This is a genomic window from Streptomyces sp. PA03-1a (assembly GCF_033792805.1).
Classification (GTDB): domain Bacteria; phylum Actinomycetota; class Actinomycetes; order Streptomycetales; family Streptomycetaceae; genus Actinacidiphila.
Genome location: NZ_JARAVO010000002.1, coordinates 1 through 113,635 on the forward strand (window position 1 = coordinate 1; position 113,635 = coordinate 113,635).

The 113,635-nt window shown below is 72.7% G+C and carries 88 protein-coding genes and 1 pseudogene; 29 read left to right on the forward strand and 60 right to left on the reverse strand.

Going from position 1 to position 113,635, the window contains the following annotated elements; translation table 11 throughout:
* Nucleotides 1-285 (reverse strand): helix-turn-helix transcriptional regulator (locus tag PV341_RS00680; RefSeq protein WP_500356320.1); only part of this gene is annotated, 285 nt, incomplete at its 3' end.
* 446 nt (nucleotides 286-731) lie between these two features.
* Between PV341_RS00680 and PV341_RS00685 the strand changes: the two genes are divergently transcribed.
* Nucleotides 732-1,055, forward strand: coding sequence for a hypothetical protein (locus PV341_RS00685; protein WP_500324695.1), 324 nt, complete (start codon nucleotides 732-734; stop codon nucleotides 1,053-1,055).
* Nucleotides 1,056-1,059: 4 nt separating this feature from the next.
* On the opposite strand, the gene PV341_RS00690 is transcribed toward PV341_RS00685, so the two are convergent.
* Nucleotides 1,060-2,037, reverse strand: a complete 978-nt coding sequence (locus PV341_RS00690; RefSeq protein WP_500324693.1) for an AraC family transcriptional regulator — start codon at nucleotides 2,035-2,037, stop codon at nucleotides 1,060-1,062.
* Nucleotides 2,038-2,108: 71 nt separating this feature from the next.
* On the opposite strand from PV341_RS00690, the gene PV341_RS00695 reads away from it, so the two are divergent.
* Both PV341_RS00695 and PV341_RS00700 read left to right on the forward strand, forming a co-directional pair.
* On the forward strand, nucleotides 2,109-3,482 hold the full coding sequence (locus tag PV341_RS00695; RefSeq protein WP_500324691.1) for an FAD-dependent oxidoreductase: 1,374 nt from the start codon (nucleotides 2,109-2,111) through the stop codon (nucleotides 3,480-3,482).
* Between the two features lie 124 nt (nucleotides 3,483-3,606).
* The gene (locus PV341_RS00700; protein WP_500356322.1) at nucleotides 3,607-4,464 is read left to right on the forward strand and encodes an alpha/beta fold hydrolase; all 858 of its coding nucleotides are present in this window, start codon (nucleotides 3,607-3,609) and stop codon (nucleotides 4,462-4,464) included.
* A gap of 22 nt (nucleotides 4,465-4,486) precedes the next feature.
* Here PV341_RS00700 and PV341_RS00705 read toward each other — a convergent pair whose 3' ends face one another.
* Complete coding sequence (locus PV341_RS00705) at nucleotides 4,487-5,533, reverse strand: TDT family transporter (protein WP_500324687.1); 1,047 nt, start codon at nucleotides 5,531-5,533, stop codon at nucleotides 4,487-4,489.
* A 282-nt stretch (nucleotides 5,534-5,815) separates the two neighbouring features.
* On the opposite strand from PV341_RS00705, the gene PV341_RS00710 reads away from it, so the two are divergent.
* On the forward strand, nucleotides 5,816-7,948 hold the full coding sequence (locus PV341_RS00710) for a SpoIIE family protein phosphatase (protein WP_500356324.1): 2,133 nt from the start codon (nucleotides 5,816-5,818) through the stop codon (nucleotides 7,946-7,948).
* Between the two features lie 20 nt (nucleotides 7,949-7,968).
* On the opposite strand, the gene PV341_RS00715 is transcribed toward PV341_RS00710, so the two are convergent.
* Both PV341_RS00715 and PV341_RS00720 read right to left on the reverse strand, forming a co-directional pair.
* Nucleotides 7,969-8,247, reverse strand: coding sequence for a hypothetical protein (locus tag PV341_RS00715; RefSeq protein ID WP_500324683.1), 279 nt, complete (start codon nucleotides 8,245-8,247; stop codon nucleotides 7,969-7,971).
* A 100-nt stretch (nucleotides 8,248-8,347) separates the two neighbouring features.
* Entirely contained in the window at nucleotides 8,348-9,184 is an 837-nt protein-coding gene (locus PV341_RS00720; RefSeq protein WP_500324681.1) for a polysaccharide deacetylase family protein, read from the reverse strand.
* Nucleotides 9,185-9,301: 117 nt separating this feature from the next.
* Between PV341_RS00720 and PV341_RS00725 the strand changes: the two genes are divergently transcribed.
* From PV341_RS00725 to PV341_RS00735, 3 genes are read left to right on the forward strand one after another with little or no spacing between them, the layout of a single operon-like run.
* On the forward strand, nucleotides 9,302-9,826 hold the full coding sequence (locus PV341_RS00725) for a PadR family transcriptional regulator (RefSeq protein ID WP_500324680.1): 525 nt from the start codon (nucleotides 9,302-9,304) through the stop codon (nucleotides 9,824-9,826).
* Nucleotides 9,823-10,509, forward strand: a complete 687-nt coding sequence (locus PV341_RS00730; protein ID WP_500324678.1) for an ABC transporter ATP-binding protein — start codon at nucleotides 9,823-9,825, stop codon at nucleotides 10,507-10,509. Before PV341_RS00725 ends, PV341_RS00730 begins: the two co-directional genes overlap by 4 nt.
* Nucleotides 10,506-12,872 carry an ABC transporter permease gene (locus tag PV341_RS00735; RefSeq protein WP_500324676.1) on the forward strand — a complete coding sequence of 789 codons (2,367 nt, stop codon included), beginning with the start codon at nucleotides 10,506-10,508 and terminating at the stop codon, nucleotides 12,870-12,872. Before PV341_RS00730 ends, PV341_RS00735 begins: the two co-directional genes overlap by 4 nt.
* A gap of 15 nt (nucleotides 12,873-12,887) precedes the next feature.
* Here PV341_RS00735 and PV341_RS00740 read toward each other — a convergent pair whose 3' ends face one another.
* From PV341_RS00740 to PV341_RS00760, 5 genes are all read right to left on the reverse strand, one after another.
* A complete protein-coding gene (locus PV341_RS00740) occupies nucleotides 12,888-13,907 on the reverse strand; it encodes a LacI family DNA-binding transcriptional regulator (protein ID WP_500356325.1) in 1,020 nt (339 codons plus the stop codon).
* A 38-nt stretch (nucleotides 13,908-13,945) separates the two neighbouring features.
* A complete protein-coding gene (gene yicI / locus PV341_RS00745; protein ID WP_500324672.1) occupies nucleotides 13,946-16,222 on the reverse strand; it encodes an alpha-xylosidase in 2,277 nt (758 codons plus the stop codon).
* 179 nt (nucleotides 16,223-16,401) lie between these two features.
* Nucleotides 16,402-17,187, reverse strand: coding sequence for a carbohydrate ABC transporter permease (locus tag PV341_RS00750; protein WP_499517024.1), 786 nt, complete (start codon nucleotides 17,185-17,187; stop codon nucleotides 16,402-16,404).
* Nucleotides 17,188-17,219: 32 nt separating this feature from the next.
* The gene (locus PV341_RS00755; RefSeq protein WP_500324670.1) at nucleotides 17,220-18,122 is read right to left on the reverse strand and encodes a carbohydrate ABC transporter permease; all 903 of its coding nucleotides are present in this window, start codon (nucleotides 18,120-18,122) and stop codon (nucleotides 17,220-17,222) included.
* A complete protein-coding gene (locus tag PV341_RS00760) occupies nucleotides 18,119-19,360 on the reverse strand; it encodes an ABC transporter substrate-binding protein (protein ID WP_500324668.1) in 1,242 nt (413 codons plus the stop codon). Before PV341_RS00760 ends, PV341_RS00755 begins: the two co-directional genes overlap by 4 nt.
* 773 nt (nucleotides 19,361-20,133) lie before the next feature.
* Between PV341_RS00760 and PV341_RS00765 the strand changes: the two genes are divergently transcribed.
* Nucleotides 20,134-20,460: a hypothetical protein gene (locus PV341_RS00765; RefSeq protein ID WP_500324666.1), complete on the forward strand. Its 327-nt coding sequence runs from the start codon at nucleotides 20,134-20,136 to the stop codon at nucleotides 20,458-20,460.
* A 90-nt stretch (nucleotides 20,461-20,550) separates the two neighbouring features.
* On the opposite strand, the gene PV341_RS00770 is transcribed toward PV341_RS00765, so the two are convergent.
* On the reverse strand, nucleotides 20,551-21,018 hold the full coding sequence (locus tag PV341_RS00770; RefSeq protein ID WP_500324665.1) for a hypothetical protein: 468 nt from the start codon (nucleotides 21,016-21,018) through the stop codon (nucleotides 20,551-20,553).
* A 401-nt stretch (nucleotides 21,019-21,419) separates the two neighbouring features.
* On the opposite strand from PV341_RS00770, the gene PV341_RS00775 reads away from it, so the two are divergent.
* The 3 genes from PV341_RS00775 to PV341_RS00785 all read left to right on the forward strand — a co-directional run bounded on the left by PV341_RS00775 (nucleotide 21,420) and on the right by PV341_RS00785 (nucleotide 23,851).
* On the forward strand, nucleotides 21,420-21,752 hold the full coding sequence (locus tag PV341_RS00775) for a tetratricopeptide repeat protein (RefSeq protein ID WP_179279764.1): 333 nt from the start codon (nucleotides 21,420-21,422) through the stop codon (nucleotides 21,750-21,752).
* A gap of 138 nt (nucleotides 21,753-21,890) precedes the next feature.
* Complete coding sequence (locus tag PV341_RS00780; protein ID WP_500356328.1) at nucleotides 21,891-23,036, forward strand: alpha/beta hydrolase; 1,146 nt, start codon at nucleotides 21,891-21,893, stop codon at nucleotides 23,034-23,036.
* 110 nt (nucleotides 23,037-23,146) lie between these two features.
* Nucleotides 23,147-23,851 (forward strand): TetR/AcrR family transcriptional regulator, encoded by a 705-nt coding sequence (locus PV341_RS00785; protein WP_500356330.1) that lies wholly within the window; start codon nucleotides 23,147-23,149, stop codon nucleotides 23,849-23,851.
* Nucleotides 23,852-23,968: 117 nt separating this feature from the next.
* Here the strand turns inward: PV341_RS00785 and PV341_RS00790 are convergent, their stop codons facing one another.
* The 20 genes from PV341_RS00790 to PV341_RS00885 form a co-directional block, all read right to left on the reverse strand.
* Nucleotides 23,969-24,304 carry a nuclear transport factor 2 family protein gene (locus PV341_RS00790; protein WP_500324659.1) on the reverse strand — a complete coding sequence of 112 codons (336 nt, stop codon included), beginning with the start codon at nucleotides 24,302-24,304 and terminating at the stop codon, nucleotides 23,969-23,971.
* A 104-nt stretch (nucleotides 24,305-24,408) separates the two neighbouring features.
* The gene (locus tag PV341_RS00795; protein ID WP_500324657.1) at nucleotides 24,409-25,314 is read right to left on the reverse strand and encodes an SDR family NAD(P)-dependent oxidoreductase; all 906 of its coding nucleotides are present in this window, start codon (nucleotides 25,312-25,314) and stop codon (nucleotides 24,409-24,411) included.
* A gap of 210 nt (nucleotides 25,315-25,524) precedes the next feature.
* Nucleotides 25,525-26,268: an SDR family oxidoreductase gene (locus tag PV341_RS00800; RefSeq protein WP_500324655.1), complete on the reverse strand. Its 744-nt coding sequence runs from the start codon at nucleotides 26,266-26,268 to the stop codon at nucleotides 25,525-25,527.
* Nucleotides 26,269-26,505: 237 nt separating this feature from the next.
* On the reverse strand, nucleotides 26,506-26,742 hold the full coding sequence (locus PV341_RS00805; RefSeq protein ID WP_500324654.1) for a hypothetical protein: 237 nt from the start codon (nucleotides 26,740-26,742) through the stop codon (nucleotides 26,506-26,508).
* Nucleotides 26,743-27,299: 557 nt separating this feature from the next.
* Nucleotides 27,300-28,352, reverse strand: coding sequence for a sugar phosphate isomerase/epimerase family protein (locus tag PV341_RS00810; protein ID WP_500356331.1), 1,053 nt, complete (start codon nucleotides 28,350-28,352; stop codon nucleotides 27,300-27,302).
* Nucleotides 28,353-28,386: 34 nt separating this feature from the next.
* Complete coding sequence (locus PV341_RS00815) at nucleotides 28,387-29,775, reverse strand: alkaline phosphatase family protein (RefSeq protein ID WP_500356333.1); 1,389 nt, start codon at nucleotides 29,773-29,775, stop codon at nucleotides 28,387-28,389.
* Nucleotides 29,772-30,941 carry a metabolite traffic protein EboE gene (gene eboE, locus PV341_RS00820; RefSeq protein ID WP_500324649.1) on the reverse strand — a complete coding sequence of 390 codons (1,170 nt, stop codon included), beginning with the start codon at nucleotides 30,939-30,941 and terminating at the stop codon, nucleotides 29,772-29,774. The genes PV341_RS00815 and eboE overlap by 4 nt, the downstream gene beginning before the upstream one ends.
* Before the next feature lie 13 nt (nucleotides 30,942-30,954).
* Complete coding sequence (locus PV341_RS00825) at nucleotides 30,955-31,803, reverse strand: TatD family hydrolase (RefSeq protein WP_500356334.1); 849 nt, start codon at nucleotides 31,801-31,803, stop codon at nucleotides 30,955-30,957.
* A complete protein-coding gene (locus tag PV341_RS00830; protein ID WP_500324647.1) occupies nucleotides 31,803-32,438 on the reverse strand; it encodes an EboA domain-containing protein in 636 nt (211 codons plus the stop codon). The genes PV341_RS00825 and PV341_RS00830 overlap by 1 nt, the downstream gene beginning before the upstream one ends.
* Complete coding sequence (locus PV341_RS00835; protein ID WP_500324646.1) at nucleotides 32,435-33,292, reverse strand: sugar phosphate isomerase/epimerase family protein; 858 nt, start codon at nucleotides 33,290-33,292, stop codon at nucleotides 32,435-32,437. Before PV341_RS00835 ends, PV341_RS00830 begins: the two co-directional genes overlap by 4 nt.
* Nucleotides 33,289-34,515, reverse strand: a complete 1,227-nt coding sequence (locus tag PV341_RS00840; protein WP_500356336.1) for an SCO3242 family prenyltransferase — start codon at nucleotides 34,513-34,515, stop codon at nucleotides 33,289-33,291. Before PV341_RS00840 ends, PV341_RS00835 begins: the two co-directional genes overlap by 4 nt.
* Entirely contained in the window at nucleotides 34,512-35,666 is a 1,155-nt protein-coding gene (locus PV341_RS00845) for an inositol-3-phosphate synthase (RefSeq protein ID WP_500324644.1), read from the reverse strand. Before PV341_RS00845 ends, PV341_RS00840 begins: the two co-directional genes overlap by 4 nt.
* A 94-nt stretch (nucleotides 35,667-35,760) precedes the next feature.
* Nucleotides 35,761-39,480 carry a ThuA domain-containing protein gene (locus PV341_RS00850; protein WP_500356337.1) on the reverse strand — a complete coding sequence of 1,240 codons (3,720 nt, stop codon included), beginning with the start codon at nucleotides 39,478-39,480 and terminating at the stop codon, nucleotides 35,761-35,763.
* Nucleotides 39,481-39,774: 294 nt separating this feature from the next.
* On the reverse strand, nucleotides 39,775-40,779 hold the full coding sequence (locus PV341_RS00855) for a sugar phosphate isomerase/epimerase family protein (protein ID WP_499515840.1): 1,005 nt from the start codon (nucleotides 40,777-40,779) through the stop codon (nucleotides 39,775-39,777).
* Nucleotides 40,780-40,807: 28 nt separating this feature from the next.
* Nucleotides 40,808-42,022 carry a Gfo/Idh/MocA family protein gene (locus tag PV341_RS00860; protein ID WP_500356339.1) on the reverse strand — a complete coding sequence of 405 codons (1,215 nt, stop codon included), beginning with the start codon at nucleotides 42,020-42,022 and terminating at the stop codon, nucleotides 40,808-40,810.
* 49 nt (nucleotides 42,023-42,071) lie between these two features.
* The gene (locus PV341_RS00865) at nucleotides 42,072-43,109 is read right to left on the reverse strand and encodes a substrate-binding domain-containing protein (RefSeq protein WP_500324910.1); all 1,038 of its coding nucleotides are present in this window, start codon (nucleotides 43,107-43,109) and stop codon (nucleotides 42,072-42,074) included.
* Nucleotides 43,110-43,194: 85 nt separating this feature from the next.
* Nucleotides 43,195-44,232: an ABC transporter permease gene (locus PV341_RS00870; RefSeq protein ID WP_499515838.1), complete on the reverse strand. Its 1,038-nt coding sequence runs from the start codon at nucleotides 44,230-44,232 to the stop codon at nucleotides 43,195-43,197.
* The gene (locus PV341_RS00875) at nucleotides 44,232-45,773 is read right to left on the reverse strand and encodes a sugar ABC transporter ATP-binding protein (RefSeq protein WP_500324640.1); all 1,542 of its coding nucleotides are present in this window, start codon (nucleotides 45,771-45,773) and stop codon (nucleotides 44,232-44,234) included. Before PV341_RS00875 ends, PV341_RS00870 begins: the two co-directional genes overlap by 1 nt.
* Nucleotides 45,774-45,874: 101 nt before the next feature.
* A complete protein-coding gene (locus PV341_RS00880; RefSeq protein WP_500324639.1) occupies nucleotides 45,875-47,056 on the reverse strand; it encodes an ROK family protein in 1,182 nt (393 codons plus the stop codon).
* A gap of 292 nt (nucleotides 47,057-47,348) precedes the next feature.
* Nucleotides 47,349-48,530 carry an ROK family protein gene (locus PV341_RS00885; protein WP_500356378.1) on the reverse strand — a complete coding sequence of 394 codons (1,182 nt, stop codon included), beginning with the start codon at nucleotides 48,528-48,530 and terminating at the stop codon, nucleotides 47,349-47,351.
* Between the two features lie 253 nt (nucleotides 48,531-48,783).
* On the opposite strand from PV341_RS00885, the gene PV341_RS00890 reads away from it, so the two are divergent.
* The 3 genes from PV341_RS00890 (at nucleotide 48,784) to PV341_RS00900 (ending at nucleotide 51,423) form a co-directional block, all read left to right on the forward strand.
* Nucleotides 48,784-49,584: an alpha/beta fold hydrolase gene (locus tag PV341_RS00890; RefSeq protein ID WP_500324637.1), complete on the forward strand. Its 801-nt coding sequence runs from the start codon at nucleotides 48,784-48,786 to the stop codon at nucleotides 49,582-49,584.
* Between the two features lie 497 nt (nucleotides 49,585-50,081).
* Entirely contained in the window at nucleotides 50,082-50,876 is a 795-nt protein-coding gene (locus tag PV341_RS00895; protein WP_500324635.1) for an oxidoreductase, read from the forward strand.
* A 121-nt stretch (nucleotides 50,877-50,997) separates the two neighbouring features.
* On the forward strand, nucleotides 50,998-51,423 hold the full coding sequence (locus tag PV341_RS00900; RefSeq protein WP_500324633.1) for a nuclear transport factor 2 family protein: 426 nt from the start codon (nucleotides 50,998-51,000) through the stop codon (nucleotides 51,421-51,423).
* A gap of 70 nt (nucleotides 51,424-51,493) precedes the next feature.
* Here PV341_RS00900 and PV341_RS00905 read toward each other — a convergent pair whose 3' ends face one another.
* From PV341_RS00905 to PV341_RS00940, 8 genes are all read right to left on the reverse strand, one after another.
* A complete protein-coding gene (locus tag PV341_RS00905; protein WP_500324632.1) occupies nucleotides 51,494-51,847 on the reverse strand; it encodes a WhiB family transcriptional regulator in 354 nt (117 codons plus the stop codon).
* A 104-nt stretch (nucleotides 51,848-51,951) separates the two neighbouring features.
* Nucleotides 51,952-52,827 carry a LysR family transcriptional regulator gene (locus PV341_RS00910; RefSeq protein ID WP_500324630.1) on the reverse strand — a complete coding sequence of 292 codons (876 nt, stop codon included), beginning with the start codon at nucleotides 52,825-52,827 and terminating at the stop codon, nucleotides 51,952-51,954.
* A 77-nt stretch (nucleotides 52,828-52,904) separates the two neighbouring features.
* Complete coding sequence (locus PV341_RS00915) at nucleotides 52,905-53,804, reverse strand: NAD-dependent epimerase/dehydratase family protein (protein ID WP_500356341.1); 900 nt, start codon at nucleotides 53,802-53,804, stop codon at nucleotides 52,905-52,907.
* A gap of 70 nt (nucleotides 53,805-53,874) precedes the next feature.
* A complete protein-coding gene (locus tag PV341_RS00920; RefSeq protein WP_500356343.1) occupies nucleotides 53,875-54,747 on the reverse strand; it encodes a Gfo/Idh/MocA family protein in 873 nt (290 codons plus the stop codon).
* 15 nt (nucleotides 54,748-54,762) lie between these two features.
* Nucleotides 54,763-55,959, reverse strand: a complete 1,197-nt coding sequence (locus PV341_RS00925; RefSeq protein WP_500324628.1) for an ROK family transcriptional regulator — start codon at nucleotides 55,957-55,959, stop codon at nucleotides 54,763-54,765.
* Between the two features lie 35 nt (nucleotides 55,960-55,994).
* The gene (locus PV341_RS00930; RefSeq protein ID WP_500324626.1) at nucleotides 55,995-56,864 is read right to left on the reverse strand and encodes a carbohydrate ABC transporter permease; all 870 of its coding nucleotides are present in this window, start codon (nucleotides 56,862-56,864) and stop codon (nucleotides 55,995-55,997) included.
* On the reverse strand, nucleotides 56,864-57,871 hold the full coding sequence (locus PV341_RS00935) for a carbohydrate ABC transporter permease (protein ID WP_500324624.1): 1,008 nt from the start codon (nucleotides 57,869-57,871) through the stop codon (nucleotides 56,864-56,866). Before PV341_RS00935 ends, PV341_RS00930 begins: the two co-directional genes overlap by 1 nt.
* Nucleotides 57,872-57,905: 34 nt before the next feature.
* Entirely contained in the window at nucleotides 57,906-59,306 is a 1,401-nt protein-coding gene (locus PV341_RS00940) for an ABC transporter substrate-binding protein (protein WP_500356344.1), read from the reverse strand.
* 152 nt (nucleotides 59,307-59,458) lie between these two features.
* On the opposite strand from PV341_RS00940, the gene PV341_RS00945 reads away from it, so the two are divergent.
* The 4 genes from PV341_RS00945 to PV341_RS00960 are packed head-to-tail and all read left to right on the forward strand — an operon-like array spanning nucleotide 59,459 to nucleotide 64,639.
* The gene (locus tag PV341_RS00945) at nucleotides 59,459-60,505 is read left to right on the forward strand and encodes a zinc-dependent alcohol dehydrogenase (RefSeq protein ID WP_500324622.1); all 1,047 of its coding nucleotides are present in this window, start codon (nucleotides 59,459-59,461) and stop codon (nucleotides 60,503-60,505) included.
* Between the two features lie 14 nt (nucleotides 60,506-60,519).
* Entirely contained in the window at nucleotides 60,520-61,320 is an 801-nt protein-coding gene (locus tag PV341_RS00950; RefSeq protein ID WP_500324620.1) for a sugar phosphate isomerase/epimerase family protein, read from the forward strand.
* The gene (locus PV341_RS00955; protein ID WP_500324618.1) at nucleotides 61,317-62,687 is read left to right on the forward strand and encodes an MGH1-like glycoside hydrolase domain-containing protein; all 1,371 of its coding nucleotides are present in this window, start codon (nucleotides 61,317-61,319) and stop codon (nucleotides 62,685-62,687) included. The genes PV341_RS00950 and PV341_RS00955 overlap by 4 nt, the downstream gene beginning before the upstream one ends.
* Nucleotides 62,684-64,639: an amylo-alpha-1,6-glucosidase gene (locus tag PV341_RS00960; RefSeq protein ID WP_500324616.1), complete on the forward strand. Its 1,956-nt coding sequence runs from the start codon at nucleotides 62,684-62,686 to the stop codon at nucleotides 64,637-64,639. The genes PV341_RS00955 and PV341_RS00960 overlap by 4 nt, the downstream gene beginning before the upstream one ends.
* 87 nt (nucleotides 64,640-64,726) lie before the next feature.
* Here the strand turns inward: PV341_RS00960 and PV341_RS00965 are convergent, their stop codons facing one another.
* From PV341_RS00965 to PV341_RS00990, 6 genes are all read right to left on the reverse strand, one after another.
* On the reverse strand, nucleotides 64,727-65,560 hold the full coding sequence (locus PV341_RS00965; RefSeq protein WP_500356346.1) for an oxidoreductase: 834 nt from the start codon (nucleotides 65,558-65,560) through the stop codon (nucleotides 64,727-64,729).
* A 136-nt stretch (nucleotides 65,561-65,696) separates the two neighbouring features.
* Nucleotides 65,697-66,920 carry a helix-turn-helix transcriptional regulator gene (locus tag PV341_RS00970; RefSeq protein WP_500356348.1) on the reverse strand — a complete coding sequence of 408 codons (1,224 nt, stop codon included), beginning with the start codon at nucleotides 66,918-66,920 and terminating at the stop codon, nucleotides 65,697-65,699.
* A gap of 235 nt (nucleotides 66,921-67,155) precedes the next feature.
* Nucleotides 67,156-69,417 carry a M4 family metallopeptidase gene (locus PV341_RS00975; protein ID WP_500356350.1) on the reverse strand — a complete coding sequence of 754 codons (2,262 nt, stop codon included), beginning with the start codon at nucleotides 69,415-69,417 and terminating at the stop codon, nucleotides 67,156-67,158.
* A 544-nt stretch (nucleotides 69,418-69,961) separates the two neighbouring features.
* Nucleotides 69,962-70,339, reverse strand: coding sequence for a cupin domain-containing protein (locus PV341_RS00980; RefSeq protein ID WP_499515817.1), 378 nt, complete (start codon nucleotides 70,337-70,339; stop codon nucleotides 69,962-69,964).
* Between the two features lie 57 nt (nucleotides 70,340-70,396).
* Entirely contained in the window at nucleotides 70,397-70,957 is a 561-nt protein-coding gene (locus PV341_RS00985) for a GNAT family N-acetyltransferase (protein WP_500324608.1), read from the reverse strand.
* A gap of 158 nt (nucleotides 70,958-71,115) precedes the next feature.
* Nucleotides 71,116-71,718: an MBL fold metallo-hydrolase gene (locus PV341_RS00990; protein ID WP_500356352.1), complete on the reverse strand. Its 603-nt coding sequence runs from the start codon at nucleotides 71,716-71,718 to the stop codon at nucleotides 71,116-71,118.
* Nucleotides 71,719-71,798: 80 nt separating this feature from the next.
* On the opposite strand from PV341_RS00990, the gene PV341_RS00995 reads away from it, so the two are divergent.
* Nucleotides 71,799-72,290, forward strand: coding sequence for a YfbM family protein (locus tag PV341_RS00995; protein WP_500356353.1), 492 nt, complete (start codon nucleotides 71,799-71,801; stop codon nucleotides 72,288-72,290).
* Between the two features lie 40 nt (nucleotides 72,291-72,330).
* On the opposite strand, the gene PV341_RS01000 is transcribed toward PV341_RS00995, so the two are convergent.
* Nucleotides 72,331-73,542 (reverse strand): glycosyltransferase, encoded by a 1,212-nt coding sequence (locus PV341_RS01000; protein ID WP_500356355.1) that lies wholly within the window; start codon nucleotides 73,540-73,542, stop codon nucleotides 72,331-72,333.
* 491 nt (nucleotides 73,543-74,033) lie between these two features.
* Between PV341_RS01000 and PV341_RS01005 the strand changes: the two genes are divergently transcribed.
* Nucleotides 74,034-77,060 carry a glycosyl hydrolase gene (locus PV341_RS01005; protein ID WP_500356357.1) on the forward strand — a complete coding sequence of 1,009 codons (3,027 nt, stop codon included), beginning with the start codon at nucleotides 74,034-74,036 and terminating at the stop codon, nucleotides 77,058-77,060.
* 96 nt (nucleotides 77,061-77,156) lie between these two features.
* The gene (locus tag PV341_RS01010; RefSeq protein WP_500356358.1) at nucleotides 77,157-77,804 is read left to right on the forward strand and encodes a LysE family translocator; all 648 of its coding nucleotides are present in this window, start codon (nucleotides 77,157-77,159) and stop codon (nucleotides 77,802-77,804) included.
* A 20-nt stretch (nucleotides 77,805-77,824) separates the two neighbouring features.
* Here the strand turns inward: PV341_RS01010 and PV341_RS01015 are convergent, their stop codons facing one another.
* Complete coding sequence (locus tag PV341_RS01015) at nucleotides 77,825-78,292, reverse strand: hypothetical protein (protein WP_500356360.1); 468 nt, start codon at nucleotides 78,290-78,292, stop codon at nucleotides 77,825-77,827.
* 119 nt (nucleotides 78,293-78,411) lie between these two features.
* On the opposite strand from PV341_RS01015, the gene PV341_RS01020 reads away from it, so the two are divergent.
* Both PV341_RS01020 and fxlM read left to right on the forward strand, forming a co-directional pair.
* Complete coding sequence (locus PV341_RS01020; protein WP_500356362.1) at nucleotides 78,412-78,789, forward strand: VOC family protein; 378 nt, start codon at nucleotides 78,412-78,414, stop codon at nucleotides 78,787-78,789.
* Between the two features lie 206 nt (nucleotides 78,790-78,995).
* Nucleotides 78,996-81,239 (forward strand): methyltransferase, FxLD system, encoded by a 2,244-nt coding sequence (fxlM, locus tag PV341_RS01025; protein WP_500356363.1) that lies wholly within the window; start codon nucleotides 78,996-78,998, stop codon nucleotides 81,237-81,239.
* 9 nt (nucleotides 81,240-81,248) lie between these two features.
* Here fxlM and PV341_RS01030 read toward each other — a convergent pair whose 3' ends face one another.
* The 3 genes and pseudogenes from PV341_RS01030 to PV341_RS01040 all read right to left on the reverse strand — a co-directional run bounded on the left by PV341_RS01030 (nucleotide 81,249) and on the right by PV341_RS01040 (nucleotide 86,337).
* The gene (locus tag PV341_RS01030) at nucleotides 81,249-82,175 is read right to left on the reverse strand and encodes an aminoglycoside phosphotransferase family protein (protein ID WP_500356365.1); all 927 of its coding nucleotides are present in this window, start codon (nucleotides 82,173-82,175) and stop codon (nucleotides 81,249-81,251) included.
* A gap of 114 nt (nucleotides 82,176-82,289) precedes the next feature.
* Nucleotides 82,290-84,557: a M4 family metallopeptidase gene (locus PV341_RS01035; protein ID WP_500356366.1), complete on the reverse strand. Its 2,268-nt coding sequence runs from the start codon at nucleotides 84,555-84,557 to the stop codon at nucleotides 82,290-82,292.
* A 266-nt stretch (nucleotides 84,558-84,823) separates the two neighbouring features.
* A pseudogene (locus PV341_RS01040) lies at nucleotides 84,824-86,337 on the reverse strand (FAD-binding dehydrogenase).
* Between PV341_RS01040 and PV341_RS01045 the strand changes: the two are divergent.
* Complete coding sequence (locus tag PV341_RS01045) at nucleotides 86,297-90,037, forward strand: S8 family serine peptidase (protein WP_500356368.1); 3,741 nt, start codon at nucleotides 86,297-86,299, stop codon at nucleotides 90,035-90,037. The pseudogene PV341_RS01040 and the gene PV341_RS01045 overlap by 41 nt on opposite strands.
* Nucleotides 90,038-90,169: 132 nt before the next feature.
* On the opposite strand, the gene PV341_RS01050 is transcribed toward PV341_RS01045, so the two are convergent.
* Entirely contained in the window at nucleotides 90,170-90,730 is a 561-nt protein-coding gene (locus PV341_RS01050; RefSeq protein WP_500324587.1) for an NAD(P)H-dependent oxidoreductase, read from the reverse strand.
* Between the two features lie 106 nt (nucleotides 90,731-90,836).
* Between PV341_RS01050 and PV341_RS01055 the strand changes: the two genes are divergently transcribed.
* Nucleotides 90,837-91,487, forward strand: coding sequence for a TetR/AcrR family transcriptional regulator (locus PV341_RS01055; RefSeq protein WP_499515799.1), 651 nt, complete (start codon nucleotides 90,837-90,839; stop codon nucleotides 91,485-91,487).
* 120 nt (nucleotides 91,488-91,607) lie between these two features.
* Here PV341_RS01055 and PV341_RS01060 read toward each other — a convergent pair whose 3' ends face one another.
* On the reverse strand, nucleotides 91,608-92,267 hold the full coding sequence (locus PV341_RS01060; protein ID WP_500324585.1) for a calcium-binding protein: 660 nt from the start codon (nucleotides 92,265-92,267) through the stop codon (nucleotides 91,608-91,610).
* 125 nt (nucleotides 92,268-92,392) lie between these two features.
* On the opposite strand from PV341_RS01060, the gene PV341_RS01065 reads away from it, so the two are divergent.
* Both PV341_RS01065 and PV341_RS01070 read left to right on the forward strand, forming a co-directional pair.
* Nucleotides 92,393-96,160: a S8 family serine peptidase gene (locus PV341_RS01065; RefSeq protein ID WP_500356369.1), complete on the forward strand. Its 3,768-nt coding sequence runs from the start codon at nucleotides 92,393-92,395 to the stop codon at nucleotides 96,158-96,160.
* A gap of 194 nt (nucleotides 96,161-96,354) precedes the next feature.
* Nucleotides 96,355-97,146, forward strand: a complete 792-nt coding sequence (locus tag PV341_RS01070; RefSeq protein WP_500356370.1) for a hypothetical protein — start codon at nucleotides 96,355-96,357, stop codon at nucleotides 97,144-97,146.
* A 76-nt stretch (nucleotides 97,147-97,222) separates the two neighbouring features.
* Here PV341_RS01070 and PV341_RS01075 read toward each other — a convergent pair whose 3' ends face one another.
* Nucleotides 97,223-100,228, reverse strand: a complete 3,006-nt coding sequence (locus PV341_RS01075) for a S8 family peptidase (protein ID WP_500356371.1) — start codon at nucleotides 100,226-100,228, stop codon at nucleotides 97,223-97,225.
* 206 nt (nucleotides 100,229-100,434) lie between these two features.
* Between PV341_RS01075 and PV341_RS01080 the strand changes: the two genes are divergently transcribed.
* Nucleotides 100,435-101,421 (forward strand): LuxR C-terminal-related transcriptional regulator, encoded by a 987-nt coding sequence (locus tag PV341_RS01080; RefSeq protein WP_500324579.1) that lies wholly within the window; start codon nucleotides 100,435-100,437, stop codon nucleotides 101,419-101,421.
* Between the two features lie 84 nt (nucleotides 101,422-101,505).
* Nucleotides 101,506-102,135 carry a hypothetical protein gene (locus tag PV341_RS01085; protein WP_500324578.1) on the forward strand — a complete coding sequence of 210 codons (630 nt, stop codon included), beginning with the start codon at nucleotides 101,506-101,508 and terminating at the stop codon, nucleotides 102,133-102,135.
* Nucleotides 102,136-102,232: 97 nt separating this feature from the next.
* Here the strand turns inward: PV341_RS01085 and PV341_RS01090 are convergent, their stop codons facing one another.
* The 7 genes from PV341_RS01090 to PV341_RS01120 form a co-directional block, all read right to left on the reverse strand.
* Nucleotides 102,233-104,413, reverse strand: coding sequence for an alpha-galactosidase (locus tag PV341_RS01090; RefSeq protein WP_500356372.1), 2,181 nt, complete (start codon nucleotides 104,411-104,413; stop codon nucleotides 102,233-102,235).
* Between the two features lie 90 nt (nucleotides 104,414-104,503).
* The gene (locus tag PV341_RS01095; RefSeq protein WP_500324575.1) at nucleotides 104,504-105,856 is read right to left on the reverse strand and encodes an ABC transporter substrate-binding protein; all 1,353 of its coding nucleotides are present in this window, start codon (nucleotides 105,854-105,856) and stop codon (nucleotides 104,504-104,506) included.
* Entirely contained in the window at nucleotides 105,853-106,866 is a 1,014-nt protein-coding gene (locus PV341_RS01100; protein ID WP_500356374.1) for an acetylxylan esterase, read from the reverse strand. The genes PV341_RS01095 and PV341_RS01100 overlap by 4 nt, the downstream gene beginning before the upstream one ends.
* The gene (locus tag PV341_RS01105) at nucleotides 106,860-109,283 is read right to left on the reverse strand and encodes a glycosyl hydrolase family 95 catalytic domain-containing protein (RefSeq protein WP_500356376.1); all 2,424 of its coding nucleotides are present in this window, start codon (nucleotides 109,281-109,283) and stop codon (nucleotides 106,860-106,862) included. The genes PV341_RS01100 and PV341_RS01105 overlap by 7 nt, the downstream gene beginning before the upstream one ends.
* 28 nt (nucleotides 109,284-109,311) lie before the next feature.
* Complete coding sequence (locus PV341_RS01110; RefSeq protein ID WP_500324569.1) at nucleotides 109,312-110,238, reverse strand: carbohydrate ABC transporter permease; 927 nt, start codon at nucleotides 110,236-110,238, stop codon at nucleotides 109,312-109,314.
* Nucleotides 110,239-110,250: 12 nt separating this feature from the next.
* Nucleotides 110,251-111,294, reverse strand: a complete 1,044-nt coding sequence (locus PV341_RS01115) for a carbohydrate ABC transporter permease (RefSeq protein WP_500324567.1) — start codon at nucleotides 111,292-111,294, stop codon at nucleotides 110,251-110,253.
* A gap of 71 nt (nucleotides 111,295-111,365) precedes the next feature.
* Nucleotides 111,366-113,441, reverse strand: a complete 2,076-nt coding sequence (locus tag PV341_RS01120) for an alpha-galactosidase D (protein ID WP_500356380.1) — start codon at nucleotides 113,439-113,441, stop codon at nucleotides 111,366-111,368.
* Nucleotides 113,442-113,635: the final 194 nt, after the last annotated feature.

The window sequence follows — 113,635 nt, forward strand, 5'->3', positions numbered from 1 at the left end:
GGCCGCCGGGGCGGCGGGCACGGGCTCGGGTTCCGTGGCGCCGAGTTGGGCGGCGATGCCGTCCAGGAGCTTGGCGTACGCGGCGCGGGTGGCGCCCTGCGGCTCGCTGCGGCCGGATTCCCAGCCGGCCACGGTCGTCCGGGTCACGTCGAGCGCCTCGGCGACCTCCGCCTGGGTCAGGCCGTACTCGGTGCGCAGCCGTGAGCGTTCGGCGGGCTCGGGCAGGCGGGTCCGCCGCGGCCCCGGCTTCAGGAGGGCGTCGACGGGGTCGGACGTGCTGGCCATGCGGCGGTGGGCTCCTTCGCTGCTCGGTCCTGGCCGGTTACGGGCGCACAACGAGGTTCCGTGGGGAGGAACTCGCGCGGGTGCTGCCCCGTGAGGATACGGGCCTGATTGCGCCGCGGGGGCAGCGGAAGGCTGCTGCCCGGCACCCGGCGGGAAAGCCGTGCGGGTGCCAGGTGGAAACGGACTTCCCGCTGCCTGCGTCGTCGGCGTGCCGGGCGACCGTCCGGGCCGACAAGCGCCAGGCCCGGGCCGCGCTCTCCTCGACGGTGCGCCCGTCGCACGGTGCCTCCCGTACGTCCGACGTCGGCATCCCCGGCCCTCCCTCCGCCGCTCCGTCCGGCCCGGGACCATCCTTTCCGGGCCCGCGACAACGGACCTTATCGGCCGACAAAGCGGCCCGCGGGCACCGAAGCGCCCGGCGGGGCGTCCGTCGTAGGGTGTGGTCCGTGACCGACCTCATGGGCTGCCTGATCCTCACGGCCGTACTGGCCGGGGTCATGGGCGTGTTCGCCTGGCTGGCGCGGGTGATCCGGCGCCGCGGTCTCGCCGGCCATGCGGTCGCCGCCGCGCTGGCCTCCTATGAGGAGGCGTTCCGCGTCACGTCCTACGAGGCCCACCAGGAGATCCGCACCCAGGCCGAGCGCAGGCTGCCCTTCGACTCGCCGGACGAGCCCTGGCGCCCGGCCCGCGCGACGGTCCCGGCCCGCCCGGCCGTACGCTCCGCGCGGGGGCCGCGCACATGGGTCCGCCGCCTGCGTCGTCGCCACTGACCGGTCACGGCCGGGACGCTCCCCCGCCGGTCGCGGCGCGCAGGCTCAGGACGGAGGCACCCTCGCCGGGCAGGCCATGACGGGCCGCGCGACGGAGCCGGGCGGGGGTGTCGCCCGCCGCGAGGCGGAAGGCGCGGCCGAAGGCGGACTCGGAGGCGTACCCCACGGCGGCGGCGACGGCGGCGACCGGCTGCTCGGACTCCGTGAGCAGTTCCGCAGCGAGGAGCATGCGCAGCCGCATCAGGAACTCGCCGGCGTTCATCCCGGCCTCCCGGCCGAAGTGCCGGATGAAGGTCGCCCTGGACATGGAGGTGAGCGCGGCGAACTTCTCGATGCCCCAGTCGTGGGCGGGGTCCCGCAGGACGGCGTCGGTGACGGTCCGTACGACGCCGCGGGTGGAGGCGAGCCACGCTGCCCGGCCCATGCCGGACACCCCGCGCAGGGCCAGCGTCAGCAGGACGTCGCAGAGGGAGTCGAGGACGGCCTCCGTGCCGGGGCCGGCGGCGCGTGCCTCGTCGCGCATGAAGGCGCCGAGCAGCGCGAGGGGGCTGCCCGCGCCGGTGCCGAGCGGGACGTGCAGCACCTCGGGCAGCATGCCCATGAGCACCTGGCCCGCCCCCGGCCCCCAGGTGTAGTGACCGCAGAAGAGATCGACGGGCACCGCGTCGTCGCCCGGCGCGGTCCCGCTCACCAGGGCGTACGGACCGACGTCCTGGCGATCGACCGACGTGGCCGGGCCGGGGCCGTGCGTGTGGATGCGGTGCGCCGTGCCTCGCGGGAGGAGCACCATGTCGCCCACGCGCAGTTCGATGCTCCGGTCGGGCAGTTCGAGGGTGCATTCGCCCTCGAGCAGCAGGTGGAACGGCGAGCTGCCGCTCCCGCCGGCGGGGTTGTCCAGGGTGTGGCGGCCGGCGATCAGGCAGCGGATGTCGACGCTGCCCCGCAGCCTGGCGAGGTGGACCACGCGGCTCAGGGTGTCCATGAGACTTTCTCGATAGAAATCGGTACTTGCTGATCTTGGCAGCTCGCCTGACGACGAGCAAGGTGAGAGCCATGGAAACCATGCATGTCGATCTCCTCGTGATCGGTTTCGGGAAGGGCGGCAAGACCCTGGCCGGACGGATGGGCCGTCTCGGCAAGCGCGTCGCCATCGTCGAGCAGTCGGACTCGATGTACGGCGGCACCTGCATCAACGTGGGGTGCGTACCGACGAAGGCGCTGATCCACCGGGCGGGGGAACGCCGCCCTGACGATCCGCCGGAGGCGGGGTTCCGTGACGCCGTGCACAGCACGACCCGCCTGACCGAAGCGCTCCGCGCGAAGAACTTCGAGATGCTCGACGCCGTCGACTCCGTCACGGTCGTCACGGGCCGCGCCCGGTTCGTCGCCCCGGAGACGGTGGAGGTCAGCGCCGGGACCGATCGCCTGCTCATCACCGCGCGGACCGTGGTCGTCAACACCGGCGCGGAGCCGGTGGTGCCCGACCTCCCCGGGCTGCGCACCAGTGCGTACACGAGGACCAGCGCCGACCTGGTGCGGGACCCGCGGCGTCCCGCCCGCATGGTGGTCCTCGGGGCGGGCTACCTGGGGCTGGAGTTCGCCGGGATGTACCGCGCGTTCGGCACCGAGGTGACGGTCCTGGAGGCGGGTGCGCGGGTGCTGCCGCGTGAGGACGAGGACGTCGCCGACGCGGTGGCGGGCGTGCTGGCGGGCGATGGCGTCACCGTCGTGACGGGAGCGACCGTCACGGGTGTCACGGACGCCGCGGACCACGCCACCGTGCGCTACCGCGTCGACGGGCAGGAGCGGACGGCCGACGCCGACGCCGTCCTGGTCGCGACCGGGCGCAGACCCGCCACCGCGGGGCTCGCCCTTGAGGTCGCCGGGATCCGGACCACCGAGTCGGGTGCCGTCGCCGTGGACGAGCACCTGCGCACCAGCCGGCCGCACGTCTTCGCCGTCGGCGACGTCAACGGCGGGCCCCAGTTCACGTACATCTCGCTCGACGACAGCCGCATCGTCGCCGACCAGCTGACCGGTGCCGGCACGCGGACGACACGCGACCGCGAGGCCGTGCCGTACACCCTCTTCACGACGCCCCCGCTGTCCCGCGTCGGGCTCACCGAGAAGCAGGCACGCGAGCAGGGGTACGCGGTCGGCGTCGCCGAGAAGGCCGTCGGCGAGATCGCCGCGATGCCCCGGGCGAAGATCGTCGGGGAAACGCGGGGGCTGATGAAGTTCGTCCTCGACACGGCGACGGACCGGGTGCTCGGTGCCGCCTTGCTCAGCGTCGACTCCCAGGAGCTCGTCAACACGGTCGCGCTGGCGATGCGGCACGGGGTCACGGCGACCGAGCTGCGCGACACGATCTACACGCACCCGAGCTCGACCGAGGCCTTCAACGAAGTGCTGGCCACGGTCCGGTGAGCGCGGTGAGGCCCTGCCGTCGCCTGCGCCTTTTGAGCCGCACCGAACCTTGCGCCGGACAATGTTGGCGACGGCGGCACGCACACCGTCGACGGCGGGGGCTCACCCAGCGCAGGACGGCATCATGCCTTCGTACGTGCACACCACGGCACCGACCCGGTACATCGAGGTGGACGGCGACCGTTACGCCCATCGCCGTTTCGGGGCGGATTCCGGGACGCCGCTCCTGATGCTCCCGCACTTCCGCGCCGGCATGGACCACTGGGATCCGCTCGTCACGGACGGCCTCGCCGAGAACCGGCCGGTGATCCTCTTCGACAACGCCGGGGTGGGGAACTCGGGCGGCCGGACGCCGGAATCGGCGGAGGGTTTCGCCGGGAACGCCGTCGCGTTCCTGCGGGCGCTCGGCCTTCCCGAGGTCGACCTGCTGGGCTTCTCGGTGGGCGGGTACGTCAGCCAGGCCCTCGTTCTGGCCCATCCCGAACTGGTGCGCCGCCTGGTCCTGGTCGGGACGAAGCCGCGCGCGGGCGAGATGGCGGGCGTCGGCGAACGGGTCGCGAAGGTGGCCGCCCACGAGGTCCTGACCGAGGAGGACTACCTGTACCTCTTCTTCGACGGCTCCCCCGGCGGACGCCGGGCCTGCCGGGAGTTCTGGCTGCACCGCCACGAGCGGACGGTGGACGCCGACGCCGAATCCGGCCCGGACAGCGTCCGCGCACAGCAGGCGCTGCGTGCCGACTGGAACACCGGACGGGGCGAGCGGTTCACGGAGCTGCGGCGCATCACCCAGCCGACGCTCGTCGTCAACGGCAGCGACGACATCATGGTCCCGACCGTCAATTCGTGGATCCTCGCGCAGTACATCCCCCACGCGCAGCTCGTCGTCTACCCGGACGCGGGCCACGGGGCGCTCCTCCAGTACCCCCGGCTGTTCTGCGCCCACGTCGCCCGCTTCCTCGACAGCGAGGTCCCCTTCACCTGACCTCGTGGCGGGCCCGCCGTCACTACGCCCCCGCGACCGCCCGGTGCCGGCCCACGGCGCGGACGGCGTACCGGACGGTCGCCGCGTACAGGACGAGGAACGCCCCGCCGACCAGGACGATCACCAGCCAGGTCAGGCCCTGCCAACCGGGGACGGCGGCGCCGTGGAGCCAGCGGACGAGGAAGTTGCCGGTGGCCGCCGCGGGGAAGGAGAAGACCCAGTAGCCGGTGTGGAAACCCTCCTGCCGGACGTGCGGCACCAGGAACAGGACGATCAGGACGGTGAAGAGCACCAGCCCGGCGAAGCCGTACCCCACGGCGTCGACCCGTCCGCCGTGCGCGGCGGTCCAGGCGAGGCCGCCGACGGCCGGCGGGATCGTGAGGACGGTCAGCGTGGGGCGCGCGGGTCCGGGCAGGCCGTCCGTCACGAGGCGGCCGAGGACCACGGTGCCGAAGGCGAGCCAGTACAGGACGCCCACCGCGAAGGCGGCCGAGGCCGCGTCGGGAAGCGCGACCGCGGTGCCGGTGGTGCTGGCGATGAAGGGTCCGGAGACCACCGGCAGCAGGTAGCCGGGGTGCAGCGGGGCGGAGCCGAGGCCGCCGGTCACCCAGTGCGCGAGCAGCCGGGCGGCGAGGGCGGCGGAGGCGAGGGCGAACAGCGCGTAGAACCAGCGGGCGCCGTCGACCCCGAAGCGAGCGAAGTGGCCGGTGGCCAGCATGCCGATGATCGGGACGTACGCGAGCGCGAAGCCCTGACCGGGGTGGCGCAGGTCCTCCAGGATGTTGCGCCGGCGTGCTCCGCCGTGCCGCACGTACTGCGCCAGCAGCACCACCCACAGCAGTCCGCTGACCACGAACAGGGCGTCGCTGACCCCGATGGGCGCGGCCACCGTGGCCGAGGCCGACTGCCAGAGCCCGCCCAGGCCCGCCGTGCCGAGGGAGACCGACATCATGGCGATGTGGGTGGCGCGCCGGGCGCCTCCGCCATCCCCGGCTGCGGCGTGCGCGGGCCCCGACGAGTCGTCCGGGGGCGTGACGGTCACGGGTGCGTCGAGTACGGCCGGCTGCATGCGGTGCTTCTCCTCGGGGGTCCGGCGCCGCTGAGGGGCGCGGCGGGGGCGTGGTTGCAACTTTAAACCAGACGCGACGGCGAGCCCTTCCCGCTCCCGCGGGGAATCCGGGACCGGGTCCCGGAATCCCCGGCCCGGCCCCGGGGCCGGGCCGGGCCGGGCCGAGATGCCCCCACCTGTCGGCGGGGACTATCGTCCACATATGGGAGCGCCCCGGCCACGCCGAAACGGCGTTCCCCGGCGGCGAACGGCCCGTTGGTCACCGCGCGGGGCCGCTGGGTGATGAGCGGGAGCGCAGCGCCCGGCGCCGCGCCGGAGGAAGAGGCCGCACTCGACCAGGCTCTGGCCGAGGTGGCGAGAATCACCGGGTCCCACGCTGCCGGAGTCTTCCTGCTGGTGCCGCACGCCCAGGCGCTGCGCCTGGCGGTGGTGACGGGCCTGTCGGCCGGAGTGGTGCGGCCGTGGTCGCGGCTGGCGCTCGCGACACCCGCGCCCGTCTCCACGGTCGCGCGCGACGGGCGTCCGGTCTGGGTGCACGGCCACGACGAGCTCGCCCGCCGGTTCCCGCGCACCGCCTTCGCACTGCCCTACCGGCTGGCGATGTACGTCGTCCCGTTGCACACGGGCACCACGGTGTCGGGCGTGCTGCAACTGCTGTGGCCCGACACCCGTCCCGACCGGCTCGCCCAGGAGGAACGGGCCGCCGTGACCCACGCCGCCGACCGGATGGGCGCGCTGCTGACGCGGGCCGCCGCCAGGGGGCGGCCGCTGCGGCCGGGCGCCATGCCCCGGGTGCTCGCGCCGGACCCGCCGCCGCCCCTGCCGCCCGCCGAGGCCCAGGCCGCGGCGGAACTGACGGAGCGCCTGGACGACGGGGTGCTCGCGCTGGACCTGGAGGGGCGGGTGACCTTCCTCAACGCCACGGCCGCCGAGCTGCTCGGCCGCGGCAAGGCCGAGCTGATGCACACCCGTCTCTGGGAGTCCCTGCCCTGGCTGATCGACCCGGCCTACGAAGACCCGTACCTGGCCGCGCTGTTCAGCCGGCTCCCCACGGACTTCACCGCGCTGCGCCCCCCGGACGACTGGCTGTCCTTCCGGCTCTACCCCGGCACCACCGGGATCAGCATCCGGCTGCGGACCGCCCCGGCCCCGGCGGGCGACCGGCTCCCGCCGGCCACACCCTCCGGGACCGCGCCGACCCGCGCCGGCGCGCTGTACCACCTGCTGTACATCGCCTCGTCCCTCACCGAGGCGGTCGGCGTCCAGGACGTGGCGACCGCCGTCACCGAGCAGATCATGCCCGTCCTCGGGGCCGACGGCCTGTCGTTGCTGATCGCGGACGAGGGGCGGTTCCAGGACGTCGCCTCCCACGGTTTCCCCCGGACCCACAAGGACTTCTTCCGCGGTCTGTCGCTGACGGTCGACACCGCGGGCTCCCGCGCCGTCGCCACGGGTGCGCCGCTCTTCTTCAGCGACGTCGACGCGATACGGCAGGCCTTCCCCCTCGTCGCCCCCTACACGCGGATGGGCGCCTGGGCGTTCCTCCCGCTGAACGCCTCGGGCCGCACGATCGGCTGCTGCGTCCTGGCCTTCGCCCTCCCCCGCGCCTTCCCGCCCGACGAGCGCGCCGCCCTGACCTCGCTGGCCGGCATGATCGCCCAGGCGCTGGAACGTGCCCGGCTGTTCGACACCAAGAGCCAGGTCGCGCGCACCCTCCAGACCGCGCTGCTGCCGCACTCCCTGCCGCACGTGCCCGGCCTGCGCGTCGCCGCCCGCTACCTCCCGGCGACCAGCGGCATGGACATCGGCGGCGACTTCTACGACCTGATCCGCCTGGACGGCGCCGGGGCGGCGGCCGCGGTCATCGGCGACGTCCAGGGGCACAGCGTCAACGCGGCGGCGCTGATGGGCCAGATCCGCACGGCGGTGCACACCCACGCGAGCACGGGCGCGGCCCCGGACGAGGTGCTGACCCGGATCAACCGCCTGTTCAACGACCTCGACACCGACCTGTTCACCAGTTGCCTGTACGCACAGCTGGACGTGCCCGGGCACCGCGCGCTGCTGGCGAGCGCCGGCCATCTGCCGGCGCTGCTGCGCCACCGGTCGGGTCGCACGGAGATCCTCGACGTACCGCCCGGGCTCCTGCTCGGTGTCGACGTGACCGCGGACTACCGGGCCGCGGAGGTGCCCATGCCGCCGGGGAGCGTGCTCACCCTGTTCACCGACGGCCTGATCGAACGTCCCGGCACCGATCTGGGGACGGCGCTCGGGGAACTCGCCGGCCGGCTCGCCGCGGCGCCCGTCCGTTCGCTGGACGACCTGGCCGACGAGCTCCTGCGGGAGGCCCGGCGGACCTCCGGGGGCCGCGACGACATCGCCCTGCTCCTGGTGGGCCCGGTGCCCGGGCAGTGACGGGCGGGAGGTCCGCGCGCTCAGGCCGCCCGGCCCGCGAGACGGAACCGGCCGAGGGTGTCCTGCATCAGCCGGCGCACCTCGGCCCATGTGCCGTCGACCGCCGCGTCGCAGCGCAGCACGCGCTCCGTGGGCTGGGCCGCGAACCAGCGGGCGCGGCGCAGCGCGTCGACCCCGGCGATCGTCCCGGCCACCACGTAGTAGTGGCGGACCAGCGCCCCCGAGCCGCCGCGGTGTCGCAGCCCGACCAGCCAGACCACACCGTCCTCGTCACCGTTGTGAGGGTGGGTGTCCGTCATGTCTTTCTCCCGCCACACGCTCCCTGCTCCGGTCATCCACGGTGCCGCCGAAGCCACCGGCGGGGCCACCTCCATCCGGCCGCGTCCCCCTCGCATCCGGTCAGGGGCGGTAGACCGCCCCGGGCTGCGGGGTGCCGGGGGCGAGCAGCTGCGGAACGGTCACGAAGGTGAAGCCCCGCTTCTTGAGCGCGTCGATGATGCCGGGCACGGCCGGCAGGGTGCCCCGGTAGCCCTTGGCGGCCGGGCCGGGGACGAGGTCGTGGAGCAGGATGATGCCGTCGCGGTCGGCCTGGTCCAGGACGCGCTTGGTGATCAGGTCGGGGTCGTTGGTCTCGTAGTCCTTGGCGGTGACGCTCCACAGCACCTCGGAGAGGCCCATCTCACGGGCGATGCCCTGGACGGTGTCGTTGGTGCGTCCCTGCGGCGGGCGCATGAGGGTGGGCCGCCGGCCCGTGATCCGCTCTATCGCGTCGTTGGGACGGCTCAGCTCCTCGCGTACCTCCTCGGGCTCGATCTGCGTGAGGATCTTGTGCGTCCAGGTGTGGCTGGCGACCTCGTGCCCCTCGGCGGCCATGCGCTTGACCATGTCCGGGTAGCGGTCGATGTGCTTCCTGCCGAGGAGGAAGAAGGTGGCGGGCACCTGCTTCTCCTTGAGGACGTCCAGCAGCTGCGCCGTGTGCTTGCTCGGTCCCGCGTCGAAGGTGAGCGCGATGCACTTGGCCTTGCGGCAGTCGACGCTGCCGAAGGTGCCGGTGCCGGTCTTGCCGGCCTCCTGCCGCACGGTGCCCGGGGAGGTGGTCTCCACGCGGGTGCAACCGGTGAGCGCGAGCGCGAATGCCAGGGCGGCCGCGGGAAGCACCGCCCATCTGCGGGCGGTCCGGGCGGAGGCGGCGTCGCGTCGGGCGGGCAGGAGGCTTCGGAGCCGGGTAGTTCGCATGGCCGCGACTCTACACAGGGGGTATACACGCAATTCATAGCGGGGGTGCCCCCAGCTGCACACCATCGCGACATCGCGTCTGCATGACGTGTATACCTCATGTGTATATTGACGCGCATGTCCATCGGTCACACCCTCCTGGGCCTCCTCGAATCCGGGCCGCGCCACGGCTACGACCTCAAGCGCGCCTTCGACGAGCGATTCGGCCACGACCGGCCGCTGCACTACGGGCAGGTCTACTCCACGATGTCGAGGCTGCTGAAGCACGGCCTGGTCGAGGTCGAGGCCATAGAGCCCGGCGAGGGCCCCGAGCGGAAGCGGTACGCCATCACGGAGGCGGGCGTCACCGACGTCGCACGGTGGCTGGCGACCCCGGAGAAGCCCGAGCCGTACCTGCAGTCGACCCTCTACACCAAGGTCGTCCTCGCGCTGCTCACCCAGCGCGACGCGGCCGACATCCTGGACGTGCAGCGTGCCGAGCACCTGCGGCTGATGCGCGACCTGACCGAACGCAAGCGCACCGGGGACCTGGCCGACCAGTTGATCTGCGACCACGCCCTGTTCCACCTCGAAGCCGACCTGCGCTGGCTGGAGCTGACCGCGGCGCGGCTCGACGGGCTCGCCCGGGAGGTGAGCGCGTGACGCCCGCAGAGCCCCTGCTCACCGCCGACGGCCTGCACAAGAGCTACGGCCGGACGCCGGCCCTCGACGGGGCGGACTTCTCCATACGCCCCGGCGAGGTCGTCGCCGTGATGGGCCCCTCCGGCTCCGGCAAGTCCACCCTGCTGCACTGCCTCGCGGGGATCGTCGTCCCGGACGCGGGCACCATCACCTACCGCGGTCGTGAGCTGTCCGCGATGAACGACGCCCGGCGCAGCGCCCTGCGGCGCAGCGAGTTCGGCTTCGTCTTCCAGTTCGGGCAGCTCGTCCCCGAGCTCACCTGCGCGGAGAACGTGGCGCTGCCGCTCCGGCTGGGCGGCACCTCCCGCAAGGAGGCGACGCGCACCGGCCTGGAGTGGCTGCGCAGGCTGGAGGTCGAGGACGTCGCGGGCCAGCGGCCCGGGGCCATCTCCGGCGGGCAGGGACAGCGGGTGGCCGTCGCCCGTGCCCTGGTCACCGGCCCCCGCGTGCTGTTCGCCGACGAACCCACCGGAGCGCTGGACTCCCTCAACGGCGAACGCGTCATGCAGCTGCTCAGCGCCGCCGCCCGTGAGACCGACGCGGCGGTCGTCCTGGTCACCCACGAGGCGAGGGTCGCCGCGTACTCCGACCGCGAGGTCGTCGTGCGTGACGGGAAGGTCCGCGACACGGCGCGCGTGGCATGAGCTCGGGCGACGCCCCCGGCACCAGCCGCCGAAGCCGCATCCAGGACCTGGCGATGGGTGTCCGGTTCGCCGTCACCGGTGGCCGCGAGGGCTGGGTGCGTACGCTCCTGACCGCCGTCGGGGTCGGCCTGGGAGTGGCCCTGCTGCTGCTCACCGCCGCGCTGCCGAACGCCCTGACGCAGCGTCACGACCGCGAACGCGCCCGCAACGACATGACGTACACCTCGGTCGTCAAGCACCGGGCCGACGACACCATGCTGATCGCGACGGTCGACACCACCTACCGCGACCAGGCGGTACGGGGCCGCCTGCTGCAGCCCGAGGGCCGGCGTCCACCGCTGCCGCCCGGCGTCGCCCGGCTGCCCGGGCGCGGGACGATGGTGGTCTCCCCCGCCTTGCGGCGGCTGCTCGCCTCTGCGGAGGGCCGGCTGCTGAGCGAGCGCCTGCCGTACCGCATCGCGGGCACCATCGGGCAGGACGGGCTGGTGGGACCGGACGACCTCGCCTACTACGCGGGGACCTCCGGGCTCCCCGCCGGCGCCGGGGCCGGGGCCGGGCAGACCGTCCGCGTCGAGCGCATCCACGCCTTCGGCTCAGTGGACCAGGGCAGCACGACGGACCCGGTCCTCGTGCTGCTCGTCCTCATCGTCTTCGTGGCGCTGCTGATGCCGGTCGGCGTGTTCATCGCGGCCGCCGTCCGCTTCGGCGGGGACCGCCGCGACCGCCGGCTCGCCGCGTTGCGCCTGCTCGGTGCGGACGCCGGGACCACGCGACGCGTCGCCGCGGGCGAGGCCCTCGCCGGCGCCGTGTGCGGACTCGCCGTCGGCGCCGTGCTGTTCGCGGCCGGTCGCACCCTGGCGGGCCAGGTCGGCTTCTACCGCGTCAGCGTCTTCCCCGGCGACCTCACGCCGGCGCCCGCCCTCGCCGCCCTGGTCGCCGTCGCCGTCCCGGCCGCCTCGGTGGCCGTGACGCTGCTCGCGCTGCGCGGCGTGGTCATCGAGCCGCTCGGTGTCGTCCGCGCGAGCAAGCCGCCTCGCCGCCGGCTGTGGTGGCGCCTGCTGCTGCCGCTCGGCGGGCTCGCCCTCCTGTACCCGATGGTCGGACAGGGCCGCGACCGAGGGAACTTCAACGAGGCGCTGGTCGTCGGCGGCACGGTCCTGCTGCTGATGGGCGTCACGGCACTGCTGCCGTGGATCGTCGAGGCCGCCGTCGACCGGCTCGGCACCGGCGCTCCCTCCTGGCAGCTCGCGGTCCGCAGGCTCCAGCTGAACAGCGGCACCGCGGCCCGCACGGTCAACGGCATCGCCGTCGCCGTCGCCGGGGCGATCGCGCTCCAGATGCTCTTCGCGGGCGTCGACGGCTCGTACACCCGCAGTACCGGGAACGACTTCTCCCGGGCCCAGATGGAGGTCTACCTCCCGGCCGCCGACTCCCCCGCGGACGCCGCCCGGCGGCTCACCGCGGCCGACGCCGTGCGCGAAGCGACCCCGCTGTCGGTGGGGATGCTCGGCGAACGTGCCCAGGACCCGCAGCGCTACGTCGAACTGACCGTGGGCACCTGCGACGCGCTGCGCGTGGTGGCGAGGGTCTCCGCGTGCCGCGACGGCGACGTCTTCGTCGTCCGGGACGGGGAGTACGACGACGACACCGTCCGCACGGCCAGGCCAGGACACGTCGTCTACCTGGACCCGGGCTACGCCGGCGCGCCAGGACGCGGACTCGCCTGGCACCTGCCGTCCGGCCTGAAGCAGGCCCACACCCGCGCCGACCCGAGCGGCTACAAGCGCGGCGGCGTCCTCGTCACCCCCGGGGCGCTCCCCCCGTCCGCCGCCGGGACGGTCACGGGCAGGGTCTACGTCTCGATCGACCGCTCCGTCCCGGACGCGCCCGAGGTCGTCCGCAACACGGTGGCCGCGATCGACCCGCTCGCCGACGCGCACGACTACGTCACCCGGACCGAGTCCGCGCGCTTCGCCTCGATCCGCACCGGGTTGTTCGTCGGCGCCTGCTGCGTCCTGCTGCTGATCGGCGCGAGCCTGCTCGTCTCCCAGCTGGAGCAGTTGCGCGAGCGGAAGAAGCTGCTGTCCACCCTGGTCGCCTTCGGTACCCGCCGCAGCACCCTCAGCCTGTCGGTGCTGTGGCAGACCGCCCTCCCCGTCGGCCTCGGCCTCGCCCTCGCGTGCGCGGTGGGCCTGACCCTCGGCGCGGTGCTGCTCCGCATGGTCGGTGCGCCCGTCACCGTCGACTGGCCCGACGTGGGCGCCATGACGGGCGTCAGCGCGGCGGTCGTCCTGCTGGTGACCGCGCTCAGCCTCCCTGCCCTGGTCCGCATGATGCGACCGGACGGCCTGCGCACGGAGTGACGGCGACGGGGCCGGTCACGGGGCCACGGCCGCCGGCGGGGCGGTCGTGGCCCGGGGGGTCAGGACCGCGGAGAGCACGGTGGTCTCCGGCACGTCGTCACGGCCGGCGAGCTTGGCCAACAGGAGGTCCACCGCGCGGGTGCCGATCTCGGCTGAGGGGATCGACACGGAGGTGATGGGCACCGATGCCTGCTCGGCGGTCTCGTCGGGGCAGATCGCGGCGACCGACAGGTCCTCCGGTACCCGCAGGCCCATGGCCTGGAAGGCGGCGATCAGGGGCTGGGTGATCGGCTCGTTGTGGACGACGATCCCGGACAGCCCCGGCTGTTCGCGCAGCAGTTGCTCGGCCATGGCTCGCGCGGCGGCCGGGGTCTCCGGGCAGGGGTGGACGGACGAGCGCAGGCCGAGCCGGTCGGCGGCGGCCGTGAATCCCGCGGCGACCCGGCGGGCGAACCCGGTGCCGCGGACGTAGACCTCGGGGGGTGAGCCGACCAGGGCCACGGTCCGGTGGCCGAGCGAGGCGAGGTGCTCCACGCACGCCTCGCCGGCACCCGCGAAGTCCAGGTCGACGCAGGTCAGCCCGGCCGGGTCGGAGGGGAAACCGATCAGCACGGACGGCCGGTCCATGGTGCGCAGCAACGGCAGCCTGCGGTCGTCCATCTCGACGTCCATGATGATGAAGGCGTCCGCCATGGCGCTCTGGGCGACCCGGATGATGCCCTCCTCCCCCTCGCTCTGCGTGAGGAGGAGGACATCGTGGTCGTGCTCCCGGGCGGCGGTCAGCACGGACGTGGCGAATTGCATGACCACAGGCACGTGGATGCCCTTCCGGAGGGGCAGCACGAGACCGAGCACCCGTGACCTGCTGCTGGCCAGGGAGCGGGCTCCGGCGTGCGGCCGGTAGCCCAGTTCACGGATGCTGTCCTCGATGCGCCGCCGGGTCTCCGGGGAGATCGACCGCTTGCCGCTGAGGGCGTAGCTGACGGTGCTCGGCGACACGTTGGCGTGCCGCGCGACGTCAGTGATCTTGACCATGCAACTCCCTTCCCGTACGTGCGTGCAGCAGACCGCCCTCAGGAGCCCGCGAGCTCAAGGGTGAGGACGGCGGTACCGGCCGCCGCACGCACGGAGGCTCCGCCGGCCACCTCGACGCCCCACGGGAGCGACGCGTCGGAGGTCTCGGCCCGCAGCGTGGAGCCCTCGCGCACGACGGTGATCTCGGCCGCGGCCGTGCCGTCCTCGCGGGGGATCCGCACGGTGGTGCGGGAGCCGTCGGCGGGCTCGAAGACCCGGACGGTGACGTCGTCCGCCCACGCGTAGTCGGGGCGGTCGGTGACCGCGCCGACCGGGATCGCGGAACCGGGCCGGGCCAGCAGCGGGACGCTCAGGTAGTCGTGGGTCTCGCGCACCCAGCGCGGACCGGTGACCTTCTCGCCGGTCGTGAAGTGGGTCCAGGTGCCCTCGGGCACGTAGTACGACACCTCGCCGTCCTCGGAGAACACCGGCGCGACGAGCAGGTCCCCGCCGAGCATGTACTGGCGCTCCAGCGAGGCGCAGCCCGGGTCGTCCGGGAACTCCAGCACCATGGCCCGCATCATCGGGACGCCCTCGGTGTGCGCCTGGTGCGCGGCACCGTAGAGGTAGGGCATGAGGCTCAGCTTGAGCTTGGTGAAGTGGCGGAGGACGTCCACCGCCTCCTCGTCGAACAGCCACGGCACGCGGTAGGACGAGGAACCGTGCAGCCGGCTGTGCGAGGAGAGCATGCCGAAGGCGGTCCAGCGCTTGAACAGACCCGCGTCGGGCAGCCCCTCGAAGCCGCCGATGTCGTGGCTCCAGTAGCCGAAGCCGGACAGGCCGAGCGACAGGCCGCCGCGCAGCGACTCGGCCATCGACTCGTACGTGGACTCGCAGTCGCCGCCCCAGTGCACGGGGAACTGCTGGCCGCCGGCCGTGGCCGAGCGCGCGAAGAGCACGGCCTCGCCCTCGCCGCGGTGCTTGCGCAGCACGTCGAAGACGGTCTTGTTGTACAGCTGCGTGTAGTAGTTGTGCATGCGCTCCGGGTCGGAGCCGTCGAACCAGGCGACGTCGGTGGGCACGCGCTCGCCGAAGTCGGTCTTGAAGCAGTCGACGCCCATGTCGAGGAGGGCCTCGAGCTTGGACGCGTACCAGGCGCAGGCGTCGGGGTTGGTGAAGTCGACCAGGGCCATGCCGGGCTGCCACAGGTCCCACTGCCACACGCCGCCGTCAGGGCGCTTGAGGAGGTAGCCGGCCGCCTTGCCCTCGGCGAACAGCGGTGAGCGCTGGGCTATGTAGGGGTTGATCCACACGCAGATGTGGAGGTCGCGCTCCTTCAGCCGGCGCAGCATCCCCTCGGGGTCGGGGAAGACGCGCGGGTCCCACTCGAAGTCGCACCAGTTGAACTCGCGCATCCAGAAGCAGTCGAAGTGGAAGGCCGACAGCGGCAGGTCCCGCTCGGCCATGCCCTCGACGAATCCGGTGACGGTCTGCTCGTCGTAGGAGGTGGTGAACGACGTGGTCAGCCACAGCCCGAAGGACCAGGCGGGCGGCAGGGCCGGACGGCCGGTGAGCGCGGTGTACTTGCGCAGGATCTCCTTCGGCGTGGGGCCGTGGATGACGTAGTACTGCAGCTGCTGCCGCTCGGCGCTGAACTGGACGCGCGAGACCTGCTCGGAGGCGACCTCGAAGGAGACCTTGCCGGGGTCGTCGACGAAGACGCCGTAGCCGGCGTCGGTCAGGTAGAACGGGATGTTCTTGTAGGACTGCTCGCTGCTGGTGCCGCCGTCGGCGTTCCAGATGTCGACGGTCTGGCCGTTCTTGACCAGCGGGCCGAAGCGCTCGCCGAGCCCGTAGACGGAGGTGCCGACGGCCAGCCGGAGCTGCTCGCGGACGTGGTGCTCGCCCTCGGCGGTCTCCATCAGCGCCATGGCCTTGACGTCGCTGCTGGTGAGGGTGCGTCCGTCGGCCTGGAACTCCATCCGCCACTCGCCGTCGAGGCGGAAGCGGACGCTCAGGTCGCCGGAGGTCAGGACGGCCTGCTCCTCGTCGACCGTCACGAGGGGCTCGTGCGACTCGTGGTGCAGCTCGAAGTGCGGCCCGGTCTCGACGTCGCCCTCGAAGTGGGTGATGCGCACACCGATGACACCGGGCATGGGCGCGGTGCAGTCGACCGTGACGAGCGGGCCCTTGAGCAGGTCGCCGCGGTGCCGGATGTGCTGGGTGGGCGCGTGGACCCGCAACGTTCCGGGGCCCGGGACGGCATCGAGGACCTCGGCCGGATACGCCGCCGTGACGCCTTCGCGCAGCAGCCAGTACCCGTTGGTGAACTTCATGGTCGATGCCTTTCCCGGTGGGCGGCCACCGGCGTTCTCGGTACGTGTGGGAGCAGGTGGGGCCGGCTCTGCCTCCTGCCGCGGAGCGGGGAGGCAGCGGGGAGGCAGAGCCGTGGGCGGGACGCGGGGAGGTCATCCGCCCGGGTGGAGGGCCACGGACACGGTGGTCCGGGCGCGGATCACTTCACGGCGCCGACGGCGATGCCGCGGGTGAGGGTCCGCTGGAAGAGCAGGAAGAAGACGATCGCGGGCAGCGCGCCGAGCAGGCCGGCCGCGTTGGTCATCGTCGCGTCCATCAGACGCTGACCCTGGAGCACGCCGAGCGCGACCGAGACGGTCTGGTTGTCGTTCGACGGCAGCATGACCAGGGGCAGCAGGAACTCGTTCCAGGTCCAGATGAAGAAGAACACCAGCAGGACGCCCAGGGTGGGCCGGCTGACCGGGACCACCATCCGCCACAGGATCTGCCAGCTGTTGGCGCCGTCGATCCTGGCCGCCTCGATGATCTCCTTCGGGAAGGCTCCGAGCACGGAGGAGAGGAGGTAGGTGCCGAACGCCGCCTGCACGACGCTGAAGACGATGATCAGGCTCAGCCTGGTGTCGTACAGGCCCACCTGCTTGGACAGGTAGTACAGCGGGTAGACCAGCGCTTCCTGCGGCAGCACGTTGGCCAGCACGAAGAAGGCGAGGAAGTACGCCTTGCCCTTGATCCTCCCGATGCCGATCGCGTACGCGTTCAGCACCGAGAGGATGACGCCGAACACGGCCACCGAACCCGAGATCACGATCGAGTTGATCAGCGTGTGCCCGAAGTTGACCCGGGTCCAGAAGTCCGTCAGGCCGTCCAGGTGGAGGCCGTGGGGCAGCGAGAGCGGGCCGTGCGCGGAGTAGTCGGCGGGCGACTTCAGCGCGTTGATGAGCACGATCAGGAGCGGCAGCACCATGAAGATCGCGCCGAGGATCATGGCCACCAGCACGGGGTAGCGCTTGAGCGCCTTCACTGTGCGTCCTCCGATCGGGTCTGGAAGCGCAGGCCGACCGTGGTCAGCGCCAGGATGATCAGGGTGAGGACCGTCGCGATCGCCGAGCCGTAGCCCACGTCGGTCTTCTCGAAGAAGGTCGAGAAGGAGAAGTAGGACGGGACGATGGTCGAGTCGGCGGGTCCGCCCTTGGTGAGGACGTAGACCGCGCCGAAGACCTTGAGGGCCGCGATGGTGCACCACAGCATCACCACGTAGATCTCGGGGCGGATCTGGGGCAGCGTCACGTGCCAGAAACGCTGCCACCAGTTCGTCCCGTCCAGCTCGGCCGCCTCGTAGAGCGAGGGATCGACCCGCTGGAGTCCCGCCATGAAGATCACGACGGGGAACCCCAGCTGCACCCAGACCATGACGGCCATCACGCTGTAGAGCGCGAACTTCGGGTCACCCAGCCAGTCCTGCTGGAGCGAGCCCAGGCCGACCGCCTTCAGCAGCTCGTTGAGCGAGCCGTTCTCGGGGGCCAGGATCCAGCTCCAGACGATGCCCGCCACGGTGATGGGCAGGACCTGCGGGAGGTAGAAGCAGGCACGCAGCACGCTGGCCAGCTTCGAACCGAAGTGCTTGCCGATGAAGTCGAACAGCGCCGCGGCCACCACCAGGCCGACGGCGGTGGGGATCACCGCCATCGCCAGGACCATGGCGACGCTGTGCCGGAAGGACTCCCAGAACCGCGAGTCCTTCATCAGCTCCCGGTAGTTCTCCAGCCCCGCCCAGGTGGGCGAGCCGACGCCCTGCCAGTGCGTGAAGCTGAAGTAGATGTTCATCACGAACGGCACGATCACGACGGCCAGGAAGGCGATGACACCCGGGATCAAGTACAGCGCGTAGGGATTGCGCAGCCGGAGGGGTCGGGCACTCATGACGTGGGCGCACCCGCGTCATAGGCCTTCTGCAGCTCGTCCAGGACCTGGTCCGGGGTGCCGCTGCCGGTGATCAGCTTCTGGGTGGCCGAGACCAGCACGTCGTAGAAGCCGGGGACCGGCCAGTCGGGGTAGAAGGCGAGACCGTCCTGGTCCGAGACCTTGTTGAAGTTCTCGATCAGCTCCTTGGAGCTGGGGTCGGTGATCGCCGAGGGCTCGGCCGCGACGGGCACGCCGCCGTTGTTGCCGAGGGTGTTCTGGATCCCCTTCTTCATCGTGATGTCGATGAAGTCGTAGGCCAGCTGCTTGTTCTTGGCGTTCTTCGGGACGACCCAGAGGTTGCCGCCCGAGCCGAGGGTCATCTTGGACTCCGGGAAGAGGAACGAGCCCCACTGGAACTTGTTCTCGTCACGGAAGCGGCCGTACCACCAGCTGCCCGAGAAGAAGATCGGGGACTTGCCGCCGATGAAGGAGACGCCGGCGTCCTCGGCCTTGGCGCCACTGCTCGTCTTGGCGATGTAGCCCTTCTTCACCCAGTCCGACAGGGTGTTGGCGGCGTACGTCCAGGCGGCGTCGTGGAAGTCCGCCTTGCCCTTGTAGAGCTCGAAGGAGTCGACCCAGCTGCGGTCGGCCTTGGTCAGGGCCAGCTGGTACAGGTACTGGTGGGCCGGGTACTCGGCGCCGCCGTTGGCGAGCGGGGTGATGCCCTTGGCCTTGAAGGCGGCGAGCGCCTGCTCGAACTCGTTGAACGTGGTCGGGACCTTCACGTTGTTCTTCGCGAAGAGGTCCTTGTTGTAGTACACCATCGTGTACTCACCGAAGTTCGGGATGCCGTACCAGTTGCCGGAGCCCATGACGCCCTTGGCGTCGTAGCGGCTGGTGGTGGTGACGCTGGGGCTGAGCAGCTTGTCCCAGCCGTACTTGGTGACCTGCGGGGTGAGGTCGGTCAGCAGGCCCTGCTTGGCCAGCAGGCCGGCCGTGGCGTTGCCCTTGTTGTACTCCATGAGGTCAGGGGCGTTGCTGGAGTTGAGCACCATCGAGGCGGTCTTCTGGATCTGCTCGAAGCCCTTGGCCTCGAACTCGACCTTGACGCCCGGGTGGCTCTTCTTGAACTCCTCTATCGCCTGGTTCCAGGCGATGCCCATGGCACTGTTCGGGGCTTCGTAGTGCCAGAGCTTCAGCGTCTTGCCGTCGCCCTCCGCACCCCCGTCCGAGCTTCCGCACGAAGTGATGAGCATGGCGCCCGCAAGGGCAGCTGCTGCGAGAGCCAGCGGTCTGCGCACCTTCAACATTGAAGTGACCTCCACCTGGGCCGAACGAGTGAGGCGTCCATCGAATGGTTTCGATGCGACGCGTCGAAGCGCTTCGACGCAGGACCGTATGCAGCGATCGCGGATATGTCAATGGTGTTAACAAATCGCCGACCAGCGATTTTGAAGCGTTACCGACGCGCAACAGCTGCGCGACATGCGACGGATGCCCGGAGTGACCACATGGGGACGCAGCGGTGCCGCCGGAGGGGCGGAAGCGCTTGACAGCGAAGCGGATTCATCTCTTCCGGATTCCGGAGGGAAATTCCCCTACACCCCACTGGCATCACTTGCCCCTTCTGTCGCATTTGCCATATCAGCCCCTGCGGTCACGGGGGACTCGTGGCGGAAGGGGTCGCACCGCGGCCTCAACCAGTTTGGTCCGAGGGCCCGTTGGGCGGCCGCTGACGCAACGGAACCTATGCGGTACGCACGGTTGAAAGGGCGTCACAGTAGAGCAAAAGATACCAATATGCACTTTTTGTCGGATCCCTTTGACGGACGGCACAAAACGTGCCTACCGTTCATATAGGGACGTCTTCAACTACAGATATCTGTTCCGGCGTTCCACGTCCGTGAGGTGCGTCCGCACCAGACGCCCGCACCCCCATCTGCGCCGGGGTCACGCGCACGATCCGGCGCGACGGCGGCCCGCTCCGTGCGGACCGCGACCCGAAGTCCAGATCCCCGAAGGGGGAGTCATGCGCACGCTTACCATCCGCAGGATCGCCGCCGCCGCCGTGGTGGCGCCCCTGCTCGCCTTCGCCGGAGCCACCGCGGCCAGCGCGGCGACCCCACAGACAGCACCCACCACCGCGCAGTCCGTCGTCGACCACGGCGGCGGCTGGGGCGGCGGACACGGTGGCGGCCACGGTGGCGGCCACGGCGGCTGGGGCTGGGGGAACGGCTACGGCTGGGGCGGCTACGGCGGCTACGGGGGTTACGGCGGCTATGGCGGTTACGGCGGCTACTACGGCTTCTACCCCGGCTTCTACGGGACCGGCTTCTACGGAGGCTTCTACCGCTGAGAGCCATATCCACTGAAGATCATCGAGGAACGACCGACGGCCCCCGCGACGCGGGGGCCGTCGGCGTGTCCTGCGCCGTCGCGCGCCCGCTCAGTCCCACAGCTCGCGGACCGGGTCGTGCGGCCAGGAGGGTTCGGTGTCGGGGTAGGTGATCGTGAGCTTGGTGAAGTGCCGCAGGTGCGGGTCCTCGGGCCAGGGCTTGCTCTCGGAGAGCCTGATCTTGACCGGGAAGGTGTGGAAGTGGCCTGCCGCGCAGTACGGATCGCAGTCGTTGGCTTCCTCGTAACCGGTGCCCACGGCCGACTCGCTGCCCCAGTGCGACCAGTACAGACCGCCCAGCCGGTCGTTCCCGTCCCCGCAGGCCAGGAGGAAGTCCGGGGGCATCACCAGTCCCCGGCCGAAGCACGTGACGAGCACCGTGGCGTAGGTCGGGGCGGCGCCGCCAGGGGCGGCCCGGGCCGTCGCGGCGCCGGCGGCGGCCGTGGCCGGGGCGGCCGCGACCACGGTCGCGAGGGCGGCGGACGCGGCAGTCAGGGCGAGGGTGCGGAGGAGTGGCATGTCGTTCTGCCTTCCTGGCCGCTGCCGGGGGTGGTGGCGGTCGTGGGCGAGGATGCGGTCCGGAGTGCCGCTGCGGGGTCGCGGGATGCGGGGGCGCGGTTGCCGGCGTCCCGAGGGGCCGCTGTGCGGCGGAGAACGGGAGCGGAGGAGAGCGGAGGACGGCGGGAGATCCTCGGACGTGCGGCCATGCGGCCTCGAAGTCACGTTCCCCCAGGAGGGTGAGGCGCGCAACCCGGCCGGGCCCCATCCGACTCCGGACGACACGTACGGTGATCGGGCGGGCACACAAAGATTCCGGCAGATCAAGGGGCGGAGTGGAACAAATCAGACACTTGCCCCGGTTGGAAGGCATACCAAGGAGACCGTCCTTCGACCGAGGTGATGCAGTAGTGGGCACCGACATGAGCAGTCCGACCACGGAGACGTTCAAGCGCGCCGTGCTCTTCTTCAACCGGCAGCGCTACGCCGCCGCGGCCCGGACGCTCGCGTCCATCGTGGACGTGGCACCCCGCAACATGGCGGTGCGCATGCTGCTGGCCCGGTCGTACTACTTCTCCGCGCAGCTGTCGCGGGCCGAGGCGGAGCTGCGCGACCTCCTGCGTGCCGAGCCGCAGGACGCGCACGCGCACCTCCTCCTCGGGCGCACGCTGGAGCGTCAGGGCCGGCTCGCCGAAGCGGCCCCCCACCTGCGGCTCGCCGACGCGATGACCGCCTGGGACCTCGTCGTGGTCTGACCCTCCGGGCCCGGTGAGGCCGCGTGGCGCCGACGCCCGCGGGCCACTCCCCCGGCCCATCCCCGGTTGTCCGGACCGTACCGCCTCCGCAGGCTGCTCACGTGGGGGCCATCGACCGACCACGGTTCGGAGACCGCAATGACCTGTCCGCACGTCCGGTCCATAACGCGACGCAAGGCACGCTACGCCGTCGCAGTCCTCCTCGCGGCGGCCGCGGGCCTCACGGCCTGCGGCGAGAGGGCGACGAACGTCCTGCGCGTCGACCACGCGGTGCCCGCCGACACGCCCGCGCCGAAGGTGCCGTGCGGCAACCCGCCGGTGCGGCTGGACCCGCAGGACCAGGACTTCCTCGACCAGCTGGCGGCGGCGGACGGCCCGCCGCTGTACACGCTCTCCTACACGGCCGCCCGGGAGGTGCTGAACAAGCTGCAGGCGGGCCCGGTGGACATGCTCCCTGCGCAGATCAGCGAGCGGACCGTGCCCGGCGGACCGACCGGCCCGGTGTCCGTGCACGTCGTACGGCCCGAGGGCGCCAAGGGGGACCTGCCCGGGATCGTCTACATCCACGGCGGCGGGTGGGTGCTGGGCAACTTCAAGACCCACGAACGCCTGGTGCGCGAGCTCGCCAACGGCGCGCAGGCGGCGGTGGTCTTCGTCGACTACACCCCTTCGCCCGAGGCCCAGTTCCCCGTGCCGATCGAGCAGGCGTACACCGTGGCCAAGTGGGTCGCCGACCACGGCGGCCAGATCGGCGTGGACCCCTCGCGGCTGGCCGTCGCCGGCGACTCCGTGGGCGGTGACATGACCGCCGCCGTGGCGATGATGGCCAAGCAGCGCGGCGGACCCGACTTCCGCCGCCAGGTGATGCTGTACCCGGTCACGGACGCGAACTTCGACACCGCCTCGTACAACCGCTTCGCGGAGAACTGCTGGCTCACCAAGCCCGCGATGAAGTGGTTCTGGGACGCGTACGCCCCCCGCCTCAAGGACCGGCAGAACCCGCTGGCCGCCCCGCTGCGCGCCACGGTCGACGAGCTGCGCGGCCTGCCTCCGGCGCTGATGATCACGGACTCCGACGTCCTCCACGACGAGGGCACCGCGTACGCGGAGAAGCTGCGGAAGGCCGGTGTGCCCGTCCAGCTCACGCACTACCCCGAGATCACGCACGACTTCATGATGCTCAACGCCCTCCGCGGCACCGAGTCCAACAAGAAGGCGGTGGCCGAGGCCACCACGGCGCTGCGCGAGGCGCTGCACGGGGAGGGCTCCGGCCCCGCCAAGTGACCCTCCCGGCACGCGGGACGTGGAGGGGCGGCCGGCACACCCGGCCACTCCTCCACGGTCTGACGACCGAGAAGTTTCCCTTGGTAACAAATTTCTGTTATCGTCGATTCATGGAGGAAAGGGCGACCACCCGAGAGCGGATCATGTCCGCCGCCGCTGCCCTGCTCACCGAGGGCGGCCGCGACGCGGTCTCGACCCGGTCGGTCAGCAAGGCGGCGGCCGTTCAGCCGCCGACCATCTACCGGCAGTTCGGCGACATGCAGGGCCTGCTCGACGCCGTCGCGGCGGAGGGCTTCGCCGACTACCTGCACCGCAAGACCGACCGGGTGCGGGCCACCGACCCGGTCGAGGACCTGCGCTGGGGCTGGGACCTGCACATCGAGTTCGGTGTGGCCAACCCGGAGATATACCAGCTGATGTTCGGTCAGCCCAGGCCCGGGGCCGAGCCGGCGGCCGTGACGGAGTCCTTCAACGTCCTCCGCGGCCTGGTGACCCGGGTCGCCGAGGCGGGCCGGCTGAGCGTCGACGTGGAACGCGCCATGCTGATGATCCACTCGGCCGGCTGCGGGGTCGTCCTGACGCTGATCGCCACGGTGCCCGAGGCTCGCGACCCGGAGCTGTCGCCCCGGACGCGGGAGGCCATACTCGCCGCCATCACCACCGCGGAGCCCGAGGAGGCCGCCGAGGAGGAGCGCCGGTCGATCGCCCGTACCGTCGCCTTCAAGGCCGTGCTCCCCGAGATCGGGGAGATCCTCACGCCCGGTGAACGCATCCTGCTGAACGAGCTGCTGGACCGCATCACGCACTCCGCCTGAGCCGCCACGCGCGGCGGCTCAGGCCGCCGCGGCCGGTCCGCTGCAGAAGAACGCCCGGTGGGGAGCCGTCATGTGACGGTTCCCCACCGGGCGTTCGCGTGTCCCGGCACCTGCCTGTCAGCCGGTGATCCTCATCAGGGCGACCCTGTCGCCCTCGACGGTGAAGGCGAAGTCCGACGGGCCGTTGAATCCGTCGCCGCCGACCTGGGCGGAGACGATCACCTGGTCCCCCCGCCGGGTCACCGCGGTGACCTTCAGGGAGACCTTGACGCCGATGAACTCGCGGTCGCTCCATCCCTCGACCGCTTCACGGCCCTCGAAGCGGCGGCCCCAGTCGTCCACCGCGCCGTGCTCGGTGAACTGGTCGAGGAAAGCCTCGGTGTCATGGGCGTTCGCCGCGGCGACGGCGCGCCGTACGGGCTCGGGAAGCTCGGGAAACTCGGAGGTGGTCATGACGGTTCTCCTTCTCGGTGCCTCCCGGCGCACCGGCCCCCGAAGGGTCCGGTGCGCCGGGAGGCCGCGGCGGGTGGCTGCTGAGCCGGTCGGCTGTGGGGCCGTCAGGCTTCGGCGCGGGGGCTGAGCAGGTCGTCCAGGCCGATCCGGTGGTAGAAGTCCTGGCGGATGCGGTCGGCGACCACGGAGACGGCCTCCGAGCCGTCGTCGGCGGGGTCGATGTGGGTGCGGAACGGCCGCTTGCCGGCGGGGAGCCCGACGACGCGGACGATCTCGCGCGCCACCTCCGCCACGTCGGCGTCAGCCGGGGTGATGGCGGCCAGGGCGCGGCCGACCTGCTCGGTCAGGCCCGCGTACCGGGTCTCGTAGGCCGCGACGGTGCCGGTGTCGGCGGGGTGGCCCGCGTTCGCGAAGTGGTTCGTGCCGGAGGTGAAGGCGCCGGGGACGACGATGGAGGTGTCGATGCCGAAGCGGGCGAGCTCGGCTGCGTAACTGACGGCGACGGCGTCCATGGCGGCCTTAGCGGCGAAGTACGGCGCCAGGTAGGGCGGGGTGCCCCCGCGGGTGCTGCTGGACCCGACCCAGAGCAGCAGACCGTGTCCTTGCGCCCGCAGGTGCGGCAGTGCGGCGCGGTTCACCCGCTGGGTGCCCAGCACATTGGTGTCGTAGACCGCGGCCATCTCCTCCGGGGTGAAGGCTTCGGTGGGGCCGAGCACCATGTGGCCCGCGTTGTGGACCAGGACGTCCAGCCGGCCGGCCTCGCTCAGGACGGTGGCGACGGCGCGGTCCGCGCTGTCCTGGGACAGCACGTCGAGTTCGACGACCCGCAGGTCGATGCCCTCGCGGGCGGCCCGTTCACGTACCTGCGCCGCACGCTCGGCGTTGCGGCCGGATATGTCGCGCATGCTCGCGTAGACCGTGTGGCCCGCGGAGGCCAGAGCGTGGGCGGCCAGCGCGCCGAATCCGGAGCTCGCACCGGTGACCAGGACGACGGAGGACACGGGGGACATGACGGATCTCCTTGGGCTGATGGGGACCGGTCCCGGCGGCTGTGGCGTCCGGGCCCCGGGTCGGGGTGGGGTGGCACGAGGTGGTGGATCTGCCGGGGCAGGATGCGGTCGAGGTGCGGGGTGCCGGGCGGGTCGACGACCCGGCGGTCCGGCGGACGGACCGGCGGTGCGGTGCCCGGAGGGGTCGCGCGGAGGTGTACGGCCGGCGGGTCAGGCCGCTCCGCCGTTGGCGAAGATCGTCTGACCGTTGATCCAGCGACCGGGGCCGGCCAGGAAGGAGACGATCTCGGCGACGTCCTGAGGGGAGCCGAGGCGCTCGAGGGGGTTCAGCTTCGCGAACCGGTCTATGGTCGCCTCGTCCTTGCCGTTGAGGAACAGGTCGGTGGCGACCGGGCCGGGCGCGACGGCGTTCACGGTGATGTCGCGGCCGCGCAGCTCCCGGGCCAGGATCAGGCTGATGGCCTCGACCGCACCCTTCGACGCGGCGTACGCCGCGTAGGTCGGCGTGGCGATCCGGGTCTGGGACGAGGACACGTTGATCACGGCGCCGCCCTCGCGGAGCCTGCGGGCGGCCTGCTGGTTGACCACAAAGGTGCCGCGGATGTTGGTGCGGTGCATGCGGTCAAGGGCGTCGAGGTCGAAGTCCGCCACGGTGTTCAGGATCATGAGGCCGGCCGAGTTGACCACGACGTCCACACCGCCGAACTCCCGCTCCGCGGCGTCGAAGAGCTCCTGGACCGCCTTCTCGTCGGCGACGTCAGCCTGAACCGCGAGGCCGGAACCGCCGATGGCGGCGATCTGGGTGACGGTCGCGTCGGCGTCGGCCTGGTTGCCGGCGTAGGCGACGACGACCGCCTGGCCGTCGGCGGCCAGGCGCAGCGCGACTTCGCGGCCGATGCCGCGGGAGCCGCCCGTGACGATCGCGACGCGGCGAGTGGTGGTGGTCTCGGTCATGGCGGTCTCCTGATCGCGCGAGGGGGGCGACTCCTTCCATCGCCCCGCTTCCGCTGATAACGGTGCCACGTTATCGGCGGAAACGCAAGCAGCGATAACGCTGACTTGTTATCGCCGTACACATGGGAGTCCGCGGTGCGCACCGCCCCGCACGCACGGGGGCCGCCGCCCCTGTACGGGGGCGGCGGCCCGGGGGACCGACGGCCGTCACGCGTGGGCGCTCAGGCCGGCCGGAGGTCAGTGGAAGCGACCGCCGAAGAAGAAGGGGTCGAAGAGGTAGGGCCCGAAGAGGTACGAGCCGAAGAAGCCGCGGTCGAAGCGGTAGGAGTCACGGTGGTGGCCGCGCCCACCGTGACCACGGTCGTAGCCGCCGCGGCCGTGGTCGCCCGTGACGTGGGTTCCCTTGGTGCCGGCGAGGTCCGGGGTGGCGGCGCCGGCGGCAGTGGCACCACCCAGCAGAACGACAGAGGCCACACCGACAGCGGCCACAAAACGGGAAACGCGCATACTGACTCTCCTGTCTCGGCGGGCACCGTGGCGATACCCGCAGGGTTCCGACATGGAGAGCCTGCGTCGAGGACATCCGCGCCGCACGACGGAATTCCGTCACGCTCCGTCACGCGACGCCGCGTCAGGTGCGGCGAACGGTGGACTGCGGACGGCGTGCACAGCGCCGAATTCCTGATGATCACGGGTCCGACGGGGCCTCAATGACTCCACCACGCACCGTAATCACGAACCGTCACGTCCGGACCTCCCGACGAGTGAATCCTCGTCACCGACAACGTACGCCAACGCGGCCACCCAGCCCCCGGGACGACCGAGCCGACCGCGGGCCCGGAGCGGATGGGACCCGCTCCGTCCCTGGTCATGGGCTCGCGCGTCGCTGCGGCCGCAGGACTGCCCGAAGTCGCGGCGACGCGCAAGCCCGGCTTCTCCCGGGAAGACGAAGGGCCCCGGCCCGCCCGAGCGGCGGGCACGGGGCCCCTCCGGCATGCCGGACGGCGCGTCAGATCGTCACCGACACGGCGTCAGCAGTCCTTCTCGCGCAGCGAGTGCAGGTACGCGCTCGACCTGCGGGCGAAGCTGAAGGAATCGGGCGGCGTGTCGTGCTCGGTCTGCCAGTGGTGGTCGAGGCGGCCGCCGTGTGTGCGCGTCACGGCCGAGATGAACCGCTGGTAGTCGATGTCCCCGTCCCCGACGTCGACCATGCGGTAGCCGTCGGCGTTGGTGTCGTCGCGCTCACCGTCCTTGACGTGGAAGAGGGGGTAGCGGTCGGGCTGCTTCAGGACGTAGCGCAGCGGGTCGAAGGGGGCGGGGGTGCCGTCCGCACGCTTGGAGAACCGGAACTGGCCCGCGTAGGCCCAGTAGATGTCCATCTCCAGGTAGACCAGGTCGGGGTCGGTCTCGGCGAGGAGGACGTCGTACAGCCGCACTCCCGGGCGGTCGGTGGCGAAGGAGAACTCCTCCGCGTGGTTGTGCTGGTAGAACTTCATGCCGCGGGCCTTGGCGGCCGCGCCGTACTCGTTGAACTCCTCGGCGCAGCGCTTCCAGCCGTCGACGGTGCTGCCGTACCGCCAGGGACCGGACGCCGTTCCGATGTGCTTCAGCCCGAGAGCCTGGGCGTCGTCGAGGACCTTCGTCAGGTTCTGGGCGAAGGTGTAGGCGTTCGGGTCGCCGTCGTTGTAGTAGCCGACGTGGCTGCCGATGGCGCGCAATCCGTGGTCGCGGGCGAGCCGGCGCAGCTGGGCGAGGGTGATGGCGCCCGCGGAGCCCTGCGTGTAGCCGGCGTACTCGATCTCGTCGTAGCCGTACTTCTGGAGTTCCGAGAAGACGGGGGCGAAGCCCAGTGTGGAGACCTTGTCGCGCAGCGAGTACAGCTGGATGCCGAGGCGGCCGGGAGGCAGGACCGGGCGGCCGTGGCCCTTGCCGTGCCCCTTGCTCTGGGCGGCGGCAGCGGTGGGGGCGGCCAGGCCGAGCAGCGCGGCGGCGCCGGCTCCGGCGGCGACGCCCAGCATGCCGCGTCTGCTGAGCTTGCGGCTGAGCTCCGGGTCGGGGGTGCTGTTACGACGCGAGCTGGTCATTGTGGATAACTCCTTGGCGTCGGTGATGTGTGGTTCAGTGGAGTCCTGCCAGGCGCAGGAGCAGGGACTTCACTTCGGTGGCCGCCACGCGGCCGCCGACGGCACGGGGGATGGAGCAGAGGATGAGCGGACCTTCTTCGTCGCTCGCCGGGAGGCGGCCGTGGCTGCCGCGAATAGGCGAGGGGTCGAGCGGCACGACCGCCATGCGGTAGCGCATGCCGAGCTTCTTGCGGGCCAGTGCGGTGGCGGCCTTGACGCGGACGTAGGGGTCCGCGGGGTCCATGAACAGTTCGACGGGGTCGTAGCCGGGTTTGCGATGGATCTCGACGAGCCGGGCGAAGTCGGGTGCCCTGTCGTCGTCAAGCCAGTAGTAGTACGTGAACCAGGCGTCCGGGTCCGCCACGGCGACGAGCTCGCCGGAGCGCGGATGGTCCAGACCGTGCCGCTTCTTGCCCTCGTCGTCGAGGAGTTCGGTGACGCCGGGCAGCGTGGCGAGGACCTTGCGGGTGGCTTCGAGGTCCTCGGGACGGCGCACGTACACATGGGCGATCTGGTGGTCGGCGACCGCGAACGCGCGGGAGGCCATCGCGTCGAGGTACTCCATCCCGTCCTGGGTGTGGACCTCCAGCAGCCCGGCGCGCCGCAGCTCGCGGTTGATGTCGACGGGCCGGCTGACCGGCGTGATCGCGTACTCGGAGAGCGCCACCACCGTGCGGCCCTCCCTGCGTGCGTCGTCGAGGAGCGGGGCCAGGGCCTCGTCCAGCTCGGTGGCCGCGCGGCGGGAGCGGGGGTCGTCCGGACCGAACCGCTGCAGGTCGTAGTCGAGGTGCGGGAGGTAGCAGAGGGCGAGGTCGGGTGTGCGGGTGCGCAGGATGTGCCGGGTGGCGTCGATGATCCAGCGGCTGGAGACGATGTCGGCGCCGGGGCCCCAGAAGTGGAAGAGGGGGAAGGTACCGAGGGCGTCGGTGAGCTCGTCGTGAAGCTCGGGGGGCCGGGTGTAGCAGTCGGGCTCCTTGCGGCCGTCCGCGTAGTAGACGGGGCGCGGGGTGACCGTGACATCGGTGTCGGCGCCCATGGCGTACCACCAGCAGATGTTGGCCACGGTGTAGCCCGGGTGGGCACGGCGGGCGGCGTCCCACAGCTTGTCGCCGGCGACGAGACCGTTGTGCTGGCGCCACAGCAGGACGTCGCCGAGTTCGCGGAAGTACCAGCCGTTGCCGACGATGCCGTGCCCGGCGGGCGGCGCACCCGTGAGGAAGGTGGACTGGGCGGCACAGGTCACCGCGGGCAGGACGGTGCCGAGCGGGGCCTGTGAGCCGCTGTCCGCGAGCCGCCTCAGATGCGGCATGTGGTCCAGGAGCCGGGGGGTGAGGCCGACGACGTCGAGGACGAGGAGGGGGGCCGGCCCGGCGGTGTCGGTCATGGGAGTTCCTTCAGGCCGAGGTCGTGGAGGAGGTCGCGGGCCAGACCGAGTTCCGCGGCGATGCCGTCGGCGAGCTGGGCCCGGGTGCGTGGGCGCAGCTCGGCGGGGAGGGCCTGCCAGGTGTAGGTCTCGACCTCGAGGTGGTGGGTCAGCGGGGACGGGCCGCCGACGAGGCGGGCGAGGGCGTCCTTCAGGACGGGGACGGTGGAGGTGAGCGGAGGCGCCGGCGGTGCGTGCAGCGGCACGTGGAAGTGGGCGCGCCAGGGTGCGCCAGTGGGGAGCGGCCCCTCGGTGAGCGCCTGGTGGAGGTCGTCGGTGCCGTGCAACCCGCCGGCGGTGCGGGCGCGCGTCTGATGGAGGAAGCGGGGTTCGGAGAAGGCGGCGAGCGCGTCGCGTACGTCCTGCAGGTGCGGGTGTTCGGCGTGCAGGGCGGCGGAGAGCTGGACCTTGGGGATGGTGATGCCCGCCGCGGTGAGCGCGTCCAGCGCGGCGGCGGGTTCTTCGAAGGAGGTGGCGAGATGGCAGGTGTCGACGCACACGCCGATGCGGGGGTGGGCGATCGCCGTGAGGGGCTCTATCGCGTCCGCGGTGGTCTCGACGATGCAGCCCGGTTCGGGTTCCAGGGCGATCCTGATGGACTTGCCGGTGAGTTCGGCCAGCGCGTCGAGCCGTCCGGCGAGGGTGGTGAGGGCGGTCCTGGCGCTCCGCGCGGCACGCTCGTCCCAGAGGGTGCGCCAGGCGAGCGGGAGGGTGGAGATCGATCCTTCGGTGACGTCGGCGGGGAGCAGGGCGGCGAGGAGGTCGGCGAGGCCGCTGGTGTAGGCGAGCCGCTCCGGCTCGGTCCAGTCCGGCCGGTAGACCCGGTACTTGACCTCGGCGGCGCCGAAGCCCTGGTAGGGGAAGCCGTTGAGGGTGACGACCTCGAGGCCGCGGCGGTCGAGTGCGGTGCGCAGCCCGCGCAGGGCGGCCGGATCGGTGTGGAGGGCGCGCGCGGCGTCCTTGGCGAGCCACAGCCCGATGCCGAGCCGGTCCCGGCCCAGCCGTTTGCGCACGGGTTCGCAGTGGTCGCGGAGCTGCGAGAGGACTCCGTCGAGCGTCTCCGCGGGATGGACGTTGGTGCAGTAGGCCAGGTGGACGACGGAGCCGTCGGGGTGCCGGAAGCGCATGGGTACCGCCTCCTCATTCCCCGCCGCGGAGGATGGAGTTGCCCTCGTGCAGGTCCGCGGGGGCCGGGACGTCGAGCTGCAGCTTGCCGCTGCGGCCGTAGAAGACGACGGGGTTGCGCCACAGGACCTGGTCGACGTCGTCGGCGGTGAAGCCGGCGGCGAGCATCGCGTCCGCGGTCCTGCGGGTCTTGAGGGGGTCGCTCTTCCCCCAGTCCGCTGCGGAGTTGACCAGCGTCTTCTCGGTACCGTAGGCCTTCAGCACGGCGACCATGCGGTCCTCGTCCATCTTGGTGTCGGGGTAGATGGAGAAGCCCAGCCAGCAGCCGCTGTCGGCGGCCTCCTTCACCGTGGTCTCGTTCAGGTGGTCGAGCAGGACGTGCTCGGGGTCGAGCGCGGACTCGCGGACGACGTCGATGGTGCGGCGCATCCCGGTGAGCTTGTCGCGGTGCGGGGTGTGGACGAGGGCGGGCAGTCCGTGGTCGGCGGCGAGCTGGAGCTGGGTGGCGAGGGCGGTGTCCTCGGCGGGGGTCATCGAGTCGTAGCCGATCTCGCCGACGGCGACGACGTTGTCCTTGACGAGGAAGCGGGGCAGCGCGTCGAGGACGGGGAGGCAGCGCGGGTCGTTCGCCTCCTTGGGGTTCAGGGCGACGGTGCAGTGGTGGGCGATGCCGTACTGCGCGGCGCGGAAGGGTTCCCAGCCCAGGAGGGAGTCGAAGTAGTCGAAGAAGGACTCGGGGCAGGTGCGGGGCTGACCGAGCCAGAAGGAGGGTTCGACCAGGGCGCGGACACCGGCGGCGTACATGGCCTCGTAGTCGTCCGTGGTGCGGGAGGTCATGTGGATGTGGGGGTCGAAGATGCGCATCAGGACTCCTCCGTCCGGGACGTCAGGGCGAGGGCGCGGTGGAGGTCCGCGGGGACGGGCCGGCCCGCGGCGGTGCGTTCCGCCGCGTAGTCGCCGAGCATGCGGGCCAGTTCCGCGTCGCCGCGTGCCCGGTCCTCGAGCCGGGCGGCCGCGTCCACCGGCACTCCGGTGAACAGGCATTTGAGGAGGGCGTGACGCCAGGTGTGCGGGTCGAGGTGCTCCGCGGCGTAGGGGCCGACGGCGGCGGCGACGAGCCGCGTGTCGTTGGTGCGCAGGGCGTCCTCGACGAGGGGCACCCCGTCGGCGGGGGCCGGCGCGAGGTGCGGCAGCGCGAGGAGGACGGCGCGGCGCTCCGCGGCGGTGCCCTGCCGGTACAGGCGGGTCAGCGTGGCGGCGTCGGCGCGGGCCTCCCGTAGGAGCAGCACGCGGGCGGCGTCGGCGTGCTCCTGGCCGCAGTGGCGGCCCGCGGAGGCGAAGCGCTGTTCCCAGGCGGGCACGGAGGAGGGTGTGGTGGGGGTGTCGTCGTCCGTGGTGCCGTCGCGGGCGGCTCCGGCTTCGGCAAGGGCCGCGTCGAGCCAGGCGCCGGCGGCGTCGCCGAGCCGGCCCTGGAGGCCCTCGCGGGTGGGTGTCGTCATGCCGTGGCTCCGTTCGCGGGGGTGTGGGAGCGCAGGAAGTCGAGGGAGGTGCGGGCGAGTTCGGGTCCGGCGTGGGAGTGGCGGGGAAGTTCCACGACGGTCAGGCCCTCGTAGCCGGTGTCCGCCAGGGCCTGGAGGACGGGCGGGAAGTCGATCTCCCCGTGGCCGAAGGGGAGGTGTTCGTGGACGCCGCGGCGCATGTCCTCGATCTGGACGTGGCGGAGCCAGGGGGCGGCCTGTTTGACGCAGTCTGCGGGGGGCGCCGGTTCCAGGCACTGGCAGTGGCCGATGTCGAGGGTGAGTCCGAGGGGTTCGGGGTCGCCGAGCAGGCCGCGCAGGTGGTGGAAGTCGTCGAGGCACGCGAGGAGGTGACCGGGCTCGGGCTCGACCGCGAGCGGGACCCCCGCGGTGGACGCCGCGTCCAGGACGGGTGCGAGGGCGCCTTCGAGCCGCTGCCATGCGGTTGCGGACGACGTGCCGGCGGGCGTGATCCCGCTGAAGCAGTGCACGGCGTGGGCCCCGAGGTCGGCGGCGACCTGGACGGCGCGGACGAGCAACCGGGTGCGGGCGGCGCGGGCGTCGGGGTCCGGGTCGAGGAGGGAGGGACCGTGCTTGCGGCGCGGGTCGAGGACGTAGCGGGCGCCGGTCTCGACGGTGACCTCGAGGCCGAGCGCGGACAGCCGTCCCGCGAGGCGCCGGGTGCGGGCGGCGAGGTCGGGTGCCAGCGGGTCGAGGTGCATGTGGTCGAGGGTCAGTCCGACGCCGTCGTAGCCCAGGTCGGCGAGGAGGGAGAGGGCGTCATCGAGGCGGAGGTCGGTGAGGCCGTTGGTTCCGTAGCCGAGGCGCAGGCTCATGTGGGGCTCACCTTCCTGGCGACCCGGCGGGCTACGGGGCCGAGGGCGAGGACGGCCGCCGCGGATGCTCCCGAGCCGGAGCGGGCCGCCAGGGCGGCCTGCAACGGGATCATGGCGCGGATCCCGCCGCCGACCGCGCGCTGGGTGAGCTGCGGTGACGGGTTGAGAGCCGCGTGCAGGAAGGGGGTGAGCGCCGTGCCGGCGTAGGCCGCGGAGGCCAGTGCCGTCAGGACGTGGGGCAGGGCCGGTGGTTGCTCCGTCCTCGGGGCCGGTCGCCCGCGCCGGCCACCGCCCGACCCGTGCCGGGCAGTGGCCGACGGCGGGCGTGTGGACGCACGCAGGTGGTGCAGCGTCCGGGCGGCGTCGGCCGTGACGGCGGCGATCGCCGTGGTCGTGACCAGCGCTGCGAGCGGTGCCCTGCTGGAGCCGCCCTGCGTCTCGTTGCGGGAGACGGTGGTGACCGCGTAGGTGTGTGCGCCGAGCAGGGCGGCGTGGGGCAGCGCAGCGGCGAGCGCCCGGGGACGGGTGGCCGCCGCGCCGAGCACGAGGTCGAGGGCGCGTGCGGTGGCCATGGCGGCCGGTCCCGCCGCCGTGTGCTTAAGACGCAGGTCGTACGCCCAGACCGTCGCCGCGAGGGTGGTGGCGAGGGCGAGCGGGGCGCGTCCCGCGCGGGCCGCGAGCGCCAGGCCGGCCGCGGTGAGCGCCCCGGCGGCCGTCAGGGCGGCGGCTGGGCTGATCCGGCCCGAGGGGAGGGGCCGGTGGGGGCGGTCGACGGCGTCCTCGTCGCGGTCGGCCCAGTCGTTGAGCGCCATGCCCGCGTGGTAGAGGCACAGCGAGCTGCCGATGGCGAGGAACGTGCCGCGGCGGGGACCGCGTCCCGTCGCGGCGGCGCCCGCGAGGGCGTCGCCCGGGACGGTGAACAGGGCGGAGACGCGCAGGAGTTCGGCCCAGTCCCACAGCCGTGGGGCCGGTGCGGGCCGTTCCGCCTCGGCGTCGCCGGCGTCGTCGGCGCTCCCGGGCCCGGCGGGCCGGGCGTCGTCGCACCCGCCCGGGGCGGCCCCCTCCTCCGCCCCGGGCCGGTGGGTGCCGCGCGCCGCCCCGCCCCGCGGGACGGTGTCGTGCACCGTGCCGCGCGCTGGGTGGCGCGCGGCGAACGCCGTCACGACGCCGAGGGCCGCCACGACGGCCAGGGCCCGCAGCCGCCCCGCTCCCGGTGCCCTCACCGGGACTCCCCCAGCCTCACGGCGAGGGCCAGCAGCTCCCCGTACTGCTCGGAGAGCGCCGCGGGGGCGCCCGGGTCGGGGTCCTTGAAGTAGAAGCCCAGCTCGGGGAGGGGTCCGCTCAGACCGGCCTCCTGGGCGCGGGCCGCGAAGCGGGCGAGGTCGAGGACGAGCGGGGCGGCGAGGGCGGAGTCGCATCCCTGCCAGGTGGTCTGGAGGACCATGCGGGTGCCGAGGAAGCCGTCGAAGGCGATGTGGTCCCAGGCCGTCTTCCAGTCGCCGAGGGCGGGGACGTCGTCGATGTGCACCTCGCCCTCGGGGGCGGCGCCGAGGGCGTCGGCGAGGACGCGCTCCTTGCCGGCGTTCTTCGCCGCGGCCGCCGCGGGGTCGGCGAGGACCGCCCCGTCGCCGCCGCCGAGCAGGTTGGTGCCGGACCAGGCCCGTACCGACAGCGCGCGTTGCACGAACATCGGGGCGAGGACGGAGCGGAGCAGGGTCTGCCCCGTCTTGCCGTCCCGTCCCGCGTGAGGCAGGCCGCGGGCGGAGGCCGCCTCGGCGAGGTCCCGGGTCCGTATCCCGGTGGAGGGGGTGAAGTTCACGTAGGCGCATCCGGCCTCGATCGCCGCCGCCGCGTAGAGGGAGCTCGCCGGGAGGCGGTCGCTCCCGGGCTCGGGAACGGGCTCGGTGGAGGCGACGTTGACGACGACGGTCCGCGCCAGGTCGTGGCGGTGGGTGAAGGCGGTGATGTCCGCCGCGAACGCCGCGATCAGCTCCTCGTCACCGCGGGTGTCGCCGGGGAGCGGGCCGCCGGTGCGGATCTCGGCGTCGGCGGCGGCGAGTTCGGCGCGGAGCGCGGCCGGCAGGCCGTACGGCAGCACGCCGCCCTCCGCGAGCTGTTCCGCCCGCTTGCCCAGCGGGCAGGCGGCCGTGTCGTGGCCGCCGAAGACCAGGGAAGGGAGTGGTGGAAGGCCGGCCGAGGCGAAGGGAGCGGTCTCGCTCACCATGCCCGTCGCGGGGTGGAGCCCGGCGGTGATCGCCGCGCATCCCGCGACGGCGGTGGTGGCGACGGAGCCGCGGGCTCCGATGAGCCACACTCCGGTGCGTGCGGGCGACCGGTGGTCCGATGCCGGTGCCGGGGCGGGGGGGTTCGTCACGGCTGCCTCCCTGGTGCGAGTGGTGGGGGGCGGCGGGCGGGGGCACGGCGTCTCCCCGCCCGCCGCCGGCTCGTGGGTGCCGGCAGGGACTGCCCTACGAGGAGGGAAGTTCCTTGATCTGTACGTTCCGGAAGGACACCTGGTCGTCGGCCCCGTGGTTCTGCAGGCCGATGTAGCCGTCCTTCAGGCTGCGGGCGGGGTCGGTGTTGGTGAAGTCGTTGATCTTGACTCCGTTGAGGAAGACCTGGAGCCGTTCACCCTGGACCTTGATCTCGTAGCTGTTCCACTGGCCCGGGGGACGCAGCACCTGGTCGCGGGCCTTGAGGTTGGCCGACTTGAAGCTGTAGACGGAGCCGGTGGTGCGGTCGGGGGCGTCGGAGGCGTCGATCTGGATCTCGTAGCCCTTGTCCACCGCTGACCAGGGGTCGTCGGAGGCCGGGAAGCCCACGAAGACACCGGAGTTGTCGTCGCCGTCCATCTTCCAGTCGAGCTTCAGGGAGTACGCGCCGTACTGCTTGGCCTGGTACCACAGCAGGCCCATGCCGCCCTCGGTGCGCAGTTCACCGTCGACGACGTTGAACTTGCCGGGGCCCGCCTGCTTCCAGCCCTCCGAGGTGTACCCGTTGAACAGGTCGCGGTAGCCCGTCTGCGGCTTGCAGTCGGCCTTGACCTGTCCGACGGCGTAGCGCAGTCCGCCCAGGAGGTGCTGGCGGAAGGCCGGCTCGGCGTAGGACTCCTTGGTGTGCCCGAGACCGGTGTAGAAGGAGCGCCCGGACTGGTAGGTCTGGCACCACGCGATCGGGTGGTCGCCCTTCATCGTGCCGCCCTGGTAGGTGGTCTCGTCCAGGGTGGCGAGGACGCGGGCCTGGCCGCGCGGGTTGGTGCGGTAGTTGTACCACTCGTCGGTGCGCTCCCAGCCGGCCTCGTCGAGGTGCGCGGTGGCGGGGTGCGTGTGGTCCTCGGCGCGGACGGTGGCCTTCTGGATCTGCGGGTGCCCCTGGAAGTAGGCGCCGACGAGGCCGCCGTAGAAGGGCCAGTCGTACTCGGTGTCGGCGGCGGCGTGGACGCCCATGTAGGCGCCCCCGCCCTTGACGTAATTCTCGAACGCCTGCTGCTGATCGGCGTTGAGGACGTCACCGGTGGTCGACAGGAACACCACCGCGTCGTAGCGCGCCAGGTTGTTGCTGGTGAACTGACGCGGCTCCTCGGTGGCGTCGACGGTGATGTTGGCGGTGGCGCCGAGCTCCTTCAGCGCGGCGACGCCGGTGGGGATGGCGTCGTGGCGGAACCCGGCGGTCCTGGAGAAGACCAGGACGCGCTTGGCGGCGCGGTCTGCCGGGACGTTGGAGAGCTCGAAATCGTCGAGGTCGTAGAGCGCCCCGGAGCCGCCCTTGAAGACCAGGAACAGCTCGGTGGTCTTCTTCGGCACGGCGCGCAGCGGTACGTCGATCTCCTGGAAGGTCTCCCAGCTGCCGGTCACCGGTACGGGGGCGGAGCCCAGGATCGGGCCGGTCGCCGAGCCGGTGCGCACCTCGAGGAAGCCACCGGAGCCTCCGGAGGAAACGCGGGCGGTCAGCCGGACGGAGCCGGTGAGGTTGTAGGGCTTGAAGGAGATCCAGTCGCCGTCGTCGATGTTGCCGACGGTGCGGCCGCCGTGGGCCTCGGCCTTGTCGAAGAGGTCGACGCCGGACGAGCCCGTGAAGTGCTCGGCCTGCCGGTGGCGCGGCTGCAGCTGCGCCTGGTCGTGGCCGGGCAGCGCCTCCTGGCCGCCGCCCCCGCCGTCGGTGTACTCGGCGTCGATGACGCCGAAGATGTTGGCGTTGGGGTCGTGGCCGCCGTCGGCGGAGGTCTTGATGGCGCCGGAGCAGCCGTTAACGGAGGTCACGGGGTGGCCGTGGCTGTCGTGGCCGAGGACGTAGGTGACCTTGACCTTGGAGCAGTCGACGGTCCCGTCCTCGGGGTCGGTGACGGTCACCTTGAACGGGATCTCGTCGCCGAAGCTGAACAGGGCCCCCTCGGCGGGTAGTTCCAGGGTCACCTTGGGCGCGGTGTTGCCGACGACGACCTGGACGCTCGCGGTCGCGGTGCGCCCGGTCGGGTCCTTCACCGTGAGGGTCGCGGTGTAGGTGCCGTTCGTACGGTAGGTGTGCGCGGGGTCGGCCGCGGTGGAGGTGCCGCCGTCGCCGAAGTCCCAGCTGTAGGCGAGCGTGTCGCCGTCGGGGTCGGTGGTGCCGGCCGAGGAGAAGGTGACCTTCAGCGGTGCGGTGCCCGAGGTCTTGTTCGCGGACGCCTCGGCGCTCGGGGAGCGGCCGTCGGTGGCGTTCTCGATCCGGTAGAGGGCGGAGTGCTCGTCACCGCCGAACCAGGCGGTGCCGTAGTCGAGGACGTACAGCGCGCCGTCCGGGCCGAAGGCCATGTCCATGATCTGCGTGCCGGTCCAGGGCACGTCGTTGATGGACTGGACCGTGCCGTCCTCGCCCTGGTCGATGCGCTTGATCCAGCGGCGCCCGAACTCGCCGGCGAAGAAGTCGCCGTCGTAGGCCTCGGGGAACTTCACCGGGGAGTCCAGTTCGGGGTCGTACCGGTAGACCGGGCCGCCCATGGGGGACTCGGAGCCGGAGCCGAACTCGGGCACGGAACCGCCGTCGTAGGGGATCCACGCGGCCTGCGCGGGCGGCAGGTCGGTCAGGCCCGTGTTGTACGGCGAGTCGTTCTTCGGCGCGGCGCAGTCGAAGGTCGCGCCGGACTGCCCGGTCGCGAAGTCGTAGTCGACGTACGGGTCGTTGTCGCCGGTGCAGAAGGGCCAGCCGAAGTTGCCGGCCTTCGTCACGCGGGCGAACTCGACCTGGCCGCCGGGGCCGCGCTTGGGGTCGGCCGCGCCGGCGTCGGGTCCGTAGTCGCCGACGTAGGCGATGCCGGTCTTCTTGTCGACGCTGAAGCGGAACGGGTTGCGGAAGCCCATGGCGTAGATCTCGGGCCGGGTCCTGTCCGTGCCCGGGGCGAAGAGGTTGCCCTCGGGGATCGTGTACGAACCGTCGTCGGCGACCTTGATCCGCAGCAGCTTGCCGCGCAGGTCGTTGGTGTTGCCGGAGGTGCGGCGGGCGTCGTAGGCGGGGTTGCGGCCCGGGCGGTCGTCGATGGGCGCGTAGCCGTCGGAGGCGAAGGGGTTGGAGTCGTCGCCGGTCGACAGGTACAGGTTGCCCTGGGCGTCGAAGTCGATGTCACCGCCGACGTGGCAGCAGATGCCGCGGGTCGTGGCGACGTCGAGGACCTTCTTCTCGCTGGCGTTGTCGAGGGTCCAGTCGGCGTTCAGCGTGAAGCGCGAGAGCCGGTTGACGCCGTCGAACTTGGCGAAGTCCTCGGCCGTCCCCTGGTCGGGGGCGTCGCCTGCGGGGGTGTCGAGCGGGGGCGCGTAGTAGAGGAAGATCGCCCGGTTCTCGCTGAAGTCCGGGTCGATGCCGACGCCTTGGAGGCCCTCCTCGTCGTGCGTGTAGACGGGGACCGTTCCGATCACGGTGGTGGTGCCGGCGGCGTCGGTCCTGCGCAGCTCGCCGTCGCGCGAGGTGTGCAGCACGCTGCGGTCGGGCAGGACCGCGAGGGACATGGGCTCGCCCGTCTCGGGCTCCCCCTTGGCGAGGGTGACCTGCTGGAACTCCTCCGCCGCCGCGGCCGCGGGCTCCGTGTCGAGGGGCCGGGCCGAGGCGCCCAAGGGGGCGGAGATGACGAGGGACGTGGCGGCGAGGAGGCCGCCGGTGAGGAGCGCGAGTCCCTGCCGGAATCGGGTTCTGGATGCTCCGGGCCGTTTTCTGTGCACGTGTGTCCTCCGGGAAGGTCGTACGGGCGGATGCAGCTGCCGTGCGGAAGATCCGGGGACCGGCGTGCGCCGTCACGCTGGTCGGGTGCCGCTCAGGACCGGCCTCGTGTTTCAGGCCTGTGTCCTGTACACCTCAGGGACGGTAGCCGGGTTCGTCCCGGACCGAAAGGCCTTGCGCGGTGAATAAGTTGAACTTTCTCCAGCGCCAGGACAAAGCTGGGCCCGGGCAGCCCGACAGGCCCGGCGGCGGCGGCCGCCGGGCTGCGGGATGTGTGCTGTGACCTGCGGTGACGCCTAGTCGTTGCCTCCGAACGCGGCGTCGAAGGACGCCGCAGGCGGATCGAAGTCGTACCGCTTCAGGAGGGAAAGCGCTTCCGGGGCGCCCGCGAGGCGGTCCATCCCGGCGTCCTCCCACTCGACGGAGATCGGGCCGTCGTATCCGATCGACCGGAGCATCCGGAACACGTCCTCCCACGGCACGTCGCCGTGCCCGGCCGAGACGAAGTCCCAGCCGCGCCGCGGGTCGCCCCACGGCAGGTGGGAGCCCATGCGCCCGTTGCGGCCGTCGAGGCGCTTGCGGGCCTCCTTGCAGTCGACGTGGTAGATGCGGTCCTTGAAGTCCCACAGGAACCCGACGGGGTCGAGGTCCTGCCACACGAAGTGGCTCGGGTCGAAGTTCAACCCGAAGGCCGGCCGGTGGCCGACGGCCTCCAGCGCGCGGTGCGTGGTCCAGTAGTCGTAGGCGATCTCGGCCGGGTGGACCTCGTGGGCGAAGCGGACCCCCTCGGCGTCGTAGACGTCCAGGATCGGGTTCCACCGCTCGGCGAAGTCCTCGAAGCCGCGCTCGATCATCCGCTCCGGGACCGGCGGGAACATGGCGACCAGGTGCCAGATCGACGAGCCGGTGAAGCCGATGACGGTGCGCACCCCGAAGGCGGCCGCGGCGCGCGCGGTGTCGGCCAGCTCGCGCGCGGCCCGCTGCCGGACGCCCTCCGGCTCACCGTCGCCCCAGATCCGGGCGGGCAGGATCCCCTTGTGGCGCTCGTCGATCGGGTTGTCGCAGACGGCCTGTCCGACCAGGTGGTTGGAGACCGCCCAGCACTTCAGGCCGTACTTGTCGAGCAGCGCCCGCCGCCCGTCCAGGTAGGCGGGGTCGGCCAGGGCTTTGTCGACCTCGAAGTGGTCGCCCCAGCAGGCGAGTTCGAGCCCGTCGTAACCGAAGTCGCGGGCGAGCCGGCAGACCTCCTCCAGGGGCAGGTCGGCCCACTGGCCGGTGAAGAGGGTGAAGGGTCGTGGCACGGCGAGGGCCTCCTCGATACGGGCGTGGTCAGGCGGGGACGGGGGTGTAGACGGCGTTCTTCTCGGCGCTCTCCTCCACCGCCGCCAGGACCCGCTGCACCTGCAGCCCGTCGGCGAACGACGGCGCCGGGGCGACCCCTTCGGCGATCCCGAGGACGAGGTCGCGCGCCTGGTGGGTGAAGGTGTGCTCGTAACCGAGCGCGTGGCCGGGCGGCCACCACGCCTCCAGGTACGGATGGCCCGGCTCGGTCACCAGGATCCGCCGGAAGCCGGCCGAGTCGGCGGGCTCGGTGTGGTCGTGGAACGACAGCTCGTTCAGCCGCTCCAGGTCGAAGGCGAGCGAGCCGCGCTCGCCGTTGATCTCCAGCCGCAGGGCGTTCTTGCGCCCCGAGGCCATCCTCGTGGCCTCGAAGGAGGCGAGCGCCCCCGAGGCCAGCCGCCCGGTGAACAGCGCCGCGTCGTCGACGGTGACCGGCCCCCGCCGGGTGCTCCCGGAGCCCGACAGCCCCGACGACGTGCCGGCCAGCTCGGGCCGCTCCCGTACGAACGTCTCGGTGAGCGCCGAGACCCCCACCAGGTGCTCCCCCGCCAGGTACTGCGCGAGGTCGACGGCGTGCGCGCCGAGGTCACCGAGCGCCCCGGAGCCCGCGTACTCGCGCTTCAGCCGCCAGGTCAGCGGGAAGTCCGGGTCGACGAGCCAGTCCTGGAGGTAGGTCACCCGCACGTGGCGGATGGTGCCCACCCTCCCGTCCGCGATGAGCCGGCGGGCGTAGGCGACCGCCGGCACCCGCCGGTAGTTGAAGCCGACCATGGCCACCTGGCCGCGGGCGGCCGCCAACTCGGCCGCCGCGGCCATGGCCTCCGCCTCGGCGACCGAGTTGGCCAGCGGCTTCTCGCACAGGACGTGCTTGCCCGCCTCGAGCGCCGCGATGGCGATCTCGGCGTGGCTGTCCCCGGGGGTGCACACGTCCACCAGCTGGACGTCGTCCCGGTCCACCAGTGCCCGCCAGTCCGTCTCCGCGGCGGCCCAGCCGTGCCGGGCGGCCGCGGCCCGCACCGCCCCCTCGTCCCGGCCGCCGATCGCGGCCAGGACGGGCCTCATCGGCAGGTCGAACACGCGGCCCACGGTGCGCCACGCGTGGGAGTGGGTGGCGCCCATGAAGGCGTAGCCGACCATGCCGATGCCGAGCGCCGGCGAAGCGGCCCCTGCCTCACTGTCTTCCTTGCCGGCCATATCAGCCATGCCGTTGCTCCTCGTCGGTTGCTCGGTTCGGACGGGCGGGGCGGATCTGTTAGATGAAGCCCGTCGGCAGGTACTCGTCGACGTTCTCCTTGGTGACGACGGCCGAGTACAGGGTGATCGACGCGGGGATCTCCAGCTCCGACAACCCGCCGACGCCCTTCTTCTGTCCGAGCGCTCGGGCCAGGTCGATGGCGGAGGCGGCCATGGTGGGCGGGTACAGGACGGTCGCCTTCAGCACGCCGTTGTCGGCCTTGATGGCGTCCATCGCCGACTTGGACCCCGCGCCGCCGACCATGAAGAACTCGTCACGGCCCGCCTGCGCGATCGCGCGCAGGGCACCGACGCCCTGGTCGTCGTCGTGGTTCCACAGCGCGTCGAACTGCTTCTGCGCCTGCAGCAGCTGGGCCATCTTGGCCTGGCCGGTCTCGACGGTGAACTCGGCGGCCTGCCGGGCCACCTTCCTGATGTTGGGGTAGTTCTTCAGAGCGTCGTCGAAGCCCTGGGTGCGCTGCCGGGTCAGCTCCAGGTTGTCGATGCCGGCGAGCTCGACGACCTTGGCGTCCGGCTTGTCCTTGAGCTGCTCGCCGATGTAGCGGCCGGCGTTGAGCCCCATGCCGTAGTTGTCGCCGCCGATCCAGCAGCGGTACGCCTGCGGGGAGGCGAAGATCCGGTCCAGGTTGATCACCGGGATGCCGGCCTTCATGGCCTGCAGGCCCACCTGGGTGAGGGCCTTGCCGTCGGCCGGCAGGATGACCAGGACGTCGACCTTCTTGTTGATCAGCGTCTGGATCTGCCCGATCTGGGCGGCGGTGTCGTTGGAGCCCTCGGTGATCTCCAGCGTCACCTCGGAGTACTTCGCGGCGCGGTCCTTGGCGTTCTGGTTGATGGCGTTGAGCCAGCCGTGGTCGGCCTGCGGGCCGGCGAAGCCGATCGTGACCGGCGTGCCGGGCTTGTCGTCGGCGGCCGGGGCCTTGGTGGCGGCCGTGCCCGCCTTCTTCGGCTCGTTGCTGGTGCAGGCGGTGAGGGCCGCTCCGGCGGAGACGGCGGCGGCGCCGAAGAGCAGTCCTCTGCGGCTGGTGACCGGGATTCGTGGCATGGCGGTGAAACCCTCCGGGATAGGGCGGTGCGGGGCGCGTGCGGGTTGTCGGGTGGAGCGGGGGCGACGGGCTGTGTCAGCCGTCGCCGTTGCGCACGGTGCTGCGCTGGACCAGGACGGCGGCCACGATGATCGCTCCCTTGGCGATCTGCTGGACGGCGCTCTCCAGGTTGTTGAGGGCGAAGATGTTCTGGATGGTGATGAACACCAGGACGCCCAGGACGGAGCCGACGATCGTGCCGCGGCCGCCGCTGAGCAGCGTGCCGCCGATGATCGCTGCGGCGATGGCGTCGAGTTCGTAGAGGTTTCCGTTGGTGTTCTGGCCCGAGCCGGACAGGATGATCAGCATGAAGGCCGCGATGCCGCAGCACAGCCCGGACAGCAGGTAGAGGTAGAGCCGCTGCCGGCGGACGTCGATGCCGGCGAGGCGGGCCGCCTCCGCGTTGCCGCCGACGGCCACGGTCCGGCGCCCGAACGTCGTCCGGTTCAGCACCAGCCAGCCGATGACGGTGACCCCGGCGAAGACCAGCACCAGCGGCGGGATGCCGAGGACGTAGCTGGCGGGAAGGCCGAGGTCGAGCACCGAGTTCACGGTGACGATCTGCGTCTTGCCGTCGGTGAGGTACAGGGCGAGCCCGCGTGCCGAGGCGAGCATGGCGAGGGTCGCGATGAACGGCACCATGCCGCCGTAGGCGATGAGCACCCCGTTGACCAGCCCGCAGCCGACGCCGACGACGACCGCGGTGAAGAGGATGCCCGCGAAGCCGTACTCCTGGGTGGCGAGGGTCGTCGCCCACACGGAGGAGAGCGCGACGATCGCGCCGACGGACAGGTCGATGCCCCCGCTGGTGATCACGAAGGTCATGCCGACGGTGACGACACCGATGACGGACGCCTGCGTGAGCACCAGTTGGAGGTTGGAGACGTCCAGGAAGGCGTCGGGCTGTGTGATGCCCCCGACCAGGACGAGGGCGGCGAGGACGCCGAGCAGGGACAGGTTGCGGACGTCGGCGTGGAGCCCCAGCGCCGGACGCCGGCCGCCGCCCTTCGTGACGGGGGACGCGTCCGCGGGCGGCGTCGGTGCCTGCGGGGCCTGGGAAGCGGGCTGTGTCATCAGCTCGGGCTCCCTTCCATGACGAGGTCGAGTACGCGGTGTTCGTCCAGCTCCGTCGCGGGCGCCGTGTGCACGACGCGTCCCTCACGGAGCACCAGCACCCGGTCCGCGAGCCCCAGGACTTCGGGGACCTCGCTGGAGACGAGGAGTACGGCGAGCCCGTCGTCGGCGAGCCGGCGGATCACCGCGTACAGCTCGGCGCGGGCGCCGACGTCGACGCCCCGGGTCGGCTCGTCGAGCAGCAGGACGCGGCAGCCGCGCAGCAGCCAGCGGGCCAGGACGGCCTTCTGCTGGTTGCCCCCGGACAGGGTGCGCACCCGGGCGTCGGGGTTGTCGGGCCGCAGCGACAGCGACCGGGTGGACTCCTGTGCGGCCCGTCGTTCCTCCCTGCGGTCGAGCCAGCCGGCCCGGGAGAAGCGGGCGAGCGTGGACACCGACACGTTGCGCGTGACGGACTCCAGCATCAGCAGTGCCTGCGCCTTGCGCTCCTCGGGCGCCAGTCCCAGACCGGCGCGGACGGCGGAGCGGACGCTGCCGGGTTTGAGGGGCCGGCCGTCGACGGTCACCCGGCCGGCGGTGGGCTTCCTGGCACCGTAGAGCGTCTCGAGGATCTCCGACCGTCCGGAGCCCACGAGTCCGGCGAGCCCGACGATCTCCCCCGGACGCACTTCCAGGTCCACGGCGGCGAACTCGCCGTCGCGGGCGAGCCCTTCGACCCGCAGGACGGGATCGCCGGAGCGCGGTCCCGCGGGACGCGGCGGAAAGACGTACTCGACGTCACGGCCCGTCATGAGGGCGACGATGTCGCGCGTGGGCATCGACTTGGCGGGGAGTCCGCCGGCGACCGCGCGGCCGTCCTTCAGGACGGTGACCCGGTCGCCGACGCGGCGGATCTCCTCCAGCCGGTGGGAGATGTAGACGACCGCGACGCCGTCTGCGGTCAGCTGCCCGACGATGCGCAGCAGGTTGTCGGTCTCCTCGGGGTCCAGCGCGGCGGACGGCTCGTCCATGACGATGAGGCGCACGTCGTGGGAGAGCGCCCGGGCCATCGAGACGATCTGCTGCTGGGCGGCCGAGAGGTCACCGACGCGGCGGGCGGGGTCGATCTCGGGGTGGCCGAGCCGGCGCAGCAGGACGGCCGCTTCACGGCGTGCGTCGCGTCCGCGCACGACGAAGCCGGCGGTGGTCGGTTCGTGGCCGAGGAAGACGTTCTCGGCCACGGACAGCCCCTCGACCAGGTCGAGTTCCTGGTAGATGGTCGCGATGCCGAGCCGCATGGCGGCGATCGGCGACTTCAGCGACACCGGTTCCCCGCGCCAGGTGATCTCCCCGCCGTCGGGCTGGTGGGCCCCGGCGAGCACCTTGATGAGGGTGGACTTCCCCGCGCCGTTCTGGCCGAGGAGGCAGTGCACCTCGCCGGCCTGGACGTCCAGGTCGACGCCGTCCAGGGCGCGGACGCCGGGGAAGGACTTGGTGATGCCGGACATGGTGAGCAGCGGCGCCGCTGTCGCGGGCGGCGGTGCCGGTGGTTGTGGTGCCATGACGATCCCCTCGGCGGGTGCGGGTGACACGTACGCGTGCGGAGCGTGCAGTGGAGCCGGTGGTGCCGTGGTGCCGGTGGAGCGCTTGGCCGGTGGGGGGATCAGGCCGGGGAGAACACGTGGTCGCTGATGAGCCGGGCCGCGCCGATCACGCCGGCGGTGGGGCCCAGTTCACCCAGGACGATGGGGAGGTTGCCGGTCGCCAGGGGCAGGGACTGGCGGTAGACCTGGCTGCGGATGCTGGCGAGCAGCGTGTGGCCGAGGCCGGTGACGCCGCCGCCGATCACGACCAGTGCGGGGTTGAAGAAGCTGACGAGCCCGGCGATGACCTGCCCGACGCGGTTGCCCCCCTCGCGGATGAGTTCGAGTGCCGCCGCGTCACCGACCGCGGCAGCCGCGGCGACGTCGACGGCGGACAGCTGACCGGCCGCCTCGAGCCGGGCCGCGAGGGCGGCGGACCGCCCTGACCTGGCCGCCTCCAGGGCGTCCTGGACGAGCGCGGCGCCGCTGAAGTGGGCCTCCAGGCAGCCCTTGTTGCCGCAGGCGCAGGCGCGTCCGTCGGCCTCGACCCTGATGTGGCCGATGTCGCCGGCGCTGCCCGTCACACCGCGGTGCACCTCTCCGCCGACGACGATGCCGCAGCCGATGCCGGTGCCGATCTTGACGCAGAGGAAGTCGCCCACGGAGCGCGCGACCCCGGCGTGCTGCTCCCCCATGGCCATCAGGTTCACGTCGTTGTCGACCATGACGGGGCAGCCCAGTTCCTGGCTGAGTGCCTCGCGGACCGGGAAGCCGTCCCAGCCGGGCATGATCGGCGGGGCGACGGGGACGCCCTCGGGGAACCGCACCGGCCCCGGTACCCCGATGCCCGCGCCGTCGAAGCCTTCGGCGAGGCCGGCGGCCTTGAGTTTGGCGGCCATTTCGAGGATCCGCTCGAAGACGGCGACCGGTCCCTCACGGACGTCCATCGGGTGGTTGAGGTGGCCGAGCACCTCCAGCTCGGCGTTGGTGACGGCGACGTCGACCGAGGTGGCGCCGATGTCGACGCCCAGGAAGCGCAGGCCCGGGGCGAGCCTGATGTTGTGCGAACGCCGCCCGCCGCGCGAGGCGGCCAGGCCGTCCGCGACGACCAGACCCGTCTCCAGCAGCCGGTCGACCTCGACGGCGAGCTTGGAACGGGACAGGTCGATCTGGTCCCCCATCTGGGCACGGGAGTTGGGACCGCCGTCACGGAGCAGCCGCAGGAGCCGCGCCTGATGCGCGTTGGCGGGTCGAGCTGTCATGCGTCTCATGTGCCCCTCACCTCCCCCGGCCGTCGGCATGGGGATACCGGACCGGCGTCGGCCGGTCCCGCTCCGTCAGGCTTTCGATGGGAAAGTAGCAGCGCCCGTCCAGTGGGGGAAGAAGTTGCGCAGGAATCAGCAAGGTCTTTTTCCGGTTCCAGGACAAAGTCCGGAAGAGGTCAACTCACCTGCGGGCAGGGGGCGTGGGCGCGCCCGGAACGGCACGCACGGAGACGACGTGGCGAACCGGGGGTGGGACGGGCCCGTCACGGCGGACGGTGCCCGCCGTCGGTCACACCGGCGAGAAGACGTGGTCGCTGATCAGGCGCGTGGCCCCGACCACGCCCGCGGTCGGGCCGAGTTCACTGAGGACGATCGGCAGGTTGCCAGTGGCCAGCGGCAGCGACTGGCCATACACCTGACTGCGGATGCTCGCCAGGAGGGTGTGCCCCAGACCGGTGAGACCGCCGCCGATCACGACGAGTCCGGGGTTGAAGAAGCTCACCAGGCCGGCGATGACCTGGCCCGTGCGGTTGCCGCCCTGCCGGATGAGGTCGAGGGCGGCACCGTCCCCGGCCGCCGCGGCGGCCGCCACGTCGGCGGAGGTGAGCGTCCCGGCAGCGGCCAGCCGGTCGGCGAGCGCCGCCGATTCCCCGGCGGCCGCCGTGGCGGCCGCGTCCCGGGCCAGGGCGCTCCCGCCGAAGTAGGCTTCGAGACAGCCGCGGTTGCCGCAGGCGCAGGAGATGCCCCCCGGCACCACCTGGATGTGACCGATGTCCCCGGCGCTGCCGGTGACCCCGCGGTAGACCTGCCCGCCCACGACGATGCCGCAGCCGATGCCGGTCCCGATCTTGACGAAGAGGAAGTCCCGCACGGAGCGGGCGACCCCGGCGTGCTGCTCCCCCAGCGCCATGAGGTTCACGTCGTTGTCGACCAGGACGGGACAGCCGAGTTCCTGGCTCATGGCCTCCCGGACGGGGAACCCGTCCCAGCCGGGCATGATCGGTGGGGCGACCGGCACGCCGTCGGGGAACCGCACCGGCCCGGGCACTCCGATCCCCGCCCCGTCGAAGCTCTCCGCGGCGCCGGTGGCGCGCAGTTCGGCCGCCATCGCCAGCACCTGCTCGAACACGGCGACGGGCCCCTCGCGCACGTCGAACCGCGCGGCACGGTGGCCGAGCACCTCCAGCTCGGCGTTGGTGACGGCGACGTCGACCGAGGTGGCGCCGATGTCCACGCCCAGGAAGCGCAGCGAGGGCGCGAGGCGCACGTTGTGGGAGGGCCGTCCGCCGCGGGAGGCGGCGAGGCCGTCGGGGACCACGAGGCCCGTCTCCAGGAGGCGGTCGACCTCGACCGCCAGCTTGGACCGGGAGAGTTCCACCTGGTCGCCGAGCACGGCCCGCGACTGCGGGCCCGCGTCGCGCAACAGGCGCAGCACTCGCGCCTGGTGCCCGTTCGCCGGACGGGCCGTCATCCGTCTCACGTCGCGCCTCTCCCTCGCCGGTGATCCTCGGGTGCGTCTCGTCACCCTCCGGACGGGGCCACGACTGGACCGGACCGTACCACCGGGGTGGGCGGCCGGGAAGAAACCGCCGAAAGGCACCCGGAGGCCCCTTCTCCGGGCGGCACCGGGGGGCGCCGTTTGCGGGCGCCCGCCGCGTCCGGCAGGGTGCGGGGCGACGGCACGCGGCACGGCTGCCCGCGTCGGGAGGGGGAAGGGGTTCGTGATGACGTGGTCCCGGATGACCGTGGTCCGCGACGGCGTACGGCTGGAGTGCCGGGACCTGCCCGGTCCGGGGCCGTCGGCGGTCCTGCTGCACGGCCTGGCCGGCCATGCGGGCGAATGGGACGAAACGGCGGGGTGGCTGAGCCGCCGTCATCGCGTGGTCGCGGTGGACCAGCGGGGGCACGGCGCCTCCGAGCGGCGTCCCGGGGACGTCTCCCGCGCGGCCTACGTCGCCGACACCGCCGCCGTCATCGCGGAGTCGGGGACCGGGCCGGCGATCCTGGTGGGCCAGTCGCTCGGCGGCCACACCGCGATGCTGACCGCCGCGGCCCGTCCGGACCTGGTCCGGGCCCTGGTGCTGGTCGAGGCGGGTCCCGGCGGCCCGAACCCGGATGTTCCGGGGGACATCGGGGCGTGGCTGGACTCCTGGCCGGTGCCCTTCCCCTCGGTGGAGTCCGCCGCGGCCTTCCTCGGCGGTGGCCCGGTCGGCAGGGGCTGGGCGGAGGGCCTGGAACGGCGCGAGGACGGCTGGTGGCCGCGCTTCGACCGGGACGTGATGGTCGCGTCCCTGCGGGAGAACGCGGAGCGGGACTTCTGGTCGGAGTGGGAGGCACTGCGGTGCCCGACGCTGGTCGTCCTGGCCGAGAGGGGGATCATCGGGGCCGAGGAGGCCGAGGAGATGTGCCGTCGGCAGCCGCGGGCGGTGGCCGTCGGCGTTCCCGGGTCGGGCCACGACCTCCATCTGGAGCGCCCGGACGCGCTGCGCCAGGCGATGACCGCTTTCCTCGACGGGCTCGGATGACGCGGCCCGCCTGACGGGAGCGGGCGGCCCGGTGCGTCACCCCCGTCTCCTCCGGCATCGGCGTCATGCCGCCGGCCAGCATGCTGCGGCAGCTGAGCGCCACCGGATCGCGCAGGCCGGTCACCGTGCTCCACCACGACCGCACACCGTGGACGCACCCACCGCGCTTCGAGGTGGAGGAGTGCGTCGGCGGCTCGGCGGCCGGCTGCACGTCTGGTACGAGGACCCGGCGGGGGCACCGCCCCACGCCCGCCAGGGGGCGCCCGACCTGTCGCAGGCGGCGGTGGCGCCCGGAACGCGCGCCTACCTGTGCGGACCGACCTCCTTCACCAGGGCACTGCGGCCCAGGCTGGTGCACGTCCCCGTGGGGCGCGTCACGCCGGGCCGGAATTACTTGATCGGACGATCCAGATTGGTTTAGCCTTCAACCATCGGCCCGGAACGCGCCATCACGACCGGGCCCGAGATCTGTATCAATCAATCAAGAAAGGCTCGCCATGGACCTGCACCTCAAGGACAAGACCGTCGTCGTCACCGGAGCCAGCCGGGGCATCGGGCTCGCCACCGTCCGCGCCTTCGCGGAGGAGGGCGCGCGCGTGGTCGCCGGCGCCCGCAGCCCGGGGGCGGGCCTGGCGGAGCTCGCCGGGTCGTACGACGTCGTGCCGGTGGCCGGGGACCTCGCGACCCAGGAAGGCGTCCAGCGACTGGTCGCGACCGCGGTGGAGCGGTTCGGCGGGATCGACGTCCTGGTCAACAACGTCGGCGCCGTCCAGCCGCGGCTCGGGGGCTTCCTGTCGGTCACCGACGAGGACTGGCTGGCGACCATGAACCTCAACCTCATGAGCGCGGTGCGGGCCTGCCGCGCCGCGCTGCCCGGACTGCTGGAATCCCGCGGGGCCGTCGTCACGGTCAGCTCGGTGAACGCCTTCCTGCCCGACCCCGGCGTGATCGACTACACCGCGTCCAAGGCGGCCCTGACCAACTTCTCCAAGGCGCTGTCCAAGGAGGTCGGCCCGCTCGGGGTCCGGGTCAACTCGATCGCCCCGGGGCCGGTGTCCACCGACATCTGGACCGGCGAGAACGGGATGGCCGACCAGGTGGCCCAGGCCATGGGCAAGGACCTCGACAGCGCGGTCGCGGAGCTCCTCGCGGGCCTCGGCGGTCTCGCCACGGGACGTCTCACCACGCCGGAGGAGGTGGCGGACCTCGTCCTCATGCTCGCCAGCGACCGCACCGGGAACGTCACCGGAGCGGACTTCACCATCGACGGCGGCCTGATCAAGACCCTCTGAGACCCGCGCCGTTGGACAGTCCGCGGACAGCCCGGCGAGCGGGTCCACGACTCCCCTATGCTCGCCTACGATCCGACAACCTTCCCAACAGTTGATCCTTGAATCACCTCAGGAGATCGCCATGCCCGAGACACCCGGATCCGGGACCTCGGCCCCACGCGAGGTCGCCGAGGCGATGTACGACGCGATGCTGCGCTCCGACCGCGACACGCTGACGGCCATCGCCTCCCCCGAGATCCGGATCCGGGTGACCGAGGCCCTTCCCCACAGCGGCACGTATTCCGGACCGGCCGGTTTCGCCGCGTTCTTCAGGAAGACCTTCGACCTGATCGAGAGCCGCATCGAGATCGAGCGGCTCTTCGAGGCCGGCGGCCAGGTCGTCGCCGTGGGGCGGACCCAGGGCACCGGACGCGACACCGGCCAGGCCTTCGACTCCGCGGTCGTGCACGTCTTCACCGTCGAGGAGGGCAGGATCGTCGGGTTCGACGCCTACGTCGAGGACCGGCCCGTGACCGCGGCGGTCAAGCGCGACGGGGCTCCGGCCTGAGGAGCGATCCAGCGGTCGCCGCGAGGCCGACGGGCCGGGCCCGACGGGCCCGGCCCCCCTGCTCCGGTGCTCAGGCCGAGGCCTGCCGCGGACCCCGCTCGTAGGCCTGGCGAGCCGTCCGCAGCAGGGTGCGCCAGGAGGTCACGGTGGGGCGGCGGCGCAGCAGGGCGCGGCGCTCACGCTCCGTCATACCGCCCCAGATCCCGAACTCGGTACGGTTGTCGAGGGCGTCGGCCAGGCATTCGGTGCGCACGGGGCATCCGCCGCACACGGCCTTGACGCGCTTTTGGGCGGCGCCCTGGACGAACAGCACGTCCGGGTCCTCCATCCGGCACATGGCCTGCGCTCCCCAGTTCTCCACCCAGACGTCGGACTCGCCCGCGATGCCCGTCGGCCCCGGCTCCCCCACCACGTCAAGCTTCATCGGCGTCTCTCTCCCGCTCCGCCGCCCCGTCGCGCCTTCGCGCGGGGCTTCTCCTCTCGTCCCCGTGCCCTCAGTACGGAGCGGGTGCGGAAACCGTTCAGCGGTCAGGCGGACGAGTCGGCGCGAGCGACGGCGATGTCGGCGAACTCCTCGATGAGCGGGTCGTGCCGGGTGCCGTCCCAGGCGAGGAACACGCGGTTGGGACCGATGTCCTCGATCGCGACGTGGGCGATGTCGGCGCGGGTGTAGTACGTCGCGGTGGAGAGCGGCAGCACGACGACGCCGCGGCCCGCCGCCACGCTCTCCAGCTTCTCCTCGACGGAACGGAAGCCCGGGACGGCCGGCCGCGGCTGCGGGTCGGCGAGCTCGCGCGCGATGTCCCGCCACTCGGGGACGGCGGCGGGATCCTGGAGGAGGTGCTCGCCGGCGAGGTCCGCGATGCGCAGGGCGGGCTTGCCCGCGTAGGGGTGGTCCGCGGGCAGGACGGCGACGCGGGGTTCGGCGAGGAGGCTGCGGGTCGCCAGGCCGCGGGTGTCGACGGGCATCCTGACGTAGCCGACGTCGACGCGTCCGTCGAGGATCACTTCCGTCTGGTCGTCCCAGTTCGTCCTGACGACGTCGACCGACAGGTCCGGGTGCCGGCGGGAGAGTTCCCGCACGGCACTCGTGACGATCAGTCCGGGCATGAAGCCCACGGTGAAGGAGGCGAGGCCGCGGGCCGCCCGGACGGCGCGCCGGCGGGTGGCGTCGGCGGCCGCCAGGAGCGGTCCGGCGTCGGCGAGGAGTTGCGTGCCGGCCGGGGTGAGCTCGGTGCTGCGGCGGTCACGGGAGAACAACAGCACCTTGAGTTCGTTCTCCAGCGCCCTGATCTGCCGCGACAGCACGGGCTGCGCGATGTGCAGGCGCTGCGCCGCCCTCCCGAAGTGCAGCTCCTCGGCCACCGCGACGAAGTAGCGCAGCTTGCGCAGATCCAGATCCACGGGCCCCTCCTCGCCTGCTCACCGGGACGGACACCTCCGAGCGTATCCGCCCGGCCCGCACTCCTCAGCGGAGAGGCTCAGGGGCGGGCGAGGTCGGCCGCGAAGTCGAGCCGGGAGGGACGCCAGCCCAGCTCCCGGCGGGCCCGGGCGCCGGTGAGCCGCTGGTCCAGGGCGAAGGCCTCCGCGATGGGGCCCATCCGCTCCTCGGCCTCAGCCGCGGTCAGGTGCCGGACCGACCCGGGATGGCCGATCGCCCGGCCCACCGCGTGGGCGATCTCCGCCTGGGTCGGGTGGAGGTCGCTGACCCCGGCGTACACCGAGCCGGGCGCGGCGTTCAGGGCCAGCGCGTAGAGCTCGGCGACGTCGTCGACGTGCACGGTCGACCAGTGGTTGGCGCCGTCGCTCACGCAGGGCACGGAGCCGGTCTCCCGGCCCGGAGCCGCATAGAAGGCCTCGACCAGTCCGCCGTTGCGGCCGTGGACCAGGCCTGGCATGACCACGACCGGCCGTTCGCCGGTCGCGGCCCGGGCCAGCACGCGCTTCTCGTTCTCCAGCCGCCAGGCGGTGAGGCGCGGCGGGGACAGCGGGGCGTCCTCGTCGGCCACGCCGTCGGTGTCGCCGTAGACCCACGCCCCGCCGGTGTGCACGTAGGGCCGCGGCCCGGCGCCGTCCTGCAGTGCCTCGGCCGCCGCCCGGTCGACCTCGGCGGTGTCGGGACCGTAGTGCTGGCCCAGGTGGATGACCCCGTCGGCGGCGCGCGCGGCGGCCCGCAGCACGTCCGTATCGGTCAGCTCCCCCCGCACGGGGGCGGCCCCGAGGTCGCCGACGACCCGGGTCGAGTCCTCGGTGCGCGCCAGCGCGACGACCTGGATCCCGCGGCGCACCAGGGCCTCGATGGTGGCCCGTCCGATGTAGCCGGAGCCTCCGGTGAGGAAGACCTTCATGACGCTCGCCTCTCTCGTGGTGTCCTGTGACACCTCCGAGTCTTCTGGCGGGGCGGGCACCGCGTCCAAGACCTGTTCCCCGCCCTGTGATACCCGCCGGGCATCAGCGCACGGCGGCGTCGATGAGCTCCTGCAGGCGCAGTCCCCGTCGCGCGTCGAGCTCGCCCGCACGGCCGGAGCGCACGGCGGCGGCGAACTCGGCGCGCAGCACCGGCCAACCCTCCTCGTGGTCGATGGCGGAGGTGTCGTAGACGAGCTCCCCACCGGGGCCCAGGAGTTCGATCCGGGTACGCGGCTTCGGCAGCCGGACGCTACCGGAGAGGGAGGCCTGGCTGACCGCCCCGTTCTCGTGCTCGCAGGTGACCTCGACCCATCGCCGGGGGTCGCCGGTGGCGCGGATCGAGGTGATCGGGCCGACGGCCGCGTCGAGGAGGTCGATCAGGTGCGGACCGAGGTCGAGCAGGGCGCCCTGTTCCAGGCGCCAGCCGGTGGCGAACTCCCCGCCGAGGAAGGCCCCGTGCAGGTAGCAGGACCGGGCACCGGTGACCTCGGCCTCCCGTGCACGCCGCAGGAAGGCGCGGGTCTCGGCCTGGTAGCGCTTGGTCAGCACCATCTGGGAGACGACACCGGCCTCGGCGACGGCTTCGGCGACCGCGCGTGCGGAGGCGAGGTCGGGGCCGAGCGGCTTCTCCAGCAGCAGGGCCTTGCCGGCCTTGGCGGCCCGTACGGCCAGTTCGGCCTGGACGGCGGGCGGCACGGCGAAGGCCACGGCCTCGCAGCGGTCGAAGAGTTCCTCGGGGCTGCCGGCCGTCGCCGCGCCGTAGGTGGCGGCGATCTCGCGGGCGGCCTCGGTCCGGCGGGCCCAGACGGCGGTGAGCCGGGTCTCGGGTCCGGCGGCCAGGATCCGCGCGTGCATGGCGCGGGCCCAGGGGCCGGCGCCGATCAGCCCGACCTCGACGGGGGCAGGGGTGTTCACGGTGGTGCTCCAGGGTCAGTTGGGCGCCGCGGCGGTCAGGCGTTCGTTGGCCTGGTCCGGGGCGTAGAGGTGCTCGACCACCATGGCGGTGGCGCCGGCGAGGGCGGCGCGGTCACCGAGCCGGGAGGTCACGACCTGCAGGTTGCGGGTGGCCCGGGGCAGCGCGCGCTGGTAGAGCAGTTCGCGCACCCCGGTGACGAAGTGGGTCTCGGCGAGGTCCCCGGCGATCATCAGGACCCCGGGGTTGAGCAGGGTGACGACCGTGACCAGCACCTCGCCGCAGCGCCGGCCGGCCTCGCGGGCCAGACGCACCGCGTCGGGGTGGCCGGCGTCGAGGTGCCCGCGTACCTGCGCGGCGGAGCCGGCCGGCACGCCGAGGGCGCTGAGCTGCCCGGCCAGCGCGCGGCCGCTGGCGACGGCGGCGAGGCAGCCGTGGGAGCCGCACATGCACAGGGCGTCGGACGCGTCGTGCAGGCGGATGTGCCCGAGGTCGCCCGCGCCGCCGTCGATCCCGCGGAAGGCGCTGCCGTCGATGACGACGCCCGCGCCGATGCCGGTGGACACCTTGACCAGGACGAAGGCCGAGCAGTCGCGCCAGGAGCCGCGCTGCTCACCCAGGGCCATGAGGTTGGCGTCGTTGTCGACGAGGACCGGTACCGAGGCGGGCAGGCCGGCGTGGTGGGCGAGCGCCTCCTGCATCCGGGCCGGGACGGGGTAGCCGTCCCAGCCGGGCATGATCGGCGGCCGGACCACCACGCCGGTGGTCCAGTCGACGGGGCCGGGCACCGACAGGCCGACGCCGCACACCGTGGCCGCCGGGACGCCGGCGGCCACGAGGAGCTTGGCGAACCACCGGCCCAGTTCGTCCAGCACCCGCTCCGGGCCCTGGTCGAGCAGCAACTCCCCGGTGTGCTCGGCGAGCACCCGGCCGGACAGGTCCAGCACCGCGGCGCGGGCGCTGGTGGTGTCCAGGTCGGCGGCGAGCACCGCGGCGTGCCCGGAGTCGAACTGCAGGTGGGTGGAGGGGCGTCCGCCGGTGGACTGCCCGCCGGGTACGGTGCGCAGCCAGCCCGCGGCGAAGAGCTGGTCCAGCCGCTGGCCGACGGTGGAGCGGGACAGGCCCGTCACGCGCTGGAGTTCCCCACGGGTGGTCGCCTGCCCGGTCCTGATCAGTTCCAGCAGGTGTCCGGCGGTGCTCCAGGGCGTAGCCATCCGTCCTCGCTCCCCCTCGTGTCGGGCCATGGTGCTCAGCTCTTGTCCGCGCCGCTGGTCAGGCCCTCGGTGAGGAGCCGTTCGGCCGCGTAGAAAAGGAGTACCACGGGAAGCGTCAGCACGACGGAGCCTGCCATGAGGACGGTCTTCGGTACCTCGATGCCGTTGGCGAGTTGCTGCAGGCCCAGGGAGACCGTCCACTTGCCGGGTTCGGCGGCGAGGAACAGCAACGCGAAGAGGAACTCGTTCCAGGCGATCATGAAGACGTACAGCCCGGTGGCCATCAACGACGGGGCGGCCAGCGGCAGGACGACCTTGCGCACGGTCTGCAGCCGCGAGGCGCCGTCGAGGGCGGCGGCCTCCTCGATGCTCTCCGGGATGGTGATGAAGTAGTTCTTCAGCATGTAGATGGACACCGGGACGGTCTGCGCGATGTAGACGATCGCGAGGCCGAACAGGCTGCCCTGCAGGCCGATCCGGGCGAAGATGACGAACAGCGGCACCGCGAGCAGCGTCGCCGGGAAGAGGTAGACGGCCAGGAACAGCGCGCTCACCTGCCGGCCGCCGAAGAACTTCAGCCGGGTGATGGCGTAGGCGCCCGGGACCGACACCAGCAGGGTCAGCAGCATGGTGCCGAGCGCCACCAGGGCGGAGTTGCCGAGCATCCGCAGGAAGCCCTGGCCGCCGTCGTCGACCGACTTGAGGACGGTGCGGTAGGTGTCGAGCGTGAACTCGGAGGTGCCGACCCAGAGCTTGCCCGGATCGAGCAGCAGCTGGTCGATCGGCTTCACCGAGAGCAGCAGCATGTAGTAGAAGGGGAAGATCGTGATGACCGCGAGTCCGGCGATCACCACCCAGCGCAGGACGGCGAAGGTGCGGTCCTCGATCTGTGCGCGACTGGCCATCACGCCTCCTCCTGAACCTTCTTGGCGAAGAACTTGAAGTAGATGCCGAGCAGCACGGCGAGGATCGCGGCGAGGACGAGGGCCTGGGCCGCGGCGGCGCCCACGTCGTAGCGGGCGGTGAGGAAGTCGTAGACGCGCACGGCGACCACGTCGGTGCCCGAGCCGCCGCCCGTCAGCAGGTAGATGTCGTCGAACTTGTTGAAGGTGAGGATGAAGCGCAGCACCGACAGCAGGGCGATGACCGGCATCAGCTGGGGCAGGAGGATGTGGCGGAACCGCTGCGTGATGGTGGCACCGTCGACGACGGCGGCCTCCTCCAGCCCCTCCGGGACCGCCTGCAGACGGGCCATCAGGAACAGGAACGCGAAGGGGAAGTAGCGCCAGGTCTCGAAGGCGATCACGGTGAGCAGGGCCAGCGGCACGTGGACGTGCCACCCGAGGAGCGAGATCTCCTGGGACCTGGTGGACAGGAAGGCGACCGGCTCGTCCCAGCCGAACACCTTGGTGCCGACCTCGTTCACGATGCCGAACTGCGGGCTGAGGGCGATCTCCCAGACGAAGGTCACGGCGACCACGGGCGCCACGTACGGCAGCAGCATGGTGCCGCGGAGCAGGGCCCGGCCGCGGAAGGGACGGCGCAGCGCGAGCGCCGCGATCAGGCCGAGGACGATGGAGCCGGCGGTGGCACCGACCGTGTAGACCAGGGTGGTCCACAGGGAGGTCCAGAAGCCGGGCGAGGTGAAGACCTGGCTGAAGTTGCCCCAGGTCCAGTTGGACAGGAAGCCCATGCCCTGGATGTCGACCAGCCGGGCGTGCTGGAAGGCCAGCAGGACGGTCCAGGCGATCGGCAGGACCACGACGACCAGGACCACCAGGAGGGTGGGCGAGACGAAGGCGAGTCCGGCGCGGTTCTCCCGCTGGGCCAGGGTCAGCGGGCGCTGGGACTTGGTGTTCGCGGTGTCCGCCTCCGGCGTTCTCCGCTGCTGTGTGCTCTGTGCGGTGCTCATCACTGCTTCCTTGAAGGACGAGGCCGGGGGCGGCTCACTGGAGGGACTTCTGCAGGGACGCGACTTCCTCGTCGGCCTCCTCGGCCGCCTCCTGGGGGGAGGTCTGGCCGGTGGTCATGTCACCCACCGCCTTGGGGATGGGCAGTTCGCCGATGGTGGCGCCCACGAGTGCGCCCTGGCCCTGGGTAATGCCCCAGCGCTTCATGTTGCCGACGCCGGCAGCGAGTTCGTCGAGCAGCTGCGGGGAGAAGACCTCTTCCATGGACTTCTTGGTGTCCACGCCCATGTCGCTGGCCCGCCAGGCCTTGAGGTACTTCTGCGGATCATCGGCGGTTCCGGCCCGGACCGGGATCTTGCCCTCGGGGGCCATGCCGAACCAGCCCTGGTAGCCGTCGCCCATCATGAACTCGATGAACTTCTCCGAGGCGGCGGTCTCGGCGGTCTTGGTCACGACCCACGAGGAGACCTCGCCGAACTGGGCGGGCTTGGTGGAGTCGGGTCCGCTCAGCGCGGTGACGATCCCGCTGTTGTCGGAGAGGTACTGCGGGTCCTTCTTGCACTGGGCGCAGCTGGGCAGGGCGTCGTTGCGCAGTCCGGCCAGCTCGTCGAGGAGGAAGGTGGACCAGACGATCATGGAGGAGCGCCCGGCGAAGTAGGTGGCCCGGGTGGTGTCCACGGTCTGGGTGCCCGGGGCGCCGTAGTCGCCGGCGAGCTTGTTGTAGGCGTCGAAGGCGCGGTCGCACTGGGGGCTGTCGAGGGTGACGTCGCCCTTGGTGTCGGCGAGTTCGCAGCCGTTGGCGAGGGCGAGGTCCTCGAAGCTCTGCTGGGTGAAGACGTCACCGGGGTCGGTGGAGAGCGAGATGCCGCTCGTGCCGCCGCTGTGGAGCTCGCGCGCGGCCTTGAGCATCGCGTCGTAGCTGTCGGGGGCGGCGAGCCCGGCCTTGGCGAAGAGGTCCTTGCGGTAGACGAGGATCTGCATCCAGGCGTCGCTGGGCACGCCGAGGCGGGTGGCCCCGTCGCCGGTCAGCTTCAGGGCGTTGCTGTTGAACGTCCCCGCCCCCAGGTCGTCGACGATCTTCTTCGTGGCGTCGGTGTTCAGCAGGCCGTTGCTGTACATCTGCCAGACCGGCGCGAGGGGTATGCCGCCGATGACGTCGGGGAGGGTGCCCGCGGCGGCGGCCGACATGATCAGCTGCGGCAGCTGTCCCTCGTCGACCCCGACCAGGTTCACCTTGACCCCGGACTCCTTCTCGAAGGCGGCGATGGTCTTCTTCGTCGCCTCCACGCGGTCGGTGAGGTTCTCCAGGCTCCAGACGGTGATCTTGTTGTCGGGTTTCCCGTTGTCCTGCGCCGCGCAGCCGGACATCACCCCGATTCCCACTACGGCGGCCAAGCCGCTCGCCAGCGCCCTCGACCGTCGGGACCACATGCGCATCAACCGTCCTCATCGTCAGCCTTGCGTTACGTACGCGTTGCATCAGAGCACCACTTTTGCTTGTTGACAAGACTTAAGTCTCGGATATCTTCGACGTAAGTCAGCCGTCGATGGCTGAACGGACCGCATAACCGATCTTTCCGGAGTCCCCTGTGGAACGCGTAGTCCAGTTCACCGGCCCCCGTCAGGTGGAGGTCGCCCCGAGCGAGTCAGTCCCCCTGCCCCCTGGCCATCTGCGCGTACGAACCCGCTACTCCGGCATCTCGGCGGGCACCGAGCTCACCGCGTACCGCGGCACCAACCCGTACCTGACCCGCACCTGGGACCCGGAGGCGCGCCTGTTCCGCGAGGGCGCGGCGGGCATCGAGTACCCCGTCGCCGGCTGGGGGTACTCCGAGGTCGGCGAGGTGACGGAAGTCTCACCCGAGCTCACGGACGTCCCCGGCATGCCCGCCGTGGGCGACCTCGTCTGGGGCATCTGGGGCCACCGCAGCGAGGGCGTCGTGCCCGCCGAGCGCATGGTCGGGCACGTGCTCCCGGCCGGCCTGGAGCCGCTGGCCGGTGCCTTCGCCCGCGTCGGGGCGATCGCCTACAACGCGGTCCTCGGCGCCGACGTCCACCTCGGTGAGGACGTCGCCGTCTTCGGCCAGGGCGTCATCGGGCTGCTCACCACCCGGCTCGCCCAGCTGAACGGCGCCCGCGTCACCGCGGTCGACGCGCTCGACGTCCGCCTCGCCAAGGCCGCGGAGTACGGCGCGACGACCACCCTCAACGCCCGCACGGACGCGGTCGCCGAGCGGATCCGCGCCGCCACCGACGGCCGCGGCGCCGACGTCGCCATCGAGATCAGCGGCGCCTACCCGGCCCTGCACGACGCCCTGCGCTCGGTCGCGGTCGGCGGGCGCGTCGTGGCCTCCGGCTTCTACCAGGGCGACGGAGTGGGCCTGCGGCTCGGCGACGAGTTCCACCACAACCGCGTGCAGCTGATCTGCTCCCAGATCGGCGGGGTCCCGCCGCAGCTCAGCGGGCGCTGGAGCGTCGAACGCCTCCAGCAGACCTTCCTGCGGCTGGTCGCCGAGGGCCGCGTCGACGTGAAGTCCCTCGTCAGCCATGTCGTCCCGGTCGCCGAGGCGGCCGAAGCCTACGTCCTGCTGGATGAGCGTCCCGCCGACGCGCTCCAGGTCGTCCTGGAGTTCTGAGAGGCCCTTCGATCATGTTCAAGACCGCTTGCCAGGAACAGCTGCTGCCCGGTGACACCCTCCAGCAGAAGTGGGAATTCGCCCAGGAAGCCGGCTACGACGCCATCGAACTGCGCGGCAAGGGCGACCTCCACTTCCGCGACCGGCTCCCCGAATTGCGCAGGGCCCAGGCCGACGGGGTCGTCATGCCGACCGTCTGCGTCGACATGCTGCACTTCTTCGGCGCCTTCGACCCCGACCTGCGCCGTGACGCCGTCGCCCAGATGAAGTCGCAGCTCAGCGTCATCGCCGAACTCGGCGGCCGCGGCGCCCAGACCCCCGCCTCGTACGGCATGTTCTCCCGCAGGTTGCCGCCCTTCGAACCGCCGCGCAGCGAGGAGGAGGACCGCGAGGTGCTCCTGAAGGGTCTGACGGAACTGGGCGAGCACGCCCGTGCCGAGGGTGTCACGCTCTTCCTGGAGCCCCTCAACCGCTACGAGGACCACATGGTCAACCGGCTGGAGCAGGCCGCCGACCTGATCCGCACCGTGGGTCTGGACTCGGTGCGCATCGGGATCGACAGCTACCACATGAACATCGAGGAGACCGATCCTGCTGCGGCGATCCTGGCCGTGGCACCGCTGATCGGCCACGCCCAGGTCAGCGACTCCAACCGCTTCCAGCCCGGCGCCGGCCACCTGGACTGGCCGGCCTGGCTCGGGGCGCTGGACGCCGCCGGGTACGACGGCTACCTGGCCGCGGAGTGCCGTCTGACCGGTGACCCCGTCGACGCCGTGCGCTCCGTCCCCGCGTTCCTGCACCGGGCCGCCGGATGACGGCCGTCCTCGAACCGGCCCTGCGCTCCCCAGACCGCGAAGGGGACCAGGACACCGCGCTCCGCCGGGCCGCCGCCCGCGTCCTGCTGTCCAACTGGACGGGCGCGGCGACCGTCCCCTCGCGCACCCTCTACCCGCACCAGTGGAGCTGGGACTCCGCCTTCATCGCCATCGGGCTGGCCCGGCTCGCCCCGCGCAGGGCCCAGCGCGAACTGGAGACCCTGCTGGGGGCGCAGTGGCGCGACGGCCGTGTCCCGCACATCGTCTTCAACCCCTCGGTGCCCCTGGACGCGTACTTCCCGAGCCCCGACTTCTGGCGCAGCTCGGGCGCGGGTGCCGCCTCGGGCGCGCCGGCGGACATCGAGACCTCCGGCATCGTCCAGCCCCCGGTGCACGCCCTCGCCGCCTGGCAGGTCCACCTCGCGGACCCGGCCGAGTCCCGGCGCCGCGGTTTCCTGCGCCGGATGTACCCCCGGCTCGCCGCCTGGCACCGCTACCTCGCCGCCTCGCGCGACCTGGGCGGCGGCGGGCTGGCGGCCGTGGTGCACCCCTGGGAGCCCGGCCTGGACAACAGCCCGGTCTGGGACGCGGCGCTCGCCCGGGTCGAACCGGCCCCGCCGGAGTCCTTCCGCAGGGCGGACCTCGACCACAGCGCGCCCGCCGACCGCCCCACCGACCTCGACTACGGCCGCTACGTCCGGCTCGCCGCCGACTACCGCGACCACGGCTACGACGACGCGCGCACCCCGCACGCCTTCGCCCTCGAGGACCCCTGCTTCAACGCCCTGTTCATCGCCTCCGAGCACGCCCTCGCCGAGATCGCCGCGGCCGCCGGCGCGGACCCCGGACCGCACCGCCGGAAGGCGGCCGAGGCCACGGCCGCGCTGGTCGACCGGCTGTGGGACCCCACCGCGGGCATCTTCCTCGCCCGTGACCTGACGACCGGCGGGGCCGCCGGCGGCCACAGCGTCGCGGGACTCGTACCGCTGATCGTGCCGGGCCTCCCCGACACCGTCGTACGGTCGCTGATCGCGACGGCGCACGGCGAGCGCTTCCGGCTCGGCCGTGTGCACCTGGTGCCGAGCTACGACCTCACCGCCCCCGAGTACGACGGCAACCGCTACTGGCGGGGCCCCAGTTGGTTCAACACCGCCTGGCTGGTCCACCGCGGCCTGCGGCAGCACGGCGCGACCGAGGCGGCGGGCGCCCTGCGCGACCAGGCGCTCGACGACGCCCGCCGCACCGGCTTCGCCGAGTACGTCGAACCGCACAGCGGCCAGGGCCGCGGCATCCGCCGCTTCAGCTGGACCGCGGCGCTGGCCCTGGACCTGCTGCACCGGACACCGCAAGGAGAGCCCGCCCGATGACCGTCGAACGTCTGCTGGTCCACCGCGGCACCTTCGCCTCCACCAGCCGCTCCGGCGACATCACCGGACGCCGTGGCGACACCCCGGACGGCCTCTTCCTCCGCGACGCCCGGCACCTGAGCCGCTGGCGGCTCACCGCGGACGGCGTCGCGCCGTCCCTGCTGACCTCCTCCGACGACGGCTTCGTGCTCACCCCTGAGGGCGGCCGCGACGAACCGCCCGCGTACGCGCTCTTCCGCCGCCAGGCCGTCGTGGCGGGTGCGCTCACCGAGCGCGTCCGCGTGGTCAGCAACCGCGCGGAGCCGGCGACGGTGGAGATCGCGCTGGAGGTGGACGCGGACTTCGCCGACCAGTTCGAGCTGCGGGGCGACCACCGGCACTACGACAAGGCCGACGGGCGGCGCACCGTCGAGGACCGGCCGGACGGCGTCACCTTCCGCTACCGGCGCGGCGAGGACTGGGACGCGCGGACCACCGTCACCGCCTCCCCCGCCCCCGCGGAAGTCCGCCCGCTGGCGCCGGAGGGCACCGCGCGCCTGCTCACCTGGCGGCTGTCCCTGCCCGGACACGGTGCGGCCGAGCTCGCCCTGAGCGTCCGGGCGGTGCCCCACGGCGCCGCGGAACCGGCCGCTCCCCCGGACCCGCTGGCGGTCCGCAACCGGCATGCCGCCGAGGAGGACGGCTTCGTCCAGGCGCGGCCGCGGCCGCGTTCGCTCACCAACTGGGACGAGCTCGCCCGGGCCTGCGCGGCGGGCCTGGCCGACCTGGCCCGGCTCCGCGTACCGGCGACGGGCCCGGCCGGCGAGCCGCTGCTGGTGCCCGCGGCCGGCATCCCCTGGTTCCTCACCCTCTTCGGCCGCGATTCGCTGCTGACCTCGCTGTTCGCGCTGCCGTACCGGCCGGAGCTGGCCGCCGACACCCTCCTCGCGCTGGCGGCCACCCAGGGCACCCGGTACGACGCGGCCCGCCTCGAGCAGCCGGGCCGGATCGTGCACGAGGTCCGGCACGGTGAACTCGCCCACTTCCGGCAGGTGCCGTACGGCCGCTACTACGGAAGTGCCGACGCCACGCCGCTGTTCCTGGTGCTGCTGGAGGCCCACAGCGCGGCGACCGGCGATCCGCGGCTCGCACGGCGCCTGGAGCCGCACGCCCGTGCCGCGGTGGAGTGGATGTTCCGCGACGGCGGGCTGGGCGGGAGCGGCTACCTCCGCTACACCTCCGACGCCGCGCGCGGAGGGCTCGCGCACCAGAACTGGAAGGACTCCGAAGGAGCCATCTGCTTCGCCGACGGCCGCCGGCCCGAGGGCGCGCTCGCCGTCGCCGAGGTCCAGGGCTACGCCTACGACGCCCTGGTCCGCACCGCGCGCCTGGCCCGGACCGTGTGGGGCGACGCCGAGGAGGCGGCACGGCTCGAGAAGGCCGCGGCGGACCTGCGGGAACGGTTCCGCCGGGACTTCTGGATGAGCGGCCCGGACTTCCCCGCCCTCGCCCTGGACGGCGAGGACCGGCAGGTCGACGCCCTCGCCTCGGACGCCGGGCACCTGCTGTGGTCCGGCATCCTCGACCCGGCCGACGCCCGGACGGTGGGACGGCGCCTGCTGCAGCCCGACTTCTTCTCCGGCTGGGGGGTGCGCACCCTGGCGTCGGGCCAGGCCCCCTACCACCCGCTGTCGTACCACCGCGGCAGCATCTGGCCGCACGACAACGCGGTCGTCGTGCTGGGGCTGGCGCGCAGCGGTCTGGCGGAGGAGGCCTCGGAGATCGCCCACGGGCTGGTCCAGGCGGCCGCCGCGCACGACTGGCGGCTGCCGGAGGTGATGGCCGGGTACGGACGGGACGAGCACCCGGTCCCCGTGCCGTATCCGCACTCCTGCTCGCCACAGGCCTGGGCCGCGGCCACGCCCCTGGCACTGCTCACCGCGCTCAACGGCGGCCCCGAGGCGCTGCGCTGAGACCGGCCGGCACAGCCCGGGCCCCGGGTCCCCCGCCGTCACGGCGGGGGACCCGGGGCCTTCACGGCGCCGCGGAGCCGGCCCGGCTCACGAGGTGAAGTCGGTGGACAGGGCGAGGTCCCGCCACGTCCCGATCTCACGGGCCACTGCGGCGAGCTTGTCCTCCACGTCGGCGAGGCTGGCCTTGCCCAGCGGGATCCGGGCCGGCATCTCCTCCGCCCGGGCGACGGTGATGATGGCGGCCGCCGCCTTCACCGGGTCGCCGTCCTGGGCGTGGTTGCTGTCGTCGGCCCAGGCGCGCATTCCTCCCGCGCTGTCCTGGTAGTCCTCGATGACCCGCTCGGTGCGGTGCAGCGAGGAGGAGTCCAGGAAGTCCGTCCGGAACGGGCCGGGCTCGATGGCGGTCGCCTGGATGCCGAGCGGCGCGAGCTCCAGCCGCAGCGCCTCGGTCACGGCCTCGACGGAGAACTTGGTCGCGCAGTACAGGCCCCAGCCCGCCCAGCCGACGAAGCCGCCGACGGAGCTGAGGTTGACGATCCGTCCGGAACGCCGGGCCCGCATGACGGGCAGGACGGCACGGGTCACGGTCAGCAGTCCGAAGACGTTGGTGTCGAACACCGCGCGCGCCTCGGCGTCGCTGGTCTCCTCCACCGCGCCGAGCAGGCCCCTGCCCGCGTTGTTGACGAGGACGTCGATGGTGCCGAAGCGCTCGACCGCCGCCTGCACGGCGGTCCGGGCCTGCTCCTCGTCGTTCACGTCGAGCGGTACGGCCAGCAGCCGGTCCGCGTGGGCCGCGAGGGCCTCCTCCACGGCACGGGGGGTACGGGCGGTGGCCACGACGTTGTCGCCCCGCTCGAGAGCCTGCCGGGCGATTTCCAGGCCGAACCCGCGGGATGCGCCGGTGATGAACCACGTCGTCATGGTGGTGTGCTCCTCATGATCACTGGGGGTCGTTCTGTCGACGTGTCCCAGCGTGTGCCCGCGGCGAAGGGCGGGCCAGAGAAGGATCAACCGTAGGCGACGGCTTCCTGGGACCGGCAGTACCAGCCAGTTCCGGTCACGGGCGCACGGCGGCGGGGCTCGCCGACCAGGTGGCCAGGAACCGCAGCGCCTCGTGGGCGGGTGTGCCGGGCTGCGCGGTGTAGACGAAGACGGTCTGGTCCGGGTCGTCGCCCACGACGAGGCTCTGGAAGTCCAGCGTCATCGTGCCGGCCACCGGGTGCCGGAAGGTCTTCTGCCCCGCGGCCCGGGTCCGCACCCGGTGGTCCGACCACCAGCGGCGGAAGTCGGCGTCGGCCTCGGAGAGTTCCTGCACCAGCACCTTCAGCCGCGGGTCCTGCGGGTCGCGCGCCGCGCCCATGCGGAGGTAGGCGACGCACTCGCGGGCGACGGTCCGCCAGTCCGCGTAGAGCTCGCGGAAGGCCGGGTCCAGGAACGCCATGCGCACCAGGTTGCGTTGCGGTTCCGGAACGGCGGCGAAGTCGGCGATCAGGGCCGCGCCCAGCGGGTTCCAGCCGAGGACGTCCAGCCGGTGGCTCAGCAGCAGGGCCGGGTACTCCTGCAGCCCGTCGAGCAGGGTCTGCGTCTGCGGCCGGATGCGCGGCGGCGCGGAGGCGGACGGTTCTGCGCCGGCCGCGGCGACCCGCAGCAGGTAGTCGCGCTCGTCGGGCCGCAGGCGCAGCGCCCGCGCGAGCGACTCCAGCACCACCGTCGAGACGTGCACCGTACGGCCCTGCTCCAGGCGCACCACGTAGTCCACGCTCATGTTGGCCAGCTGCGCCAGCTCCTCCCGCCGGAGTCCCGGCACCCGGCGGTGCCGCCCGTCGTCCGGCAGGCCCACGTCTCCGGGGTTCACCCGGGAACGGCACGCCCGCAGGAAGTCACCCAGCGTGGTGTTCGAAGCATTCCGCTGACTCATACGTCGATTATCGACGCTGCGCGTCCATACCGGGGCGTCCCCGGCCGCAGGCCTTCGTGCGGAGTCCCGGGCGGGTCCGCCGGGCGGGTCCTTCTCAGGCTGTGTCCGCGCGGCCTGGGCGGCCTGGGCGGCGGTGAGCGTGAGGCAGCCGTCGACCGGGACCGTGCGCGCGGCCCCGGCGAACAGCAGCGCGACGTCGACCGGCCCGAAGCGCCCGTCGACGGCGCGGACCCGGTCGAGCGAGGCGTTGCCGCGGCTGACGTGGACGGTGGGGACACCGTCGCCGGACCCGGGTGGCGCCGCCCAGGCGCTCCGCGGCGCCCGCCGTGGAGCGCACCAGCGGCACCCGTTCCAGGTAGGCACGCCCCGAGGCGCGACCGGTCCGAGGTCCTGCGGTGCCAGGACGGACGGGGCCGTCCTGGCGAGCTCCCGGCCCGGGCCGGTTCAGCAACGGAGTCGCCGTGCGTCCGTACTTCCGCAGGGTCGTGGGCGTCGCACCACAGACGTATCGGGTGCGCCCTTACGTGCCGGGGCACGGTCCGGCGCCCGACCGTGACGGCGCAGCCGGCGCCGGAGCGGCACCGGCTGCGCACGGTGGTCAGAAGGTCAGGCTCCAGCGGTCGAGGTAGCCGGGGTCGACGGTGAAGATGCCGGGGGTGTTGTCCGTGACCCGCAGCTTCCAGGTGCCGTTGGCGGGGACCGCCGAGGCGTCCACGGTGTACGTGGCGTGCACCTCGCCCTCGCCGGTGTCCCAGTACCAGGGCTTCACCGGGATCTCCGTACCGTTCTCGGCGACCAGGGTGACGATCTGGCCGCCGACCCACGGGTGGACGAGGTCGATCGTCACCTTGAGGTCGCTGGACGCCTGGCCCTTGCGGCCGGTCACGATCAGCGGCGACTCGATCGTCTTCCAGTTGGGGATGTCGTAGCGGGCGGGGTTGACGAAGAAGCGCCCGCCGGAGGCCAGGACGGGCCAGTCGATTCGCACCGTGCGCTTGGCCTTGTGCTGCGCGGTGTTCTCGACGGTGATGGCCGTCTTGTAGGTGCCGGCCTTCTTCGGCGTGCCGCTGATCAGGCCGGTGCGCGCGTTGATGGACAGGCCCTTGGGCAGCTTGTGCGCGGAGTAGACCAGCCGCCCGGGGCTGGAGCCCACCGCCTCGATCTGACGGGTCATCGGCTGACCGACGGCCACGGGGCGGGTGGAGGGGGTCACGAGGGCGATGTGGTTGACGTAGCGGGCGCCGACGTTGACCGCCGCCCAGGCGTTGCCGACGGCCTCGTAGGTGTCGCTGCCCTGCCCGAACAGGTCGGCGGCCGCCTGGAGGGTGGCGGTGCGGGCCCCGGCGTAGTCGGTGCTGCTGGTCATGTAGGTGGTCAGCGCCCGGTACCAGATGTCGGTCGCGTTGTCCCGGCCGATGCCGGCGACCGGCAGGCCGTCGAAGGTGGGGCTGTCGTAGGCGACGCCGTTGATGGTCTTCTTCCCGCTGCCCTCGGAGAGGAGGTAGAAGAAGTGGTTCGCCGGGCCGGAGCTGTGGTGGACGTCCTCCTTCTTCAGCTGCGGCGTCCAGTAGTCCAGCGACGTGCCCTTGACGGGATCGGCGTCCTTGGACGGCTGGTCCATGTAGCGCAGCGGCTTGCCGGTGCCGCGGACGTCGGCGAGTTCGCCCATCATGTAGTCGGGGACGTCGGCGGGGTTGTCGGCGGCGAACTCCACGGCCGTGGCCATGATGTCGCTGGTCGCCTCGTTGAGGCCGCCGGACTCCCCGGTGTAGGTGAGGTTGGCGGTGGCGAAGGTGACGCCGTGCGTCATCTCATGGGCGGCGATGTCGAGTTCGGTGAGCGGGTGCTCGTTGCCGCGGCCGTCGCCGTACGTCATGCAGAAGCAGCCGTCGTCCCAGAAGGCGTTGGCGTACGAGTCGCCGTAGTGGACGCGGGAGAACGCCCCGACACCGTTGTCGGCGATGCCGTTGCGGCCGAAGCGCCCCTTGTAGAAGTCCCAGGTCTCGCGCTGGCCGTAGGCGGCGTCCACGGCGGCGGTCTGGCGGTCGGAGAGCGTGCCGTCGCCCCAGACGTCGTCGTCGTCGGTGACCAGGTTGCCGATGCCGCCCACGCCGGTCAGGTCGTACGTCTTGTGCCCGCCGCGCTCCGGGTCGGTCAGCTCGTAGACGCCGCCGTTGTTCACGGTGCCGATCTGCACCTGGCCGCTGTACTGGCTGTTGCCGGTGCCCGAGCGGATCTCCTCGACGCTCTGGAGCTCCTTGCCGGTCGCGGCGTCGGTGACGACGTTCAGCCGGCTCGGGGTCCCGTCCTTCTGGGTGCCGGTGACGGAGGACTGCCAGGCGAGGGTGGGCTTGCCGTCGCCGAGGAAGACGACCAGGCGGGGGGCGCCGTCCGCGGCGGGGTCCTGGGTCCGCTCGCTCTTGGCGGCGGAGAGGGCGGACTTCTTCGCCTTCGCGGCGCTGACGGCGGCCTTCGTCGTCGGCACCGTGATCCGGGCCGCCGACGCCTTGCTGACGGTGCGTCCGCCCGCCCGCTCGTGGACCACCAGATCGCCGCCGACGACCGGGAGCCCGGCGTAGGTGCGCTCGTAACGGGTGTGCACCGTACCGTCGGCGTCCTTGATGACGTCCTTGGGTATCAGCGCTTCCTTGTCGCCCAGCTGGAGGGCGCGGGCGGTGGCGGTACGCCCGTCGGACGCGGCCTTGAGCAGCTGCTTGCGCTGCGCGGCGGAAAGGGCGACGGAGCGCGCCCCGGGCCGGGACTCCGCGACGATCTTGCGCGGTGCCGTCCCGTCGCCCTCGGACACGGCGGCTGCGCCGGTGGCCGGGAGGAGGGGGGTCAGCAGTGCGGCCAGGGTCACGGCGGCGGTCGCCGCGACGCGGCCGCGTGCTCCGCGCGCACGGCGGGTGGGAGAGGGATTCGGCGGTGAACTGGCGCCCGTGACAGCGGGATGGTTCGTCACTCGTGGAGCTCCTTGTGCCCGGCCGCGTGAACGGCCGTCGGGGACGGGAACATTGGAGGCCCTTGATGCCTCCGCGAGATGACGTGCGAGTGATGCTCGCGCGACGTGGGGGATCGTTTCAGCATGGTCGTCCACTGTCATCACTGCGGAGATCATTGTCCGAAAGTCGGTCAGCCGCTCACCGTGGGAGCGGTCCCAGGGCGAGCCGACCACGTGCGGATTTACGGTGCGGCAACAGTGAAGTGACGATGCCGAGCGAATAGTTCCAGCCACGGTGGCGGACAGGCCACACCGTCCGGATGATGCGGATCTGCGGACCTTTTCCCTGATCAGTGCGGGGCCGCCGAGGCCGCCATCGGCATCCGGCGGCTCAACTCGACGGTGCCGCCGAAAATTTCGAGCCAGCTCCCCGCGGGCTGCGGCCCGGGGCGGGGCGGGGCGGCTACTCCTCCTCGGCGGCCGGGACGGCGTAGCCCGGCACGGACGGCCAGCGGACGGTCAGCACCGTCGAGTCCTCCTCCGCCACCCACGAGTGGTCCACGCCCTTGCCCCAGACGACGTAGTCCCCCTGACGCGCCAGCACCACGGACCGCCCGGGGAAGTCGACCCGGAACCGCCCGCTGACGAGGACCTGCAGCGCCGTCCGCTCCTCCCCGCGCACCCACTCCCCGCGCTCGTCCCCCGCCGGATGGACGCCCCACTTGATCTCCACGGCGTCACTGTGCCGGGGGTCGCCCGCCTCCTTGAAGTGCCCCAGCAGCCACCCCTTGTCGAGCGGCGCGTCCTCACCGGCATTGCCCACGTAAACGCTGTCGTCCATGGCCGGGACGCTAACACCGCGGCGCGACCGTCCTCGGCGCCCGGCGGCGTGCGTGCCTCAGTCCGCCTCGCGGGGTTCGCCCATCGCCATCTCGGCCGTCACGGCCCACCGTTCGTGGCCCCGCCAGGCGCCGTCCAGGTACTGGAAGCGCGGGGAGTACCCCTCGCGCTCGAAGCCCAGCCGCTCCACCAGCCTGATCGACGCCACGTTCGCGGGCTGGATGTTGGCCTCCAGCCGGTGCAGGCCGAGGTCACCGAAGGCGTAGGCCATCACGAGCCGGAGCCCCTCCGTCATGTAGCCGCGACCCGCGGTCGACGCGTACGCGACGTAGCCGAGGGCACCACTCTGAATGGTGCCCCTGACGATGTTGTTGATGTTGACCCCGCCGACGATGGCGCCGGTCCCGGGGAGGCAGATCACGAATCCCTCGTGCGTCGGGTGGTCGAAGCGCCCGACCCAGGCGCGGAAGGACTCGGGGGTGTGCTCCCACGCGGGCACCCAGGGCGCGTGCAGTGCGGCGCTCTCCCGGGAGAGCGCGCCGATCTCTTCGTGGTCCCGTGCGGTGATCCGCCGGATGGCCACCCGGGGGCCGTGCGCGAGGAAGGTGTCGTCAGCCATCGCGCGATCGTAGTGCCGCCGGCCCCCGTGGTACCGCTTCCCGACGAACGGCGTTCACCCGCGGGCCATCTGTGCGTGGACATCGGCGGTGGGCGCCGAAGCGCCGGCCGGCCGCCGGTCTGCCGGTGTCGCCGTCGCCGTCTCCGGGGGAGGCACCTTCACGTTCGGAGGGATTCACCGGGCCGCAGGTACCCGTACCCGTGGTCGGTCTGTTCCGCGAGCCAGCCGTTGACGCTGCCGAGTCCCCGCTCGTTGATCTGGCCGTCGTGGATCCCGAAGGCCCGGCGCGGTGCGACCGCGTTGACGAAGTCGATCGCCTCGGTCGTCTTCAGCCAGGAGGCCTGGAGCGGAACCATGAGCGTCTCGATCGGCTGCCCGGGCACGTGCAGGGCGTCACCGGGGTGGTAGACGGCGTCGTCGATGACGTAACCGAGGTTGGCGCAGGCGGGCCGGTCCGCGTGGACGGGCGCGTGACGGCCGCCGACCGCGCGCACGCGGAAACCCGCGGCGGTGAACTCCGAACCGGGGGTGACGCGGATCGCCTCCAGCCGCGGGACGTCCGCGTCGGCGGGAACGTGGACCGGTACGCCGAGCCCGGCCAGGCGCAGGACGTCGACGTGGTCGATGTGCTCGTGCGTCACGAGTACGGCGTCCGCCCCGGTCAGCGCGGCCGGCTCGCTCCACGTCCCGGGGTCGACGACGAGCACGCGCCCCTCGTGCTCGATGCGCACGCAGGCGTGGGTGTACTTGGTGATCCGCATGGCCCGAACGTAGCGGAGCCCGGACGGCCGTGTGGTTGGATCGCACCGCACCGCATCCGCGCACCCGCCGGGAGGGCACGATGGGGACCCGCGCCGTTCTCTTCGCCTTGGACGAAACCGACTCCGCACGCATTCTGGCCTGCGAGGAACACGACGCGCTGGCCGCGGTCGTCGAGGAGATCGAGGAGCGCTGGGGCAGCGACCACCTGTGCGAACTCGACTCGTCCTGGGACGCGTTGCACCGGTGCTTCACGGACGGTGACCTGAGCTTCGACAACGGCGAGTTCCCCCTGTCGCACGTCATCCTCGGCGGGGTACCGCTCCACGAAGAGGACGACTACATCGTCTGCCACGTCACCGCGGACCAGGTTCCCGAGGTCGCGGCGGCCCTGGAGCCGCTGGACGCCGTATGGCTGCGCGAGCGCTTCGCCACGCTCACCTTCGAGGCCTACCAGGGCACCGGCGATGCGGAGGACCTGGCCTACACCGAGGCGTTCCTGCCCGGGCTGAAGGACTTCTACCGGGCGGCGGGACGGGCGGGCCGTGCCGTGATCTTCACCGTCGACCAGTAGGCGTCGAGGAGCGGGCGGGGCCGGCTGGGCGACCGGTGCGTCAGACCCCCTCGGCCAGGCGCCGCGCGGCGGTCCGCGCGCCGTCGGTGCGGACGGTGCCGGCGACGGACCGGGCCCGGTCGGCCACCTCCGGGGCGAGGGCGGCGCGGAGCGCCGTGCGCAGCCGGTCCGCTGCGGGGGCGCCGGCGGGATGGGCGCTGCCGATGCCGAGCCGGGCGACGCGGCCGGCGAAGTAGAACTGGTCGAACATCTGCGGGAGGACGACCTGCGGTGTCCCCGCGGCCGTCGCCGCGGTGGTCGTGCCGGCGCCGCCGTGGTGCAGCACCGCGGCGACGCGCGGGAAGAGCGCCCGCTGGTTCACCTCGCCGATCGTCAGGCAGTCGGGACCGTCGTCCACGGGCGCCAGATCGGCCCAGCCCCGGGACACGACGACGCGTCGTCCGAGCGCGCGGGCGGTGCCGATCACCGTGCCGGCGACGCCGTCCGGTGCGCGCACGCTGCCGAAGCCGCAGTAGACGGGTGGCTCCCCGGAGTCCAGGAACGCCTCCACCTCGGGGGACAGCGGCCGGTCGTCCGGGAGCAGCCAGGCGCCCGTCTGGAGCACGTCGAGTGATGCGGACGGCTGGGGCCAGGGGGCCAGCACCGGGTCCGCTGCGAGCCACGGGGAGGAGGTGAAGATGTGGGCGCGCACGTCCTCGGCCGGCGGCAGTCCGGCGGCGGCGCGGCGGGCGTTGAGGGGGCCGGCCCACAGGGCGTTCCAGCGTGCGGCGTCCTCGGCCCAGAGTGCGCGGTGGTCGGCGTTCCCGGCCGCGGGTCGCTGCCCGAGCATGCCGAAGACGGGCGGTGCGTGCCGCTCGGAGGGCAAGGTGATGGGGGCGAACGCCGCGTACACGTAGCCGATGCCCCGCTGTTCGGCCACCGAGCGGGCGGCGACGGCCAGGGCCCCGCCCGCCACGACTGCGTCGCAGCCCTCGGCGGCCGCGCCCACGGCCTCGAACTGCGCGGCGACCGTGCCCTCGATCATCAGGCGCCGTTGCTCCGGGGTCGGAATGGTTCCGGCACTCTGCTTCGCGGTACCGCGCAGTGCGGGTCCGACGGGCACGTACGTGATTCCCAGGGACCCGGCCCACTCACGGAAATCGGGAGGCGCGCACACCACCGCCTCATGCCCCATGGCCTTCAATTCGACCGCCAGCGCGACCAGCGGCTGCACTTCGCCGCGTGTCCCGATCGTGGACAACAGAAAACGCATCTCGCTCCCGTCCTGCGCCATTCCCCGGCGCGTGAGGAGCGATTTTCGCCCCCTATGGGGGCCTTGCGGCAAGGCCCCCCGTGCGCTATACGGTGGAAATGCGGGAAGGGGACGCCGGGCGTGCCGGATTTCATCGAGTCCGCCCGCACGGCGGATTGCGCCGCACCCTCCCGGCGACCTCGGAACCCATCGCGACCGCGTGCCGCGCGATCCCCGCCTGAAACGTTCTCATCTCACGCCCCGCACCCGCCGCGGAGGTCCGGCGCAGGCCGTCGGCACGCCCGCTCCTGACGGCCGTGCAGGCCTCCCCCATCACACCCGTCGAGGTTCGCGCCCGCCGGGATCTTGCCCCCAACCGGGACCTCGCTGTAGCCTCCGCGAAGATTGAAACGGTTCAATGTACGGTTCGATCAGCAGCGCGGTGCATCTCGGCACTGATCACTCCGGGATGAAAGGCACCTCCACCTCTCACTCCGGGGAGCTACGGAACCATGCACGACGACAGCAACCGCCCCGAGGCCGGCGGGGTTTCCCGTCGCAGCCTCCTCATCGCCACCGCCGTCGCGGGAACCGCGGCGGCGCTGGCCCCCGCACTGCCCGCTGCCGCCGCCGAGGCGCGGACCGGGACCGGGACCGCGGACGCGGGCGGCGCGGCGGGCGCGTTCGCCGAGCCGGGGAGCGCGGTGCGGCCGAAGTTCCGCTGGTGGTGGCCGGACGGGCTGGTGGACCCCGACGAGATCAGACGCGAGGTCGACCAGATCGCCGACGCCGGGTTCGGCGGCGCCGAGATCGCCGCCGTCCACCACAGCGTGAAGGACACCTCCGTCCTGGACACCGAGCACCACGGCTGGGGCAGCCCCGCCTGGGTCGCCGGCGTCCATGCGGCCTTGGACCAGGCCCGCCGACGGGGCGTCACCATCGACCTCACCATCGGCCCCAGCTGGCCCGCGGCCGTCCCCGGGATCACCCCCGACAGCGACGCCGCGGTGCAGGAACTCGCCCTCGGCGCCGTCACCGTGGCCGCCGGGACGGCCTACTCGGGCCCCGTGCCGGCCCCCGCCGCGGCCCCCGCGTCCGGGGTCACCCGTCAGCGGCTGCTCGGCCTGCTGGCCACCCGGATCGCCCCCGAGAACGCCACCCGCAAGGAGACCGGCCTGGACCGCGCGAGCGTCCAGGACCTCACCGCGCACGTCGCCGACGGCGCTGTGGACTGGACCGCGCCCGGCGGGGGCGACTGGGTGCTCACCGCCTTCTGGCAGCGCGGCACCGGGCAGACCCCCGAGGGCGGTCCGCACACCTCGCCCACCGCGTACGTCGTGGACCACTTCAGCGCGGCCGGCACCGCCGCCGTCACCGGCTTCTGGGAACGGAACCTGCTCACCAAGGAGATCAGGGGCCTCCTCAAGAGCGCCGGCGGCGTCCTGTTCGAGGACTCCCTGGAGATCGAGACCAAGGCGCTGCCCTGGACCCCCGGGCTGCCCGCCGCCTTCGAGAAGCGCAACGGCTACCCGCTGCTGCCCGTCCTGCCCGTCATCGCGATGAGCGGCGGCAACCAGGTCTACGCCTACGACGCCGTCGCGACCCGCCAGATACGGCACGACTTCTGGGACACCGTCAGCGACCTGTACAACACCCACCACCTCACGGCGCTGCGCGACTGGGCGCACTCGCTGGGCCTGGGGATGCGCGCGCAGCCGTACGGCCTGCAGACCGACGCCATCCGGTCCGCCGCGCTGCTGGACATCCCCGAGGGCGAGTCGCTGGGCTTCAAGAACCTCGACGACTACCGCTGCCTGGCCGGCGGCCGGGACATGGCGGGCCACACGGTGCTGTCCTGCGAGGCCGGCGCCTACACCGGCTCCGCGTACAGCACCACGTGGGAGAAGTTCCTGCGCACCATGGGCGGCGCGTACGCGGCCGGCGTCAACCAGACCGTCGTGCACGGCTTCTCGTACGCCACGCTGCCCGGGGTGAAGTGGCCCGGCTACGCGGCCTTCACCCCCTACAACGGCACCGTCGGCTACGGCGAGTCCTGGGGCCCGCGGCACCCGACCTGGCGGCACGTCACCGACGTGTCCGGGTACCTGTCCCGGGTGCACCACGCCATGCAGCGCGGCACCTCCCGGATCGACGTCGCCGTCTTCCGGCAGACCGGCTACACCGCGACGGGGATCGGTGCGTCCTGGTTCACCTCGACGGGCGTGCCGCTCGGCTGGACCCACCAGTTCCTCAGCGGGCCCCTGCTGGACCTGCCGTCGGCGAAGGTCCGCGACGGCCGGCTGGCCCCCGACGGCCCCGCCTACCGGGCGCTGTTCGTCGAGGGCGACTTCTTCTCCGGCTCCGCGGTCACCCTCACCCTCGCGGACGCGCGCCACCTGCTGCGCCTGACACGGGCCGGGCTGCCGGTCGTCCTGCTCGGCGACTGGACGACGGTCACGACGCCCGGCGTGGAGGACGACTCGATCCTGACGCAACTCCGCGCTCTCGTCGCCGAGTTGCTGGCACAGCCGCGGGTCCGGCAGGTCACCGACAAGACGGCGGTGGGCCAGGCCCTCACGGACCTCGGTCTGGTGCCCGACGTGAGCTACGCCGTGCCCTCGACGCTGCTCACGATGCACCGCTTCGACGAGGGCGTCGACTGGTTCTACCTCGTCAACGGCAAGCACGCCGAGACCGTGAAGCCCCCCGTCGCCGCGATCGACCACGCCGTCACGGTCCGCCGCACCCGCTCGGGCGCGGTGCCGTACCTGCTGGACCCGTGGACGGGCGAGGCCCGGCCGCTGGCCCTGTACGCGCAGGACGGCGACCTGTTCACCTTCCGGGTGGCGCTGCAGCCGGCCGAGTCGATGGTCGTGGCCTTCGCACCGCCGGGCCGGTTCCACGGCAAGCCCGGCCGTACCCACGCCGTCACCACGGACGCGGACGACGTGCGTTTCGACGACGGCCGGCTCGTCCTGCGCGCCCGCGCGGCCGGCACCTACACCACGGCGCTGTCGCGCGGGGGTTCGGTCGGCACCGTGGTCGGGGAGGTGCCCGCGCCCCGGGAGCTCACCTCCTGGACCCTGGACGCGGAGGACTGGCGTCCCGGCGTGGACCCTGACCGCACCACCGTCGTCCGGCACCGGATCGCCCTCGACGCCCTGGCGCCGTGGAACGCCATCCCGGAGCTCACGGACGCCGTCGGCATCGGCCGCTACCGCGCCACCGTCGAACTCGACCGGTCCTGGAGCGGCGGCCTCGGCGCCCTGCTCGACCTCGGCGAGGTCACCGACACCTTCCGGGTCAGCGTCAACGGGCGGCCGGCACCGGTCACCAGCCACATCAACCCCGTGGTGGACCTCGGTGGGCTGCTCCGCCGCGGCAGCAACACGATCGAGGTCGAGGTGGCCACGCCGCTGCTCAACCGGCTGCGCGTCAGCGACCCGTCCGTATACGGCGGTGCCGCCTCGCAGCGCACCGGGCTCGTCGGGCCGGTGCGGCTGGTCCCGTACGCCCAGGCCGTGGTGGGCCGGGACTGACGGGTCCCGGTCCCGTCCCCGGGGTTCCCTGCCGGCCGGCGCACGACCGGCGGGGCCCCCGGGCACCTGGTTCAATGGCCGCGGAGGTGAGGGACCATGGTGTCCACCGACCGGCTGCTCGCGTTCGCGGCGATGTCCCTGCTCGTCATCGTCATCCCCGGGCCCAGCGTGCTCTTCGTCATCGGCCGCGCCCTGGCGCACGGTCGCCGCACCGCTCCCGCGTCGGTGCTGGGCAACTTCATCGGCTCGTACCTTCTGGTGGTGGCCGTGGCGTTCGGCCTGGGCTCGCTGATCGAGCGGTCCCTGACGCTCTACCTGGTGGTGAAACTGGCCGGGGCCGCCTACCTCGTCTTCCTCGGCGTGAAGGCGTTCCGGCACCGCCGGGAGCTCACGGTCGGCGCGATGGGCGGCGGCCCGGAGCGGCCCGTCCGCGGCGACCTGCGGACCGTCGCGGACGGCCTCGCGGTCGGGGTCACCAACCCCAAGGGCATCGTCTTCTTCGCCGCCGTTCTCCCCCAGTTCGTGGACCACTCCGCCGGGTCGCTGCCCGCGCAGATGCTGCTCCTCGGCCTCGTCCCCATCGGCATCGGCCTCGTCAGCGACACCCTGTGGGGCCTGACCGCCTCCGCCGCCCGCGTCTGGCTGGGCCGCTCCGACCGCCGCCTGTCCGCGATCGGCGGCGCCGGCGGGCTGGCGATGATCGGCCTCGGCGTGACGGTGGCCGCGACAGGGCGCGCGGACTGACGGGCCGGTGCCCGGCCCGTTCAGATGTGAGCCCTGATCTGCCGGACGGGGTGGCCGAGCGCTTCACCGACGGCGGCCAGTTCGTCGTCGCCGAACCAGTCACGGCGGGGGTTCCACACGGCGATCTCGAAGCGCGCGAACCCGCACGGCCAGTCGTAGTGCAGTTCGTCCAGCACCGTGGCACCCCCGCAGCACGGGACGTCGACCGACAGCGTCACGAAGCCCTCGTCCCGGTGCGCGTCCAACACGGCCGACCACCAGGCGGTGTCGACGGGGCCACCGCACAACGGGCAGCCGATGGCGACCAGATTGCCGCCGCACTCGACCGGCGTGATGGTGTCGTACCGACTGACCTCGATCTCGATGTCCGCACCGTCGGGATCCCCGGGTTCCAGCGAGGCGACGAGGGCGGCGGCACGCTCTGCCGCGTCACGGTCGGGCTGCCATCGGGGGTCGGTCGGTATGACCGACAGGACGTCGTCGCTCACGGCTGTCGCTGCCTGCTTCCGGGCTCACGGGATCCGGTGGGGGAACGCGTGAACGCTATCGGCCGCCCCTGACACAACCACGTTGCCCCGGTCCGGCGCCGTGGACCAGAATCCGCCCCATGACCTCCGCAATGCGCCACATCACGATCGACTGCGCCGACGCCCACCGTCTGGCGAGCTTCTGGTCCCTCGTCCTGAACCGTCCGCTCCACGAGGACGACAAGCCCGGTGACGAGGAGGCGCTGATCGAGGTCGACGGCGGCCCCGGCATCCTCTTCGTGACCGTTCCTGACCCCAAGACCGTCAAGAACCGCGTGCACCTGGACGTCCAGCCGCAGGACCGCACCCGGGACGAGGAGGTCGAGCGCCTCCTCCTGCTCGGCGCGACGCAGGTCGACGACCGGCGCCGCCCCGACGGCACGGGCTGGGTGGTGCTCGCCGACCCGGAGGGCAACGAGTTCTGCGTGGAGCGCAGCGCGGTGGAACGCGCGGGCTGAGCCGGCCGGCGTTTCGGCCATCACCGCCTCGCGCGGAGTGCCGGTGCGCCAAGGGTCGGTGTACGGCACGAACGCCGTGCCCCCGACGTGACAACGCCCCCATGACGGCTGAAAGCGGCCCGGTCGTCGGGCCCCTCCTGTTCGTTGGACCCGGTGGAACGGCCATTGCCCGGCCCGCCCGTCACCCACGCGACAGGAGTGTTCCGTTGGCCTACACGAGCCGGACAGCATGGGACGAGCACTACACCGCGGGGCGGGATTTCCGTGGGCTCACCGCAACGGAACGCGACCTGCTCGCCGAGCACGTTCCGGCCGTGAGCGGGTCGCGCGCGCTGGACGTGGGCTGCGGCACCGGGGAGCTGACCCTGCACCTGGCGGGGCTCGGGTACGCGGTGGACGGCGTCGACTTCACAGAGAGCGCCCTGGAGCGGGCCGCACAGCGTGCGTACGCCTCGGACGGCGTGCGGTGGTTGTGCGGCGACGTCGAGCGCGAGGTCCCCGCCGAGCTGGACGAAGCCGGCTACGACCTCATCACGCTGCGCCTGGTGGTCGCGTTCCTCCGTGATCGTTCCCGCGTACTGCGCCGTCTCGCCGCCCGCCTCCGCACCGGGGGTGCCCTCGTGGTGATCACGCCCCTGGCCGCGAACACCCCGGAGGAGCGGAGGAGCATCGCCCTGGACGAGGACGAGATCGGCGTCCTCGTCGAGGGGTGGGCCTCGGTGGACCGCTTCGACGCCGAGGGGCTCGCCGTGCTCGTGCTGCGCGATCCGCGCCCGGTGTTCACGGCGGTGGAGAAGGCGGGCGAACCGGACGCGGCAGCGGTCGCCGGTGCATGCGTGGTCGTCACGGACGGCTGCGGCCGCGTGCTCCTGGGGCGTTCCGCCGAGGGCATGTGGGAACTGCCCGGCGGCCGCGTCGAACCGGGCGAGACCTTCCCGGAGACCGCGGTACGGGAACTGGCCGAGGAGACCGGCCTGTCCTGCGGGACGCAGGACGTCCATCTGGTGGCGATCCTCCACGACGACCGCGGCCGCGTCCGCCGCCTCTCCGCCGTCGTTCGGGCCGTCTCCTGGTCCGGCGAACCCACCGTGCGCGAGCCGGACCGCTTCCTGCGGTGGGAGTGGCACGAGCTGCACGCCCTCGCCGCGCTCGGGCCTGTCTTCGCGCCGTCCGCACAGGCCCTCGCCACCGTATGGCCCGGCGTCGTGCCGGACCAGCCGTCCACGACGACCTATGAGACGGCCGGCCGGCAACCCCCGGTCGAGGGCGAACCGGCACCGGCGGCGCGGTTGCGCGAGCGCATGGCCGACGACGTGGTCCGTGGGGGCTGGGCCCCCTCGCCCGCGGTCCAGGAGGCCCTCCGGTCCGTGCCGCGGCACAGGTACGTCCCCGAGAGCCCGCCTGCCACCGCGTACGACCACGATCTCGCCGTCGTCACCCGGCGCACGGCGAGCGGGGAGTCCGTCAGCTCCGTCTCCGCGCCGTGGCTGCAGGCCGACATGCTCGAGAAGATGCGTCTGGAGCCGGGCATGACGGTGTTCGAGGCCGGATCCGCGGGGTACAACGCGGAACTCATCGCCCACGTCGTCGGTCCGGCAGGAAGGGTCGTCACGGTCGACGTCGACCCGTACGTGGTCCGTCGCACCAGGCGCCTCACCGCGGAGGCAGGGAGCGGCCGCGTCACCGTCGTACTCGGCGACGGCGGGCACGGGGCGCCGGGTCACGTCCCGCGGGGCGGTTTCGACGCGAGTGTGATCACCTACCGGACCTGGGACGTCTCCCCCGAGTGGGTCCGTCAGCTCGCCGACGGGCGGTACCTCGTCCTGCCTCTGGAGATCCACGGCTACACCCGCGCCATCGCCCTCCAGAAGGAGGGTGAGGTGCTGCGCTCCCGCGGATGGACGTACTGCGGATTCGTCCGCGACCGCGGGGCCGCGGCACGGACCCTTCCGGTGGTCGACCTTGCCGGCGCCGGGCTGCAGCTGCGCTTCGGGGACGGCACCGTGCCGGACACGGCCGGCGTCGGGGAGACGCTGCGCGGCGGGCGTCATGAGTTGAGGACCGGCGTCACCGTCGCGGCCGAGGAGTCCCTGGAGACGCTTGAGCTGTTCGCGGCCACCACGTTGCCCGGCTTCTGCCGCCTGGTGCGGGGCGGTTCACGGGGTCCAGGGCGCGTGGCCCTTCCCAGGAGCGGGGACGCCGCCGCCGTGGTGGCGGATGGCTCCCTCGCCCATCTCACCCACGCCGAGGTCCCGGGCGGGCCCCTGTCGGCCGAGCGCCTGGTCGTGTGCGTGCGCGCCTGGGACCGGCACGTCCGCGGCACGGGGTATCCGGCCCTGTCCGTCCACCCCGCGGGCACCCCGGACCACGAACTCCCGGCGGGACACGTGATCGACAAGGTCTTCACCCGCCTGGTCCTCCGGTGGCCGGGCGCCGCCGCGGATGCCTGATCCGGCCCCTCACCCCGCCACGGCCGCCCGCGCGAAGTGGTCGTGGTCGTCGAGGACTTCGGTGATGACGTGCCGGTTGACCTCGGCGCGGGCCGGGTCGGTGGTGAGGGTGTCGGCGAGCACGAGCAGTGACTTCCACAGGGCCCAGCCGCGGGCGCGGGCCCAGGTGGCGGGGTCCTGGCGGACCGTGCGGCGGAACGCCTCGCGACCGGAGCCGGAGAACATGGTCCAGGCGATGACCAGGTCGCAGGCGGGGTCGCCGACGCCGGAGGTGCCGAAGTCGATGACGGCGGCGAGTTCGCCGCCGCGGACGAGGAGGTTGCCGGAGGCGATGTCGCCGTGGAACCAGACGGGTCGGCCGTGCCACTCGGCGGCGAGGGCGGCGTCCCAGACGGCGCGGGCGCGGGCGGTGTCGACGTGGCCGTCGAGGAGGGCCAGGCAGCGGCGGGTTTCCTGGTCGTAGTGGGCGGGCGACGCGCCCCGGTACCAGCTGTGCGGGCCGGCGGACGGGCCGCCGGTGGGGTCGTAGCCCTGGAGCGCGAGGAGGAACTCGCCGAGGTCCACGGCGAACCGGGTGAGGTCGGCGATGCGTTCGGGCGCGGCGGTCTCGCCGGGCAGCCAGCCGCGTACGGACCAGGGGAAGGGGTAGCCCTCGCCCGGGGCGCCCATGCCGAGGACGGACGGGACGGCGACGGGGAGCGAGGGCGCGAGCCGGGGCAGCCACTCGTTCTCCTTGGCCACCGCGGGGACGTAGCCTTCGGCGGTGGGCAGACGGACCGTCATGGCGTGCCCGAGGCGGTAGGTGCGGTTGTCCCAGCCGTCGGCCTCCACCGGGGTGACGGGCAGGTGGCCCCATTGCGGGAACTGCGCCGCGAGCAGGCGCTTGACCAGTGACGCGTCGATTCCGGCGCGGCCGTCGGGCGGGGTCGTGATCATCCCGCGATGATCACCCGTCGTGTCCGCCCGCGGCAACGGGTTATCGGGGACGTGGGGCGCCGGCGGGCCGGGAGGGGGGTGGCCCGGCCCGCCGGCGGAGCGGAGTGTGGTCCGCTACGGGGTGATGGTCCAGTTCTCGATGTAGCCGGTGTCGAGCGCGACGGCGTCGCGGACGCGGAGCTTCCAGGTGCCGTCGATCGTCTCGGCGGAGGCGTCGACCGTGAAGGTCTGGTCGACGTTGTCGGCGGACCCGCCGGTCTGGTTGAGCAGCGGGTAGGTGCGGCCGCTGGGCCCGACCAGGTCGACGACGAGGTCGCCGCGCCAGGTGTGGACGATCTTCACGTGGACCTGGGTGACGGCGGAGGCGTGGCCGCCGCGGCCCGTCACGGTGATCGGCGACTCGACGGCGGCCCCGGCGTCGGGGATGTCGACGCGGGTGCTGTTGCCGTAGACGTAGGCGACCGTCCAGGTGAACGCGGTGGAGGCGGTGTCGCCGGTGCTGTCGGTGACGGTGACCGTGACCTCGTGGGTGCCGGTGGAGTCCGGGGTGCCGGAGATCAGGCCGGTGTCCCGGTCGATGCCCACGCCGTCGGGCAGCCCGGTGGCCTCGTACTCCAGGGTGGCGCCGGCGTTGCTGGTGGTCGCCTCGACCTGCAGGGAGACCGTCTGGCCGACGCCGCTGATCTGGTCGCCGGGCGGGATCAGGTCGATGCCGTCGACGATGCGGCGGCCGACGTTGACGGCCGCCCAGGTGTTGGCGACGGTGATGTACGTCGGGCTGTAGGCGCCGAAGAGGTCGGCCGCGGCCTGGAGGGTCGCGGTGCGGGCTCCGGCGTAGTCGGTGGTCGAGGTCATGTACGTGGTCAGTGCCCGGTACCAGATCGCGGCGGCGTTGGCGGCTCCGATGCCGGGGACCGGGACGCCGTCGTAGGTGGGGCTGTCGTAGGCCACGCCGTTGACGGTCTTCGGGCCGCTGCCCTCGGCGAGCAGGTAGAAGAAGTGGTTGGCCGGGCCCGACGAGTAGTGGACGTCGACGCCGCCGAGCGAGGACGACCAGTAGTCGCGCGAGTCGCCGTCCTTGGAGGGCTTGTCCATGTAGCGCAGCGGGGTGCCGTCGCCGTTGATGTCGATCTCTTCGCCGATGAGGTAGTCGGGGGTGTCGGCGGCGAGGTCCGCGTGGAACTCGACCATGGTGCCGAAGATGTCGGAGGTGGCCTCGTTCAGGCCGCCGGACTCACCGCTGTAGTTGAGGTCGGCGGTGGCGCTGGTGACGCCGTGGCTCATCTCGTGCCCGGCCACGTCGATGGCGGTGAGGGGGTGGGTGTTTTCCGAGCCGTCGCCGTAGGTCATGCAGCGGCAGGTGTCACTCCAGTAGGCGTTGACGTAGTTGCTGCCGTAGTGGCTGCGGCTGTAGCGCCCGTCGCCGTCGTTGTAGATGCCGTTGCGGCCGAAGGTGTCCTGGTAGTAGTCCCAGGTGGCGCCGGCGCCGAAGTGGGCGTCCACGCCCGCGGACTGGCGGTTGGCGACGGTGCCATCGCCCCAGACGTCGTCGGCGTCGGTGAAGAGGGTGCCGGTGCCGGAGGAGGTCGTGTTGTTCAGGTCGGTGGTGTAGTGGCCGCCCCGGGTGCCGTCGCGGAGCTCGTAGGCACCGCCGGCCTCGGTGGTGCCGAGGGGGACGGTGCCGACGAAGGCGCCGGTGCCGGTGCCGGTCTTGACGCCTTCGGAGCGGGAGAGCTCCTTGCCCGTGCGGGCGTCGGTGACGACGTGCAGTTCGCTGGGGGTGCCGTCGGCCTGGGTGGCGGTGACGACGGTCTCCCAGGCCAGTGCCGGCCTGCCGGTCGCGGCCCAGACGACGAGCCGCGGCTCCCCGGCCGCGCGGGGCTTTCCGGTCCGTGGCGCGGCGGCGAGGGCCTTCTTCCCGGCGGTGGCCGCCGGGACCGCGGGCCGTATGCCGGGCACGGACAGCGTCGTGTCGGTGGCGCGGTCCTGGGTCAGCCGGTTGCCGTCGCGGTGGACGACGAGGTCGCCGCCGAGCACGGGGAGTCCGGCGTAGGTGCGTTCGTACCGCGTGTGCACGGTGCCGTCGGCGTCCTTGGCGACGTCCTTGACGACGAGTCTTTCCTGCTGCCCGAGGCGCAGCGCCTTGGCGGTCGCGGGCGCCGCGGAGCCGGCCTCGCGGATCAGCGTGGCGCGGGCGGACGGGGACAGGCGCGCGGGGAACGCGCCGGTGTGGGGGGATGCGACGATCGTCGTGCTGCCCCGTCCCTGGCCTGTGGCGAGCGCCGGGCCTGAGGGAAGGGCCGCGCCGAGCAGTGCGGCGGCGGCGGTCAGGGCGACGGCGGTCGCCCTGGCGTGACGGGGCAGGGTGCGTAAGTGGGACAAGGAGTTCTCCTCCTGCGGCGGTCGGCTGACGGTGGCCGTGCGGACCCGCCGGCGGGGTGGGCCGGGCGGGGCGGAGCTCGCAGTGCGGGATGGCGCCGTCCGTGTGCGGGTGTGGACACAGCGTGACATCGGGATCACATCATTGTCATGGCGGCAACAAATCTTGTCCGAAATCGATCAGCGTTCCGCCCGCTCCCCGGACAGCGGCGGGCGCGCGCCCCGGCGGCGGGCCGGTGGCCACCGGCCCGCCGCGGACGGGATGCCCCTCAGGTCGCCGTGGCGGCCGCCGCCGCACGCCCGGCCTGACGGCCGGAGAAGAGGCAGCCGCCGAGGAACGTGCCCTCCAGGGAGCGGTAACCGTGGACGCCGCCACCGCCGAAACCGGCGACCTCACCGGCGGCGTACAAGCCCGGCACCGGCTCCCCCGCCGCGTCCAGGACCCGGCCGGACAGGTCGGTCTGCAGACCCCCGAGCGTCTTGCGGGTGAGGATGTTCAGCCGTACCGCGATCAGCGGTCCCGCGGCCGGGTCCGTGATCTTGTGGCCGTGGCGGTACGGCTGAGGAAGTCGCCCGGGTACGCCAGGGCGTTGCGGATCCCCATCACCTGGGCGTCCTTGGTGTACGGGTTGTCGATCTCGCGGTCGCGGGCGTCGATCTGCCGCTTGAGGTCGGCCAGGTCGATGAGGTCCTGCCCGGTCAGCCTGTTCATCCCGGCGACGAGCCCGGACAGGGAGGAGGAGACCACGAAGTCGACGCCGTTCTTCTTGAACCGCTCGATGGGCTCCGGGGTCTGCCACAGGCGGGAGAGGGTGAGGGGGATGTCCTTGTTGGTGAGGTCCGGGTTCTGCTCCGAGCCGGAGAGGGCGAACTCCTTCGCCAGGATCTTCTGCGTGGTCACGAACCAGGAGTAGTCGTACCCGGTGCCCGTGATCGTCCTGATCGTGCCGAGGGTGTCGTACCCGGGCAGGTCCGGGGCGGAGAACCGCCTGCCGGTGGCGTCCAGCCACAGCGAGGAGGGACCGGGGAGGATGCGGATGCCGTGCTTGGCCCAGATCGGGGCGTAGTTCTGCAGACCTTCGGTGTAGTGCCACATGCGGTCCGGGTTGACGATCCGCCCGCCGGCCCGCTCGGTGATGGCGAGCATCCGGCCGTCCACGTGCTCGGGCACCCCGGAGATCATGTTCTTCGGCGGTGCGCCGAGCCGGGCCGGCCAATTCTGGCGCACCAGGTCGTGATTGGCGCCGATGCCGCCCGAGGTCACGATCACGACCGGGGCGCGCAGCTCGAAGTCGCCGACGACGGTGCGCGAACTGCGGGTGCCGCGAGGGGCGTTGCTCGGTTCCAGGACGGCTCCGCGGACCCCGGTGACGACGCCGGCGGTGCGCACGACCTCGTCGACGCGGTGCCGGAACCTGAAGCTCACCAGCCCCCTGGCGACCGCGGCGCGTACGCGCTTCTCGAAGGGCTCGACGACGGCCGGGCCGGTCCCCCAGGTACGCCTCGGCGGCCGCCGGGCTCGCAACGGTGCGCCGCGCCATCGGTCCGGTCGGCAACTTCCGCACGTGGGGACGGGTTTGACGATCCCAAACCCGTACGGTCGCGCTGCGGACGTGGGAAAGATCACCTCGCACGCCCTGCCCCCGTCCCCGGGTTTGGGGCCAGGATGCGACCGCCCCCACCGGGGCAGTCCGAACCGTCGTCGGGCCGACCCCGGCCCCACGGAACAGCCAGGGGATCCCTTGAGACCATCACCCAGACGCTGGGGCGTGCTCGCCGCCACCGGCGCCGCCCTCCTGTCGATGGCGCAACCCGCCGCCCTGTCCGCCGCCCAGGCGGCCCAGGCCGCCTCGCCCGGGAGCGCCGGCTCCGACGCCCCGGCCGCGCGGGGCAACGTGCCCGCGGGCGTCCACACGGTTACCCTGATCACGGGTGACATCGTTATCACCCGGCAGTCCGGTACCGCCGGAGGCACCGTCGAGGTGCGCGGCGCGGGCGGGTCCCAGAGCCGCGCGCACATCATGGAGTCCCGCGGGGACCTTTACGTCTATCCGGAATCCGCCCTCCCCTACGTGGCGGCGGGCACCCTGGACCGGCGCCTGTTCAACATCAGCAAGCTCGTCGCGGACGGCTACGACGACGCGCACCTCGACCAGCTGCCGCTCATCGTCTCCTACGGCACCGCCGCCGGCCTGCGCTCCACGACGCCGCGCGGTGCCACCCGGGTCAGGGACCTCAGCAGCGTCCAGGGTGCCGCCCTCACCGAGGACAGGGACCGGTCCGCCGACTTCTGGCAGGCCGTCACCTCCGCGCCCGGTGCCGGATCGCACGCCGCCAAAACCACCTCCGGCGACACCCCCGCCTTCGGCTCCGGCATCGCCCGCATCTGGCTCGACGGCAAGGTCGAGGCCGATCTCGCCGACACCACCGCCCAGATCGGCGCCCCGCAGGCGTGGTCGGCCGGCGACACCGGCAAGGGTGTCGACGTCGCCGTCCTCGACACCGGTGTCGACACCGGGCACCCGGACCTGTCCGGCCGGATCGCCGCCACCCGGACCTTCGTCCCGGACGAGGACGTGACGGACCGCAACGGGCACGGCACCCATGTCGCGTCCACCATCGCCGGCACCGGGGCCGCCTCGGGCGGCCAGGAGAGGGGCGTCGCCCCCGGCGCGGACCTCCACCTGGGCAAGGTGCTGGCCGACTCGGGCTCCGGCCAGGACTCCTGGGTGCTGGCCGGTATGGAATGGGCCGCGGTGGACCAGGACGCGGACGTCGTGAGCATGAGCCTGGGCTCCGACACCCCGTCCGACGGCACGGACCCCCTCAGTGCGGCGGTCGACCGCCTGAGCGCGCAGACCGGAGCGCTGTTCGTCATCGCCGCGGGCAACATGGGTACGCCCGGCAGTATCGGCGGGCCGGGAGCGGCGGACGCCGCCCTGACGGTGGGAGCCGTCGACTCCTCCGACGACGTCGCCTGGTTCTCCAGCCAGGGTCCGCGCGTCGGCGACGGCGGTCTCAAGCCGGAGATCACCGCGCCCGGCGTCGACGTCCTGGCGGCCCGCTCGCAGTACGCGCCGGAGGGTGAGGGCAGCTACCAGACGCTCAGCGGCACCTCCATGGCCACCCCGCACGTCGCGGGCGCCGCGGCCCTGCTCGCGGCCGCGCGCCCGGGGCTCACCGGCTCCCAGCTGAAGGACCTGCTGGTGAGCAGCTCGAAGCAGACCCCGCAGTACGACGCGTTCCAGGCGGGCAGCGGGCGGGTGGACGTGCCCTCGGCGCTCGGCGCCGAGGTATTCGCCTCGGCGACCGCGTTCACCGGCCAGGCCGAGGCCGGTGGCGGTGCCGCCGCGGTCGCACGCCCGGTCACGTACACCAACACCGGGGGTTCCCCGGTGACGCTCGCCCTGTCCGTCCAGGCCCCGAACGCCCCCGCGGGGCTGTTCGCGCTGTCCGCGTCCCGGGTCGTCGTGCCGGCGCACGGCACCGCCGAGGTCACCGTCACCATCAACGGTTCGAAGGGGACCGGAAACGGCCGCTGGTCAGGTCAGGTCGTCGCGGCCGACACGGCGGGGAGGACGGTCACCCACACGGCGGTGTCGCTGGGCGACGCCGCCCACAGGCTGACGATGGTCCTCAAGGACGGCGCGGGCAAGCCCATGTCCGGGGTCGTCGAGGTGCTGCGCTCCGGCGACTTCGACCCGGCGTTCTACCTCGTCGACCAGACCGGGCGGCTGGAGACCTGGCTCCCGGACGACGTCTACTCCGTACTGTCCTTCAAGGACGTGCGCGGCGTGCACGGTCCCCACTCGATGGGCATGGCACTGCTCGGCGACCCCGAGGTCGTCATGGACCGCGACCGCACGGTGACGCTGGACGCGACGAAGCTCCAGCGGGTCGACATGACGACACCACAGCCGACCGAGGTGACCTACCAGCGCCTGGAGTACAACCGCGCGATGGGCGGCGGCAGCTGGCGCGACTACATGGAGACCCAGACCAGCTACGACAGCCTCTGGGCCCAGCCCACCACGCACGAGATCACCCACGGCGACTTCCACCTCGGCGCCCGCTGGCGCAAGGAGCAGCCGGCGCTGTCCGTCACCGCCGGGAACGACGCGTTCACCGACGTCCTGCGGCAGGAGGACGTCACCGCGCTCGCCCAGGGCCACTACGCGTTCCCCCTGGTGGCCGCCGGTGACGGCGCGAGCGCGGACTACGCCGGGCTCGACGCGCGCGGCAAGGCGGTGGTCGTGCGCCGGGGCGGCACCGTGGGCGACGCCGAACAGGCCGCTGCGGCGGTCGCGGCGGGCGCCAGGCTCCTGCTCGTCGTGAACGACCAGCCGGGACGCCAGCTGCGGAGCTACACCGACGACCCCTTCACGCCCGCCCGGATCGACGTGGCGCTGCTGAGCACCGACGAGGGCGAACGGCTCCTGCGCCGCGCGTCGGCACGGGGCGCCGTGCTGAAGGTGGGCTCGCAGCCGGTCAGCCCGTACGTCTACGACCTCATGTGGACGTGGCACAACGAGATCCCCGGCCACCTCGTCGTCAAGGGCGGCACGAAGAACCTGGCCCGGGTCGACGTCACCTTCGACAGCCCCGACCCGGCCCAGGGCGGCGGCGAGTTCCGCTTCGACTGGCCCGTGTACTCCAACTGGGGCATCGGCCTGACGATGCGGGAGCCGGTGAACTCGCGGCGGGTCGACTGGGTCTCCACCGGACCGGGCTACTCCTGGGGCCAGGAGGCCTACGTCGACGGTCTGCTGTACGAGGTCGAACCGCGCACCACGTACCGGGCGGGCAGCCGGCACAGCCAGGAGTGGTTCAAGCCCGTCGAGCGGCCGTACCTCAACGACAACTACAAGCTGCCCACCCGCAGCGGCAGTTGGCTGGCCTTCGACATCCCCGCATGGGGTGGCGCGGACCACGTCGGCATGTCGATGGACTACCAGCGCACACGGCAGACGCTCACGCTCTACCAGGGCGGCACGCGCCTGGGCCAGAGCACGACCAACACCAGCATGGGGGGCACCGCCCCCGGTACGGGCCGGCTGCCCTACCGCCTGGTGCTGGACGCGAGCCGTGACGCCTCGGTGAGCCCCTACTCCGCCACCACGCACACCGAGTGGGAGTTCACGTCCAAGGCCCCGGCGGGCGACGACGCGGCGGTGCTGCCACTGCCTCAGATCGACTACGGCATCGCCACCGACGCGGACGGCAGGGCCGCCCGGAACGACGCGCTGTCCGTCACGGCCGCCCACCTCCCGGGCGCCGTCGGCGCGGGCTCCCTCTCGGACGTCTCCCTCGAGGTGTCCTACGACGACGGGCGTACCTGGCGGAAGACCGCCTGCGGGCACGACGGCCGCTTCAAGCTGTCGGCCCCGAAGCAGGCCCGGTTCGTCTCGCTCCGGGCGCGTGCGCACGACTCCGCGGGCAACGCGGTCACCCAGACCGTGATCCGGGCCTTCGGCCTCCGCTGACGCGGGGCGCCGGATCCCATCGGTGCGGGCGGGCCTCCTCACGGCCCGCCCGCACCGCCGTGCACGGGGCCGGATCGGAAGACGCCAGGACCCCGCGGGCGACGGCCCGCGGGGTCCCGGCGTGGAGGGGGCTCAGGCGGCGACGCCGGCACCGGCCTGGGAGAGCTGCTCGATGACCTGGGTCAGACCCTCGACGACCTCGGAGTCGTCCGCCGGGTGCGTCTGCGCGAAGCGGGTCACGGACCCGGGGATGGAGAGCTTGGCGTCCGTGAGGACGGAGGCGCCGGCGATGCCGGCCGCCTTGCGGGCCTCGTCCTGGGCCCACACGCCGCCGTACTGGCCGTAAGCGGTGCCGACCACGGCGACCGGCTTGCCGGACAGGGCACCGGCACCGTGCGGGCGGGACAGCCAGTCGATGGCGTTCTTGAGGACGGCCGGGATGGTGCCGTTGTACTCGGGCGAGAACAGCAGGAACGCGTCGACGGCGCCGGCGGTGGCGCGCAGACGGGCGGCGGCCTCGGGCACCGCGCCCTCGACGTCGAGGTCCTCGTTGTAGAAGGGGACCTCCGCCAGACCCTCGTAGAGCGTGATCTCGACGCCCTCGGGCGCGTGCTTGACGGCGGCCTCGGCGAGCTGGCGGTTGTGCGAACCGGCGCGGAGGCTGCCGACGAGGGCGAGGATGCGGACGGACATGGGCGAACTCCCTGCTAGGAACTGAAAGCGGACCGTGGTCCGGTTACATGTTGTACCAGTCAAACGGACCGCGGTCCACTTCTATTCCCACCGCTACGCTGTGGCCATGACCGAGCCGCACCGCGCCGTCCTCCCCGTGCGCGACGCCTCCGCCGGACCTGCCGGCCTCACCCTCACACCGGCGGGCGAGCCACCACGGCTGCGCGCCGACGCCGCACGGAACCGCAGGCGCCTGCTGGAGGTGGCGGCCGAACTCGCCGCCGAGCACGGAGCGGCGAACGTGACCATGGAGGCCGTCGCCGCCGCGGCCGAGGTCGGCAAAGGGACGGTCTTCCGGCGTTTCGGCGACCGCACGGGGCTGATGCTCGCGCTGATCGACCACATCGAGCAGCAGATCCAGGCGGCCTTCCTCACCGGTCCGCCGCCCCTGGGACCGGACGCCCCGCCGCTGGAGCGGCTGCGCGCCTTCGGTCCCGCCGTGATGCGCCACGAGCACGCCCATCGCGACCTGTACCTCGCCGCGCGCCGGGAGCAGAGCCGCCGCTTCAACCCGTCGTACCAGCTCAGGCTCACGCACCTGACCCTGCTGCTCCGGCAGGCGGGCGCCCCCGGCGACGTCGAACTGACCGGGCACACGCTGCAGGCCTACCTCGACACCGTGCTCGTGGAGTACCTGCTCACGGCCCGGGGCATGCCCATCGAGCGGCTGGACGCCGGCTGGCACGACCTCGTCGACCGCCTCGGCACACCGCGGTAGCGCCGTCGCCGGACGTCAGCCGGGCCGCGGTGCGACGCCCGGGCCGGTCGGCCCCGTCGAGCCGCCGTCGGCTCCGCGCGGACGTCCGGCCCGCCGCCGTGACGGCGGGCCGGTGAGCGGTCAGGGATTGCAGCCGGGACCGGTGGCCGGGTTGACGCAGGCGTCGGTGCCGGGTCCGCCGTTGTTGGTGTTGGTGCCGGGACCGCCGGAGAGGGCGTCGTTGCCGGCGTCACCGAAGAGGGCGTCGTCGCCGTCACCGCCGGTCAGGGCGTCGTTTCCGTCACCGCCTTCGATGCGGTCGTTGCCGGCCCCGCCGGTCAGCGTGTCGTTGCCGGCCACGCCGCAGATCAGGTCGTCACCGCCGCGGCCGTCCACGACGTCGTTGCCGCCCAGGGCGAAGATCACGTCGTTGCCGGGGGTGCCGAAGATGACGTTGGCACTGTTGGTCCCGGTGATGGTCGGGGTGACGGTGGCGCACGTCGCCGCGGAGACCGTCAACGTGAAGGCCTGCTGCGCCGTTTGCGCGGGGGCCGTCTCGGAGGCGGTCACCGTGAAGGTGAACGCCCCGGCGGTGGTGGGGGTCCCGGCGATCTGCCCCGTGCCGGGGTTCAGGGTGAGGCCCGGAGGCAGCGAGCCCGAGGTCACCGGAACGGGGCGTCCACGGATCACGGTCCCGAGATCGGCCGCCATGAACCGTGCCACGTCGACAAGGAGTTCGTGGCACGCGTCGACGGCGTTCGCCACCGTGCCCTTCGCGGCGACGGCGGCCGGGGTTCTCACCCTGTCGCGATCCCGACAGCGGGCGGAAAGACGCCGCTGTTCCACTCTCGTTTCCCGGCCCGTTGAATCGTTTAACTCGCTAGCATGCGGCGGACATTGGATGGATCTAACGTGAAGGATCCCCTGTGAGACCGCTCTTCCCGGGCCGAACCGGCCTGCCGATCGTCGCGGGTGTCGCGGCAATGCTGATGGCGATCCCACCGGCGTCTGCCAGTGACCACGCCACCCCCTCCTCCTCGACGGACAACGTGGTCGTGACCGGCCGGGCCCACTCGGGCTCCAGCCCGCGCACCGTCACCCTCATCACCGGCGACCGGGTCACCGTCACGCCGGGCGGCGACGGCCGTGCCTCCGTCACCGTGCAGGGCCCCGGCGGCCACCGCGCGGACGCCCGCATCACCACGCAGAACGGCGACACCTACGTCTACCCGTTCGCCGCCGAGCGGTACGTGGCGGCCGGACTGCTCGACACCGACCTCTTCAACGTCACGCGGCTCATCGCCGACGGTTACGACGACGACCGGTCCAAGGGCCTGCCCGTCATCCTGACCTACTCCTCCGACGCCCGGCGCAAGCTCGCGGCGCCGTCCCTCCCCGACGGGGCCACCGGCGCACGCGCGCTGACCAGCATCGACAGCACCGCCACCACCCAGGACCACGACCAGGCGGCGGAGTTCTGGGCCGACCTGACCGGCCGGGCCACCCCGCAGGCGGCCGCGAAGGTGGCGGCGAGCGGCCCCGCCCTGTCCGGCGGCGTACGCAAGGTGTGGCTCGACGGCAAGGTCAAGGCCGACCTCGCCGACAGCGTCGCCCAGATCGGCGCCCCCGAGGTGTGGGCCGGGGGCGACACGGGCCAGGGCGTGGACGTCGCCGTCCTCGACACCGGTTACGACACCGGCCACCCCGACCTCGACGGCGTCGTCGCCGACTCCCGCAGCTTCGTGCCCGGCGAGGACGTCGACGACCACCACGGCCACGGCACCCACGTGGCGTCCACCATCGCGGGCAACGGCGCCGCGTCCGGCGGCAAGGAGAAGGGCGTCGCCCCCGGCGTGCGGCTGCACGTGGGCAAGGTCCTCAGCAACGCGGGCAGCGGTTCCGACTCCTGGATCATCAGCGGCATGGAGTGGGCCGCCCGCGAGGCCAAGGCCCGCGTGGTCAGCATGAGCCTCGGCAGCGACCAGCCCACCGACGGCACCGACCCGATGAGCCAGGCGGTCAACGAACTCAGCGCCGAGACGGGCGCGTTGTTCACCATAGCCGCCGGCAACGCCGGCCCGTACGAGGGCACCGTGGCCGCGCCCGGCGCCGCCGACGCCGCGCTCACCGTCGGCGCCGTCGACTCCTCCGACGCCATCGCCGACTTCTCCAGTCGCGGCCCCCGTTTCCGGGACGACGCGATGAAGCCGGAGATCACCGCCCCCGGTGTCGACATCCTGGCGGCCCGCTCCCAGTGGGCGCCCTTCGGGACCGGCTCGTACGCCACCCTCAGCGGCACCTCGATGGCCACCCCGCACGTCGCGGGCGTCGCCGCCCTGGTGGCGGCGGAGCACCCGGACTGGAACGGGGCCCGGATCAAGGACGCCCTGGTCTCCACGTCCGTCGCGACCCCGGACATCCCCGCGGACTCGGGCGGCAACGGACGCGTGGACGCGGTGGCCGCCACCGGCGCCACGCTCGTGGCCACCGCCACGGCCGACGCCGGCATCCACCCCCCGGGCGGGGCGTCCGGCGGGACCGTGACCCGTACCGTGGAGTGGGCCAACTCCGCTGACACCGCGGTCACCGTGACCCCGCGCGTGGACGCGCCGGGGGCACCCGAGGGCCTGTTCACCGTGACGGACCGTCAGCTCACCGTGCCCGCCCACGGCACCGCCTCCACCACCGTGACCACCACGCTCGACAAGGCCCCCGCGGGATCCCGCTTCACCGGGCACGTGGAGGGCGTCGTCGACGGCAAGACCGCCACGCGCACCCTGCTCGCGGTCAGCACCCGGGACGAGTACCACCACCTGCGCGTGCACGTCACCGACCGCGCCGGCGACCCGCTGGTCGGCCTGGTGATGTACCAGCGCAAGGGCGACGAGTTCGCGCAGGCCCTCTACACCGACCTCGACGGCGTGCTGGACACCGTCGTCCCGCCGGGCACGTACACCGTCTGGACCTGGGGCGCCGTCCGCGGCGTCCACGGCGAGTCCTCCTTCGGCCGGGCGCTGCTGGCCCGCACCGGCGTCGTGGTCGCGGACGCCGACACCGATGCGACGCTGGACGGGACGAAGCTGCGCAGGACCCAGGTCGTCACGCCGAAGACGTCCACGGACAGCGACATCCGCATGGACTTCAGCCAGTCCTTCAAGGACGGCTCCCCGGCGATCACCGACACCGCGACCGTCGGCGACGGCTTCGACAGCGTGTGGGCGCTGCCCATGCCGAAGGCCTCCGGGGGCGACCTGGCGTACACGGTGCGCTGGCGCATGCAGCAGCCGCTGCTGGCCCTGTCCTCCGGCGACCAGGTCTTCGACGACCTGTGGCTCCAGCCCGGTTCCGGGCGCCCGGCCGAGGGCGCCAAGACCCTGCCCGCCGTGTTCGCGGGCAACGGCACGGCGGCGGAGTACGCGGCCGCCGACGCCAAGGGCAAGGTGGCGGTGGTCCGCTTCGTGGCGGACGACGACGACCGGGTCGCCGCCGCGGCGGCCGACGACCAGTTCACCGCCGCGCAGAAGGCCGGCGTCGCGCTGCTCGTCGTGGTGAACGACCAGAACGGCCGGCTGCGGGAGCCCGTCCGCCGCACCGACCTGGTCATCGCGGGCGTCTCCCGGACCGAGGGCGAGACCCTGATCGGCCGTATCCAGGACAGCCGTACCGGCTCGGTGCCGATGCGCGTCGTCGGCCACGCCGAGACGGACTACCTGTACGACCTGGTGCACACCTGGCACGGCACGATCCCGCAGACGCAGACCTACGCGCCCGCCGAGCACCGACTGGCCAGGGTCGACGTCGGCTTCCGCAACGAACCCGGCACGGAGGTCGACGAGTTCCGCTACGACGTCCAGCCCTACCTCGGGGTCAAGGTCGGCGGCACCCGGCTGTCGACGGCGGGCGCCGAGCGCACCGACTGGGTCACCCCGGCCGGTGAGGCGACCTGGATGGAGGAGGCCGCCAACGGCATCCGCTCCATCCAGTTCTCCGGACTGGTCGACTACCCGGCGGGACGCACCACCGACGTCCAGTGGTTCGGCCCCGTCGAGCACCCGCGCCTCAACGAGAGCCAGTGGCTGCCCCGGCGCAGCGGTGACGCGCTCGACGTGACCATCCCGGCCTGGGGCGACGGCGGCCGCGACCACGCGGGTGTGGTCGGGCCGGGCACCACCTCCCAGGTGAACGAGCTCTACCGGGGCGGCGATCTGGTCACCCGCACCGAGGGCGGCTGGCTGGGCGGGGACGTCCCGGCGGCCTCGGGCCGGTACCGGCTGGTGACGTCCACCGAGCGGACGGAGGGGTACCCGTACTCCACCGCGACCCGCACCGAGTGGGGCTTCACCTCCGCGACGCCGCGCACGGACGACCCGCAGGTGCTCCCGCTGCTGCAGCTCGACTACGGGATCCGCACCGACGCGGCCGGCGCCGCGCGACGCGACGCCGAGCTCACGGTCAGCGCTTCCCCGCTGCCGGGTGCGTCGGCCGGGCGGGTCAGCACCGACGCGGTGGAGGTCTCGTACGACGACGGCCGGACGTGGCACAAGCTCGCGCTGCGCGGCGCGGACGACGGCGCCGCCCGGGTCCGTCTGGACGCGCCGCGGCGGGCCGAGTTCCTGTCGCTGCGCGTGCGTGCCTCGGACAAGCGGGGCGACACGGTGACGCAGACGGTGATCCGGGCGACCGGTCTGGCCTGATCCGCGTCCGCACGAAGCGCGGCCGGTCCCTCCGCACGGAGGGGCCGGCCGCGTCGCCGTTGCCCCGGAGCCCCCCTCGTTGCCCTGACCCGGCAGGCCGGCGCGTCCGACGCTGCCGGCTGCGGGCCTGGGCGGCCTTCGGCACGACATGATCGGATGGGCGCGCGGGGGTCGCAGGGGGGTGGGGAGACACAGTGGGATCGGCGGAACAGAAGTCACCAGCCGCGATATGGCTGCTGATCGCCGTGACGGCGCTGGCCGTCGGGGTGGCGATGGTCTTCCTGACGCGCGGTGCGCTGGTGCGGGAGCGGGAGTTCCGTGCGGCGCCGCCGTGCGCGTCCGCACCCGTCGAGGTGTCGGACTGCCGGTGGGAGCAACAGTTCACCGTGCGGTCGGTGGACACGCACAGCGGCAAGCGGGAGTCGCCCGAGGCGGAGTTGTCGCTGCCGTCCGGCAAGCCGTGGCACCTGACCTTCCGTTGGCCCGGTCCCGTGCTGTCGCAGTTGGAGCCGGGCGACAAGGTCGTCGGCCTGATCTGGCGGGGGCAGGTCGTCGAGGTACGGAATGCCGCGGGGACGTGGCAGGAGACGAGCGACGGGCCTCTGGAGTGGCCCGAGGACCGCCTCGGCGGCGCGCTCGCCGGCCTCTCGTTCGGCCTGGTGGGGCTCGTCGGGGCGCTGTGGTCGCTGTTCGCGCCGGGGCCGCGTCACGCGAACGCGGCGAAGGCCGTGCGGTGGCACGGCGTCGCCATGGGCGTCACGGCGATCGTGACGCTGTGGGTGCAGGCGGCCAACGACTGGCCGATGTGGTCGATCCCGGCGATCTGGGGACCGCTGGCGCTGGCGCTGCTGGCCTCCGCGGTGGCCTTCGCCGTGGCGGGGCTCCGCGGCGGACTCCACGACGACGCCCCCTCCGCCGCTCGCTCGCGCCGGAAGCCGAAGGGCCTGCCGGGCGGGCCCTTCGGGCCGGGGGCCGTACGTCCTTGATCCGGCCGCCCGGAACGGACCGGTGCCGGCCGGCCCCCTCGTGACGAGGGGGCCGGCGCCGTCGCGTGCGGTCCCGTCAGCCGATGGTGACGAGGGTTCCCGCCGCGTTGGGGTAGCCGATGTAACCGGTGGCGGGACGGTCGGCGGGGACGCCCTTCCACGAGGCGGTCAGCGTCAGCGGGACGCCGGGCTTCGTAGCGAGGTGCTCCGGGGTCACCGTGAAGGTGCCGGCCGTCGTCGGGCTGTCCGGGCCGATCAGGTTGGCCTGGAAGGAGAAGGGGATCTCCGTCAGCTCCGGCTGGCTGCCCAGCGTCACGACGATGGCCAGGTAGGTGCCCGCCTTCATGCTCGGCAGGCTCACCACCGGCCTGGTCTGGTCGAGCGCCAGGTCCCCCACGACGTAAGGCGTCTGGCCGTCGCCCGGGTCGTACGCGAGCAGCAGGGACAGCTTGGCCTCGGGATGGTCCGGGGTCACGAAGAACTGCCCGGCCTGGGTGCCCTCAGGCACCGTGAACGCGAAGTCCTGCTCGGGCTTGTCCGTGGACACCGTGTTGTGGACCGGGGTGGCCGCGACGGGTCCGCGCGGGGTCACCGGGAGGGACGTCGTGCCGGGGGTCACCTGGAAGGAGACGCTGCCGCTGCCGGCGGGACCCGTCACCTGCGCCGGGGCCAGCAGGCTCCACGGGGTGAGGACGACCGGGCTGCGCACGGCGGTGCGGCCGTGCCGCCAGGTGAGGTCGCCGGTCACCGTCTCGCCGGACCTTCCCGTCGTCAGCTGGAAGGTGACGGTGAAGGTGGCCTTCTGCCCGGCCTTGCGGAAGTGCAGCACGGACGGGTGCACGGTGGCCTTGACCCCGGGCACCGAGACGGAGGCCCGGTACGTACCCGGGTCCACGGCGGTGACGGTCCGGGTCACCGTCTGGGAGCCGACCATCTGACCGACGGCGATCGTCGGGTAGTTGAGGTCGCTGGGGTCGACGGCCCTCACACCGCTGCCGGTGTCGACACCGAGCCCCTCCAGGTAGGCGAGCCAGTCCTTCTCCGTGGAGTCGTAGACCAGGCCCGGCTCGAACATGCCGGCCGGCCGCACCTCACCGGCGCCCTGCGCGAACAGGTCGGTGTTCTTCGCGCCGGTCGCCGTCTTCGTGTCGACGGCGGTCGTCATCATGGCGGACTTCACCGCCATCGGGGACCACGTGGGGTGCTCGGCGAGGTAGAGCGCCGCGAGGCCGGCGATGTGCGGGGTCGCCATCGAGGTGCCGGTCATGAAGTCGTAGTCGTGGCCGAAGTTGGAGGCGGGCGCCACGGCCGCGAGGATGCCGACGCCCGGGGCGGCGATGTCGGGCTTGAGCAGGTCGCCGTTGTTCGTGGTCGACGGCCCGCGCGAGGAGAACGGCGCGATCTGCGGGTACGGCTGGCCGGTCGTGCCGCCCGGGAGCAGGCTCACCTCGGCCCCGGTGGTGGCGGCGTACGCCCGGACGTCGGTGGCACCGGGGGTGTTGAGGTGCACCGTGGGCACCGCGTGCAGGTCGCCGTCGGTGTCGAGGTCGCTGACGTTGACCAGGACCATGCCGACGCCGCCGGCCCGCTGCACCTCGTGGGACTTGTCGACGCGCGGGTTGACCCCCCGGTCGCAGACCACGATCGCGCCGGCGGCCTTCGCCGGGTCGAGGGTGCCGTCCTGGCACAGGGCGGCGTCGGTCGTCGAGGCACCGGGGTTCTTCACCTTCTCGGCCAGTACGAGGGGCTTCGGGCCGAGCGGGGAGTCCACGGTGGTGCTTCCGCCGACGTAGGTGTCGCCGTTGCCGAGGCGCACGGTGGCCTCGTAGGACGCCAGGGTGCTCGCGGCCACCGTGGTCGTCCACGGGGCGACGTTGTCGGCGGAGGAGACCTCGGGACCGGAGTTGCCGGCCGCGGTGGCGACGAAGACGCCCGCGGCCGCGGCGGTGCGGAAGGCCGCCTGGACCGGGGAGTCCGGCGCGGTCTCGACGATCGAGCCCGCGGAGTAGTTGAGGACGTCGACGCCGTCGGCGACCGCCTGGTCGACGGCCGCGACGATGTCGGAGGTCATGCCGCCGCTGTCGCCGGCCGCCTTGCCGGTCCAGAACGCCTTGTAGACGGCGATCGTGGCGGCCGGCGCGACGCCGGAGACCTCGCCGAGCCGGCGCCCTTCGACCGTGACGTCGACGCCGCTGTTGCCCGCCGCGGTGGACGCGGTGTGCGTGCCGTGGCCCTCGCCGTCCCGTGCGGAGACGTAGTCCGCGCGGCGCTCCGGTGGCACGCGGGCCAGCCATGCGTCGCCGAACCAACGGGCGCTGATCAGCTTGCCGTTGCAGGCACCGGCGGTGAACTCCTCCCCGGCCTGGCAGGTTCCGGTGAAGGTGCCGCCGTCCGCCTTCCGCATGACAACCTTGTCGCCCTTGCGGTAGGGGCGGTACGGGTCCTTGGCGGTGGGCCGCGCGGTGCCCAGCGGTGCGGCCGTGAAGGAGCGGCTCTCGGGCCAGATGCCGGTGTCGATGTCGCCGACGACGACACCGCGGCCGGCCTTCTTGGCGCCACCGAGGGCGGACCACAGCCCGTGCCGCCCGGTGAGCCCGAGGAAGTCCTGGGAGTTGCGGTCGTCGGAGACCTTGTTGAGGGTGTCGGGCGCGACCGACAGCACGCCGGGGGCCTTGGAGAGTTCCGCCACCTGCGCGGCGGACAGATCGGCGGTGAACCCGTTGGTGACCACCGCGTACTGGCGCTTGATCCTTGCGCCCACCGAGGCGGCCGTGGCGCGCTGGGCCTCGGTGAGGTGCGCGCGGTAGCGCACGGCGTCCGCGTCGGCCAGGTCGACCTTGGCGCCCGGCGCCGGGGCGGTGCCGGGTATGCCGTCGACTCCGCCCCGGTAGGCCGCGATCGGCCGGTCGGCGAGGGTGACGATGTAGCGGCCGGCGGCGAGGTGGCCCGCCACGGGGACCGGCCTGGGACCGGCGGCGGGAGCGGTGGGAGCGGCCTGGGAGGGCACGGCGGACGAAAGGGCCAGTGCGACGGCGGTGGCCGCCACCAGGGCGGCCGGTCTGGTGCGTGACTTCGAGGTCACTTTCGGTCCTCCAGAGGGAAGAGGCCAGGGACATCACTGCGCGTCCGGGCGCGGCGGGGTGCACGGGGCCGATGCGGGACCGCCGCTCCGCGGTACGGGTGTTGGCAACGATTCAAAAGTGAACGGCCCACGGCGGGTTGATGTCCAGATAATCTTGTGGCGTCTTCGGACAGCTGGCGGACCACGCCACCACGAGGAGCGCGTACGTGCTGCAGGCCCTGGGTATCAGCCGGTTCGACGAGGAGGTCTACCGCGCCTTCCTGGCCCGGGCGGACCTCGGTCCCACGGAGTACGCAAGAACCGCCGGGGTCCCTCCGGACCGCGTCCGTCGCGCCGTGGCCCGGCTGGCCGGGCTCGGTCTGCTGCGCCGTGACGGCAGCGGCGGGTACCGCCCCGTGGGTCCCGCCACCGCGCTCACCGCCCTGCTCGACCAGCGGCGGCTGGAGGCCGAGGCGGCCTTCACCGGGCTGCGGTCGGTCGTCGACGACCTCACCGAGGAGTACCGGGCCGGACGGCTGCGCAGCGATCCGGGCAGCCTGGTGGAGGTGCTGTCGGGACGCGACGTGGTCGCGCCGCGCATCGACGAGCTCAACCGCTCGGTCAGCACGCACATCTGGGTCCTCGACAAGCCGCCGTACCTGGACCGCGCGGACGGGCTCCCCCACACCAACGAGGCCGAGAAGGCGTCGACCGCCGCCTGGGCCCGCCGCGGCGTCGACGTCCGCTCGGTCTACTGCCCGGAGTCCATGGAGCGGCCCGGCCGTTTCGAGACGGTGCTGGAGATGGCGGCGCTCGGCGAGCAGGCCCGGATCCTGCCCAGCCTCCCTTTCAAGCTGCACATCATCGACCGCCGGGTGGCCCTCGTCCCTCTGGTCGGCGGGGTCTACGACAGCCTCGCCGTGGTGCACCCCTCGGGTCTGCTGGATGCCCTCATCGAGCTGTACGAGGCGTACTGGGAGCGGGCCGAGCCGATCGGCGCACCGGCACCGGCGGCCGGCGAGGAGGGCCCCACCCCGGAGGAGGTCGCCTTGCTGACGATGCTCCGTGCCGGGCTCAAGGACCAGGCGATCGCCCGTCAGCTGGGGCTGAGCACACGGACGGCGACGCGCCGCATCGCCGCGCTCATGGCACGGCTGGATGCGACGACGCGTTTCCAGGCCGGAGTGGAGGCCGGCGCCCGTGGCTGGATCTGATCCTTCCTGGCGACACATCGCACCGAACCGATCACAAGCGGCCAAGTGCACGCGGAGCGGGCCGAGTCGGGTCACCATCGGTCCATGAACGCATCCGCGACCGCCGCCCTCACCCCGCTCCCCGACGGGGTCTGGTCCACCCTGTCCACCGCCCGCGAGGCGTACCGCGCCGCGGTCCCGGCCGCGTACGACGAGGTGCTGACGGAGGTCACGGAACGCGCCCGGGACACCGGCAGCCTGGGCAAGACCGACATCGCCGCGCTGGTGGTGTGGAAGCGGCTGCAGGCGAGCACCGCGTGGGTGGTCGAGCTGATGAACCTGCGCGACGCGGAGGTCCGGGCCGTCACCGCCGAGGCCGTGCACGCGGTCCGCGACCAGGACGCCCCGCGCGGCGCGGCCGCCCGCCGCGGCCGCAAGGCCCTGCTCGGCCTGCCCGGCTGCCGCCACGGCGACGCGCTGGCCTCGGCGCTGCTCACGGCCGCCGCGCCGGACCGGATGGCCGTCTACGACCGCCGCGCGCAGTTCGGCCTGGAGCGGCTGGGCTACCAGCTGACGCCGGCGCCGGGCCGTTACGGCCGCTACATGGACCTCCTCGACGACCTCCTCGTCCGCTCCGGCCCCGACGCGGACGGCTGGACCGCCCGCGACGTGGACACGGCCCTGTACTGGCTCGGCCGTCAGGCCACGGCCCCCGGGGACCCCGAGGAGGAGTAGGGGGACCGGCGCGGCGGCGCGTCGCCCGCCTCGGCCGGCCCCTGGTCCCACTGGCCCGACGCCGGAACGCTGTAGGCCGGGCCTCGGAGCCGGCCGCTCAGTCGGCCTGCCGTACCTCGATCAGGAGGGCCTGCTCGGGGTTGAGTTGCGGCATCGGCAGTCCGGCGGCGGTGAGCAGCGTGCCGGGGAGGGTGAGGCGGTCGTCGATCGCCTCGGTGAGCCAGGCCGGGCCGCTTGTCTGGTGGAAGGACGGCAGGCCGATGTCGGTGCGGACGCGCACGCGGTAGCGGAGGGCGGGGGCGAGGCCGGGCAGCGGCACCCGGCCGGACTGGCCCTCGGGGGAGGTCGCCACGCGGGCCCAGCAGTAGAGCGCGGCCGTGGCGTCGTGGGCGACGACGCCGTGCAGCAGCGTCGCGTCCCCCTGGAGGTCGGCGCGGACGGTGCGCCCTCCGTGCAGCAGCGGGCGCAGTTCCCGGTACAGGGCCGTCCACGCGGTGAGCCGGGCCCGTTCCTCCGGGGTGCAGCGGGTGATGTCCTGTTCGATGCCGGGGTGGCCGAAGAGCGCGGTGGCCAGGCGGAAGGTGTCGGAGCCGACGCGTGCGGTGGTGTGGCTGGGGGTGGGGCCCACGTGGGCGCCGACCAGTTCGGGGGGCAGCAGTTGGCCCGTCCAGCGCTGGATGGACTGCCGTTCCACGGGGTCGTTGCAGTCGGAGGCCCACACCCGGTCGGTCCTGGCGAGGATGCCCAGGTCGACGCGGCCGCCGCCGCTGGCGCAGCTCTCGATCTCCAGGGCCGGGTGGCGCTGCCTGAGGGTGTCCAGCAGTCGGTAGAGCGCCTCGACCTGGGCGTGTGCCACCGGGCGGTCGGCCGGGCCGCTCACCGCCTCGTGCACCTCGCGGTTGTGGTCCCACTTGAGGTAGGCGATGCCGTACTCCCCGATCAGGGCGTCCAGCGCTCCCAGCAGGTGGGTGACGACGCCGGGGTGGGAGAGGTCGAGGACGTGCTGGTGGCGGGCCGGTGGGCCGGCGCCGCGCGCGGGGGCGAGGACCCAGTCGGGGTGCTCGCGGGCCAGGTCCGAGTCGAGGTTGACCATCTCGGGTTCGACCCACAGGCCGAACTCCATGCCCAGGGAGCGCACGTGGTCGGCGAGCGGCGCCAGCCCGGCGGGCCACACCTCCCGGTCGACCGTCCAGTCGCCGAGCCCCGCGCGGTCGGAGCGGCGGCCGCGGAACCAGCCGTCGTCCAGCACGAAGCGCTCCACGCCGACCTCGGCCGCGCGGTCGGCGAGCCGCAGGAGGCGTTCCGGGTCGTGGTCGAAGTAGACCGCCTCCCAGCTGTTGAGGATGACCGGGCGCGGGCGGCGCGGGTGACCCGGGCGGTCCCGGAGCAGGGTGTGGAAGCGGTCGGCGAGGCCGTCGAGCCCGGTGCCGGACCAGGCGTAGTGGCAGACGGGCGTGCGGTGGGTGTCGCCGGGTGCGAGCCGGACCTCGCCGGCGCGCAGCAGTTCGCCGCCGCCGAGCACGGCGGCGTGGACGCCGGCGCCCTCGGGCAGTTGCTCGACGAGGTAGCGCTGGTCGCCGCTCCACGCGACGTGCAGGCCCCACACCTCGCCCTCGCGGAAGCCGAAACCGGGCACGCCGACGGCCACGAGGTAGGGCGAGTCCAGGCCGGGCTTGCCGCGCCGGACCTCACGGGCGTAGGTGCCGTGGGCGAGGGGGCGGCGCTGCGGGGAGCGTTCGCGGCTCCACTTGCCGGTGAAGTCGAGGATCTCGCCCGCCCGGCGGGGCAGCGGGAGCAGCGCGGTGACCTGCGCGAGGTCGTACGGGGCCGGGTCCGCCGTCCGCTGCCGGGTGATCTCGCTGTGGACGGCGAGCACTCCGGAGGGCTCCAGCCGGTAGGTGATCGTGATGTCGAGCCCCGCCACCGCGTCGGTGAGGGAGACGGCCAGTTCGCCGCCCTCGGCGTCCTGGCGGACGGCGGTGCCCGTCGTGGTCAGGCGGGGGGCGGCGGCACCGCCGTCGAGGTGCCCGTGGTGCGCGGGGGTGCCGGCCCAGCCGTCCGCCTCGGTGGGCCAGACGGTGAAACGGCGCGGGGTGTCGGGGGAGTTGTTGAGCACGGCGGGCTCGGCGGTCAGGCTGAGGGCGGCGAGGTCGTCGGCGGACAGCGGGCCGAGGTCGGCCCCCCAGTGGAGGACCCTGGGCACCGGCTCGGTGAGTTCGACGACGAACGCGGTGCCGGCCGCGCGCAGCGGGACGATCCGCGCGGTGGTGTCTGCCATGAGGGGGGAGTCCTTTCGGTGTGCCCCGCCGCCGGACGGCCCCGGGGTCGGGGCCGTCCGGCGGCGGGGGCTCGGTTCGCTGCCGGTGGCTCAGTTCTTCGCGAGGAGGGTCTTGCTCTGGTCCTGCATGTCCGCGAAGACGGAGTCGTCCTTCTGCCCGGCGAAGTAGGCCTCGAAGAGCGGGTTCAGGGCGTCCTGCACCGCGGCGCCGTTGCCGTAGACCGGGGACGGGTAGAGGACCTTGTCCTTCAGCATGCTGGTGAAGACCGACAGGTCGACGCCGTCACCGGCCAGGGCCTTCGTCGCGGCGTCCATGGAGGCGGGGATGGACGGGAAGAACGTGCCGGTGCGGGCGGCCTTGGACTGGCAGTCCTCGGAGCCCATGTAGGACACCCACTTCCAGGCCAGCTCGGGGTTCTTGGTGCCCGCCCAGATGTTGTTGCCGTTGGAGTTGCTCATCACCGCGCGGGTCTTGCCGTCGGGGCCGTACGGGGGCGCCGCGACGCCGGTCTTGACGCCCGGGATCTTGGCGAAGGTGGAGGCGGACCAGGAACCGCCCATCTCCATCGCCACCTTGTGGGAGGAGAGCAGGTCGACGTCACTGACGCTGGAGGTGAACTCGCCGATCTTCGGCGCGTACCCCTTCTCCGTCAGGGAGCGCGCCCAGTTGAGCGTCTTCACCAGGCGCGGGTCGCCGTAGTTGAAGACCGTGGGCCAGCTCTCCTTGTCGCCGAGCCGCCACCCGGTGCTGGAGGCGAACGGGCTCCAGGAGGTCTGGCCGATGAAGTCCTTGGCCGCGATCTGGCCGAAGCCAAAGGTCTTGACGTGGGTCTTGTCGAAACCGGGCTGGTCGCCGCGGCGCCCCTTCTCGTCGACGGTGAGGTGGGCGATCATCTTGCCGAACTCGCCGCCGTCGTCGGGGTTCCACGTCACGGAGTCGACGTCGCTCTTGCTGTAGCCGGCCTTGGCCAGGGCGTCCTGGTCGTAGTAGAGGCCGGCCGCGGCCCAGTCCAGCGGCAGCGCGTACTGCTTGCCGTCGGTGAACTTCCAGGCGTTCACCCCGACGGAGAAGCGGGACAGGTCGAACTTGTCCTTGGCGATGAAGTCGTCCATCGCCAGCAGCTGGTGCTGGCCTGCGTAGGCCTGGAAGAACTGGACGCTGTTCTGGAAGGCGTCGGGGGCGTTGCCCGCGACGAAGCCGGCGGTCAGCTTGGTGAAGTAGTCGTCGACGTTGTACTGCGAGATCTTGACGGTCGTGCCGGGGTTGGCCTTCTCGAAGTCCGCGGCGCAGGTCTTGTACGCGGCCGCCTGCTTGTCGTCCCAGGTCCACCAGTTGACGGTCTGCGAACCGCCGCCCGCGGAGTCCGAGCCGGAGGAGCAGGCGGACAGCACCGCGGCGAGGGTGAGCGTGGCCCCGAGCGCGACGACTCTGCGAATTCTCATGATTCCTTCTTTCGGGACGGTTCCTGGTGAGGGTGGTGGGACGACGTCTTGAGGAGTGCGCGGAACGCGCTCAGGGCGAGGACCAGGTCCTCGGGGCCGCCGGCGTCGTGGCCGTTGAACTCCCACAGCCGCATCTGCCGGGGCCCGCCGTAGAGGTGGTAGGCGGCGAGGGTGGTGGCCGGCGGGCACACCTCGTCGCGCAGTCCGGCGGAGAACCAGGCGGGCGCGGTGGCACGGCGGGCGAAGGCGAGGCCGTCGAAGTAGCCGAGGGTCCGGAAGGTCTGCTCGACCCGGTCCCGGCGGGCGCCGAGGTAGCCGATGAGCTCCGCGTACGGCTGTTCGCCGGTGAGCCGGGTGGCCTGCCGGACGTCGCACAGGAACGGCGCCTGGAAGTGCGCGGCGCGCAGTCCGGGTACGAGTCCCGCGACCGCCAGGGCGATGCCGCCGCCCTGGCTGGGTCCGGTCACCGCGACGCGGTCGGGGTCGGCGTGCGGCGAGGTGCGCAGGGCCTCCACGGCGCGGACGGCGTCGGTGAAGACGCGGCGGTAGACGTAGGTGTCCTTGTCCTCGATGCCGCGGGTGAGGAACCCGGGGTGCGAGGGGCCGCTGCCGACCGGGTCGCCGGTGGCGCCGCCGCCCGCCCAGGCACCGCCCTGGCCGCGGGTGTCCACCAGCAGGTGGGCGTACCCCGCGGAGGCCCACAGCAGGTCCTCGACGGGGGCGCCGCGTCCGCTGCCGTAGCCGTGGAACTGCACGACCGCGGGCAGGGCGCCGCTGCGGTGGCGCGGCAGCCGCAGCCAGCCGTGCACCGGGTGGCCCCCGAAGCCGGGGAACACCGCGTCGTAGACGTCCACGGTCTCCAGGTCGGTCTCGACCGGGGTGAGCTCCAGCCGGGGCTCGTGGACGCGGGCGGCGTCCAGGGTGTCCTTCCAGAAGGCGTCGAAGTCGGCGGGCTCGCGGTAGCTGCTGCGGTAGGCCCACAGCTCGGGGACGTCGTTCTCGGTCAGCACGGCCGGGCCTCCCCGCACGGGGTGAGGTCGGCGTCGAGGGTGACGGCGGTGCCGGTGGCGACGTGCACCCGGACGGCGCGGTCGCGGTGGCGGACCGTCACCGGTTCGGCGTTGTCCCCGGCGTGCCGGCGCAGCGTCACGGAGGTGAGGGCGCCGTCGCGCCAGGCGAAGTCGGCGGCCAGGCCGCCGCGGCAGCGCAGGTCGGCGGCCTCGCCGTCGGGCCACTGCGCCGGGAGCGCGGGGAGCAGGTGGACGGTGCCGTCGTGGCTCTGCAGCACCATCTCGGTGAGCGCGGCCATGAAGCCGTAGGTGCCGTCGATCTGGAACGGCGGGTGGGTGGAGAAGAGGTTGGGGAGCAGGCCGCCCCACTCCGAGCCGTCGACGGGCGCGTCGGTGTCCGGGTCGCCGTCGAACGGGCGGGTCGCCTCCAGGAGGAGCGAGCGGGCCGTGGCGGCGTCGCGCAGCCGGGCGCGCAGGGCGATCTTCCACGCCCAGGACCAGCCCATCGCGCCGGGTCCGCGGCGGTCCAGCAGGGCCGTCGCGGCGGCGGCGAGTTCCGGGGTGCGGTCCGGGTCGACCTGGCCGAGCGGGTGGACGGTGACCATCTGGGACAGGTGGCGGTGCCGGGGGTCCTGTTCGGGGAGGTCGTCGGCCCACTCCTGCAGCCAGCCGCCCGCGGCGGTCCGCGGCGGGTGCAGCTTCGGCAGCGCGTCGGCGATGCGGCCGTCCAGCGGGGTGTCGATGCCGAGGAGCGCGGCGGTGCGCGCGGTGCGCTCGAGGACGGCCCGGGTGAGGGCCATGTCCATCGCGGAGGAGCGGGTGAGCGAGGCCATGGAGCCGTCGGGGGTGAGGTAGTGGTTCTCGGGCGAGGTGGAGGGGAGGGTGTCCAGCCGGCCGGTGCCGTCGTCCACCAGCCAGTCGAGCAGGAACTCGGCGCAGCCGCTGAGCAGCGGCCAGGCGCGTTCGCGCAGGAAGGCGGTGTCCTGGGTGAACTCCCAGTGGTCCCACAGGTGCTGGGCCAGCCAGGCGCCGCCCATCTGCCAGATCGCCCAGGACGCGGCGCCGTGGCCCCTGCCGACGGGCAGGGCCCAGCCCCACATGTCGGTGTTGTGGTGGGCGACCCAGCCGCGGGCGCCGTACAGCTGCTCGGCGACGTCCCGGCCGTGTCCGGCGACGCGGTCCAGGAGGTCGAACAGCGGCTCGTGGCAGGGGCCGAGGCCGGCGGCCTCCGCGCCCCAGTAGTTCATCTGGGTGTTGATGTTGATGGTGTAGTTCGACGACCAGGCCGGGCGAAGGTCGGCGTTCCAGATGCCCTGGAGGTTGGCGGGCGGGCCGGCGTGCGGCCGGGAGGCGGAGGCCAGGAGGTAGCGGCCGAGCTGGAACAGCACGGTCGCGGTGAGGAGTTCGTCGTCGCCGGAGAGGATGTCGCGGGCAACGTCGTAGGTGCCCGAGCGGCGCGGTCCGATGCGCAGCGAGGTGCCGCCGAGGAGTGCGCGCAGGTCGCTCTCGTGGGCCTTGAGCAGGTCCTCGGTGCCGCGTTCGGCGGCCCGGGCGGCGCTGTCCGCGGCGGAGCCGAGGTGGGCGGCGCGGTCGGCGGGGGCGTCGAGGCCCCGCCAGTGACGCAGCGCCCCGGTGGAGCTCGCCACCACCGCGAGGAGCCGGGTGGCGCCGGTGACGCGGAGGGCTGCGCCGTCGGCGGTGACCTCCCCGTCGGTGGCCACCCGCAGGGCGATCGCGCCGAAGGGGTCGTAGCCGTCGACGGGGCCGTCCGCGTACCGCAGCGGCTCCGGTACGTCCGGTTCGTGGGCGGGTGCCCCGTCGACGGGGATCTCCACGCCGAGGACGACCCCTTCGGGGCCGGCGGTGCGGTGCACCTCCCGGAGGGGGGTGGTGAGTTCCAGGCGCAGGTCCACGGTGCCGCCCCGCGCGGCCAGGTCGGTGCACAGGGTCCCGTCGGCGGCGCCGGCCCAGGTCCGGCGGCGGACCGAGATCCCGCAGGACAGGTCGAAGGCGTCCTCGGCGATCCCGCTGTCGAGGTTGAGGGTGCGGCCCCGGTACGTGGCGTCCTGCGCCCCGGACACCGTCAGCCACAGGTCGGCGTAGGGCAGGTACTCCTGGCTGTACGGGCCCTCGAAGGCCATCAGGAGTTCCTCGGCGCGGTGCGGGTCGCCGGCGCGGAGCGCGTCGCGGACCTCCGCGAGCCGCCGCGGGCCGGCGCCGGCGGCGACGACGTCGGCGAGCGCCTTCGCCGGTCCGCCGGGGGTGCCGGACCACACGGTGGAGTCGTTGATCTGGATCCGGGCACGGTGGGTGCCGCCGAAGACCATCGCGCCGAGCCGGCCGTTGCCGACCGGGGCGGCCTCGTTCCAGTCGGCCGCGGGCGCGGGCCAGCCGAGCAGCAGGTCAGTGGGGTTCATGGGGTGCCGTCCTGGTGCGCGTGCGGGGTCACTTGAGCCCGGAGAAGCCGATGGAGTTGACGATCCGCTTGCCGAAGGCGAGGAAGAGCAGCAGCATCGGCAGCGCCGCGATCAGGGAGGCGGCCATCAACCCGGCCCAGTCGGGGGCGGCCTGCGGCGAGGACTGCTTGAAGACGCCGAGGGCGAGCGTCAGCGGCTGCACACTGGCGTCGTTGGTGACCAGCAGCGGCCACATGTAGTCGTTCCAGGCGTTGACGAACATCAGCAGCGACACGGTGGCGATCGGCGCGGCCGACATCGGCAGGATGATGCGGTAGAGGATCCGCAGCGGTCCCGCGCCGTCGATGATCGCGGCCTCTTCGATCTCGCTGCTCAGGCCGAGCATGAACTGCCGCAGGAAGAACACCGTGAACGCCTGGAAGAGCCCGCCGGGGAGGATGAGACCGGCGAAGGTGTTGGTGAGGCCGACGTCCTTGATGAACACGAAGTTCGGCAGCAGCGTGAAGACGCTCGGCACCATCAGCGCGCTGATGAGGACGCCGAACACCAGGTTGCGGCCGCGCCAGTGCAGCCGGGAGAAGGCGTAGGCCGCGCAGGAGGAGAACAGCACGATGAGCACGGTCTGCACTGACGCGTAGATCAGCGAGTTGCGCAGGTACAGCGCGATGTCGAGGGACGCGCCCGAGCCGCCCTGGGCCTGGGCCTCGGCGATGGAGGCCAGGCCCAGCGCCCGCTTGAAGGCGCCGAAGGTGAAGCCGACGGGCAGCGGCGAGGAGGGGTCGGTGGCCAGCCGGTAGTTGTTGGACAGCGCGGTGCGCACGATCCAGTAGAAGGGGAAGAGGGTGATCAGCGACACGAGGCCGAGGTAGGCCCAGGCCACGATCCGGCCGGGGGTCGCCTTGCGGGTACGGGGGCGCCGCACGGTCTTCGTACGGGGTGCCAGGGTGACCGTCATCGGGGGCCTCCTTCAGTTCAGGTCGGATTCGTCGGCCCGCGCGAGCCGGAGCTGGGTGAAGGTGACCGTGATGAGCAGGACGAACAGGGCCAGCGACATGGTCGCGGCGTAGCCGAAGTCGAACTGGCGGAAGGCCTTGTCGTAGATGTACATCTGCAGCACGTTCGAGGCGTTGGCGGGGCCGCCCCTGGTCGTGACGGCGACGATGTCGAAGACCTGGAAGGCGTTGATCACCGTCAGGACGACCACCATCACGAGGATCGGCCGCAGCAGCGGCACGGTCAGCCGGCGGAACATCTGGAACTCGCTCGCGCCGTCCACCCGGCCGGCCTCGTAGATGGTGGACGGGATGGTCTGCAGCCCCGCGAAGATCAGCAGGGAGTAGTAGCCCATCCACTTCCAGACGCTGATGGCGGCGAGCGAGGGGATGGCCCACGGACCGCTGCCGAAGAACAGGACCGGGTGGCCGATGACGTGGTCGAGCACGATGTTGATGACGCCGAGGTGCGGGTCGAGCATCCACTGCCACACCAGGGCAGCGATGACGTTGGAGATGAGGAAGGGCAGCAGCATCACGCCGCGCAGCATCGAGGAGTCGGTGACGCGGTGCAGCACGACCGCGGTCACCAGGGAGATCAGGGTGCCGAAGACGACGGACAGGACCACGAACCAGAGGGTGACGAGGAGGGAGTGCCAGAAGACCCCGTCGCCGAACATCTCGTGGAAGTTGGCCAGTCCCACCCAGCGCGGCGGTGTGAGGACGTGGAACTCGGTGAAGCCGAGGTAGATGCCGCGCAGGGTCGGGTAGGCGTAGAAGATCGTGAACCCCACCACGGCGGGCAGGATCAGCAGCAGCGCGACCGGCAGGTCCCGCCGCCTGGCCGCCGCGGACCGGGTCGCGGTCACGCGCCCGGGCCTGCGGCCGCCGGTGTGCTTGCGCGCCTTCAGCGGCCCGCGGGTCCCGGGGGTGGAAGAGGCCGTGGTGGCCCCCGCGCCGGCTGCGCCGGACGGTGGTGCCACCGGCGTCGTGTGGTTGTCCTGCGATGTGACCACCACGGCACTCTCCTTTGCGTGCGTCGGGTCGGACGGGTGGATGGGACGGTGCCCGATGCCGGACCGGCCGTCGGTCAGACGGAGATCCGGTCGACGTCGGAGACGTAGTCGGACGGGTTGCCGAAGGCGATCGTGTTGGCCCCGGCCTTCAGGTGGACGGGCACGGTGACCGACCGCGGGCGGCCCCAGTCGTTGTCGTTGCCGCCGTGCAACGGGAGCTGGAAGGCGGTGCCGTTGACGGTGACCACGGCCGTGCGCCCCGAGGAGCCGTCGGTGAAGTCCACCTCCATCAGGTAGGTGCCGTCCTTCGGCGCCGTCACGTCCTTGATCGTCACGGAGGCGTCGCCGCCCAGGTTGCCGACCTTCTTGCCGCCGGAGCACCGGGAGCAGTCACCGACGCTCGCGTTGCCGGTGCGGGGGTTGCCGGACGCCTCGGCCTCGTAGGAGGTGGGCCCGTCGGCCGCGGGGGTGGTGAGGGGGACGGCGTTGCTCGGCGCGGACGTACGGCCGCGGCCGTCGCGGGCGACCACGGTGAAGGCGTACCCGGTGGCGGCCTGCAGCCCGGTGACGGTGGCGGAGGTGCCGTCCACCGTGGCGACCTTGGCGGCGCCCGCGTACACGTCGTAACCGGTGGTGGCGGTGCCGGTGTTCACCGCGTCCCAGGTGAGCGAGACGCTGCCGGCCGTGGACGCGGCGGCGCGCACGCCGAGCGGGACACCGGGCTTTCCGGTGACGTTCGCCGGGGTGACGCGCAGCAGCCGGGAACCGTGCGGCGGCAGGTTGTCGGTGAAGCCGTCGGCGACCTTGCCGAGGTTCTTGCGGCTCCACAGGTCACGGACGGCGGGCTTGCCGCTGATGCCCAGCTCGCTCCAGTCGGCGGTCACGTCGGAGTAGCCCTTGCCGAGGTTGAACAGGGCCACCGTGTAGCTGCCGTCGGCGTTGCGGGCGTACCAGACCTGCTGCGGGCTGTCCTGGCTGAGCGGCTTGGCCGGGTTGCCGGCCTGGTCGACGGCGATGACCTCGTCGTTGGTGAGCAGCGACAGACCGTACGGGTCGAGCTTGGTGAGGTCGTCGCCGATGTAGAGCGGGGCGCTCTCGATGGCCCAGAGCGTCATGTGGCTCTGCCGCTCGACCTCGTTGAGGCCGTCGAGCGGGCCGGCGCCGACGTCGAGGGAGTCGAGGTTGTTCCAGTGCCCCGGCCCGGCGTCGTCGATCCAGGGGACGACGTCGTTCCACCGCTGCTTGACCGAGTTGTTCCAGGTCACGAGGGTGTCGCAGTAGCACTCGACGTCGGTGTCCACGCGCCAGCCGTTGGAGTTCTCCTTCCAGACGTCGGCCTTGTCGTGGCTGAGCGACCAGGAGAGGATGAACTGGATGGGGCGGCCGGTCCGCTGCAGCGCGGCGTGCCAGGTCTTGACGTCGGGCACGTTGTCGTGCGCCGCGTCGCCCTGGTTGGAGCCGGGCCCGACACCGTCCATCTTCAGGAAGTCCACGCCCCAGCCCGCCAGTTGGTCGGCGACGGACTGGATGTACTTCTCGGTGCACGGGCTGGCGAAGTTCAGCTGGTAGGAGACGTTGTCCCAGCCGCTGGTCTTGCGCAGGTCGGGGTAGACGATGTCCTTGGTCGTGCACCCCGGCGCGCCGTGGATCGGCGTCTTGCCGTCGTTGTACGTGTCGATGTACAGGCCCACCGCCAGGTAGAGCCCGAACTTCATTCCCTTGGCGTGCAGTTGGTCGCCGAGCCACTTCATGCCGTGCGGGAACTTCACGGGGTCCGCGACGGGGCGGCCGTACTCGTCGGAGAGGCTCTTGTTCGTCTCGCTGCCGACGTTCCAGCCGGCGTCGACGTTGACGTACTCGTAGCCGTGCCGCTTCAGCTTGGAGGCCAGGATGTCGGCCTGCTGCAGCACATGGGGCTCGGTGAGCCAGGACCCGCCGTAGCCGGGGAAGTTGGTCGACTCCAGGCTCCAGCTGCTCCACCCCATGTAGGGCTTGGCGGCCACCACGGGGGCGGCCTGGGATCCGGCGGCCTCCGCCTGGGACGCGGAGGAGGCGGAGGACGCGGGCGCGGCGGGCGACGCGGCGGCGGGTACGGCGAGGGCCGTGGCGAGCGCGGTGGCGGCGAGCGCGGGCAGGGCGGCCCTGCGCATGCCGCCGGGCCGACGCGGCACGGGCCATCTGAGACGTGCGAGTACAGCTGAACGAGCCATGGGGGCACTCCATCCCGGCGCGACGGCGTCCGCTTCGAGTGGGCAGGGGGTACGGGAGGCAGGGGGCGTCCTCGGTGGCGGTCGTCCCGGAACACCACCGAGGGCCTGTCTTTTAAAAAAAACACCCGCTCCCG

Excerpts from the sequence above, each read along its gene's own strand:
- PV341_RS00690 (WP_500324693.1), bottom strand. The coding sequence starts at position 2,037 with ATGGACACCCTGAGCCGCGTGGTCCACCTCGCCAGGCTGCGGGGCAGC.
- PV341_RS00695 (WP_500324691.1), top strand. The coding sequence starts at position 2,109 with ATGGAAACCATGCATGTCGATCTCCTCGTGATCGGTTTCGGGAAGGGC.
- PV341_RS00700 (WP_500356322.1), top strand. The coding sequence starts at position 3,607 with ATGCCTTCGTACGTGCACACCACGGCACCGACCCGGTACATCGAGGTG.
- PV341_RS00705 (WP_500324687.1), bottom strand. The coding sequence starts at position 5,533 with ATGCAGCCGGCCGTACTCGACGCACCCGTGACCGTCACGCCCCCGGAC.
- PV341_RS00710 (WP_500356324.1), top strand. The coding sequence starts at position 5,816 with ATGAGCGGGAGCGCAGCGCCCGGCGCCGCGCCGGAGGAAGAGGCCGCA.
- PV341_RS00715 (WP_500324683.1), bottom strand. The coding sequence starts at position 8,247 with ATGACGGACACCCACCCTCACAACGGTGACGAGGACGGTGTGGTCTGG.
- PV341_RS00720 (WP_500324681.1), bottom strand. The coding sequence starts at position 9,184 with ATGCGAACTACCCGGCTCCGAAGCCTCCTGCCCGCCCGACGCGACGCC.
- PV341_RS00725 (WP_500324680.1), top strand. The coding sequence starts at position 9,302 with ATGTCCATCGGTCACACCCTCCTGGGCCTCCTCGAATCCGGGCCGCGC.
- PV341_RS00735 (WP_500324676.1), top strand. The coding sequence starts at position 10,506 with ATGAGCTCGGGCGACGCCCCCGGCACCAGCCGCCGAAGCCGCATCCAG.
- PV341_RS00740 (WP_500356325.1), bottom strand. The coding sequence starts at position 13,907 with ATGGTCAAGATCACTGACGTCGCGCGGCACGCCAACGTGTCGCCGAGC.
- yicI (WP_500324672.1), bottom strand. The coding sequence starts at position 16,222 with ATGAAGTTCACCAACGGGTACTGGCTGCTGCGCGAAGGCGTCACGGCG.
- PV341_RS00750 (WP_499517024.1), bottom strand. The coding sequence starts at position 17,187 with ATGATCCTCGGCGCGATCTTCATGGTGCTGCCGCTCCTGATCGTGCTC.
- PV341_RS00755 (WP_500324670.1), bottom strand. The coding sequence starts at position 18,122 with ATGAGTGCCCGACCCCTCCGGCTGCGCAATCCCTACGCGCTGTACTTG.
- PV341_RS00760 (WP_500324668.1), bottom strand. The coding sequence starts at position 19,360 with ATGCTCATCACTTCGTGCGGAAGCTCGGACGGGGGTGCGGAGGGCGAC.
- PV341_RS00765 (WP_500324666.1), top strand. The coding sequence starts at position 20,134 with ATGCGCACGCTTACCATCCGCAGGATCGCCGCCGCCGCCGTGGTGGCG.
- PV341_RS00770 (WP_500324665.1), bottom strand. The coding sequence starts at position 21,018 with ATGCCACTCCTCCGCACCCTCGCCCTGACTGCCGCGTCCGCCGCCCTC.
- PV341_RS00775 (WP_179279764.1), top strand. The coding sequence starts at position 21,420 with ATGAGCAGTCCGACCACGGAGACGTTCAAGCGCGCCGTGCTCTTCTTC.
- PV341_RS00780 (WP_500356328.1), top strand. The coding sequence starts at position 21,891 with ATGACCTGTCCGCACGTCCGGTCCATAACGCGACGCAAGGCACGCTAC.
- PV341_RS00785 (WP_500356330.1), top strand. The coding sequence starts at position 23,147 with ATGGAGGAAAGGGCGACCACCCGAGAGCGGATCATGTCCGCCGCCGCT.
- PV341_RS00790 (WP_500324659.1), bottom strand. The coding sequence starts at position 24,304 with ATGACCACCTCCGAGTTTCCCGAGCTTCCCGAGCCCGTACGGCGCGCC.
- PV341_RS00795 (WP_500324657.1), bottom strand. The coding sequence starts at position 25,314 with ATGTCCCCCGTGTCCTCCGTCGTCCTGGTCACCGGTGCGAGCTCCGGA.
- PV341_RS00800 (WP_500324655.1), bottom strand. The coding sequence starts at position 26,268 with ATGACCGAGACCACCACCACTCGCCGCGTCGCGATCGTCACGGGCGGC.
- PV341_RS00810 (WP_500356331.1), bottom strand. The coding sequence starts at position 28,352 with ATGACCAGCTCGCGTCGTAACAGCACCCCCGACCCGGAGCTCAGCCGC.
- PV341_RS00815 (WP_500356333.1), bottom strand. The coding sequence starts at position 29,775 with ATGACCGACACCGCCGGGCCGGCCCCCCTCCTCGTCCTCGACGTCGTC.
- eboE (WP_500324649.1), bottom strand. The coding sequence starts at position 30,941 with ATGCGCTTCCGGCACCCCGACGGCTCCGTCGTCCACCTGGCCTACTGC.
- PV341_RS00825 (WP_500356334.1), bottom strand. The coding sequence starts at position 31,803 with ATGCGCATCTTCGACCCCCACATCCACATGACCTCCCGCACCACGGAC.
- PV341_RS00830 (WP_500324647.1), bottom strand. The coding sequence starts at position 32,438 with ATGACGACACCCACCCGCGAGGGCCTCCAGGGCCGGCTCGGCGACGCC.
- PV341_RS00835 (WP_500324646.1), bottom strand. The coding sequence starts at position 33,292 with ATGAGCCTGCGCCTCGGCTACGGAACCAACGGCCTCACCGACCTCCGC.
- PV341_RS00860 (WP_500356339.1), bottom strand. The coding sequence starts at position 42,022 with ATGGCTGATATGGCCGGCAAGGAAGACAGTGAGGCAGGGGCCGCTTCG.
- PV341_RS00870 (WP_499515838.1), bottom strand. The coding sequence starts at position 44,232 with ATGACACAGCCCGCTTCCCAGGCCCCGCAGGCACCGACGCCGCCCGCG.
- PV341_RS00875 (WP_500324640.1), bottom strand. The coding sequence starts at position 45,773 with ATGGCACCACAACCACCGGCACCGCCGCCCGCGACAGCGGCGCCGCTG.
- PV341_RS00880 (WP_500324639.1), bottom strand. The coding sequence starts at position 47,056 with ATGACAGCTCGACCCGCCAACGCGCATCAGGCGCGGCTCCTGCGGCTG.
- PV341_RS00885 (WP_500356378.1), bottom strand. The coding sequence starts at position 48,530 with ATGACGGCCCGTCCGGCGAACGGGCACCAGGCGCGAGTGCTGCGCCTG.
- PV341_RS00890 (WP_500324637.1), top strand. The coding sequence starts at position 48,784 with ATGACGTGGTCCCGGATGACCGTGGTCCGCGACGGCGTACGGCTGGAG.
- PV341_RS00895 (WP_500324635.1), top strand. The coding sequence starts at position 50,082 with ATGGACCTGCACCTCAAGGACAAGACCGTCGTCGTCACCGGAGCCAGC.
- PV341_RS00900 (WP_500324633.1), top strand. The coding sequence starts at position 50,998 with ATGCCCGAGACACCCGGATCCGGGACCTCGGCCCCACGCGAGGTCGCC.
- PV341_RS00905 (WP_500324632.1), bottom strand. The coding sequence starts at position 51,847 with ATGAAGCTTGACGTGGTGGGGGAGCCGGGGCCGACGGGCATCGCGGGC.
- PV341_RS00925 (WP_500324628.1), bottom strand. The coding sequence starts at position 55,959 with ATGGCTACGCCCTGGAGCACCGCCGGACACCTGCTGGAACTGATCAGG.
- PV341_RS00930 (WP_500324626.1), bottom strand. The coding sequence starts at position 56,864 with ATGGCCAGTCGCGCACAGATCGAGGACCGCACCTTCGCCGTCCTGCGC.
- PV341_RS00935 (WP_500324624.1), bottom strand. The coding sequence starts at position 57,871 with ATGAGCACCGCACAGAGCACACAGCAGCGGAGAACGCCGGAGGCGGAC.
- PV341_RS00940 (WP_500356344.1), bottom strand. The coding sequence starts at position 59,306 with ATGCGCATGTGGTCCCGACGGTCGAGGGCGCTGGCGAGCGGCTTGGCC.
- PV341_RS00950 (WP_500324620.1), top strand. The coding sequence starts at position 60,520 with ATGTTCAAGACCGCTTGCCAGGAACAGCTGCTGCCCGGTGACACCCTC.
- PV341_RS00955 (WP_500324618.1), top strand. The coding sequence starts at position 61,317 with ATGACGGCCGTCCTCGAACCGGCCCTGCGCTCCCCAGACCGCGAAGGG.
- PV341_RS00960 (WP_500324616.1), top strand. The coding sequence starts at position 62,684 with ATGACCGTCGAACGTCTGCTGGTCCACCGCGGCACCTTCGCCTCCACC.
- PV341_RS00965 (WP_500356346.1), bottom strand. The coding sequence starts at position 65,560 with ATGACGACGTGGTTCATCACCGGCGCATCCCGCGGGTTCGGCCTGGAA.
- PV341_RS00980 (WP_499515817.1), bottom strand. The coding sequence starts at position 70,339 with ATGGACGACAGCGTTTACGTGGGCAATGCCGGTGAGGACGCGCCGCTC.
- PV341_RS00985 (WP_500324608.1), bottom strand. The coding sequence starts at position 70,957 with ATGGCTGACGACACCTTCCTCGCGCACGGCCCCCGGGTGGCCATCCGG.
- PV341_RS00990 (WP_500356352.1), bottom strand. The coding sequence starts at position 71,718 with ATGCGGATCACCAAGTACACCCACGCCTGCGTGCGCATCGAGCACGAG.
- PV341_RS00995 (WP_500356353.1), top strand. The coding sequence starts at position 71,799 with ATGGGGACCCGCGCCGTTCTCTTCGCCTTGGACGAAACCGACTCCGCA.
- PV341_RS01000 (WP_500356355.1), bottom strand. The coding sequence starts at position 73,542 with ATGCGTTTTCTGTTGTCCACGATCGGGACACGCGGCGAAGTGCAGCCG.
- PV341_RS01005 (WP_500356357.1), top strand. The coding sequence starts at position 74,034 with ATGCACGACGACAGCAACCGCCCCGAGGCCGGCGGGGTTTCCCGTCGC.
- PV341_RS01010 (WP_500356358.1), top strand. The coding sequence starts at position 77,157 with ATGGTGTCCACCGACCGGCTGCTCGCGTTCGCGGCGATGTCCCTGCTC.
- PV341_RS01020 (WP_500356362.1), top strand. The coding sequence starts at position 78,412 with ATGACCTCCGCAATGCGCCACATCACGATCGACTGCGCCGACGCCCAC.
- PV341_RS01030 (WP_500356365.1), bottom strand. The coding sequence starts at position 82,175 with ATGATCACGACCCCGCCCGACGGCCGCGCCGGAATCGACGCGTCACTG.
- PV341_RS01050 (WP_500324587.1), bottom strand. The coding sequence starts at position 90,730 with ATGTCCGTCCGCATCCTCGCCCTCGTCGGCAGCCTCCGCGCCGGTTCG.
- PV341_RS01055 (WP_499515799.1), top strand. The coding sequence starts at position 90,837 with ATGACCGAGCCGCACCGCGCCGTCCTCCCCGTGCGCGACGCCTCCGCC.
- PV341_RS01085 (WP_500324578.1), top strand. The coding sequence starts at position 101,506 with ATGAACGCATCCGCGACCGCCGCCCTCACCCCGCTCCCCGACGGGGTC.
- PV341_RS01090 (WP_500356372.1), bottom strand. The coding sequence starts at position 104,413 with ATGGCAGACACCACCGCGCGGATCGTCCCGCTGCGCGCGGCCGGCACC.
- PV341_RS01095 (WP_500324575.1), bottom strand. The coding sequence starts at position 105,856 with ATGAGAATTCGCAGAGTCGTCGCGCTCGGGGCCACGCTCACCCTCGCC.
- PV341_RS01105 (WP_500356376.1), bottom strand. The coding sequence starts at position 109,283 with ATGAACCCCACTGACCTGCTGCTCGGCTGGCCCGCGCCCGCGGCCGAC.
- PV341_RS01110 (WP_500324569.1), bottom strand. The coding sequence starts at position 110,238 with ATGACGGTCACCCTGGCACCCCGTACGAAGACCGTGCGGCGCCCCCGT.
- PV341_RS01120 (WP_500356380.1), bottom strand. The coding sequence starts at position 113,441 with ATGCGCAGGGCCGCCCTGCCCGCGCTCGCCGCCACCGCGCTCGCCACG.